Source organism: Pseudomonas sp. NPDC086581, from assembly GCF_044746165.1.
Lineage (GTDB): Bacteria > Pseudomonadota > Gammaproteobacteria > Pseudomonadales > Pseudomonadaceae > Pseudomonas.
This window is the reverse complement of the sequence record NZ_JBIVBR010000002.1, coordinates 225,109-333,621: the sequence shown is the minus strand read 5'-3', so window position 1 is coordinate 333,621 and position 108,513 is coordinate 225,109. Positions and strand designations below refer to the sequence as shown.

Genomic DNA, 108,513 nt, shown 5'->3' with positions numbered 1-108,513 from the left:
GTCTGGCCGTTGAGCGCGCTACGCAGCGCCTGGGCGCCATGCTGGCCGACCCAGCGGCCGCCGATGAAACTTTGCAGGATTGGCTCTTGGGCCATGGTTGTCTTCCTCCGGATCGCTACGCAAGGGTGCCGGCTGCTGCCGGTGACCGCCGCGCCGGGTGGGCGTTGGCGGCACTTTATAAAATGGCGGGACGGGGCCGCCGGATCAGGTCCGCCAGAGTCTTTGTGGGGCACTGGCGGTGGAACATGAACGATTCGTCGTGGGGCGGGGCCGATCGCGGACGGAGTCCGCTCCTACCCAATGTCGAACCCCGCGTAGGAGCGGACTCCGTCCGCGATCAGGGTTCCGCTTCATGCCGGAAATCGGCAGCGTGCGGGTTCGCGAGCAAGCTCGCTCCTACGAAAAGCCAGGTCAGAGCTGGTCGAAATCCAGCACCACGCTGTCGCTGATCGGGTACGCCTGGCAGCTCAGCACGTAGCCGGCCGCCACTTCGTAGTCCTCCAGGGCGAAGTTGCTGTCCATTTCCACCTCGCCGGAAACCACCTTGCACTTGCAGGTCGAGCACACGCCGGCCTTGCAGGAGTAGGGCAGTTCGGCGCCGTGCTCGTTGCCGGCGTCGAGCACGCTGACGCTGTTGCGGGCCAGCTCGAAGGACAGCTCGCGGCCATCGCTGATCACGGTGATCTGGCTCTTCGCGCTATCAATTGCAGCGGCGGCCTGGCGGGCTTCGCGCTTGCTCTCGCTGCCGGCGGCAGCGAACAGTTCGAAGTGGATGCGCTCGGCCGGCATGCCATTGCCCTTGAGCTGGTCGCGCACGGTCTCGGTCATCGCCTGAGGGCCGCAGATGAAGGCGGCGTCGAGACTCTTCACGTCCAGCCAGCGGCTGAACAGCTGGCCGCACTTGTCCGCATCGATGCGGCCGTTGTAGAGGTCCACGTCCTGCTGTTCGCGGCTGAACACGAAGATCAGGTTGAGGCGCTGCAGGTAGCGGTTCTTCAGGTCTTCGAGCTGCTCGCGGAACATTGCGGCGTTGCTGGAACGGTTGCCGTAGAGCAGGGTGACGCGGCTGTGCGGCTCGGTTTCCAGGGTGGTCTTGACGATCGACAGGATCGGCGTGATGCCGCTGCCGGCGGCGACCGCCAGGTAGTTGCCATGGCGCGCCGGGTCCAGTTCGACGTTGAAATGGCCGGCCGGCGGCATGACTTCCAGGCTGGCGCCGACCTTCAGTGCTTCGTTGGCATAGGCGGAGAAACGCCCGCCCGGCACGCGCTTGATCGCCACGCGCAGTTCGCCGTCATTGACGCCGCTGCAGATGGAGTAGGAGCGGCGCACTTCCTCGCCGTCGAGCTGGGTGCGCATGACCAGGTGCTGGCCGTGCTGGAAGCGGAAGCTGTCGGCCAGGTCCGTCGGGACGTCGAAGGCGATGGACACGGCGTCGCGGGTTTCCGCGCGCACTTCCTTGATTTTCAGGCTGTGGAACTTGCTCATTATCGTTCTCCTGCGGTTCTACCGCGCGGAGGGCGAATACAAACGTCGCGAGCGAAGGTCAGGCGAGGCGGAAGCGGCTTCGGAAGCGGCGTTCACATCTGTGAATGAGCATTTCGAAGTCGTTTCCAACGACGCGTGGCCGAGCGCAGCAGTTTGTCTTCGTCCTCCTAGATGCACTTGAAGTAATCGAACGGCTCGCGGCAGTCGACGCAGCGGTACAGCGCCTTGCAGGCGGTCGAGCCGAACTCGCTGAGCAGCTCGGTGTGCGCGCTGCCGCACTGCGGGCAGCAGACTTCCGGGCTTTCGCCGAGCAGGCTGCGCTTGCTGGTGCTGCCGGCCGGCGGGGCGATGCCGTAGGCGCGCAGCGCTTCGCGGCCGCTGTCGCTGATCCAGTCGGTGGTCCAGGCCGGGTTCAGCCGGCGCTCCAGTTGCGGCGCGGCGAAGCCGGCATGCTCCAGGGCGTGCTGGATGTCCTGCTCGATGACCTCGGTGGCCGGGCAGCCGGAGTAGGTGGGGGTGACCACCACGTGCAGGTGCCCGTCCTGCCAGTCGAGCCCGCGCACGATGCCCAGCTCGACCACGCTGACCACCGGCACTTCCGGGTCCATCACCGCGCCGAGCACGTTCCAGGCATGGCTGAGGTCGTCAGCGGAGCCTGCGCGCGCGCCGCGGTCGCTGGTGATCAGCTCACCAGGTTGCATCGGGGTAGGCCCGCTGGAGGAACTGCATCTCGGCCAGGAGGATGCCCAGGTGCTCGGTGTGCACACCGCGACGACCGCTGAGGTAGAAGTTCACCGCAGGCTCGGGCAGCGGCAGGGTCGCGGCGGCGAAGATGTCGGCGACCTTGGCTTTCCAGGCGGCGGCGAGGTCTTCCGGGTTCGGCGCGACGCCCTCGGCGAACAGGCGTTGCTCGATGTCGTCCGCATTGCACAGTTCGACGGTGAAGCGCCACACCTGCGGGATCGCCGCGAGCATGCGCGCGTGGCTTTGCTCGGTGCCGTCGCCCAGGCGCTGCATCCACTCGCCGGAGCGGCGCAGGTGGTAGGTGACTTCCTTCAGGCCCTTGGCGGCGATGGCGGCGATGCGCTCGTCGCAGGAAGCGCTCAGGGCGTGCAGCACGTGGAAGTGCCAGACGTCATAGAGGAACTGCTTGGTGATGGTCACGGCGAAGTCGCCGTTGGGCTGCTCTACCAGCAGCAGGTTGCGGAAGGCCCGCTCGTCGCGGCGGAAGGCCAGGGCGTCGGCGTCGCGGCCGTCATCCAGCAGTTCCACGGCGTACTCGTACCAGTTGCGCGCCTGGCCTACGAGGTCGAGGCCCACGTTCATCAGCGCCAGTTCTTCTTCCAGCGCCGGGGCGTGGCCGCACCATTCGCACAGGCGCTGGCCCTGGATCAGGGCGCTGTCGGCGAGGCGCAGCAGGTATTCGATCTTGTCGGAGTTCGGGTTCATCGCACGTGTCTCACATGTGGCCGACTTCGGGCGGCAGCTCGTAGAAGCTGGCGTGGCGGTAGACCTTGTCCTGCGACGGGTCGAACAACGGGTCCTTCTCGTCGGGGGAGGAGGCGGTGATCAGCGCGGAGGGCACGACCCACAGGCTCACGCCCTCGTTGCGGCGGGTGTACAGCTCGCGGGCGTTCTCGATGGCCATGGCGGCGTCGGCGGCATGGACGCTGCCAACGTGCTTGTGGTTCAGGCCGTGCTTGCTGCGGACAAAAACTTCAAAAAGGGTCCACTCACTCATGGTGTTCTCCTGATCGTTGGGCATGAGCTGCTGCGCGTCGGCATAACGTCGTTGGAAACAGGCCCGGGCTTGCTCATTTACAACCGTAAACTCCGCGCCCGCGCCTGTTTCCGCCTGGTTCTGCTCTAGCTCGCTGGCTCAGAGGCGGAATTAGGCGGCGTCGCGTTTGTGTTGTTGTTTGCGGGCGTAGGCGACCGCGGCTTCGCGGACCCAGGCGCCGTCTTCGATGGCCTTGCGGCGGGTGGCGACGCGCTCGGTGTTGCACGGGCCGTTGCCCTTGAGCACTTCGTAGAATTCTTCCCACTGGATGTCGCCGAAGTCGTAGTGGCCGCGCTCCTCGTTCCATTTCAGGTCCGGGTCCGGGGCGGTGCAGCCGAGCAGTTCCAGCTGCGGCACGGTCTGGTCGACGAAGCGCTGGCGCAGCTCGTCGTTGCTCTGCCGCTTGATCTTCCAGGCCATGGACTGGGCGCTGTTGGGGGAGTCGGCGTCGCTCGGGCCGAACATCATCAGCGCCGGCCACCAGAGGCGGTTGATGGCGTCCTGGACCATGTCCTTCTGCGCCTGATTGCCGTGGCGCATCATGGTCAGGAGGATTTCGTAGCCCTGGCGCTGGTGGAAGCTCTCTTCCTTGCAGATGCGGATCATCGCGCGCGAATAGGGGCCGTAGGAGGTGCGCTGCAGCACCACCTGGTTGACGATCGCGGCGCCATCCACCAGCCAGCCCACTGCGCCCATGTCGGCCCAGTTCAGCGTCGGGTAGTTGAAGATGCTCGAGTACTTGGCGCGGCCAGAGTGGAGCTTGGCGATCTCGGCGTCACGGTCGGCGCCCAGGGTTTCCATGGCGCTGTAGAGGTAGAGGCCGTGGCCGGCTTCGTCCTGGATCTTCGCCATCAGCTGCAGCTTGCGCTTGAGGGTCGGTGCACGGGTCACCCAGTTGCCCTCGGGCAGCATGCCGACGATCTCGGAGTGGGCGTGCTGGGAAATCTGCCGGATCAGCGTCTGGCGGTAGGCGTCGGGCATCCAGTTCTTCGCTTCGATCTTCACCTCGGCATCGATCTTTTCCTGGAAGGCGCGTTCTTCCGGCGACATCTCGTCCAGCGCCTTGATGCGCTTCACGCCGGTCTCAACCAGTTGTGCGTACATGCTGTGTCTCCAGCCTTTTGTCTTGTTCGTGGGACGGCCTTGGCCATGGCGGTATTTTTAAATGATACAGAAATGAATGTCTAACACTAAATGATGTGTCGTAATTGGGTTCTGTATCGCTTTAGCAGTTTTTGGCGTTGTTGTGGGCGCAAGAGGGAGCGCGCTTCATGGATTTAAATACATGAAAATCGCTGATTGTGCGGGTATTTGATGGCGTTATGAGGCGTAACCGTTTGCGTGCTGTACGCACTGCCCATGCCTTGGAAAGACGATGAAGCGATACGAAAATGTATTCTTATGAATGAATCGTATGCGGGTGTTGGGAAGGTGTAGGAGCGAGCTTGCTCGCGAACCCACCCCAGCGCCGGAGCTGCCGGGATAATCGTTCGCGAGCAAGCTCGCTCCTACAAGGGGCCGTGCGGGCCGTGCGGGTGGGGAGGGGCAGGCGTCAGGTCTGGACGATTATCTGGAAGCCGCCAAAGATCATGCGCTGGCCGTCGAAGGGCATGTCGTTGAAGTCGGTCTTCATCCGCGCATCCTCCATGAACTTCTTCATCCCTTCGTCGCGCGCGGCCTTGCTGGGCCAGGTGATCCAGGAGAACACCACGGTTTCGTCCTCCTTGAGCTTCACCGCCATGGGAAAGGAGGTCACCTTGCCTTCGGGGACGTCATCGCCCCAGCACTCGACCACGCTCAGCGCGCCATGCTCCTTGAACAGCGCCGCCGCCTTGCGCGCGACTTCGATGTAGCGCTCGCGACTGGCGGTGGGTACGGGGACGAGGAAGCCATCGACATAGTTCATCGTTCATCTCCTGCGGGTGGGCGGACGGCGGATGCCGCTGCCTTTGAGGAGTAGTCGAAGGTCGGGGCGGGAAATCGACAGCGAAGGCAGCCGGCTGACGGGCGGTCGGAGTAGGGCGTACAACCGTTCGCGGTTGTACGCCGATGTTGCAGCTCCGTTGAGCGTGCCCGGCACGCGCCAGGGCACGGGACAGGCGGCGTATAACGCGGAGCGCTATACGTCCTGCGGTTGGGCGAAAAAAAGCCCCGCCGAGGCGGGGCTTTCTGGTGGTGCCGACCAATCAGCCCTTGGGCCGGTTGTCGTACACGTGGCAGGCCTTGCCTTCCGAGCGCTTGAGGCTGTGGGAAGGTTGCACCAGCACACGGGCGCTGACGCCGATGTGGGTCTTGATCTGCTTGCCCAGTTCGCTGCCGATGGCCTTCTGCTCGTCTGCCGACAGGCCCTGCTGGTCGTGGCGCAGTTCGACGTGCACGTCGATGCAGTCGAGGTTGCCGTTGCGGTGCAGGTGGATCTCGTAGCACTCGGCGAGTTGCTTGATCTTCAGCACCTGCTCCTCGACCTGGGTCGGGAAGACGTTGACGCCGCGGATGATCAGCATGTCGTCGCTGCGCCCGGTGATCTTGTCGATGCGCCGCATCGGCCGCGCGGTGCCCGGCAGCAGGCGGGTCAGGTCGCGGGTGCGGTAGCGGATCATCGGCAGCGCTTCCTTCGACAGCGAGGTGAACACCAGCTCGCCGTACTGGCCGTCGGGCAGTACCGCGCCGGTCGCCGGGTCGATGATCTCGGGGTAGAAGTGGTCTTCCCAGACGGTCGGGCCGTCCTTGGTCTCGGCGCACTCCATGGCCACGCCCGGCCCCATGATTTCCGAGAGGCCGTAGATGTCCAGGGCGGTGATGCCCATGCGTTCCTCGACCGCGCGGCGCAGCTCGGCGGTCCAGGGTTCGGCGCCGAAGATGCCCAGGCGCAGCTTGAGGCTGTGTGGGTCGACGCCCTGGCGCTCGATCTCGTCGGCGATGTTGAGCATGTAGGACGGGGTGACCATGATGATGTCCGGCTGGAAGTCGCGGATCAGCTGGACCTGCTTCTCAGTCTGGCCGCCGGACATCGGGATCACGGTGCAGCCCAGGCGCTCGGCGCCGTAGTGCGCGCCCAGGCCGCCGGTGAACAGGCCGTAGCCGTAGGACACGTGCACCTTGTCACCCTTGCGGCCGCCGGCGGCGCGAATGGAGCGCGCCACCACGTTGGCCCAGGTGTCGATGTCGTTCTGCGTGTAGCCGACCACCGTGGGCTTGCCGGTGGTGCCGCTGGAGGCGTGCAGGCGCACGATCTCGCTCTGCGGCACGGCGAACATGCCGTAGGGGTAGTTGTCGCGCAGGTCGTTCTTGCCGGTGAAGGGGAATTTGGCGAGATCGTCGAGGGAGGTCAGGTCGTCCGGGTGTACACCGGCTTCGGCGAAACGCTTCCGGTACAGCGGGACGTTGTCGTAGGCATGCTTGAGGCTCCAGCGCAGGCGCTCCAGCTGGTGCTGGCGCAGCTCGTCGACACTGGCGGTTTCCATCGGGTCAAGCAGGGCACGTTCGGCATCATGGTACATGTTCATGGGTTCACTCGATTTGTTCTTGTACGCCAGCCCCGATGAGGGCTGCGAGTGTCATGGGAGCAGGATAGCGCCCCCGTTCGCGGAAGGATTCGAACCCCTGCCAGAGACTTTGCTCTGTCTGCCAGTCGGCGCTTTTCGCGACTGGCGGCGCGGGGTTCGATCCCGCCGATGGATCAGATTCGCTCGATGATCAGGGCGATGCCCTGGCCGACGCCGATGCACATGGTGCACAGCGCATAGCGGCCGCCACTCTCCTCCAGTTCATGCAGGGCGGTGGTGACCAGGCGCGCGCCGCTCATGCCCAGCGGATGGCCGAGGGCGATGGCGCCGCCGTTGGGGTTCACCCGCGCGTCGTCGTCGGCCACGCCGAGTTCGCGTAGCACGGCGAGGCCCTGGGCGGCGAAGGCTTCGTTCAGTTCGATCACGTCCATGTCGTTCAGCGACAGGCCGGCCAGCTCCAGCACCTTGCGGGTCGCCGGCACCGGGCCGATGCCCATGATTCGCGGTTCGACGCCGGCGCTGGCCATGGCAACGACGCGGGCGCGGGCCGTCAGGCCGTAACGCGCAGCAGCTGCCGGGCTGGCCATCAGCAGGGCACAGGCGCCGTCGTTGACGCCCGAGGCGTTGCCGGCGGTGACGCTGCCGTTCTCGCGGAACGGCGTGCCGAGCTTGGCCAGTTGTTCGAGGGTGGTATCACCGCGCGGATGTTCATCCTGCTCGACCACCTTGGCCGGGCCTTTGCGCTGGAGGATTTCCACCGGGACGATTTCCTTCGCCAGGCGGCCGTTGGCCTGTGCGGCGGCGGCCTTGTGCTGGCTGCGCAGGGCGAAGGCATCCTGATCGGCGCGGCTGATGTTGAACTGCTCGGCGACGTTTTCCGCCGTCTCGGGCATCGAATCGATGCCGAACTGCTGCTTCATCAGTTTGTTGACGAAGCGCCAGCCGATGGTGGTGTCGAAGATTTCCGCGCTGCGGCCGAAAGCCTGCTCGGACTTGCCCATCACGAACGGTGCGCGGGACATGGATTCCACGCCACCGGCCAGCATCAAACCAGCCTCGCCACAGCGCAGGGCACGTGCAGCGCTGCCCACGGCGTCGAGGCCGGAGCCGCACAGGCGGTTGAGCGTGGTGCCGGGCACACTCACCGGCAGGCCGGCGAGCAGGGAGGCCATGTGGGCGACGTTGCGGTTGTCTTCGCCGGCCTGGTTGGCGCAGCCGAAGATCACGTCGTCGATGGCACTCCAGTCCAGCTCCGGGTGGCGCTGCATCAGGGCCTTCAGCGGGATCGCCGCGAGGTCGTCGGCACGCACGCCGGATAGCGCCCCGGCATAGCGGCCAATCGGCGTGCGCACCGCGTCGATGATCAGGGCGTCAGTGAGGTCGGTCATTCTGAGGTCTCCTGCGCCAGCACGGTGCCGCGCACTTTGTAGGATTTGCCGTGGAACAGGGCGATCAACTGGCCCTGGGAATTCTCGATGCGCACGTCGTAGTTGCCGGTGCGGCCGCTGCGGCTCTGTTCGCAGGCGCTGGCAATCAGCTCGTCGCCTTCACGGGCTGGCGCCACGTAGTCGATGCTGCAGCCGACGGCGACGGTGGCGTCGTTGTAGCTGTTGCAGGCAAAGGCGAAGGCCGAATCGGCGAGGGCGAACAGGTAGCCGCCGTGGCAGGTGCCGTGGCCCTGGATCATGTCCTCGCGCACGCGCATCGACAGCCTGGCGCTGCCTGGGCCGGCATCCAGCAGCTGGATGCCCATGCGCCGGGTGGCCTGGTCGCGCTCGTACATCGCCTCGGCGCAGTCGCGGGCGAGTTGGGTGGCGTCAGGCATGGAAAGTTCTCCCCTCGGCGTGCAGGCGGCGCAGCAGCAGGGAAGGACGATAGCGATCCTCGCCGTAGGCGGCCTGCAGGTTGTCCAGCACGCGCAGCAGGTAGCCGATGCCGATCTGTTCGGCCCAGGCCAGCGGGCCCTGCGGGTAGTTGACGCCGGCGCGCATGGCGAGGTCGATGTCGCCGGCGCTGCCGACGCCTTGCAGCACCGCGTCGGCGCCTTCGTTGGCGAGCATGGCGACGGTACGCAGCACGGCGAGGCCGGGGCTGTCGCTCAGGCGGCTGGCGGCGATACCGGCCTTGGCCAGGAGGGCGACGGCCTGGTCGAGCGCTTCGGGCGTGGTATCGGCCGAGCAGGAAATGCCCAGGCGCGAGGCCTGGGTGTAATCCAGTGCGAGGTCGAACAGCACCAGGTTGCGCAGGCCGTCTTCCTTGGCGCGCTGGCTGGCGAGACGGCCGTCGGACAGGGCGATGACCGCATCGCCGACGCGCAGCAGGCCATTGCCGGCGCGCCGGGTGATGTCGATGCCGGCGTCCTGCAGGCGCCGTGCCAGCGGCTGAGCGACACCCAGGTCACCTTCCAGCACGCAGGACGTGACGCTGGTGGTGCTGTTCAGGCTCGCCGGCTGCGGGCGTTCGGCACCTTCCGCGTAGTCGTAGAAGCCGCGGCCGCTCTTGCGGCCGAGGCGCCCGGCATCCACCAGCTCCTTCTGGATCAGCGAGGGCTGGAAGCGGAAGTCGCCGTAGTAGGCGGCGAACACCGAGCAGGTGACGGCGTAGTTGACGTCATGGCCGATCAGGTCGGTCAGCTCGAAGGCGCCCATACGGAAGCCGCCGGCATCGCGCATCAGCGCATCCAGCGTGGCGCAGTCGGCGGCGCCTTCCTGCAGCAGGCGCAGGCTTTCGGCATAGAAGGGGCGCGCCACCCGGTTGACGATGAAGCCCGGTGTGGATTTGGTGTGGACCGGCTTCTTGCCCCAGGCCAGCGAGGTGGCATACAGGCTGTCGGCCAGCGCCGGGTCGGTGGCGAGGCCGGAGACGACTTCCACCAGCGCCATCAGCGGCGCCGGGTTGAAGAAGTGCATGCCGATCACCTGCTGCGGGCGTTCGAGGCCGGCGGCGAGGCTGGTGATGGACAGCGACGAAGTGTTGCTGGCGAGGATGCAGTCCTCGGCGCACAGCGCTTCGAGCTGCTGGAACAGGCCGCGCTTGACCTCCAGGTTCTCGACGATGGCTTCGATCACCAGTTTGGAATCGGCCAGCGTCTCGATGGCGTCCACCGGTTGCAGGCGGGCGATGATGTCGCTGCGGGCAGCGGCGTCGAGCTTGCCTTTCTCGACCAGGCGGCCGAGTTGGCGGTCGATGCCGTCGATGGCCTGGGCGGCGGCGCCGGGACGGCTGTCGTATAGGTTTACCGGGTGGCCGGCTTGCGCGGCGACCTGGGCGATGCCCGCGCCCATGGCGCCAGCCCCGATCACCGCGACTTTTGCGTCTTTCGAAAGTGCGCTCATGGATCAGCGGCCCTTGAAGCTGGGGGTGCGTTTTTCCATGAAGGCAGACACGCCCTCGCGGTAGTCCTCGCTGCGGCCGGCCAGACGCTGCAGGTCACGCTCCAGCTCCAGCTGCTCGTCGAAGCTGTTGTTCAGGCTAGCGTTGAGGCTGCGCTTGATCAGGGCCAGGCCGTAGGTCGGCTGGGTCGCCAGGTGGCGGGCGAGCTTGAGGGCCTCCTCGCGCAGGTTGGCGTCATCCACCACCTGGTAGATCAGGCCCCATTGCTCGGCCTGTTCGGCGCTCAGGCGATTGCCCAGCAGGGCGAGCGCCTTGGCGCGGGCCATGCCGACCAGGCGCGGCAGAGTCCAGGTGCCACCGGAATCGGGGATCAGGCCAATCTTGCAGAAGGCCTGGATGAAGCTGGCTGAGCGCGCCGCCAGCACCAGGTCGCAGGCCAGTGGGATGTTTGCGCCGGCACCGGCGGCCACGCCGTTGACCGCGCAGATCACCGGCAGCGGCAGGTCGCGCAGGGTGCGGATCAGCGGGTTGTAGAATTGTTCGATGGACTGACCGAGGTCCGGCACTTCGGCGCCGGGAGCGACGTTGCGGTCGGACAGGTCCTGCCCTGCGCAGAAGCCGCGGCCTTCGCCGGTCAGCAGCAGGACGCGGGCATCCGGGTTCTGCCGGACCTGCTTGAGCGCCTCGCGCACTTCGCCATGCATGGCGGCGTTGAAACTGTTGAGCTGCTCCGGGCGGTTCAGGCTGAGGAGGGCGACGCCGTCCTCAATGGAAAACAGGATGTGCTCGAAGTTCATGGGCGGGCTCGCTCCATCAAAGGGCAGACAATGGGCAGAAAGGGGTGGTGCTCAGCGACCTTCGTAGGCCGGCTGGCGTTTTTCCTGGAAGGCTCGGATGCCCTCAATGCGGTCGGCGGTGCCAGCCAGCAGGGTGAAGGCGTGTCGTTCGAAGCGCAGACCGCTGGCCAGATCGGTGTCCTGTGCCTTGAGCAGCGCTTCCTTGGCCAGTCGCACGGCGAGCGGCGCCTTGGCGGCGATGCTGCGGGCGATCTGCAGGGCGCGCTCGACGGTGAATTCGGGTTGGGTGACTTCGCTGGCCAGGCCGGCGCGCTGGGCGTGGCGGGCGTCGATGGCTTCGCCGGTGAGCACCATCTGCATCGCCAGCGGCTTGCCCACGGCGCGCAGCAGGCGCTGGGTGCCGCCGGCGCCGGGCATGATGCCGAGGTTGATTTCCGGTTGGCCAAAGCGCGCGTCTTCGCCGGCCACGAGGATGTCGGCGTGCATTGCCAGCTCGCAGCCGCCGCCCAGTGCGAAGCCGTTGACGGCGGCGATCAGCGGTTTGGAGAAGGCGGCGATGCGCTGCCAGTAGCCGACGCGGGGGTCATTGAGGATGCCGACCAGGTCGCGCTCGGCCATTTCCTTGATATCGGCGCCGGCGGCGAAGGCCTTGCGGCTGCCGGTCAGGACTACGGCGCGGGTTTCGCTGTCCTGCTCGGCGGCGTCGAGTTCGGCGGCCAGCTCACCGAGCAGTTCGGTGTTCAGGGCGTTGAGCGCTTCGGGGCGCTGCAGGGTGATCAGGCGGACGCCCGCTTCAGGCATCTGAACGGCAAGGGTGCGAGGCATGACATCGTCCTCAGGCTGCACGCGCGGCTGCATGGCCGGCTGTATTGGAATTATGGGAGGCAGGCGTTGCCCGTCTCCGGCCTTCTCGCAGTATAGGCCTAAAGCGATACGGAAAAACAACTACAAAAGTTGGATCGCGTGTCTAAAATATTTCTGCCGGTGCCACCGAGTGGGCAGTTGGGTGGCTGAGGAATACCTGCAATGCAGCGTATTTACTGGTTTTATAAGCCTTTTCGTCGTCCTGGCAACGTTATTCGGAAGTGATACGTCAGATTTAGATTGGAGGTGCTTGCATCGATGTGATACAAGATTTTCAAAAGAACAGATCGCTTTGTGCGGTGATGCCGAACGCTGGCAGCGCCGCAGGAGAACCCGATGCCCTGCTACAGCCTCGAAGGCGTGCGCCCGGTCGTTCATCCGACCGCTTATGTCCATCCCACCGCCGTGCTGATCGGCGACGTCATTGTCGGTCCCGGCTGTTATGTCGGCCCATTGGCGGCGCTACGCGGCGACTTCGGACGGATCGTCCTCGAAGAAGGCGCGAACCTTCAGGACACCTGCGTCATGCACGGGTTCCCGGACAGCGACACCGTCGTTGAGCGCAACGGCCACATCGGCCATGGCGCGGTGTTGCACGGCTGCTGTATCGGCGAGGATGCCCTGGTGGGGATGAATGCCGTGGTGATGGATTACGCGCAGATCGGTGCACGCTCCATCGTTTCAGCCGCCGCCTTCGTCAAGGCCAAGTTCGATTGCCCGCCGCAAAGCCTGGTGATGGGCGCGCCGGCCAGCGTCAAGCGCAGCCTGAGCGACGAAGAGATCGCCTGGAAGCGCCGCGGCACCGAGGAATACCAAGCCCTGGCCAGGCGCTGCATCGAAAGCCTGGTGGAATGCCAGCCGCTGGCGGAAATAGAAGAAGAGCGCCCGCGCCTGGGTGACTCCGGTTTTCGGCCCAAGGCCGGGGCAGGGGCAGGGGTAGGGAAGGGCGCATGAGTACTGGGGTTCGCTCCAATGGCCAGGCGGTGCGGCGGGCAGGTATAGTCGCCGCTCCTTCGCCTGCGCAACGTGCCATGACCGCTCTAGCACCGCTGAACCAGTTGATCAATCGCTTCCAGGAACAGACGCCGATCCGCGCCAGCTCGCTGATCATCACCCTGTATGGCGATGCCATCGAACCCCATGGCGGCACCGTCTGGCTGGGCAGCCTGATCAATCTGCTGGAGCCGTTCGGCATCAACGAGCGGCTGATCCGTACCTCCATCTTCCGCCTGACCAAGGAAGACTGGCTGACCGCCGAGAAGGTCGGCCGGCGCAGCTACTACAGCCTGACCGGCACCGGCCGGCGGCGTTTCGAGAAGGCCTTCAAGCGCGTCTATAGCTCCAGCCTGCCGGCCTGGGATGGTTCCTGGACCCTGGTGATGCTCTCGCAGATCGCCGCTGACAAGCGCAAGCAGGTCCGCGAGGAGCTGGAATGGCAAGGCTTCGGCGCCATTTCGCCGACCGTGATGGCTTGTCCGCGCGCCGACCGCAGCGATGTCATGGCGACCCTGCAGGATCTCGACGTGGCCGATGACTGCATCGTCTTCGAAACCCGCGCCCAGGACGTGCTGGCCTCCCGCGCCATGCGCATGCAGGTGCGCGAGAGCTGGAAGATCGACGAGCTCGGCGAGCACTACAGCGAATTCATCCAGCTGTTCCGTCCGCTCTGGCAAGCGCTGCGCGAGCAGGATCAGCTACGCCCCGAGGACTGCTTCCTGGCGCGCACCCTGTTGATCCACGAATACCGCCGGCTGCTCCTGCGTGACCCACAATTGCCCGACGAACTGCTGCCGGGCGATTGGGAGGGGCGCGCGGCGCGGCAGCTGTGCCGCAACATCTACCGACTGATCCACGCCAAGGCCGAGGACTGGCTGAATCGCAACCTGGAGACTGCCGACGGCCCGCTACCGGACGTCGGCGAGAGCTTCTACAAGCGCTTCGGCGGATTGAACTGACAGGAGTTGGCGTGAAAAATGCCTCTCGCCTTGCAACGCTCCGGTTGCCGGGCGGAGACAGCGCAAAGCGACCTTCCTGATGGGCGGGCGCTGCGAACGATGACGACAGGCCCTGGAGGCCGTCGCTGAATAACAACAAACAATGCGTGTGAGGCTTTGCAGGTCATGAATTCTTCATCGACATTGAGGGATGACGCTTTCGAGGCGTGGCTGGGACAGGTCAACCGGGCGTGCGGTCGTTTCGATGCGCGCACTCTCGGCCCCCAGTTCCATGGACGGTTGCGCGAATACCAGGGCGGTGCGATCAAGCTTTCCGTGGTCGACATGGCTCAGGTGCATCTGTACCGGACCAGCAAGGAAGTCGGCGCCAGTGCCGGCGGGCATTATTACGCGGTGTTCCAGCTCGAAGGGCGCTCGCGCCTGGAGCAGGGCGACAACCGCGTGGAACTGTCGCGTGGCGACATCAGCCTGATCGACGCCAGCCGCCCCAGCGACATGACCTACCTGGAGGAATCCCGGCAGCTCTCGCTGATCCTGCCGCGCCAGGTGATCGAGCGTGGCCTGCGTATGTCGGAAGTGACCTGCGCATCGAAGATCCCCGCCAGCTCGCCGATTGCCGTGCTCGCCAACCGCCTGATCGTCGAGACCAGCCAGCAGGAAAGCCTCGGCATGCTGGAGAGCGAGGCGACCCTGGACGCCCTGGTGACGCTGCTGCGCCCCGCACTGGCCAGCCAGGACGTCGAGCAGGACAACCACGAGCGCATGTTCCGCAAGGCCACAGTCTTCATCGACCAGCATATCGGCGCCGAAGAGCTCTGCCCCGAGCTGATCGCCCGTGAGGTAGGCATCTCGGTGCGCGGCCTGTACCGCATGTTCGCCAAGAAGGGCCTGGTGGTGGCGCAGTACATCAAGAACCGCCGCCTGGACTTCTGCGCCGAGACCCTGCGCAACGCCCAGTTCGAGCAGAAGCTGTCGGCGCTCGGTTATGCCTGGGGCTTCTCCGATTCGAGCTACTTCTCCACGGCCTTCAAGGGCCGCTTCGGGGTGTCGCCGGGCGAGTACCGCAAGCGTTACGCCAACTGATTCTTTTGGTGGATGGCGATACCTGGCGGCTGTGTGCCGCTGATTGATGGGTATCGCTGCCTGTTGCCGGCTCATACGCCAGGCGGGTTCGCGAGCAAGCTCGCTCCTACGAAGAGCGGCTGCGGCGTATCCGGAGGCTGTAGGAGCGAGCTTGCTCGCGAACGCTCCGGAACCATGACCCTCATCACCTGAACGCCATCCTGGCACTCCCGCCAACACGTCTGGCACAGAGGAAAAGACCCTCCCCGACGCCGCTGGCAACAATCACCTTCGATGACGCGCGCCATTCGGCCGCAAGTTGTACTCGAAGGTGATTCCCCGATGTTCCGCAACAAGCTCCGATTCCGCGCCTTCGGCCTGCTCCTGGCCGGTGCGCTGCTGCAACCGGTCCTGGCGTTCGCCGGTGACTGCCCGGCGAACGACGCCCAGCAGGGCGAAACCGTCTTCGCCCGCGAATGCTCGATCTGCCACACCGCCAAAGCCGACGGCCCCGGCATGATGGGCCCCAACCTGCATGGCGTGGTCGGCCGCATGGCCGGTTCGCTCGCCGGCTTCAGCTATTCCCAGGCGATGAAAGGCAAGGGCGCGGCCTGGTCGCGCGACAACCTCGACGCCTTCGTCAGCCAGCCCCAGGCCGCAGTGCCCGGAACCTACATGCCCTTCGCAGGCCTGGCCGATGCGGCCGAGCGGCGGGCGCTCACCTGCTGGCTGAGCCAGCAGCACTGATCAATCAGGAGAGACCATGAACGTCACACAGACTCTGCCCAAGGTCACGGCCTTCCTGCAGCGCAAGCATGGCTGCTTCATCGACGGCGCCTGGGTGGTGCCCGAGGGCGCCCGCACCGACGTGCTGAATCCGGCTACCGGCGAGGCGATCTCCAGCGTCGCCGACATCGATACGGACCTTCTCGACCGCGCCGTGAAATCCGCCCAGGCGGCCTACATGTCCCGCGTCTGGGCTGATCTGCGCCCGGCCGACCGCGAGCGCATCCTGCTGCGCTTCGCCGACCTGGTGGAAGCCAATGGCGAGGAACTCGCCCAGCTGGAAACCCTCAGCCAGGGCAAGTCGATCAACATCTCGCGCATGCTGGATGTCGGCGCCACTGTCGAATTCATGCGCTACATGGCCGGCTGGGCGACCAAGATCGAAGGACAGTCGCTGAACGTCTCCATCCCGCTGCCGCCTGGCGCCAAGTTCACCGCCTACACCCGCCGCGAGCCGCTGGGTGTGGTGGCCGGCATCGTGCCCTGGAACTTCCCGCTGATGATCGCCGTGTGGAAGCTGATCCCGGCGCTTGCCACCGGCAACAGCGTGGTGATCAAGCCGGCCTCGGAAACCCCGCTGACCGCCCTGCGCCTGGCCGAACTGGCCTTCGAGGCCGGTGTGCCGGCCGGCGTGTTCAACCTGGTGACCGGCGACGGTCCGCGCATTGGTGGCGGCCTGGCCAGCCACAAGCTGGTCAACAAGGTCTCCTTCACCGGTTCCACCGCGGTGGGTCGCAGCGTTGGCGTGGCAGCCGTGCAGAACATGACCCGCTTCGCCCTGGAACTGGGCGGCAAGAACCCGATGATCGTGCTGGCCGACGCCAACATCGACAACGCCGTGCAGGGCGCGTTGCTGGGCGGCCTGCTCAACAACGGCCAGGTCTGCGCCGCGGCTTCGCGCTTCTACGTGCACCGCTCGCGCTACGACGAGTTCGTCGAGAAACTGGCCGCCGCCGTGGCCAGCATGAGCCTGGGCGAGGGCATGGACCCGACCGCGCAGATCAATCCGCTGGTTTCCGCCAAGCAGCAGCGCAGCGTGCTCGACCACATCGCCCGTGCCGGCGAGCAGGGCGCGCGTATCGTCTGCGGTGGGGAGCAGGTCGGTGGCAGCGGCTTCTACGTGCAGCCCACCGTGCTGGCCGATGTGACCATGCAGATGGCCGTGGCCCGTGACGAAGTGTTCGGTCCGGTGCTGGCAGTCCTGCCGTTCGACGAGGACGACGAGGCCATCGCCATGGCCAACGACAGCGAATACGGCCTCGGCGCGAGCCTGTGGACCAACGACCTGTCCAAGGCAATGAACATGGTTCCGCGCATCGAGTCCGGCACCGTGTGGGTCAACGCGCACGTGCTGCTGGACCCGAGCATGCCCTTCGGCGGTGTCAAGCAGTCGGGTATGGGCCGCGAGTTCGGCCGCGCCGTGGTCGAGGCCTATACCGAGATCAAGTCGGTGTGCATCGCGCATTGATTGATAGAGAGAGCAACACCCTCGTTTAGCAGCGGGCCTTCGGGCCCGTTTTTTTGCGCGGAATTCAGCGGCAACTTGTAGGAGCGAGCTTGCTCGCGAACCGCCCAGCCGCATTGTCATCGGCTGTTCGCGAGCAAGCTCGCTCCTACGAAGAGCAAACTCAGAGGCGTAGGGCGGATAACGCTGGCGCGTTATCCGCCCTACGGTCGACGGCCTCAGTGCGCCGGCAGAATCCGCCCGCGGCACTCGCCGAAGCCAATGGACGCGTACCCCTCGCGGCGGCAGCGGGCGCGCAGGATGATCTCGTCGCCATCTTCGAGGAAGCGCCGTTCCTCACCGTTGGCCAGTATTACCGGCTGCTTTCCACCAAAGGTCATTTCCAGCAGGCTACCGAAGCTTTCCGGGGTTTCCCCGGAAAGGGTGCCGGAGCCGAACAGGTCGCCCGCTTGCAGGCGGCAGCCGTTGACGCTGTGGTGCGCCACCATCTGCGCGACGGTCCAGTACATGTTCAGCGTGTTGCTCAGGGCGATGCGCTCCGGGCCCTGATGCTCGTGGCGCATGCGCGCGGTATGCAGCAGGACTTCCAGCTCTATATCCAGTGCGCCGCGCTGCTGGTCGCCTTCGTCGTAAAGGTACGGCAGCGGCTGCGGGTCGCCTTCCGGGCGGGCCGGCTGGGCGACGCGAAAAGGCTCCAGCGCCTCGGAGGTGACCACCCAGGGCGAGACCGTGGTGGCGAAGCTCTTCGACAGGAACGGGCCCAGCGGCTGGTATTCCCAGGCCTGCACGTCGCGCGCGGACCAGTCGTTGAGCAGGCAGAAGCCGGCGATGTGGCCGGAGGCGGCGTTGATCGGGATGGCCTTGCCCTGGTCATTGCCCTGGCCGATCCAGATGCCCAGTTCCAGCTCCAGGTCCATCCGCGCGCAGGGGCCGAACACCGGTACGTCGAGGCCGGCCGGCAGGGTCTGGCCGTTTGGGCGGCGCACTTCGGTGCCCGAAGGCACGATGGTGGAGGCGCGGCCGTGGTAACCGATGGGTACGTATTTGTAGTTGGGCAGCAGCGGGTTGTCCGGGCGGAACAGCTTGCCGACGTTCTGCGCATGGTGGATGCCGACGTAGAAATCGGTGTAGTCGCCCACCTTGGCCGGCAGGTGCATGCGGCACGCAGCCTGGGGTTTGAGCAGCGCGGCGCCCAGGGCTTCCATGCGCTTCTGTTCGCCACACCCTTCGCTGAGCAGGTGGATCAGCGCGTCGCGCAGGGTGCGACGCGCGGTGGGGCCGGCGGCGAAGAAAGCATTGAGGCTGTCGCCACTGGCCACCAGCGCGGCCTGGTGCGCGGCGCCGTGGAACAGGCCGGCTTCGCAGGCAGTCTTCAGGTCGAAGATGTAGTCACCGATGGCGACGCCGCCACGGGGCGAGTCGCCCGGCGGGCTGAATACTCCCAGCGGCAGGTTCTGCAGGGGGAAGTCCGGGTGGCCGTTGGCCGATTCGATCCAGCTTTGTGCGTTGTGGGCGGCGCTCATGTTACTGCTCCTGGGACAGGTCGAAGGTCTTCTGCATGCCGCTCCAGCAGCTGTCGTAGTCACGCTGCAGCTGCGGGCAGTCGAGGGCGAATCGGCTGGGGCGCAGCACGCGGCCGGTCTCGAACATGAAGGCCATGGTCTTGTCGATCTTGTGGGGTTTGAGGTCGGCGGCAATCGCCTGCGCGGTAGTGGCGTTGTCCGGGCCGTGGGCGCTCATGCAGTTGTGCAGCGAGGCGCCGCCGGGGACGAAACCGTCGGCCTTGGCGTCGTACACGCCCTGGATCAGGCCCATGAATTCGTTCATCAGGTTGCGGTGGAACCACGGCGGACGGAAGGTGCTTTCGGCCACCATCCAGCGCGGCGGGAAGATCACGAAATCCATGTTGGCCATGCCGTGGGTGTCGCTGGGCGAGGTCAGCACGGTGAAGATGGACGGGTCCGGGTGGTCGTAGCTGATCGAGCCGATGGTGTTGAAGCGGCGCAGGTCGTACTTGTACGGCACGTTATTGCCGTGCCAGGCGACCACGTCCAGCGGCGAGTGGTCGAGCTGGGTGGCCCAGAGCTCGCCGAGGAACTTCTGCACTAACTGAACCGGGCCATCTACGTCCTCGTAGTGCGCCACCGGGGCGAGAAAGTCGCGGGCATTGGCGAGACCATTGCTGCCGATGGGGCCGAGGTCGGGCAGGCGCAGGGCGGCACCGTGGTTTTCCGCCACATAGCCGGCGGCTTCGGCGTCCAGCAGTTCGACGCGCAGGCGCATGCCGCGGGGGATCACGGCGATCTCCAGCGGCTCCAGCTCCAGCACGCCCAGCTCGGTGACAAGGCGCAGGCGGCCGGCCTGGGGCACGATCAGCAGTTCGCCATCGGCGTTGAAGAACACCCGGCGCATCGAGGTGTTGGCGCGGTAGGCGTATAGGCTGACGCCGCTGCAGGCCTCGGCTTCGGCGTTGGCGGCCATGCATAGCAGGCCGTCGACGAAGTCGGTAGGCTCCTCGGGCGTCGCGAAGCTGTTCCAGCGCAGGCGGTTGGGCGTGACCGGGCCGAGGGCGGTGCCGGTGATCTGCCGCTCCAGGCGCTCGAAGCGCGGGTGCGCGGCCGACGGCCGGATGCGGTACATCCAGGTACGCCGCGCCTCGCTGCGCGGGACGGTGAAGGCGGTGCCGGAGAACTGCTCGGCGTAAAGCCCCAGCGGCACGTGCTGCGGCGAGTTCATGCCCACGGGCAGGGCGCCTGGCAGGGCCTCGCTGGCGAATTCGTTGCCGAATCCGGATTGGTAGGCAGGAGAGGCGGTCATGGTGGATTTTCTCTTGTTATCGTAATTGAATTACGATTAACGTAATTTCGTGTCGACAGGACGTCAAGTCCGTCTGGGAGCTCCTTTAAGTTGAAGACCATGAACGACGCCGAAGACTCCGTCCCGACGAAGGGAGCGAAAGTGCAATCCGCCGAAGTTGGCACGCAGATACTCAAGGCCCTGGCGGACCTCGCGCCGAGCACTTCGCTCAAGGCCTTGGGTGAGTATCTGGACATGCCGGCGGCCAAGGTCCACCGCTACCTGCAGGCGCTGATTGCCAGCGGCTTCGCCGAGCAGGACCCGCTGACCAACCATTACGGCCTGGGGCGTGAGGCCCTGTATGTCGGCCTGGCGGCGATTCGTCGGCTGGACGTTGTGAAGGTTGCGAGCCCGGTGTTGGCGGAGTTGCGCGATGTGCTGGGGCAGACCTGCTTCCTCGCCATCTGGGGCAGCCACGGGCCGACGGTGGTGCAGGTCGAGCCGGCGCAGGGGATGGTCACGTTGGTGACCCAGGTCGGCTCCGTGCTGCCGCTGCACGGTTCGTCCACCGGGCTGGTGTTCGCGGCCTACAAGGATGGGCTGGAGGAGGGCGCTGATCTGGCGGTGCTGGAAGGCATTCGCAGCGAAGGCCTGTATGCGATCCATGGTCTTTTGATGCCGGGGGTGAATGCGCTGTCGGTGCCGCTGTTCAAGACCGGGCGGGAGCTGGCTGGAGTGATTACCGTGGTGGGTTCTGAGGCGAGCTTTGCCGCCGAGCCTCAAGGGGAGGCGGCGCGGGCGCTGCTGGGGATGGCACGGGAGGTGAGTTTGCGGATGGGCGGAGAGGTTTGACTGTCTGAGGCTTCGGTGCTCGGGCGTGCCCTCTCCCCAGCCCTCTCCCTTCAGGGGGGAGCCGGCTCACGAACAGCTCCGCAGCGGGGGCGGTTCGCGAGCAAGCTCGCTCCTACAATTACTTCTCCATCCCCGCCCAATCCGTGCCTTTCACCAGCACATCACTCAGCGCCTGTGCGGCGCTGGAGAGCTGGTGCTGCGCCAGGCAGAATAGCCCCACCCGGCGCTCGATACGCGGTTCGTCGAGCGCCACGCAACGCGCCCCCAGTTCTTCCATCTGCTGCCGGCACAGGCGCGGCACGGCGCTCACGCCCAGTCCTTCGGCCACCATCCGGCCCACGGTCACCAACTGGTGGCTTTCGAACGCCACCGGCAGTCGCCCCTGCAGCCGGTCTTCCAGCAGCAGACGTACGGCCGAAGGGCGCTGCAGGGTGATGAAATGGTCTTCCAGCAACTGCTCCCAGGTGATCCGGGATTCATTCGCCAACGCTGAATCCGCCGGCAGCACCGCGACGAAACGGTCGGTGTAGAAAGGCGTGAATGTCAGCCCGTCGAGGCTGTCCGGCTCCAGGGCGATGCCCAGTTCCACCCGATGGTTGCGCACCATCTCCAGCACCTGCTCGTTGATCACGTCGTGCACCGCCACGTTCACCTTCGGGTGGCGGTCGCGGAAGGTGCGCAGCACGGCGGGCAGCAGGTTGCCGGCGAAGGAGGGCATGGCGGCGATGGAAACCTTGCCCAGTTGCAGAGTGAAGTGCTGGTGCATCACTTCCTCAGCGTTGTCCCAGTCCGCCAGCAGCCGGCGCGCCAGGGGCAGCAGCGTCTCGCCCTCTGGCGTCAGCGCCACGCTGCGCGTGGTGCGGACCAGCAACTGGCCGCCGAGGGACTCTTCCAGGCTCTTGATCGCCAGGCTCAGCGCCGGTTGCGACAAGTGCAGGCGCTCGCAGGCCTGGGCGAAGCTGAGGGTCTGGGCGACGGCGAGAAAGGCGCGCAGTTGCTTGACGGTCATATTAATAAGCAAACCAGATTAATCGATTGGAAAAACAAACTTAACAAATCAGTCTTGGGCGGTGAAGCTGCAATCGCTCTCTGACCGGCTGGTCGGACATTCCAAATACAAGAGGCAGCAGCAACATGGCAGGACTCGACAAGCGTGTAGGCAGCTACGAGGAAGCCCTCGCCGGGCTCACCGACGACATGACGGTACTGGCGGGCGGTTTCGGCATCTGCGGTATCCCGGAAAACCTCATCGCGCACATCCGCAAGCTGGGCGTGAAGGGCCTGACCGTGGTCTCCAACAACTGCGGCATCGACGGCTTCGGCCTCGGCGTGCTGTTGGAAGACCGCCAGATCCGCAAGATGATCGCCTCCTACGTTGGCGAGAACGCGCTGTTCGAGCAGCAGCTGCTGTCCGGTGAACTGGAGGTCGAACTGACCCCGCAGGGCACCCTGGCGGAAAAACTCCGCGCCGGCGGCGCCGGCATCCCGGCCTTCTTCACCGCCACCGGCTACGGCACTCCGGTCGCCGATGGTAAGGAAGTGCGCGAGTTCGATGGCCGTCACTACGTGATGGAGCGCGCCATCACCGGCGACTTCGCCATTGTCAAAGGCTGGAAGGCCGACCACTACGGCAACGTCATCTATCGCCACACCGCGCAGAACTTCAATCCGGTAGTCGCCACCGCAGGCCGCATCACGGTCGTCGAGGTGGAGGAAATTGTCGAGCCGGGTCAACTGGACCCGACCCAGATTCACACCCCCGGCATCTACGTCGACCGCATCATTCAAGGCTCCTTCGAAAAACGTATCGAAAAACGCACCGTGCGTTCCTGAGCCCACCGGACAAGAGAGACAAGAAGATGGCATTGACCCGCGAACAGATGGCTCAGCGCGTGGCGCGCGAGCTGCAGGACGGCTTCTACGTGAACCTGGGTATCGGCATCCCGACCCTGGTCGCCAACTACGTGCCCGAGGGCATGGACGTGATGTTGCAATCGGAGAACGGCCTGCTCGGCATGGGCGCGTTCCCCACCGAAGACACGGTAGACGCCGACATGATCAACGCCGGCAAGCAGACCGTGACCGCCGTGAAGGGCGCGTCGATTTTCTCCTCTGCCGAATCCTTCGCGATGATCCGTGGCGGCCACGTCGACCTCACCGTGCTTGGTGCCTTCGAGGTGGATGTACAGGGCAACATCGCCTCCTGGATGATCCCCGGCAAGCTGGTGAAAGGCATGGGCGGCGCCATGGACCTCGTGGCCGGCGCGGACAACATCATCGTGACCATGACCCACGCCTCCAAGGACGGCGAATCCAAGCTGTTGGAGCGCTGCTCGCTGCCGCTGACCGGTGCCGGCTGCATCCGCAAGGTGCTCACCGACTTGGCCTACCTGGAGATCGAGGACGGCGCCTTCATCCTGCGCGAGACCGCGCCGGGCGTCAGCGTCGCCGAGATCGCCGAGAAGACCGCCGGCCGGCTGATCGTGCCGGACGATGTGAAGGAAATGACCTTCTGATCCCATTCTCCCTGTAGGAGCGAGCTTGGTCGCGAACCTTCCCGGACTCCGGGGCAAGAGCGTTCGCGAGCAAGCTCGCTCCTACAAGGGCAAAGGCCAGCTTTGGAGTGAAATCATGCAAGACGTAGTCATTGTTGCCGCCACCCGCACCGCCATCGGCGCCTTCCAGGGCAGCCTGGCGAACATTCCCGCCCATGAACTGGGCAGCCTGGTCATCCGCTCGCTGCTCGAACGCAGCGGTGTGAAGCCGGACCAGATCGACGAAGTCATCCTCGGCCAGGTGCTCACCGCCGGCGCCGGGCAGAACCCCGCCCGCCAGGCCGCCATCGACGCCGGCCTGCCGGTGGAAGTGCCGTCGATGACCATCAACAAGCTCTGCGGCTCGGGCCTGAAGGCGCTGTTCCTGGGCGTCCAGGCGATCCGCTGCGGTGATGCCGACGCCATCATCGCCGGCGGCCAGGAGAGCATGAGCCTCGCGCCCTACGTGCTGCCCAAGGCGCGTACCGGCCTGCGCATGGGCCACGCCGAGCTGCAGGACACCCTGCTGCGCGACGGCCTGATCGACGCCTTCAACGACTACCACATGGGCATTACCGCCGAGAACCTGGCCGAGAAGTTCGGCATCAGCCGCGAGGCGCAGGACGCCTTCGCCGCACAGTCCCAGCTAAAAGCCGCCTCGGCCATCGAGGCTGGCCGCTTCAAGGACGAGATCACCCCGGTGCTGATTCCCCAGCGCAAGGCCGATCCGCTGTCCTTCGACACCGATGAACAGCCGCGCGCCGGCACCACCGCCGAATCCCTGGGCAAGCTCAAGCCGGCCTTCAAGAAGGACGGCACCGTCACCGCCGGTAACGCGTCCACCCTCAACGATGGTGCCGCTGCGGTACTGCTGATGAGCGCCGAACGCGCACGCAGTCTTAACCTCCCGGTTCTGGCGCGCATCCAAGCCTATGCGAGCAGTGGCGTCGACCCGTCGATCATGGGCATCGCCCCGGTGACCGCGACCCGTCTCTGCCTGGAAAAGGCCGGCTGGAACCTCGATGAAGTCGAGCTGATCGAGGCCAACGAAGCCTTCGCCGCGCAGGCCCTGTCGGTCGGCAAGGAGCTGGGCTGGAACGCCGAGAAGGTCAACGTCAACGGCGGCGCCGTCGCCCTCGGCCACCCGATCGGCGCCTCGGGCGCCCGTGTGCTGGTGACGCTGCTTCACGAAATGCTCCGCCGTGATGCGAAGAAGGGTCTGGCGACCCTCTGCATCGGCGGCGGCCAGGGTGTAGCGATGGCCCTCGTGCGCGACTGAGGCCATCCGACCAACGATTGATTGGCGAGCGCCGGCCGGCATGTAGCCATGTCGTAACGGCAGGCGGGATGGTAGGTGGGCACACCGACAGACGAACATCCTGCCGCGGTTTTTCGGCGTCCCCCGGCGCCGGCAAACCCTTGCGTCACCGCTCGGCCCCACGCAGGCCGGGCGGTTTTTCATTCCAGAACGGGCATTGCCACAAGCCCCGTTCGACGATGAACCATTACAAGAACAACGAGGTGGACCATTATGACTTCCCACGTGCATACCCCCGGCACGGCCGTTCAGGACAGCCGCTCGGCGCGCTTCGCCATGGCTTGTTCCAACTGGGCCGAGCGCTGGTTCCCCGACTCCTGGGTCTTCGCCGCGCTCGCGGTGCTGATCGTCAGCGTTGCCGCGCTGGCCATCGGCGCGCCGGCCACCGAAACCGCCAAGGCCTTCGGTGACGGCTTCTGGAGCCTGATTCCGTTCACCATGCAGATGGCCTTCGTGGTCATCGGCGGCTATGTGGTCGCCAGCTCCGGCCCGGCCTCCAAGCTCATCGACCTGTTCGCCCGCGTGCCGAAGAACGGCCGCTCGGCGGTTGCCTGGGTCGCGGTCATTTCCATGGTTGCCTCGCTGCTCAACTGGGGCCTGTCCCTGGTGTTCGGCGGCCTGCTGGTGCGCGCCCTGGCCCGTCGCGAAGACCTGAAGATGGACTACCGCGCCGCCGGCGCCGCCGCCTACCTGGGCCTGGGCGCCGTCTGGGCGCTGGGCCTGTCGTCGTCGGCCGCGCAGTTGCAGGCCAACCCGGCCAGCCTGCCGCCGTCGATCCTGGCGATCACCGGCGTCATCCCGTTCACCGAGACCATCTTCCTCTGGCAGTCCGGCGTCATGTTGCTGGCCCTGGTGCTGGTGTCGCTGGTCATCGCCTACATGACCGCTCCTGGCGCGGCCAGCGCCCGTGACGCCAAGGCCTGCGGTGTGGACGTCAGCTTCACCCCGCCGAGTGCGCCGAAGGCGACCCGCCCCGGCGAATGGCTGGAACACAGCCCGCTGCTGATCCTGATGCTGGTCGCCCTGGCCGCCGGCTGGCTGGTCCATGAGTTCAGCACCAAGCCGGCGATCACCGCTATCTCCGGGCTGAACACCTACAACCTGCTGTTCCTCATGGTGGGTGCGCTGCTGCACTGGCGCCCGCGCAACTTCCTCGACGCCGTGGCGCGCGCCGTGCCGACCACCACCGGTGTGCTGATCCAGTTCCCGCTGTACGGTTCCATCGCGGCGATCCTCACCACGGTGAAGGGCGGCGACGGCTCGACCATCGCCCACCACATTTCTACCTTCTTCGTGCAGATCGCTTCCCACGACACCTATGCGCTGCTGATGGGCGTTTACTCGGCGGTGCTGGGCTTCTTCATCCCGTCTGGTGGCGGCAAATGGATCATCGAGGCGCCCTACGTGATGCAGGTGGCCAACGAGCTGCAGTACCACCTGGGCTGGGCGGTGCAGATCTACAACGCCGCCGAGGCGCTGCCGAACCTGATCAACCCGTTCTACATGCTGCCGCTGCTGGGCGTACTGGGCCTGAAAGCCCGCGACCTGATCGGCTTCAGCTTCGTCCAGCTGCTGGTCCACGTGCCCCTGGTGCTGTTCCTGCTCTGGGCGCTGGGCACCACCCTGCAGTACCTCCCGCCGGTCCAGCCGTAACCACGCCTTCGGCCCCTACGGCAAAAAGCCCGGTTGTCTCGCGACATCCGGGCTTTTTTCTTTGGGATGCGGGATGCGATCAGCCCCGGCTGACGCCCACTGCGCCGAGCGCGCGGCCGTCCAGGTGCTCGCCGCTGAGCTGCGCGGCGTCCTGGTCGAACACTTCGCGCAGCCAGTCGCTGACCGCCTGGAAGCGGCCGATGCGGCCGGCGTCGCGGTGGGCGAGCAGCCAGATTTCCCGCACGACCACCGCGCCGGAGAGGCGCACCAGCCCTTCGCGCTCGCCGAGGAAGCAGGGCAGCAGCGCCATGCCCAGGCCGCTTTCGCAGGCGTGGATCAGCGTGGTCACGCTGCTCGCGCGCAGGGCAAAATTGGCATCGGGGACGAATCGGCGCAGCCAGCACATCTCCGGCGTGTCATCGAGGTCTTCGCCGTAGCCCAGCCAGGGCTGCTGCGGCCATTGCTCAGGCGGCACCTGGGCGAAGGGCGTGGCGGCGTAGATGGCGAAACCGATGTCGGCGACCTTACGCATTACCAGCGCGGCGTCTTCGGCCGGGCGTGCCAGGCGCAGGGCGAAGTCGGCCTCGCGGCGGGTAAAGGATAGCGCACGGTTCGCCGGGATCAGCTGCAGTTGCAGGTTGGGATAGGTGCGCGCCAGTTGCGGCATGTGCTGCACCAGCCAGTGGCTGAAGAGGAAGTCCACCGCAGTGATGCGCACCGAGCCGCTGATGGCGCTGGCTTCGTTGCGGGTTTCCAGCAGCATGCTCTGCACGTCACCGAGGATGCGCTCGGCATAGCCGAGAAAGGCCGTACCGGCATCGGTGGCCTTGTAGCCCGCGTTGTCGCGGATGAACAGGCGGGTCTGCAGCGCGCTTTCCGCCGCCACCAGGCGCCGGCTCATGGTCGAGGGGTCGACGCCCAGCGCGCGCCCGGCGGCGCTCATGCTGCCGTGGCGGGCGAGGGCGAGGAGGATCGGGATGTCGTTCCAGTCGAAGTTCATGGCGATCTCCTCATGTGCCTCAGAACTGCACGTCGGCGGCAGGGACGACCCGTGCGCGCTTGCCGAAGCTGCTGATGCTGCCCAGTACCGCGTTGTGGTGCGCGCTGATCTGCGCGGCGCTGAGCACGGCATTGTCGACGGTGGAGTGGGCATCGCCCACCAGCGTCACCGCATAGCCTTGGGCGAGGGCGCGGCGGGTGGTGGTGTCGACGCAGTAGTCGCTCTGCAGGCCGCAGACCACCAGATGATCGATGCCTCGCGCTTGCAGCAGGTCGGCGAGGTCGGTGCGCAGGAAGGAGTCCGGGGTGGTCTTGCGCACCTTGAGATCCGCACTGTCGGTGAGCAGGCGCGTTTCCAGCTGCCAGCCGGCGCTGCCATACTGCAGGTCATCGTCCTCGTGCTGCACCAGCACCACCGGCACGCCGGCCTCACGCGCCGCGCGACTCAGGCCATTGATGCGCTGCAGCACATTGTCGATGTCGAAGCAGGCGTAGTCGCCGGTACACAGGTCGGACTGGACGTCGATGATCAGCAGGGCGGTGCTCATGGCGAGAAATTTCCGAGGCTCGAGGGGAGGAGGGAATGGTAGCTGGCCCGGTGCCGCTGGCCAATGTCGGCAAGCCGTTGCTGCCAAAGCCGTATTTCCCTTTTCTGCTGCAGCGGCGAAGGTGACTTTCACGAACCGGACCGGATGCCGATGAACAACCTTCCCGCCAAGACCCTGACCCTCGCCAACGGCCTGCGCGCCACCGTCGTCCAGGCCCCTGGCGCCAGCCGCGCCGCCGCACTGTTGCGGATCGCCCGTGGCAGCCACGACGAGCCGCAGGCCTTCCCCGGCCTTGCGCATTTCGTCGAGCACCTGCTGTTCCTCTGTGGCGAGCGCTTCGTCGAAGGTGAACGGCTGATGCCCTGGGTGCAGGCTCGCGGCGGGCGACTCAACGCCGGCACCCGCGCGCGGCAGACGGATTACTTCTTCGAGGTGCCGGCCGACGATCTGGGTGACGGGCTGGCGCGGCTGGTGGACATGCTGGCGCGGCCGTGGCTGGACGAAGCGGTGCAGGTCGCCGAGCGCGAAGTGCTGGAAGCCGAATTCCTCGCCCGCAGCCGCGATCCCGACACCCTGATCGATGCCGCCCTGGCCCTGGCAGTGGCGCCGGGGCATTCGCTGGGACGCTTCGTGGCGGGCCGGCGCGACAGCCTCAAGGTGGACAGCGCCGCGTTCCAGCAGGCGCTGCGTGATTTCATCCGCTCCTGCCAGGCTGGCGGTGCGCTGGAACTCTGGCTGCAAGGGCCGCAATCGCTGGATGAGTTGGCGGCGCTGGTCGAGTGTGAAGCCGCCGTTTTCCCACCCGGCGCGCTGGCCGAGTCCACCTGCGCAGAATCCCTGCTGCCCTTGACCGGCCAGGAACTGAAGCTGCGTCTGCCCGGTGCGCCGCGACTGGTCCTGGCCTTCGCCCTGGACGGCATGGCGGGCGAGGGTGGTGCACTGCTGGAACAGTTGCAGGGCTGGCTGGCCGACGAGGCGCCCGGATCGCTGCTGGCCTGCCTGGGGCAGAACGGCCTCGCCGACAGCGCCCGTGCGCGACTAAGCCGCTTCGCCAATGGCCAGGCTTTGCTGCGGTTCGATTTCGAACTGGCCGAAGCCGCCACCGCCGATCTCGTGGAGTCGGCCTTCCTCTCCTGGCTGGAGGCGCTGCGCAAGCTGCCGGTGGACATCTACGCCGCCGCTCCAGTCGATGAGCCAACGGGTGTCCTGGAGCAGTTGCTGCGCCGCGCGGGAAGCGCCAATCCATCGGCTTGGCTGGGCCAACTGGTGACATCGCGCATGATCCGCCTGCTCGCCTGCGAATCGGTCATCGGCGAGTCCCTGACCTCGGCCGGCTTCATCCTCGACGTCGCCCGCAGCCCGCAGCGCAGCATTGAAGCGCTGCGGGGCGAGCCATGGGCGTTCACCCCGACGCAATCGGCCTTCGAAGGCGACCCCGCTGCTCTTTACCTGCGCTGGCGCTTCCCGCAGACACCCGGCCGACAGGCATTCCTTTGCGCCCGGCAGGCGCTGCGCCCCTTGGCGGGCGCGGCGCGGCACGAGGGCACCAGCCTGCGCCTGGAGGCCATGGAAAGTGACTGGACGCTGATGCTGTCGGGGGCGAAAAACCACCTTGCCGAGCTGGCTGAGTGCGCGATCCATGCGCTTCAGCATCCTGCCGCCGCTGTGCTGGGGCAGGGCGCGCGGCTGCACGCAGCGGAGCGCCGTCGGCGCGAAGGGGAAATGCCGATCCGCCAATTGCTCGACCTGCTTCCACAGATGCTGGCCGGGGACAGTGACGCCTCACCGGACTGGTCGGCCGCCCATTGGGACGACCTGACCCACGGCATTGAGCTGCCGGACACCCTTGCGGGCTATTCCACCACCAGCGCGTTGCCGCCGCGCAGCGGCCCGGCCGGGCGGCATCGCCAGGTGCTGGAGCTGCCGGGCGAAGCGGCGCTGTTGCTGTACTGCCCGCTGGCGTCGCGCGCGGCGGCGGATGAAGCCGCGTGGCGCTTACTGGCCCGCGTGCTGGAACCGGCCTTCTTCCACTGGCTGCGCGGTGAGCGGCAGCTGGCCTATGCGCTTTACTGCGGTTTCCGACAGGTGGGTATGCGCCGCGGCATTCTCTTCGCGGTGCAGTCGCCGTTGCTGTCGGCGGTGGAGTTGCAGGCCGAGGTCGACAGCTTCCTCTACCGCCAGGGCGAGGCCCTGTTGCGGATCGACCCGCAACGAGTCGACAGCCTGTGCGCTCCGCTGGTCGCCGAGCTGGCGCGCGCGCCGGGCGACTTCGCCGAGCGCCTGCATCAGGCCTGGAACGACCAGCTGGCCGGCGTCGCGTCGTCGCACCGCGAGGCCATGGTCCAGGCGCTCGGCAATCTCTGCGCCACCGACCTGCGCGCCGCGCATTCGACGCTCAGCTCTGCCCAGGGCGGTCACTGGCTGCTGCTCAGCCGCGCCTGATCCTCATACTTTCGACCCGGGGTGCCGTCCGCAAGGTGGTGCCACGGCCGACTTTTGCCTTACGTCGGGTGTGCTGGCCCAAGGTAGCTGCCCGGTGGTCGCGACTACCCTCGACCATTGCCGCGCGCCCGAGGTAGCGATGGTCGCAGAGCCTTGCGCAGCGCTCCCGCAAGACGCCTGCAAGACCTGCGGAACCAGGGCCAAAGCAGCGTATGGCAAGGCCCCTGGCGTTTCGATAATCGCCTCCGACACGACTGAGCCGCAGTCGATCCCCCACCCGGAGAGCGCCATGAACAAGAACAAGATCGCCGTCCGCCGCCAGCTGCTGCCGCTGGCACTCGCCACCCTGGCCGGCCCGGCTTGCGCAGATATCACCCTGTACGACAAGGACGACACCACCTTCTCCACCGACGGCTACTTCAACGCCTTCTATGTGAACAGCGATGTCGACCGCAACGGCGAAACCTACGACCGCCGCCAGTCGCGGGTGAAGATGGGCTTCCTGCCCAACTACATCGGCTTCAACTTCGGCAAGAAGATCGACGGACTGACCCTCACCGGGCGTTCCTCTTTCTGGGTGACCATCAACGACAGCGAGCAGGACGGCACCGATACTGCCATCGACGTCCGCCAGTTCTACGGCAACGTCGCCGGTGACTGGGGCGAGGTGCTGATCGGCAAGGACTTCGGCCTGTTCTCGCGCTCCAACATCTTCCTCGACGAACTGCTCGCCGGCTTCGGCAATTCCAGCGATACCCTGGGCCTGGTGGACGGCAAGGGCGTGTCATTCGGCAACATCGGCACCGGCTACCCGTACCCGTTCCCGACCTCGCAGATCACCTACCGCAACAACAGCCTCGTCGACGGCCTGCACGTCGCGGTGGGCATCATGGACCCGATCGACACCAACCAGATCGACAAGGACGCCAGCGACGGCCTCGACGACAAGGCCTACCAGGACAACCCGCGCTACGAGAGCGAGATCAGCTACCAGTTCGACGTCGGCGGGGCGAAGATCTACAGCTGGGTCAACGGCGCCTACCAGACCTCGAAGAACACCAACGACGAAGTCGACAGCGTGACCTCCAAGGGCCTGGGCTATGGCCTCCAGGCGAAGATGGGCGGCTTCTCGCTGACCGGCTCGGGCTTTACCGCCAAGGGCATCAACCCGTTCTTCACCAACAACGCCGGCGAAGCCGCGCTGCGTGAAGTGGACAGCCGCGGCGTGCTGCTGCAGGGCTCCTACAGCTGGGGCAAGAACCGTGTGGCGCTGTCCACCGGCGAGACCCGCGACGACGGCAACGGCCTGGGCAGCGCGGCGGACTACTCCACCAAGGGCATCGCTTACTTCCGCACCATCAACGACAACCTGAAGCTGGTGGCCGAGTACAACGTCTACGAGATCGATGGCCGCAAGGGCTCCACAGTCAGCGAAGACACCGACACCTTCGCGGTGGGCGCCGTGCTCAACTGGTAAGTCTCCCCAACTCCTTTGGCTCCAATTCGGCGGGTCGGCACGGTGTGTCGCCCGCCTTTTTTCTTGCTCTCAAGGAAGATTTGTCATGATCGGAATGTGGAGCGCGCAGGCGCAGAGTTACCTGCTGGTTCTGTCCGTCGCCACCACCCTGGTGTTCGCCCTGCCCATCTTCCTGATGCCTTTGTCGTGGGCGAGGGTGATGCAGTGGCAACTGCCGGAGCACACTGATCTTGCGGTGTATTTCGGGCGTTGCCTGGGGGCCTTCATCCTCATCGTCGAAGGGTTGATGCTGCGCGCGGCGCTGACCGGGGAGGCGCTGGCGACCACCTTCGAGGTGCTGGCTGCGGTGGCGGGATTGATGGTAGTGGTGCACATCTATGGCGCGCTGCGCAGGATTCAGCCGTGGACGGAGACGCTGGAGACGGGCTTCTATGCCGGGATGCTGGTGTTGACGTTGCTGTTCTGGCCGGCTGCCTGACGCCGTAGGGCGCATAACCCGTTCCGGGTTATGCGCCCTACGAACTGACGGAATCTCCTACAGATATCCCGCTACTTTCGGATAGACCCGCCGCGACCCAAGTAGCATGGGGCGCGCCCCGGCCGCTTCGTAGAATGCCAACGTCGATATCCTGACTGGGCGTACGCCATGCATGAAACACAAGGAGTCGTTCGCGGCATGTCCAGTGCCCGCGACGTCGAGGCGGTCGCCCAGGACCTGGCGCGTCAACTGCTGCACCCCAACCTCGGCTTCGTGCTGTTCTTCTGCTCCGCCGAATACGACTTGCCCGCGCTCGCCAGCGCGCTGGAGCAGTACTTCGGCGGCATCGACCTGGCCGGCTGCACCACCGCCGGGGAAATCACCCCACAGGGTTACGGCCGTGGTTGCGTCACCGCCGTGGGCTTCGATCTGCGCAGCTTCGCCATCTCCTGCGCGCTGGTCGACGAGATGGAGCGCTTCAGCCTGATCGACGCGCAGCAGATGGTCGAGTCGCTGGTGGCGGACTGCCGCAGTGCCGGCCTGGCGCCGATCAAGGACCACAGCTTCGCCCTGACCCTGCTCGACGGGCTCTCCAGCCGCGAGGAAGTGGTGCTCGCCGCGCTCAGCGCTGCGCTGGGCGCTATCCCACATTTCGGCGGTTCGGCTGGTGACGACAACCACCTGACCCACACCCACGTCTACTACCAGGGCCAGTTCCACACGGGCGCGGCGGTGGTGGTGCTGTTCAACACCTGGCTGGACTTCGAGGTGTTCACCACCCACCACGTGCTGCCCAGCGAGGAGAAACTGGTGGTCACTCGCGCCGACAGCGACAGTCGCCGCGTGCTGGAGCTCAACGCCGAGCCGGCCGCACTGGAATTCGCCCGACTGGTCGGGGTGCCGCTGGAACAGCTGGACTTCTCGCTGTTCCCGGCACACCCGCTGGCGGTGCGGGTGCGTGAGCAGTACTACGTGCGCTCGATCCAGCAAGTCAACGATGACCTCAGCCTGACCTTCTACTGCGCAGTGGAGAACGGCATCGTCCTGACCGCCATGCGCACTGGCCCGCTGCTGCCTGGGTTGCAGGCGCAGTTCCAGCGCCTGCACGAACGCCTCGGCCCGCCGCTGCTGACCATCGGCTGCGACTGCTTCCTGCGTCGCCTGGAGTTGGAGGTGGCCGGCGATACGGAGCCCACCGCCGAGTTTCTCCGCAGCCAGCAGGTGATCGGCTTCAACACCTACGGGGAACAATTCAATGGCATGCATATCAACCAGACCTTCACCGGTGTCGCCATTGGCCGTCCTCGGGGCAACGCCGGACGCTGAGCTGCGCGCGCGCATCGACGAGCTGGAGCGCGACAACCACAAGCTGCAGCGGATCAATGCGGCGCTGATCGAGCGTGTCGAATCGGCCACTTCCCGCGGCGACAACGCCTACGGCGCTTTCCAGCATTCGGTTGTGCTGGCCGAACAGGTACGCGAGCGCACCGATGCGCTGAGCGAGGCGATGGTCGAGCTGAAGTCCAGTAACCAACTGCTCAGCGATGCCCGCCTGCGCGCGGAGACCGCACACCAGCACCTGCTCGATGCCATCGAGAGCATCTCCGACGCCTTCGTGTTGTTCGACCCGCAGCAGCGCATCGTTCTCTACAACGAGCGCTTCCGTGCCTTCTGGGCGCAGACCCGCGCTCGCGTCGGCGCGGGAACTCGCCTCACCGAGGTGCGTCGGCTGGCGCAGAGCAGCGGGCTGATCGTCGAAGAACAGCGCAGCAGCGATGACGAACATACCCTCTATCGCCTGCGCAACGACCGCTGGGTGCGCGTCACCGAGCGGCCGACACGCGACGGCGGGCTGGTGGTGCTCTATAGCGACATCACCGAGATCAAACAGAGCGAAATGGCCCGCCGCGAACAGGCGGTGGCGCAGAAGTCGCACCTGCTGCAGCGCGCCGTGGACAACCTGTCCCAGGGCGTGGCGATGGTCGGTGCCGATGGCGCGCTGGAGTTGTGGAACCGCCGCTTCCTGGAGCTTTGCGGGTTGGCGCCAATCGAGGCGCATCGGCCCTTCGCCGAAGTCATGGCCGACAGCGAGCTGCCGCTGCTGACGCCACGCAGCCGGCCGCGCAAGGGCGAAGCGGAAGGGGTGATCGAGCAGCGCCTGTTCGACGGGCGCATGCTGGAAATCCGCACCCACGCGTTACCCACCGGCGGCTTCGTCAATACCTTCACCGACATCACCGAGCGCTACCGGCATGCCGAGGCGCTGCGTGAAAGCGAGCGCTGGATTCGCCTGATCACCGACCAGGTGCCGGCGCTGATCGCCTACCTGACCGCCGACCTCGACTACGACTTCACCAACAAGGTCTACGAGGAGTGGTACCGCTGGCCCAGCGGCTCGATGCTCGGGCGCAACCTGCGCGAGGTCCACAGCGCCGAGCATTGCCAGCGTCTGGAGCCTTATTTCGAGCGCGCGCTGTCGGGGGAGAGCGTCACCTTCGAGATCGCCGAGACCAACCTCGCCGGGCAGGAGCGCTACATGCAGCGCTCTTACGTACCTAATCGCCAGTCCGATGGCACGGTGAGCGGGCTGTTCGTGCTGATCCGCGACATCACCGAGCGCCGCCGCACCGCCGAGGCGCTGCACCAGGCCTACCAGAACCTGGAACAACGGGTGCGCGAACGCACTGCCGAGCTGACCAGCCTTAATGACCAGCTCAAGCGCGAGATCGACGAGCGCAGCCAGGTCGAGGGGCGCCTGCGCGAAGCCAAGCGCGAGGCGGAGCAGGCCAACCTGTCGAAGACCAAGTTCCTCGCCGCCGTCAGCCATGACCTGCTGCAACCGCTGAACGCCGCGCGGCTGTTCACCAGTGCGTTGCAGGAGCGCAGCGGCGAAGCGCTGGTGCGCAATATCAGCCAGTCGCTGGAAGACGTGGAGACGCTGCTCGGCACCCTGGTGGACATCTCAAAGCTGGATGCAGGGGTGATCAAGCCGGACATCGCCTCGTTCGATCTCAGCGAGCTGCTCGGCAACCTCGCTGCCGAGTACAGCCAGGTGGCGGCCAGCGAAGGTCTGGCGCTGGACTTCGTGCCCTGCGGTGCCCAGGTGCGCAGTGATATCCAACTGCTGGCACGAATCCTCCGCAACCTGCTGACTAACGCCATTCGCTACACTCCCTCCGGCCGCGTACTGCTGGGTTGCCGACGACGCCGGCACAGCCTGTGGATCGAGGTCTGGGACACCGGTGTGGGCATAGCCGCCGACAAGCTCGGCGAGATATTCCAGGAGTTCAAGCGCGGGGATGTGCAGCGCTTCCATCAGGACCGCGGGCTGGGATTGGGCCTGGCCATCGTCGAGAAGATCGCGCGCATGCTCGGTCACCGTATCCACGTGGAATCGGTGCCGGGCAAGGGTTCGCGTTTCGCCATCGAAGTACCGCTGGCGCGACGCGTGGCTCGCAGCGCACCGGAGCCCGAACGCACCGCCGACGATCTGGTGGAGCGCCTGCGCGGCTCCCGCGTGTGGGTGCTGGATAACGACGCCTCGATCTGCGCCGGCATGCGCACGCTGCTGGAAACCTGGGGCTGCCGGGTGGTGACGGCGCTGTCGGAGGAGGACCTGGCGCGGCAGGTGGACAACTTCCACGCCGAGTCGGATCTTCTGATCGTCGATTACCACCTCGACGACGGGCTCAACGGCGTCGACGCGGTTGCCTCGATCAATGCCCGCCGCGGCACGCCGCTACCGGCGCTGATGATCACTGCCAACTACAGCAACGAGCTGAAGCAGCAGGTCCGCGAGCTGGGGCACACGCTGATGCACAAGCCGGTGCGGCCGATGAAGCTGAAGACGGCGCTGTGCCATCTGATCGATAGCGCACGTTGATCGCGAAGAAGGATTCGCGGACAAGGTCCGCTCCTGCAGGGTTACTCCGTCATCCGGGAATGTAGAAGAACCTGTAGGAGCGAGCTTGCTCGCGAACAGACTCCGCTGGGGGCCAGGTTCGCGAGCAAGCTCGCTCCTACGAATAGCAAGACGAGGTCAGGCTTGCTGGGCGGCGGGGGAGCGGACTTTGGCCAGCAGGATCAGGGCGATCCCGCCCAGCACCGCCAGCGATACCAGAGCCAGGCGCAGGCTGATCGTCTCGCCCAGGAGCACCGCGCCGGACAGAGCGGCGAGAATCGGCACGCTCAGCTGCACCGAAGCGCCCTGGATGGCCGACAGCCCCGACAGCGCGCTGTACCAGATCGCATAGCCGATTCCCGAGGCTACCGCGCCGGACAGCACGGCATAGGCGATGCCTGACATGTCCACCCGCAGATCGGCATGGAAGATCACTGCCAGCAGGGCCGCAAACGCAATGGCGCGCATGAAGTTGCCCGTCGAGATCGCCAGCGGATCGCTGCCTTTGCGCCCGAGCAGCGAGTACAGCCCCCAGGCCACGCCGGACAGCAGCATCAGCAGCGCACCCGCCAGCGGCGGTGCACTGGCGCTGGGCAGCAACTGGACCAGCAGCCCGCCCAGGGCCAGCAGGAATCCCACCAGCGCCTGCCCGCGCAGGCTTTCGCCGCGCAGCAGGCCGACCAGGATCATGGTCACCTGCACCGCACCGAACAGCAGCAGCGCGCCGGTTCCGGCGTCCAGCTGCACGTAGGCGTAGGAGAAGGCAGCGGCGTAGACGAACAATGCCGCCGCCGCGCGCCAATTGCCACCTTGGCTGGCGGTGCGGCGGCGCAGTTGCAGTAGCAGCGCGAGCATCAGCGCGCCCGAGAAGATGCGGATGCCGGTAAAGCTCACCGCGTCGATGCCGGTGGCCTTGAGGGCCAGGCGGCAGAGGATGGAATTGCCGGCGAAGGCGACCATCGCCAGGCCGGTGAGGCTCAGGGTGCGGGCGGAGGGCATCGAGTGGTTCCCGGTAGCGGTCGCAACGGCACTTTATGGATCAATGACGCCTCGTCTCAACGACGCAGATAGGCGGCGAAGTCGATATCGCCCGCGCAGAGGATGGCCTGCACGCGGTTGTGCACCTTCAGCTTGCGCAGGATGGCGGAGACGTGGGCCTTCACTGTGGTTTCGGCGATTTCCAGGTTGTAGGCGATCTGCTTGTTGGATTCGCCCTTGGTCATCCGCTCCAGCACCAGCAGTTGCTTGCGGGTCAGGGCCTGCAGCAGTTCCGGCGGAATGCTGTGGTCTTCCTGGCCGCTGCGGCGCGGCGAGGATTTCTGCGTGCGGATGATGTCCGACGGCAGATAGACGTTGCCGTTGAGGATCTGCTCGATCGCCTCGGTCATCTGCAGGCGCGGCGACGACTTGGTGATGAAGCCCACGGCGCCGTAGGTGATGGCCTGCAGGACGACTTGCTTGTCTTGTTCGGCGGAGACGATCACTACCGGGATGGTCGGGGCTTCGTTGCGCAGGCTCATCAGTCCGTTCAGGCCATGCATGCCGGGCATGTTCAGGTCGAGCAGGATGAGGTCGAGATCATCGTGCTCCTGGGTCAGGCCCAGGGCGCTGTCGAGGTCGGCGGTCTCCATCACTTCGCTGCCGGGGAAGCCGTCGGCGATGACGTTGTGGATGGCTTCGCGGAACAGCGGGTGATCGTCGGCGATCAGGATCTTGTACATGGCCTACACCTCGTTGTTGTCGTTATGGGTGGCGAGCGGCTTGCGGTCGCAGGCTACTGCATGTGTCACGAAAGCAGGTGTCACGGAAGGGGTTGCGGTTGGGCATCCTGCAGGGGCAGTCCTGCCTGTTCCCAAGCGTCAATTCCATCACGGTACCAGTAGAGGCTGCCGTAGCCCAGCGCATGTGCGCGGCGGATGGCATTCCAGCTCATCCAGCAGTCGGAGCGGCAGTAGAACACCAGCGGGCGCTTGGGATCGCCGTCGGTGAGGTGAGCGAGATTCTGCTCCAGGTAGGCCTGCCACCGCGGCTCCAGGGAGCCGGTGCCGACGTTGGCCAGCCAAAGGCTGCCAGGCAGGTTGCGGTGCTTTTCGTCCTCGACGAACTGGCCGTTGAGGAAGGTGCGGCGGTAGACGTCCACCAGCCGGGTCTGCGGTTCGCGCTGGAGCAGCGCCTGTAAGGCAGGAGTGTCGAGGGTGGTGGCGTGGTCGGCGGAAGACGGCGTCGGGCTGCGGTACTGGGCTTGGCGGTAGCCGTCGGCGGAAAACAGCGGCGCATCCTCGGCCAGGGCGGTCGGCAGAGTGAGGGACAGGCTGAGCAGGCAGGCGGCCAGGCAGCCGGGCACAACAATAGCAAGGCGAGGCATGGCGGTATCTCTGTTGGTTCTTCTTGTAGTGGCCATTAGATGCCGGCTGTGCGGCTTTGGAAATTCGACGTCAGGAGGGATGAACCAGTACCAAAGTAGTAGGTTTCACCCCTTGCGCAGGGCGGCTTGCTGCGGGTTGAAGGTCAGCACGGCCACACCGGAGAAGAGCAGCGTCAGCCCCAGGCAGACGCTCGCCGCCAGCGGGTTGAAACGCTCGTAGAGGGCGAAGCGCACCAGTTCCACTGCATGGCTGAACGGGTTCAGCGCACATAGCCAGTACAGCCACTGGCTGGCCTCGCGCATCTTCCACAGCGGATAGAGCGCGGAGGAAAGGAAGAACAGCGGGAAGATGACGAAATTCATCACCCCGGCGAAGTTCTCCAACTGGCGGATGCCGTTGGACAGCAGCAGCCCCAGCGCGCCCAGCAGCAGAGCGGCCAGCAGCAACGCCGGCAGCGCCGCCACCAGCCCCATGGGCGGCGGCTGCACGCCATACAGCCAGGCGATCAGCAGGAAGGCGTAGACCTGCAGCAGCGACACCAGCGCGGTGGCCAGCAGCTTGCTGGCGAGCAGGAAGGCACGCGGCAGCGGACTGGTCAGCAGCACGCGCATGCTGCCCATCTCGCGGTCGTAGACCATCGACAGCGAGCCCTGCATGCCGTTGAACAGCAGGATCATGCAGCACAGCCCCGGCACTATGTAGGTTTCGTAGGTGACGTAGGTGTCGTACGGCTCGATGATCGAGATGCCCAGCGCGGCGCGAAAGCCGGCGGCGAACACCAGCAGCCAGAGCAGCGGCCGCACCAGCGCGCTGAAGAAGCGCGAGCGCTGCAGGACGAAGCGCAGCCACTCGCGCACGACGATGCCGCGCAGGCACTGCCAGTAGGCGGCGGGGCCGAAGCGCGGACTTTCCAGGGCGCTCATGCGCAGACCTCCAGGCGGGTCAGTCGGTCGAAGGTGCGCTCCAGGTTGCCGGCGTCGGGCGCGCAGATGTCCCGCGCCTCGCCACGGGCCACCAGCCGGCCGCGATCGAGCACCAGCAGCGCATCCTCGCTGCGCACCTCGTCCAGCAGGTGAGTGGTCCAGAGCACAGCCAGCCCGTCCTCGCGGCACAGCCGGCGTACGTGCTCATTGAGTGCCTGGCGCGCTGCCGGGTCGAGGCCGACGCTGGCTTCGTCAAGCAGCAGCAGGCGAGGGCGATGCAGCAGCGCACGGGCGATCTCCACTCGGCGGCGGTGCCCGCCATTGAGCGCACGAACCTTGTCGCGGCGGCGCTCTTGCAATTGCTGACGGGCCAGTTCGGCGTCGATCCGCTCGTTGGCCACGGTGCGTGGCAGGCCGTGCAGGGCGGCGTGGTAGCGCAGGTTCTGCTCCACGCTCAGGTCCAGGTCCAGGGTGCTCTGCTGGAACACCACGCCCAGCTTGAGCAGGGCCAGGCGCGGCTGGCGGCGCAGGCTGCAGCCGAGCACGTCGATCTCGCCCTGCTGCAGGTCGTAGAGGCGCGTCAGCAGGGCCACCAGTGTGGACTTGCCGGCGCCGTTGGGGCCCAGCAGGGCGGTGAAGCGCCCGGCCGGCAGCTCGAAGGCCAGGCCGTCCAGCGCGCGCCGTGGGCCGTAGGCAAAGCTCAGGTCGCGGACGGTGAGCGCGTTCATGGCGTCACCACCACGCCCCAGGGATAGCGGCCGACCTTGATCGACTTGGTGACCTTGCGCGAGGCCACATCGATGACCGACACGTCGCCGCTGACGCCGTTGGTGGCCAGCAGGGTCTTCTCGTCCGGGGTGAACGCCAGGTGCCAGACGCGACGGCCCACCAGCAGGTAGTCGAGTACCTCGAAGGTCTCGGCATCCACCACCGCCACATGGTTGGCCGGGCCGAGGGCGACGAAGGCCAGCTTGCCGTCGCTGGTCAGTTGCACGCCCACCGGCTGCACCTTGTCGGGGTGTACTCCCTGGATAGCAAAACGCAAGGTCTTGAGGATCTTGCGGCTGGCGGTGTCGACCACGCTGACGGTGCCGCCGATCTCCGCCGAGACCCAGACCTGCGAGCCGTCGTGGGTGAACTCGGCGTGGCGCGGGCGCTGGTCCACCAGGGTGCTGTCCACCAGCTTCTGGGTCGAGGTATCGATCCAATGCAACATATTGGTGGTCTCGCTGGTGTTCACTGCCCATTTGCCATCCGGGCTCACCGCCATGCCTTCGGGCTCGACGCCGACGTCGATCTGCCCGAGCACCTGGGCGGTTTGCGTGTCGACCACAGTGACCAGCGCATCGTCCTCATTGGAGACGTACAGCCAGCGGTCATTGGGATGCAGGGCAAACTGCTCGGGGTCTGCGCCCGAAGGCAATTGCCTGATGATCTTCCGGGTGGCGAGGTCAAGCACCTGCACGGTGTCCGAGTCGCTCGCGCAGATGTACAGCAGCTTGTTGTCATGGGATCGCGCCAGCCCGCGCGGGCGCTTGCCGGTGTCGATGGTGCCGGTGACGGTCAGGGTGTCCAGGTCGATGACGCTGAGGTTGTTGTCCTTCTCGTTGGAGACGTAGGCGGTGGCCGCGAAGGCCGTGGGCACCAGGCCGAGCGCGAGGCTGAGGCAGGAGAGGGCAAGCAGGCGGGGCATGGGCAGAGTCCTCATGGATAGTTCTTCTTATGGCGTTGCGTCGGCGAGGTGGCACTGGCTTTCCGGTGCGTCGAGGCCGAGGCTGTCGAGTTCGCTGGCGGGGTGCAGGAAACCCTCCTGCGGCGACGTGCTGACCAGGGCGCGCGGCTGAACCAGCGGGATCGGCTGGCGCAGCTGGCCGTCCCATGGGCGGAAACCGAGCTTGTAGCCCTTGAAGCCGTCCAGGGGCAGGTCAGGGGACAGCGACAGCTTGCGGATCGCCAACGGATCGGCGTCGCGCAGCCGCGTCACGGCGCTGGCGATGCTGCGCACAGCGATCCAGGCGGCGAAGTCACGGTCGTTCATCCAGCGTCCGGCGTGTTCCTCGAAACGCTTCTGCAACTGGGCGGCGCCGTAGGTTTCCACGGTCTTGTGCCAGCCGATGGCGACCAAGCCCTGGGTGCCGGCGACGGGGCGCGGCAGCCAGGTGTTGTAGGGCACGTATTCGCCGAAGTCGCCGTGTTCGTCGGCCACCAGCACGGCGTCGTAGTCCTCGCTGGACTGGGTGAATAGAGCCATGTCGGCCTGGGCGCTGCGGCGCTGGTCGTTGTCGAAGGTGAAGGGCTTTTCCTCGACGATCTTCGCGCCGAAGCGCTTGGCCGAGCGCCGCAGGGCGTTGGCGTAGAGGGCGTCTTCCGGGCGCTGGCCGACGATCAGCAACCAGCGCGTCCACTTGCGCAGCACCAGGAACTGGGTGAGAGCGTCGGTCAGCATCAGCCGGCTGGGCAGGGTATGCAGCACGTTGATCGCGCACTGGCTGGCGCGCAGCTCGTCATCGGCGGCGCCGGCGTTGAACAGCAGGCTGTCCGGTAGCTCGGCTGCTACCTGGCGCAATGTGTCGGCCGGGGCGTTGATCACGAACAGGCGCAGGCCGGCATCGTGCAGGCGGTGGGCTTCGGCCAGCAGCTTTTCAGGGCTGTCGGTGCTGGCAGCTTCCAGGCTATAGCGGTGCTTGAGGAAGCGCCCGGTGCTGTTGCTATCGGTGATCGCCAGCTCCGCGCCGCGCAGGCCTGCGTCGGTGGGTTCGGGGATGACGTTGGACAGTAGCGGGCCGGGATCGGGTGTATAGCCCAGGTAGCCGATGCGGACTGCCAGTGCGGGGGCTTCCTCTGCGCGCACGTCGAGGCTGAAGGCAGCGGCGGACGCAACCGCGAGCAGGTAGGCGACGCCGTGCAGGACGAACTGGCGCATGGGGGCGACTCCTTTTTCGGGCCGGCTGGTTCTTGTGCGGCCAGCATAGGAAGCGCCTGGGGTGCGGCAAATATGCAGAAAGTACCGGTTGGGGCAGTACCAAGGTAGTAGGTTGCGCGCCGCGCCCACGTCCTAGGATGGCGCTACAAGAACCAGAAGAGGAGCGTCGCCATGCGTATCGCCGTCACTCTCGCCCTGCCGATTCTGCTGATGCTCAGCCTGTTCGGCTTCGATTTCCTCTATACCCGCAACGGCTACCTGCCGGCGGCGGAACTGCGCGTGCCGGTGGCCCCGGCAGGGTGCCTCACGACCTGTCGCAGCGCGCCGTAGATGTCGGCGCTCTGGCGGATAAACCTGCTGGTCGGGCTGTTCTTCGGCTTGCTCGCTGCCGTGTGCCTTGCCGTGCTGCTGCACCAGGGCAACGACGACGTGCGCCGCGAGATGGATGCTGCCCGTGGCGTGCTCGATTACCTGCGCGAGGCCGCGCAGCGCGATCCCGCCAGCCTCGATCCGGACCTCACCGCCGGCCTGCGCCATGTACGCGTGCACTGGCTGGACAGTCCCGCGCCCGCGCCGCGCTCGGGGCTGGATGACTGGCTGGCGACGCGCTTGTACCCCGACCTGCCAGCGCCGACCCTGCTGACCCTGGCCGATGGCCGACGCGTGCAACTGAGCCTCGATCCGCGCGACGAGATCGATGAGGTGCGCGATTCGCTGGTGCAACTGCTGGTGCTGTTCGGCGTGTCGCTGCTGGCCAGCCTGCTGGCGATCCGCTGGGCTGTGCGCGGCGGCTTGCGAGTGGTGGAGCAGTTGCATGACGCGCTGGGAGACGTTTCCCGTGGCCGTTTCCAGGCGCGCCTGCCGGATCACTCGCTGCCCGAGGCGCAGCGCCTGGCTAGCGGTTTCAATGACATGGCCGCGACGCTGGAGCATGCCTGCTCGGAGAACGCCGAGCTGACCCGCGCGCTGCTCGCGGTGCAGGAGCGTGAACGCCAGCAACTCGCGCAGGCGCTGCACGACGACATCGGCCAGTACCTCGCGGGTATCCGCGCGCAGGTGTTCCTGCTGCGCAGCCTGGAGCGCCAGGACGGCGTCGCCTTCGCCACGCTCGATCGTCTTGAACAGCATTGCCAGGGCCTCAACGAAAGCTTCCGCGCGCTGGTGCGTGACCTCTATCCGGTGGTGCTGGAACGGGTAAGCCTGCAGGAGGCGCTACGCCTGCATATCGAACAATGGCAGGCCAGTCAGGGCGTGGCCTGCCGGCTGCGGCTGGACGAACTGCCGGCTCTGCCGACGTCCGCCAAGGCCCACCTGTACCGTCTGTTGCAGGAGGCGCTGACCAACGTCGCCCGGCACGCTGGCGCTCGCCAGGTGCGGGTGGTCCTGCGGCGACGCGAGGGGCGCCTGTTCCTCTGGGTGCGTGACGACGGCCGGGGCTGCCATGGGTTGCCGCGCGCCGGTATCGGCATGCGCTCCATGCATGAGCGCGCGCGCTGCCTGGGTGGCGAACTGCACCTGCGTCGCCGCCCCGGTGGCGGCCTGGCATTGCGCTTGTGGATGCCTTTGGCGGAAAGCCTGATGAAAGGAGAGAGGGCGTGAAGATTCTGCTGGTGGACGATCACTTCGTGGTGCGTGATGGCATCGCCTCGCTGCTGCGCGGGCTGATCCCGGAAGTGGAAGTGAGCGAGGCCGCTGATGGCGAAGCTGCGCTGGAGGCGGTGCAGCGCAGCGTGCCCAGCCTGGTGATCCTGGATATCGGTCTGCCTGGCATCAGCGGTCTGGAAGTCACCCGCCGGCTGCGCCAGCGCCTGCCGCAGCTGCGGGTGCTGTTCTTCAGCATGCACGACGAGTTGCCGCTGGTACGTCAGGCGCTGGATGCCGGCGCAGCGGGCTACATCACCAAGAGCGCGTCACCGGCGGTGCTGGTGGAGGCGGTGCGGCGCATCCTTGCCGGCCATGCTTACATTGAGCAGCCGCTGGCCACCCAGCTGGCGCGCAGGCCCCAGGGCGCCAATGGCCAGGATCCACGGCTGCAAGGCATGACTCAGCGCGAGTTCGAAATCTTCGTGATGCTCGCCCGCGGCCTGCCGGTGCGGCAGGTCGCGGAGCACCTGTGCATCAGCGCGAAGACGGTGTCGAACCACGTCACCCTGCTCAAGCAGAAGCTGCAGGTGGTGTCCCACGCCGAGTTGGTACACCTGGCGATTGACGCCGGCGTGCTGCGGGTCGGCGGTGAGGCGCTGGCCGGCTAGCATCAGCGCTTGTAGAGGATCACCGCCGCGCGCAGCTTGCTGCGGCCGAAGCGGCTCATCTGCTCGAATTCCGTGTGGCTCACCGGGATGTGCTGGCAATCCAGCGGTTCGCGGTGCTGGCTGTGGTCGACGTCGGGGTCGTGCAGGTAGACGAAGTCCTCGTCGCAGTCGGTGACCACCACCCAGTGCGGCGCCTTGGAGTGGGTCAGCCGGTAGCTGCTGATCAGCACCAGCGGCTGGCCGCCGGCTTCCAGCGCGCCCTCGATATCCAGCTGGCTGACCAGCAATTGCTCGACGTCGCTCTGCGCCAGTTCGGCGCTGAAATCCTCGTGAACCAGGCGCATCACCTCGCGTTTTTCCTCGCTGCGTACGCCGTCGAGGAACAGCGGGCCGTCTTCTGACAGCAACAGGCGCACGCGGAAGCCGCGGCGCATTGCCGCCAGCGCCAGGCCTTGCGGACTGCAGCCGCCGTGGCCGGCGGTCATGTAGATGGTGGTCGCCTCGCGCCACAGACGCAGCTCCTCGCGGCGCTCCAGGCGGCGCTTGGGCTCCAGTGCGCCCATGGCCATCAGCAGCGCCGAGGGGCCGCAGGTGAACTCGGTGGTCTGTCGGTAGTACGGGACGTGGCGGTGAGTGCGCTCGTTGATGTGGCGGATGCGCTTCTCGAAGCGCAGGGCCTCGCTATGGTCTTCGTAGTAGTCGCGCACCGTGGCGAACGGGCGGTAGCCGTTGCGCTTGTAGAGGGCGATGGCGCCACGGTTGTCGGGGCGAACTTCCAGGCGCAGGTAGGCGCAGTCGTTCTCCAGCGCCTCGGCCTCGGCGCGGTCCAGCAGCTTCTGGCCCAGGCCGATGCCGCGGGCGCGTTCGTCCACGGCAATGGAGTAGAGGCGCGCCAGGGAGGTGCCCCGGTGGAACAGCACCAGCGCGTAACCCAGTAACTGGCCGTCGGACTCGGCGACGGTCAGGCTGGCGTGGGCGCGGCTGATCATCCACTGGAAGTTGCGGCGGGACAGGCGGTCGTGTTCGAAACAGCGGTTTTCCATCTCGACCAGTGCATGCAGGTCGTCGGCTGAAGCGGCGCGAAACTGGAGTTTCATAGAGTAAGCATTCGTTAATCTGCGGGGCGCACCTTGTCCGGTGCTGGCTGCGAACGGGTGTTGCGTCGTGCGGTCGAAGCTCAACCAGTATTGTCCCAGGGCCAGAGCGCGGCAAGCGCGCCAGCCAGCTTCGGAGGTGTCGTGAGCAAGTTGTTCATCATCGTGGAACGCAAGGAAGATTGGGCCTCCTACTATCCCAGCGACGACGTGGTCACCGCCCAGGAATACCTGGAGATGCCCATCGACGACGACAACGGCAAGCGCGTGCAGGTGATCAACCTGTGCCGCAACTACAAGTACCTGGGCCACGGTTATTACTGTTCGCTGCTGGCTGAGGCGCGCGGGCACAAGGTGATCCCGTCGGTGCGCAGCATCAGCGAGCTGGCGAAGAAGTCGCTCTACAGCCTGGCGCTGGAAGACCTGGAGAAGACCCTCGACAAGGCGCTGGCGGACCACCCTTACGGCAGTACCGATGGCTTCACCCTGACGCTGTATTTCGGCCGCACCGACATCGAGCCGCTGCAGGACCTGGCGCGCCAGCTGTTCGAGGCGCTGCCGTGTCCGATGCTGCTGGTGGAGTTCCGCAAGAACCGCGGCTGGCACATCGAAGGCGTGAGGCCTGGGAACATCCACAAGTTGCGCGAGGACCAGGAAGAACAGTTCGCCAATGCCCTGGATGGCTTCAGCCGACAGATCTGGCGCAAGCCGCGTTCGCGCAAGCAATATCGCTATGACCTGGCGATCCTGCACGACCCGGAAGAAGCCTTCCCGCCGTCTGACCGCAAGGCGCTGAAGAACTTCATCCGCATCGGCCGCAGCCTTGGCATCGACGTCGAGCTGATCGAAAAGAAGGACTACTCGCGCCTGGCCGAGTACGACGCGCTGCTGATCCGCGAGACCACCAGCGTCAGCGACCACACCTATCGCTTCGCCAAGAAAGCCGAGAGCGAGGGCATGGTGGTGATGGACGATCCGGTGTCGATCCTGCGCTGCACCAACAAGGTCTACCTCGCCGACCTGCTGCGCAGCCACAAGCTGGGCATGCCGGCCACCGAAATCCTCTACAAGGACAACCCGCAGGAGCTGGAGAAGGTCGGCGAGCGCCTGGGCTTCCCGCTGGTGCTGAAGATCCCCGACGGCAGTTTCTCCCGCGGCGTGATCAAGGTGGCCAACCAGGAGGAGCTGCTCAAGGCCAGTGCGGAACTGTTCGAGCGCTCGGTGCTGCTGCTCGCCCAGGAGTTCTTCTATACCGAATACGACTGGCGGATCGGCGTGTTGAACCAGAAACCCATATTCGCCTGCCAGTACTTCATGTCCAAGGGCCACTGGCAGATCTACGACCACAGCCCGGACGCCGAGGAAGTGAGCGGCGATTTCCGCACGATGGCGGTCCATGAGGCGCCGCGCAAAGTCGTGGAACTGGCGGTGAAAACCGCCAACCTGATCGGCGACGGGCTCTACGGCGTGGATTTGAAGCAGGCCGGGGACCGCGTGGTCGTCATCGAGGTGAACGACAACCCGAACATCGACTGTGGGGTGGAGGACGTCTACCTGGGAGACGATCTCTACAAGCTGGTGCTCGAGGAATTCGTGCGGAGGTTGGAAGTCAAGCGGCGTGGTCGCGGGTGGTGAGAACGATTCGGCATTGACCTTATAGGAAAACGGTCGATGGGCTGCGTCAAGATATTGCTAGCGTTACAAATTGGAGCGCCAACCAACTGTTTTTTAAAGTTTTTCAAAATAATGGCGCCAAGGAAGGGAGCATGCTTGAGGCAGCCACGAATCTTCGTCGCCTGCTGGTGGTCGATCCGTGCGACGACTGCCGCAGGCTATTACCCGGACTACGGGCAGCAGGGTGGGACGTAGACAGCTGCGAGCTGGATAATGCCAGCAATCGCGGTTGTGACGTCGGCCTGCTGCGCCTTCAACCCCGGCATCTCGAACGCCGGGAGTCCGTCAAGGAACTCATCAGCCGCAGCGGTACGGAGTGGATAGCCGTCCTTAGCCTGGACACTTTGCCGCTCAATGAAGTCGGCGATTTCGTCAGTGAGTGGTTCTTCGATTTCCATACCTTGCCCTTCGATGTGGCGCGGGTGCAGGTCACCCTCGGCCGCGCGTTCGGCATGGCGCGCCTGCGCGGGCGTGGCAGCGTGCACAGCGATGAGCATGAGCACGAGCTGCTGGGTGAGAGCCGCGATGTGCGCGAGCTGCGCAAGCTGCTGGCGAAGTTCGCGCCGACCGAGTCGCCTGTGCTGATCCGCGGTGAGAGCGGCACCGGCAAGGAGCTGGTGGCGCGTACGCTGCACCGCCAGTCGCGGCGGGCGGTCCGGCCGTTCGTGGCGATCAACTGCGGGGCGATGCCCGAGGCGCTGATCCAATCGGAGCTGTTCGGCCACGAAAAGGGTGCGTTCACCGGGGCGCACCAGCGCAAGATCGGTCGCTTCGAACAGGCCAACGGCGGCACGCTGTTCCTCGACGAGGTGGGCGACCTGCCGCTGGAGTTGCAGGCCAACCTGCTGCGGGTGCTTCAGGAGAAGCAGATCGAGCGTGTCGGCGGCAGCCAGCCCATTGATGTCGATGTACGGGTGCTGGCAGCGACCCATGTCGACCTGGAACAGGCGATTCGCGCCGGATCGTTCCGCGAGGATCTCTACTACCGGCTGAACGTCCTGCAGGTTTCCACTTCGCCGCTGCGCGAGCGCAATGGCGACCTGGCGCTGCTGGCCAATCACTTCGCCCACCTTTATAGCGTCGAGACCGGACGCCGCCCGCGGCGTTTCTCGGACGATGCGTTGGCGGCGATGGCCGAGCATAGCTGGCCGGGCAACGTTCGTGAGCTGGCCAACCGGGTGCGTCGTGGCCTGGTGCTGGCTGAAGGGCGACAGATCGAGGCCCGTGATCTGGGCCTGGAGCGGGAGAAGGGGCGTTCGGCGCATCTGCCGCTGGTGACCCTGGAGGAATACAAGCTCGGCGCCGAGCGCCAGGCCATGTGCGATGCGCTGGCCCGGCACGGTGACAACCTCAGCGTGGCGGCGCGGATGCTGGGCATCTCGCGGCCGACTTTCTATCGCTTGTTGCACAAGCATCAGTTGCGCTAGGGCAGGGTGGTCGGCACGGCGGGCGGACGCGGATTCGTCCCGCCTGCCTACCGCATTTCCTCCGCGTTTCGAATTCCCCTTGTTGGACGGGCGGGGCACCTGGTACATGCCCGCATTCGCGCGCATGGCGCGCTCCTACAGGTTGGCTCCGCCGTCTCTACCGAAGCCGCATTAGCAGGAATGACAAAGGCCCCGAAAAGGGGCCTTTGCGTTAGGACAGCCGAGCCGTCAGAAGTAATACGGGAACTTCACGCTGAAGCTGAAATCCGGCGCATCCGGCGAGATGCCGATAGACAGGTTCGGCACGATGGTCAGGTTGGGGCTCCACGCGTAGGTCAGGCCCCAGTTGAAGTACGCCGCGTTGGCGTCGCTGCCGGTGACGGTGGTCCAGTCACCGCCGTCGGCCTTGATCTTGCTCTTCTGGGCGATCAGGTCGGAGAAGGAGAACGACATGCTGGTCTTCTCGTTGAGGGCGAAGGCTACGCCCGCACCGATCTGGAACCAGTCGCCGAGGTCGACCTCGCCCTTTTGCTTCACGCCCTGGGTAGGGCTGATATCGTCGAAGGACTCCTTGAGGTTGTAGGTGTAGGAGAAGCTGCCGAACAGAACGGCGGGGTCGACGGTCTTGACCAGCGAGATGCCGGGGGTGACCGACCAGACGCCGTTGCCGGTGGGCAGGGACTCGGGCACGTTGAGGTTGTCGTTGTCCGAAGCGCGCTTGAGCTTGATGCCGTAGGGTTCCTTGCCGGTGGGGGCCTTGATCCGCAGGCTGACCACCGCGTCGGGGCGCGATTCGGTTTCGTCCATGAACTTGTAGGCGATGCCTACGTTGACGTCGCCCAGGGTCGGGTCGCGGGTGACCTTCTCGTCGGTGGACTGCGCCGTGGAGTTGCCGGCGCCGGCCGATTCGAAGGTGCTCTCGCGGTAAACCACAGGGGCGTTTATGTCGAACTGCCAGCGGTTGTTCCAGTTGTAGCGGCCAGTGAGGTCCAGGGTCCAGTTGTCGGCGTTGATGTTGTCCACGCCGATGTTGCCCAGGAAAATCGTGTCCAGCGCCAGGAAGCCGTTGAGGATCAGTTGCTTGGTGTCGTAATGGGTGTAGGTGATGCCTGTCTCGAAGCTGAAGGCGCCGTTGCCGAAGAAACCGCTGGCTTCGTCGTAGAGGTTCTCCACGCTCTTGGGCGGACTGGCGTCGTCCTTGAGCGACTCGCCGTAGGAGCTGCCGCTGGAGGCAACGGTGTTGCCGGTTCCGGGCGGTGTCGGCTTGCCAGTGGAGGTGACCAGGCGCTTGGGCTGCGCGGGCGCGGCCGGTGCTTCCTCAACCTGTCTGACGCGTTGCTCGAGCACCATCAGGGCTTTCTGTTGGGATTCATAACGCTGCTTGAGTTCCAGCAGCTCCTGCTTCAACGCCTCCACCTCGGCTTCCGTCGCCGCAGCGGCGTAGGTCGAGGGGAGTAAAGCGGATACACAGATTGCAGTTCCTAGCGATAGCGATCGGTGCATGGCGCGCTGTCCTTCTTATAGGTTGGACCTCACAGTCGCACTGGAGCGTAGATCACATACCCATGGTGCGAAGCCCTTTGAGTTGGTCAAGATTGCAGTCCAGCGCTCCAGTCGACGGAAGGTTGTTTTTGAGCACTACGCTGAGCTGTGCCAGGTTGTTGACGGCATTATTTCCACCCACCATCTGCGCGGCCTGGAGCAGTCCGCCGGCGGCGAGTTGCTGCATGGCGACACCCTGGCCGTTGGCGTTGATGGCCAGCTGTATGCCGCCATTTCCCGGCGTCACGCTGACGGTGCCGGCGCCGTTGCTGGCGCTGACAGGCGACCCGTTCAGCGGAGTGCCATCCTGGGCCATGACAGGTGCCTGGTTAGCTTCCTTCACGTCGATGCTGACGTTGTTCGATGCCGTGTTGTAGTCACCGGCAGCCCGAACGCTCTGGGTAACGCCCTGTGTTTGATTAAGGCCGGCTCCGCCGGCGACGGTGCCGGTACCTGCGGCCGGTGCTGCGCCGGTGCCTTTCTCGTCGATGGTGGTGACGTAGAACTGCGGCTTGATGGTGGATTCCTGGATCTGCATGCTGACCCTGGCGCCGATGTTGTCGCCCACGGCGTTCTTCCAGGTACTGCTCATGACGATGCCGAAGCTGATGACCCGGCCCGGCATCACGTATTTGCCGCGAAGCTGGGCCAACTCTTGATCCTTCAGTTCGATCGGCTTGAAGACGCTTTCCGCCTGGACCGGCAGGCAGGCCACTATGCAGGTGGCGGCAAGCAGTGGGATCACTTTCATTAGGGTTCTCCCCGGAAGGATTCCTGCCTTCCATTCTTGTGCGGTCTTAGAGGAAGTCGCTCTGGATGAAACCGAATTCCATGAGCTCTGCGTCCTTGACCGGGCTGAACGCATTGATTCGGTCCCTGGCCGTCAGTGGGTCGGGCGGGTTCATCAGGGCGTTGGCCTGTTCATAGCCCGGACCGATGACGGCGAAGATGATGCCGTTCCAGCCTTTGAGAAAATCTTCCTGGGTGAAGCGCTTGTGGCCCAGCACTGGATCGCCGATATAGACGTAGCCTTTATAGGCACGCTGCATCACGACGAAGTGTTTGTAGCCACGGATATCCATCAGCACTATCACCGGGATCGTCAGTTTCTCCAGAGACGCCGGCGGGATTCGGTACCCGCGTGCGCGCATGCCGATGCCTTCGAGGTAAGTCTTCATGTCGAGCATCGAGAAGCCCTGCGTGCGCACCAGGTCGGGGTCCGCCCGGACCAGCATCCCCTTGATCACAAATTCCTCGTCCACGTCCAGCGCATAGGCCTGGCGGAGGATCGTCGCCAGCGCGGCGGCGCCGCAGCTGAAGTCGGTCTTTTGCTGGACCAGATTGCTGAACTTGCGCTCGCGGATGCTCTCGACGTGTTTGTAGGCCATCGACCCGCCGGGAAGGATGGCGAAGGGGAGTTGCGCGGCCTGCGTCGTGAGGCTGAAAAGGGCGAGCAAAAGCAGAGCGGACGTACGCATGATCGTGACGCCTTGGGGTGGCTTGCGGAGAAGGAGGCTCCGTTGCCGGAGCCTCCTGGTGCTACGCCGTTTCGCTTACAGGCAGGATTTGCAGCCTGCGGCGATGGACAGCGAGTTGCTCTGCTGGTTGCCTACGCCAGCCGCAACGTTCGCGCCCAGGTTGCCCGAGACGTTGTTGAGCGAGTTGTTGATGGAGGCATCGTTGCGCACCGGGTCTTTCCAGCCGGTGGGGATCAGCACCTGATAGGTGGCCTGGCCTCTGAGGTCAACAGTGCCAGCCTCGACGAAGAACAGCGGATCCTTGTCGGTTTTGCTGCCACCGCTGTTACGGCTGTCATGACCGTCACGACCCGACTCGTCCACCACGTAGCCCGCGCCTGCGCCCTTGTAGGTGCCATGGGCGCTGAAGGTGGACCGCAAGGTTTCCTTCTCGTAAGTCAGGAAGGCCACGTTGCCCACGGTGTTGCCAGTGGAGGTCTGGGTGGCACCGCTGTGGGAGTCGGCACTACGACCACCGGACACGGCGGCTGCCATGTCGTTTTTCTGTTGGTTGTAGTTGCCCGAGGTGATGTTGATGCCGATGTTCCCCGAGGAGTTGCTGCCGGAGTTGTTCAGCGACGCCTTGTTGGTGGTGGAGAAGTTCCAGGCCTGGTTGTCCGTGTTGTTCTGGGTCACTTCAGTCGATGCATAGGCGGTACCGAAGATGAATTTCTCATCGGCAGTCGCCAGGGCGGCGGCATTGGCCTGTTGGTTCATATCGCCGGCGGCGACGTTGACGCCCACGTTCCCGGATGCGTTCCCCAACGATCCGTCGACTGTCGCGGTGTTCTTGGTGCCCATGTTTACCACGGTGTTGTCGCTGCTTTCCTGGGTGTCTTCCACCGTTGCGCTGGCGCCGGCCTCGATCCGCGGGTCCTTATAGGGATCGTACGGGGTCTTGGGTTGATGTTGCTCATGACCGTGGCCATTGTCGTGGCCGTGACCATGCCCGTTGTTGTTACGGTTATCCGCGTGCACTGCTACAGCCATGACCGCTGCAACAGCGAAAACCAGAGGCTTCAGAGCCATTCTTGGTTTCATGGTGTATCTCCTTTGCTTTGTTTGGCGTGTCTAGTGTTATTGGAGTTGGCTTGGGTCAATCCGCGACCCGGATGCTCAGGGTGTTGGCAATGCGATTGCCGACCCCGGCGCTCTGGCTCATCTGCACGACACCCCGGCTGCCGGCAAAGGCCTGGTCGCTGGTGACGACCTGCCGGCTACCCGTGGTGGAGTCCTTCGAGCCTGAGTTCACTGGCAGCGCGACGTTCTGCTGGGAAAGCACGCTGTCATCGACGCTCTGCGGAACGGCGCTGACGCTGATCCGCATGGCGTTCACTTGCTGGTTGGCAGCCCCGGCGGCCTGGTTCACGCCCAGTGCGCCGTTGCCGTTGGTGAAGGCATTGCCGGTGATGCTGGCGGACGCGGCCTGGTTGAGATCGACGCTGGCGTTGACCGTCTGGCGGAACTGGGTGGTAGCCTGGGCATTGCTGCCGATGGCGATAGCGCGGCCGTTGGCTTGTTGCTGGGAGTCGCCGGCGGCCTGGTTCACGCTGGCCACGCCGCGGTAGTTGCGCACGGCGCTGTCGATGCTGGCGTTGTTGACCGTCGAAGGATCAGCGGCGAGGGCCGTGACGCTGCAGATCAGAAGAGGGAGAGCGAGCAGGCGGGCGTTCATCTCAGCGATCCCCCGTCAGCATGCGCAGGGGCGAGAGCCCTTGCTGGACGGTGCGGTTCACCGAGTTGGAGATACCGGCGCCGCCGCCGGCCGCGCCAGCACCCATGCCATTGCCGTTGAGGGTCTGATTGGCGCCATTGTCCATGCCGACCAGTTGGCCGCCGGGCAGGATATGCCGCTGCAGGCTCGAGCCACTGGTGACTCCGGCGAAGTCGCTGTCGCTCAGCTCGGCGTTGCCGGTCTGACGCACGACCTGCTCGGAGATGTTCGGGTTGACGGTGATCGGGTTCGGATCGGGAATATCGGTCGGCCGGGTGGCGACACGTGGCTGCACCTGGCGTTGCAGGACGATGGTGCCGTCGCCGGCCAGTGCGACCGGGCACAGCGGAACACTGGCCGCGCCGCAAGCGAGCGTGACGAGAATGCCGACTATCCGTGAGTCGATGGTCCCCATGATGGCGGTTCCTTCTTGGTGCGCTGAGCCCTAACCAGCGGTACCAGGGTGGAGCAGGGGGCGTGCCGCTTTTAATCAGCTATTGAGAATCAATGACATGGCGTAAGGCCATGTGAGTCATCACGGAGCAGATGTCTCTGCATTGATACAGAACGAGCGTACGAAAGCCCCGCGCGGCCCCTAGAACGGGGCGCGTCTCACGGTAGAAGCGAATTCTGTTGCGCCCCTGATACACAACTTTGGGTGGGAGGGCGCGAGCCATGGCCCGTCAGCGTTTGCAGCGTTTCGAGTGTTTCGCCCTGTTTACAGAATCGGGTGGTTTGTAGACTTTCTGGCACGGAAGTACTGCAGGATTTTCAATGAATTAGGCATTTTGCATGATGGCGCGAACCCGTGCGGATCGCGGTTGTCTGCATCTTCCTGGCGATGAAAGGCAGCTCCTATTGCTGAACTGCCAACGCTTCCTCTGCTCGCGCCGTGGAAGAGAAATTTTTGTGAATTTCGTAGCGAATCGCAGGCAATGCATTAGCATGCCGACGCCGTTGCGGCGCTAGCGCGCCAGGAGCAGGCAGCGGGACAAAATCATTAGAAACGTGCGAGCCAGCGTGCCTCGCGGGGGAAGTAGTATGGATCTGTGGAGTGCCTTTCAGGCCTTCATTCTTGGCGTGGTCGAGGGGCTTACCGAATTCCTGCCGATCTCCAGTACCGGCCACCAGATCATCGTGGCGGATCTCATCGGCTTTGGCGGCGAGCGAGCCGAAGCCTTCAACATCATCATCCAACTGGCCGCCATCCTGGCCGTGGTCTGGGAGTTCCGCCGCAAGATCCTCGAGATCGTCGTTGGCCTGCCCACCCAGCGCAAGGCTCAGCGCTTCACCATCAACCTACTGATCGCTTTCTTCCCGGCGGTGGTCCTGGGCGTGGCCTTCGCCGACTACATCCACCACTACCTGTTCAACCCGATCACTGTGGCCGTGGCGCTGGTGGTGGGCGGCGTGATCATGCTCTGGGCGGAGAAACGCCAGCACGTGGTCCACGCCGAGACCGTCGACGACATGACCTGGAAGGAAGCGCTGAAGGTTGGCTGCTGCCAGTGCCTGGCGTTGATCCCGGGCACCTCGCGCTCCGGTGCCACCATCATCGGCGGCCTGCTGTTCGGCCTGTCGCGCAAGGCGGCCACGGAGTTCTCGTTCTTCCTCGCCATGCCGACCATGGTCGGCGCCGCGGTCTACTCGGGCTACAAGTACCGGGATATCTTCCAGCCGGCGGACCTCCCGGTATTCGCTATCGGTTTCGTCACCTCGTTCATCTTCGCGATGATCGCCGTACGCGGCCTGCTCAAGTTCATCGCCAATCACAGCTATGCGGCTTTCGCCTGGTACCGTATTGTCTTCGGCCTGCTGATCCTGGCGACCTGGCAGTTCGCCCTGATCGACTGGAGCAGCGTCAAACCCTGATCCGATAGCGAGTGAACGTGGAAAAGAACGGCACCATCAGCCGCTGGGACGATGACAAGGGCTTCGGCTTCATCCGCCCCCAGGCCGGCGGCAAGGAAGTCTTCCTGCATATCTCCGACTTCCGTGGCGACCGCCGCCCGAAAGAGGGCGATCAGGTCCGTTACGTCGAGGGCACCGGCAAGGACGGCCGCCCCCGCGCCGATCATGCCCGCCTTGCCGGGCTGGCCATCGATACCCCGGCAATCCGCCGTAAGCCCGTCACCGCTGCCACCCGCGAGCGGGTTCGCAGCGGCCGCGAAGTCGCCTTCCCCAGTGCGCCGAAACGCTCGCTGGGCAAGGCGCTGGTGGTCCTCGCTGTGCTGCTGGCGCTGCCCGTCATCGGTTCGGTGCTTTGGCTAAAGGATGCTTACTTCGTCTGGTTCCTCCTGCTCTATCCGGTCTTCAGCGTGCTGGCTTTCTTCGCCTATTGGCGTGATAAACGCAGCGCCGAGCGCAACGACTGGCGTACTCCCGAACAGAGCCTGCACCTGCTGGAACTGCTCGGTGGCTGGCCGGGCGCTTTCCTCGCCCAGCAGGTGTTCCGCCACAAGACCCGCAAGCTGTCCTTCCAGTTGGTTTTCTGGGCCATCGTGGTGCTGCACCAGCTGTTCTGGGTCGACTGGCTCAGCGGCGGCCGTCTGCTGAGCTGGATCGGCACCATGATGGGGCTGGTCACCGCTTCGGCCTAAGTGCCGATCAGACCGGCCAATCGTCTTTCGAGAAGCCTTCCTCCAGGTAGTCGAGCAGCGCCCGCACCGCCGGCAGGATTCCGCGCCGGTGCGGATATACCGCCTGCAGGTACGCTTCCGGTTCGCTCCAGGCGGGCAGCACGCGCACCAGACGACCTTCCTCCAGCTCCTGGGTGCAGTAATGCAGTGGCAGTGACGTTACGCCCAACCCCGCCAGCGCTACGTTCTTGCGCAGGTTGAAATCTTCCACAGCCAGCCGCGCCTCGAAGGCCACCTCCTTCACCGCGCCTTGCGGACCGATGAGCTTCATGTGCACGCGGCGGTCGTTGTCGATGGCACCCAGAACGGGCAGGGCGGCGAGGTCTTCCGGCAGGCGCAGATCGACGCCTTGCAGCAGCGAAGGCGCAGCCACCAACGCGGTCTTGGCCCGGCGCAGGCGCCGCGAGATCAGCGACAGGTCCTCATCCCCGGGGGCCCGCACGCGCAACGCGACATCGACGCCTTCATTGAGCAGGTCGACGCGGCGGTTGGTCAGCAGCAACTCCAGGTTCACCTGCGGATAGGCCGCCAGGAAGCCCGGCAGCATCTCGTTCAGCGAGGTTTCCGCCATCGCCACCGGGCATGACAGGCGCACCCGGCCCCGCGGTTCGGCGCTCAATTGCGCGGCGACTTCGTCCGCCATCTCAGCTTCCACGAGCATCGCCTGGCAATGCCGGTAATAGCGTTCGCCCAGGTCGGTGAGCGCCAGTTTTCGGGTCGTGCGTTGCAGCAGGCGCACATCCAGGCGTGCTTCCAGTTCCGCTACACGTCGCGACAGGCGGGACTTCGGGAGGCCTAACAGGCGCCCAGCGGCGGCGAATCCACCGGCTTCCACCACCTTGGCGAAATAGAAGAGGTCATTGAGGTCCTGCATGGGATTGTCCTGCTGGTGAGACGAATCATTGCATTTTTGCTGACTTATCGAAGATTGGCCACATGCGTAGTCTTGCCTCCAACGACGAATTCCTCCGCCAAACCACTTGGCACCTTCCCTGGAGAACACACATGAAATTGCTGCACATCGACTCGAGCATCCTTGGCGACAACTCCGCTTCCCGCCAACTGAGCGCCGAACTGGTCGCCGCCTGGGCCGCTGCCGAGCCGGGCGTCGAAGTCACCTACCGTGACCTGGCCGCCGACGCTATCAGCCACCTGTCCTCCGCCAGCCTGGTTGCTGCCGGTACTCCGGCCGAACTGCGCGACGCTGCTCAGAAGCACGAAGCCGACCTGGGCGAGAAGAGCATCGAGGAGTTTCTCGGCGCCGACGCCATCGTGATCGGCGCGCCGATGTACAACTTCTCCATCCCCAGCCAGCTGAAGGCCTGGATCGACCGCATCGCCGTCGCCGGCAAGACCTTCCGCTACACCGAGAACGGCCCGGAAGGACTGGCAGGTGGCAAGAAAGTGATCATCGTGTCCACCGCGGGCGGCATCCACGCCGGCCGGCCGAGTGGCATCGCCCATGAGAACTACCTCGAGCTGGTGCTGAACTTCCTCGGTATCACCGACATCGAGGTCGTTCGCGCTGAAGGTCTGGCTTACGGCGACGAACCGCGCCGCAACGCCATCGCCGGCGCCAAGGCGAGCATCGCCAGCCAGTTCGCCGCTGTCTGATCGTTGCACTGAAAAGAAAAAGCCCCCGCTCATGCGGGGCTTTTTTGTGCCCGGGCGGTACCGTCTGTCTGCGGGCACGGAGCGTGTCGCACTGGCGCGTAGTATGCAGGGGTTCCCTCCAGGCGGCGCCCGGTGGCCTCTGCATTCACCAACAAGCCTTGTGGCGCCTGATCTGGAGACAAATCGGAGCGAACTGCACCATGGCGAGGCGCCTGTTCTGGTTTCTGCTGCTCGTTACCTTCAGTACCGCGAGTTGGGCGGCTCAGGGCTGGAATGTGGGTTTTCACCGCCTGCAGGTGAGCGACCCGTTGGACCAGCAGCCGATGAAGGCGATCGCCTTCTATCCCACGCGCGCGCCGGAACAGCCCCTGCACTTGGGCAACTTCATCCTCGACGTCGCCTACGAGGGGCAGACCGCCAACGGTCGCTTCCCGCTGCTGGTGATGTCCCACGGCAACTACGGCACCCCGCTGGCCCATCGCGACCTGATCGAGGCGCTGGTGCGCAAGGGCTTCGTGGTCGTGACCCTGCTGCACCCCGGTGACAACCTGCATGACCACAGCCGCCTCGGCGCCAAGAGCAACCTCTACGGACGGCCGCTACAGGTATCGGAAACCATCAGTGCGGCGCTGCTCGATCCCAAAGTCGCGGCTATTGCCGATCCGCGCAAGGTCGGGGTGATCGGCTATTCGGCCGGTGGTGAAACCGCGCTGATCCTGGCCGGCGCCCAGCCGCGCCTGGAGCGGCTGATCAAGTATTGCCAGGAGCGCCCGGGCGACGCCGACGCCTGCAGCGAGAAGGGCCAGGTGCGCGCTGATCGAAATGACCTCGTGCCCATGGCCGATCCGCGCATCGGCGCTTTGCTGCTGCTGGCGCCGCTGAGCCTGATGTATGGCGTCCATGAACTGGAAGACGTGCAGGTGCCAGTGCTGCTCTACACCGGCAACGAGGACCAGATCCTTGACTGGAAGAAGAACGCCGGCGCGCTGGCTCGCAAACTGCCACAGCAGGCGGACCTGCGGGTGCTGGATGGGGCAGGGCACTTCGTCTTCATGTCGCCCTGTTCGGAGGAAGAGGTAGAAGCCACCCCTGACCTGTGTACTGACACCCAGGGTGTGGATCGCAAGGCCATTCACCGTGATCTGGCCGCTTCGGCGGCGGAGTTCTTCGACGTCAGCCTGGGCGGCGCGACGATGCAGACATCTGCGCGCTGATTGCTACGGAGAAGATCAAGAGCCCAAGAAAAAGCCCCGCACTTGGCGGGGCTTTTCCGTCGAAGCGTGGCGGTGATCAGACGATCACGCCCTGGCTGCGCAGGTAGTCATCGTAGGTTCCGCTGAAGTCGGTTATGCCGTTTTCCGACAGCTCGATGATGCGGGTGGCCAGGGAAGACACGAACTCGCGGTCATGGCTGACGAAGATCAGGGTGCCCGGATAGTTTTCCAGCGCCAGGTTGAGCGATTCGATGGACTCCATGTCCAGGTGGTTGGTCGGCTCGTCCATCACCAGCACGTTGGGGCGCTTGAGGATCAGCTTGCCGAACAGCATGCGACCCTGTTCACCACCGGAGATCACCTTCACCGACTTCTTGATGTCGTCGTTGGAAAACAGCATGCGGCCAAGGGTGCCGCGCACCAGCTGCTCGCCGCCCTGGGTCCACTGGGCCATCCAGTCGAACAGGTTGTAGTCGTCCTCGAAGTCCTCGGCGTGGTCCTGGGCGAAGTAGCCCACGTCCGCGCTATCGGTCCACTTCACTTCACCGGCGGTGGGCGCCATCTCGCCGACCAGGGTGCGCAGCAGGGTGGTCTTGCCGATGCCGTTCGGGCCGATGATGGCGATGCGCTCCCCAGCCTCCACCTGCAGGCTCAGGTTCTTGAACAGCGAGGTGCCATCGAAGCCCTGGCTGACCTTCTCCAGGGTCACCGCCTGACGGTGCAGCTTCTTGTGCTGCTCGAAACGGATGAACGGGCTGACGCGGCTGGACGGCTTGACCTCTTCCAGCTGGATCTTGTCGATCTGGCGCGCACGGCTGGTGGCCTGCTTGGCCTTGGAGGCGTTGGCCGAGAAGCGGCTGACGAAGGTCTGCAGCTCGGCGATCTGGGCTTTCTTCTTGGCGTTGTCCGACAGCAGGCGCTCACGGGCCTGTTCGGCCGCGGTCATGTACTCGTCGTAGTTGCCCGGGAACAGGCGCAGTTCGCCGTAGTCCAGGTCGGCCATGTGGGTGCAGACGCTGTTCAGGAAGTGACGGTCGTGGGAAATGATGATCATGGTGCTGTTACGCGCCGTGATGATGTTTTCCAGCCAGCGGATGGTATTGATGTCCAGGTGGTTGGTCGGCTCGTCGAGCAGCAGCAGGTCCGGATCGGAGAACAGCGCCTGCGCGAGCAGCACGCGCAGCTTCCAGCCGGGAGCGACGGCGCTCATCGGGCCGAAGTGCTGGTCCAGCGGAATGCCCAGGCCCAGCAGCAGTTCGCCGGCGCGGGATTCGGCGGTGTAGCCGTCGAACTCGGCGAACTGGACTTCCAGCTCGGCCACGGCCATGCCGTCTTCCTCGCTCATCTCCGGCAGGGAGTAGATGCGATCGCGCTCGGCCTTGACCTTCCACAGTTCCTCGTGGCCCATGATCACGGTGTCGATCACGCTGAAGTCTTCGTAGGCGAACTGGTCCTGGCGCAGCTTGCCCAGGCGCACGCCGTTTTCCAGCATTACCTGGCCGCCGGAAGGCTCCAGCTCACCGCCGAGGATCTTCATGAAGGTGGACTTGCCGCAACCGTTGGCGCCGATCAGGCCGTAGCGGTTGCCGTTACCGAATTTGACGGAAACGTTTTCGAACAGCGGCTTGGCGCCAAACTGCATGGTGATATTTGCGGTAGAAATCAAAATGCTTACCTATCAATAACTTACAAGCTTCTGAATCAGGCTGATACCGATTTGATACCGATTTGCAGCTTTGCTATCTCGCTCCAGTCGGAGCCTGAGTTGATCCAGCGGGCATACGTGGAGAGCAGCACCTGGACTGTATTGCCCAGTTGTTGCGCGATGAAGGCGGGGTTCATTCCGGACATTAAGCACATTGTCGCATAGGTGTGGCGGCAGTTGTATGGCCGCCGGTACCGGATGCCCAGTGCCTGGAGGGTAGGCCGCCACTGGTGGTGGATGTCGGAGGTCTGTTTGACGTGTTCGTGGTTCTTCGAGGGGAAGAACACGAACGGCGTAGTTTTCACGGATCCAACGCCTTTCTTCCTGCGTTCGGCATAGGCCCGGGCGAACTCAAGGGCGTGGAGCGCTCGGTGGTTGAGTAGCACCGTTCGGGTCTTGTGCGTCTTCGTGCGCTCTTCGATTTCGCCGAGGGCCAGGACGCGGAAGATCCTGGCTTGTTTCTGCTGTATGTCTACGGCGTCCCACTGGAGCGCAAGCGCCTCCTGTATGCGCATTCCCGTGTAGAACATGAATTCGTACAGCGCGGCATAGATGCTGGTCGGCCAGAAGTCGCGGGCGTACATGGCTGCGATGATGCGGTCGGCTTCTTCCTGGGTGAATGGGTCAGGTTCTTTGCGCCCGCGCCTTGGTAGCTCCAGCGCCTCCGCCGGATTGGAAGTGATCAGGCGGTCAGAGACCGCCGAGTTGAGCACTGTGGTCAGCCTGGCGATGGCGTTGCGCTGGACGGCCGGGCTGGTCCACTGCGTTTCCGTGATGATCTGACGGAGTAGGGTGGTTGTGATCAGGTCCAGCCGGGTCAGCGCAAGATGTGGCTGCCAATACAGGTTCAGGGCACTGAGGTAGTTATTCCGCGTGCCCTTGGTCATCCCGCGGCTGTCCAGCCAGAGCTGGGCGTAGTTGCCGAAGGTGTTGTGACTTGAAGCGTGGGGCGAGTTGGGGAAAAGCTCTGCATAGCTTGCATCGTCCAACAGCCCCAGCTTGATCAGCCCGACTACCTTAGTACGCAGTCGGGATGCAGCCTGGATGCCTTTCGGCGTGACGGGATACGCAAGCGTTTCGCTGAAGCGGCGGCCGTTCCAAGTGAAGCGGATTCGGAGGGAGTTGCGGAAGAGTTCCACCCCGGTGGGCATATCCACTGACTTTCCAGCCATTCGTCGTATCTCCTTTTGCTGTAAATGGTTTCGCGGCCGAGCTTGATCCAGACGCCTTCGGGGATTTGCTTGCGGAAGCGGCGCGTTCTAAGGGCCGCTACTGTCGTGCCGAGGAAGGCTGCAAACTGAGCTTCGGTCAGTTTGTCGTGATCGGCCTCAACGAGTTTTTCTGCTGCGCTCATCTGGCTAGCACCTCATTTGTCGAACGGCCCGCACGGCCTCCGCGACGCACTCGCGGGCTTCTGTGTTGCAACGGGTGAGGTTGGGGAGTTGGGTCATAGTGAGGGCTCCCGCTTGTGTGCCAGACGGGACCGCACAGGCGTTGGCTGGATCGTGGCCGCCATGCGGATCGTCTTCATGTCTTGCTCGGAGAGCGGCGAGTCGTCTTTCCCTGGTGTTGATGGGAAAAGCCGGTTCGCTTGCACGAAGGCCGAGAATGCGATTTCGAAGTGCTCTGCGAGTGCCTTGCGGAGCGTTTCGTAGTGCAGTTCGAATTCGATAGCCTCGGCGGGAGTTACTTCTACTCCGATCGTTCGGCGGTTGTGACGGTGCGTGTAAACGCCTGGTGAAAGCGTGTCGCACACCTTGGCCATGATCTGCGACGCCAGCCTGCGCTCGTGGGTGTTCGCCATCGGAAACCATCTGATGCTGGGCTGCTCGTCGCAGAGGTCGTCAATGGTGAGGCCGTGCCGCTCCAGCATCTTGTCGAGCATGCGGCGAGCGGTGTCCCGCTCGCCGCCCACCCCGCGCTCGGCTAGGGCGAGGAGCTTGCGCAGCTTCGCCTGAACCTTCTCGTCGGTACGCTCCGTCATGGCTCGCTCCCTGGTACGCCGAGGCGGCTAGAGACTGCCGCCAGGATCGCCAGCAGCAGTTCGCGGGGCAGGGTGCCGGAGGCGATCAGGGCGGGGATTTCGGCGGGTTGGATGTAAGCGCCGTCGCCGTTCAATTCGGCCATTTGCAGGCGGCCGGAGGGGTCGAAGGTGCAGATAAAGCGACTGGTGATGATTAGTTCTCGTGCAGCGGCCTGAGCCTGAGCGCTACTGCGGGCGCGAATGCCGGTCAGTTTGGCGTTGTGGGCAGGGGTCGTCATGGTGGGATGCTCCGTTGTCATTGTTGGGCCGCACAGGGGCTCGGCAATGCAACTGCCACGCGGACGGCGCGTGGTCGAAGAGCGGGACGCGACAGCTGAGTGTAGTTCGACGCGCACCATCGCGAGGCAGTGCAAGCCCCCGAGGTTGAGCGCCAGAAAGGCTATAAGTCCGTAAGATTGCACTGAAGAAATTCGGGGATCTGTCCGGTAACGGAGAAGGCATAGGGCGAAGTGCATCATGAGATTTCGTTCTCCAAGTCCTGGGCCAGCAACTGGTCGCGGATCTCGCGTTTCAACTGGTGGAGCGTCGAGGCGTCGATGAGCTGCAGCAGACGCATTTCCATCGCGCGGTCGAAACGGCGGATCTCGGCCAGCTGGCGGGTGGCGTTCTGGTAATGGTGCTGCAACAGCCCGGCATCAGCCGGGCTGAGTCGCATGGGGCGAATGCGGGTCACGCGGCCCGCCTGGGCGAGGACTCCTCGCTCTGCTGCTCGATCGGCTGGAAGCGCTGCACCAGCTGCTGCAGGTGGTTGGCTGCGACCTCGGCGTGATTGACCTTCTGCGAGCCGGTGCGGCGGAACGCAACGGCGTGCTGGCCGAGCTGGCGGGCCGCGTGTTGCAGGTGTTGCACGTCTTCGGGCAACAGGGCGCGTGCCTCAGCCTGGTGGAGCTGCTGAACCGTCAGTTCAAGCGCGCCGGCTGCGGTTTCGTTCAGGCGGTTCAGTGCGTCGAGGGTTTCAAGGTGGTCTTTCTGCGCCTCCTGCAGGTCGGCTATCTGCAGCTCGGCGTCGATCGCGCGGGCCTTCCATCGCGCGAGTTCTGAGTGGACCTGATGGTGGGCCTGGGCGAGCTGGGACAGCTCGTCGGTGAGCAGTTCGCGGCGCTCGTGCTCCTGTTCGAACTGCTGCTGCAACTCCAGCGCGCGCTCGTTGGCAAGGGCGGAGGTGATGGCGCCGCGTCGCTCGCCGTCGCGGCGGCCGTTGTAGTAGGACATCGCGCCGACGATGACGACGCCGGCAATCATGATCAGCAGGGCGAAAATCGGGTTGTGTTCCATGGTGTGTTACTCCTTCGTGGTGGGCTCGGTGGTGGCGAGCCGTTGGGTCAGTTCCTCGTCCGCGATCTGTGCTCGGAGTTCGATGTACACGGCGAGGCGGTGAATCTCGACGAACAGCGGGGCTTTGTCGGATGGATCGAGCGTTTGAATAGGCAACGTAATGCGCCCGCTCAAAATGGCCTTGGTGAAGCTCTCCGGGTTGAGGTTGCGGAAGTAGGTGACGCGGATCTGTTCCAACGGGATCAGCGGGTTTCCGAACGTGCGGTGAAGAAGCTCGACCAGTGCCTGGCGCGGTGCCGGGAACAGGCCGAGCGTGGCTTGCTGATGCTCGCTCGGCACCGGCATTTTCCTGCTGCTGAGCGGTGTAGGCCGTTGGCGTAGCGGGCTGTTCATGCGTCACCTGCTCGCCGATCCGGCTGCGCTTCGGGCATGGGCAGCTCGCGGCCGATCTTCTCGGCCAGCCAGCGCAGGGAGCTTTCTTTCACCCTGGTGCTGTAGCTGGAGCGCGTGCCGGTGTAAGGCGTGCTGTAGGTGCCTTGGTGCGTGTACAGGTGGGCGCCGTCACGGTCCGGGCGCAACGGGTAGTCGAGGTGATCGAGCAGGCCAGCGCGACGCATGGCGCTGACCAGTTCGGGGCGGCGCATGCCGAGGCGATGCGCTGCCATCTGCAGCGTTAGACCAGCCATGTCAGGCCACCTTGAACACGTCGGGAAAGGCCTCCGCGAGGCGCACGCCCTGGACGAACGACTTCACCGTATCGAATAGCCGCGCATAGGCGTTGCGGCGGTCGAGGGACAGGCGGAAGTGCAGCACGGCGCCGTGCCCGTCCAGATGACATTCGTAGCCCAGCCGGCCACGTCGGAGTTGCAGGCAAATTTCGAGGTCATCGAGCGGCAGGTAGTGCGTGCCCTGGCCGAGCTGTAGCGCGTGGCGCAGCGTGCTTTCCATGTTGCTGACCAGTTCGTCTTCGCCGTAGTCGAGCAGGCCGGACGGTGTGTAGCCGTTGGCCTGGCTGGTGATGAAGCGGGCGATACGGTGATCGTTCTGCGTGTGGCGGCGATCTAGGGTGACCGATCCGCAGTGGTCGGCAATGCGCACGGTGACGGCGACGGCGCGCTCGCACTGCTCGATCGTGACAGCTGCCTCAACGGACAGGCCGGCGCCATCGGCGAGAGTGTGGTGGAAGGTGCCATTCAGCCCGGCCTGTGTGCGGATGCGCTGGCGGGCGGCTGGGGAGAGCTGTAGGTAAGTCATGCTGCGGCCTCCTCGGGCGAAGCCGTCAGGAAGTCGCGCAGCCAGTTCAGATGCTCGGTGAGGTCGCGCTCCTCCTCCTGCGCCGTCTGGTGCTTCCACTCGGCGAGGTTGGTCTCGTAGGCAGGGAAATCCTCCTCGGGCTGCGCCTGGTAGTTCGTGTCGGCGGGCTTCAGGTAGGTCTCGAGGATGTCAACGTGCCCGCAGTAGCGCACAAAGGCGTGCCATTGGCCTTGGGCGTTGATCTGCAGGGCTGTGGTGACGATCTGCGCGATAAGGGGCTGGCTGGTGGGTTTCATGCTGCACCCCCGGTGAACGGGCCGTGGGGCACATAGGGGCGCGGGGATCTGGCATGCGCGGTGCGGATGAAGGCGCAGCCGGCATCCTCGGCGATACGGCGAACCTCGAATATGCGGTTGACGCTCGGGCCGGTGGGGAGCAGGTGGACTGCTGCAGGGCCGGTGGTCGGCAGGCGTTGCGCGGTGGTGGGGCGCGGAACTACCTGAATGAAGTCGCAGCCGGCTTCAGCGGCCTGGTAGGCGATTGCTGCCAGGGTGCCCGGATAGCGCAGGCATGACAGTGGGTGGATCGTAGCGATGGACATTGCGGTGCTCCTGTTCGTGGTAAGAACAGGAGATAAGCTACACCTTGAGACAGAAAACACAACACATATTGAGAGATTGTGATTTTTCTTGTCGGTGGTGCGATTTGGTGTAGTCCTAGCTTGTCAGAGTGTGCCTACACGCCAGATTGCACGGCCCGCAAAGTCGATGGCGGCGAAGTCGGCATCCGTGAGCGATTCGTCCGGGAAGATCATTTTGTCCGTGTTGTCGCAGCGCAGTATCCATTTGCCAGACACAGTGCGCTGTAGTCGGCGAAAAATCACTCGCCCGTCGTAATGTATGGCGTAAACAGCGAGGTTCTCGGGGGTGGTCTGCGAAACATCGATAACCACTTTGTCTCCTTGCCGAATGCTGCTCTCCATCCCGCTATCAGTGCAAAGAGTTGTGCGGAGATTGCTTACCACAACACCGAGAGCCGCGATTTCGTCGCGACCCAAATTCGCCCTGGGACCATTTTCCACGAACGGTGGAATGGACACGCTGTCGCCTGGTTCATAGGCGTCAATTGCGGGATCAACGAGGATTGCGAGCGGCACCTGGAGAACTGCGGCGAGCTTTTCAATATCGGCGAGTGACGGCTCCCTCTCGCCGCGCTCGTACTGTCCGTAGCGACTTTGCCCACTTTTGTCCCATCCGCAGAGAGCCGCGACCTCGTGTTGCTTGAGGTGGAGAGCCTTACGAAATCCTTTGAGGCGATCACCGAGTTTTGTCATTGCCAAAATTCATTATGTGCTTTATGTTGAAGTTCGTTTTGTCACATCGCCTTCGATGAGACGGATTTCTTTGATTTCTACGGGTCAGCTGAAATGAACCGAATTTTCGAATTCCGAGCACGACAGCGCATCGCGCAAAAGACGCTCGCCCAAGACATGGGATGGAAGCCGGATCGGCTTTGCCGATTTGAAACGGGGCGTGCGCTGCTCGTGCTCGATGACTGCCGCGCGATTGTCGGGGCGCTGAATGCCCGTGGCGTGGCCTGCACTCTGGACGATGTATTTCCGCCGGAGCCGGTCACAAGCTCCGACAGCTCTGCAGCTGCCTGAGAAGGAGTTAACCATGTGCACCAAACCCAATTGTGACGCCGTGATTGTGTTCGCCCTGGGTAATGGATTGGGCGATTTGGCCGTACGTTGCGGGTGGCTCGATCCAGAGCAGCGGCTCAACTTCGGTTGCGACGTCAAAAGTCCACGTGACGCCATCGTTCGAGCACGCTTTGCTCCGCCAAGGATTACTAAGCAGGCCCTTGAATCGGTGCGCAAAAGCCTCGGAGGCGTTGCTACCGATGTTAGGGAACTGGGCTTCGATTTCTGGCGGCATAGTCTCGATTACTCACCCATTGCTCAGGCTCTGCTAGATCGTGTGATCGGCCGGCTCGATGAGCATGGCTTGTGGGACGAGTAGCCCGGGTGGGCCGGGCCGGTGGATCAGTTTTCGTGAAGCTTTCGACCGTCAACGACGCGATCGAGCAGGTCCATCGCTTGGTCTTCGGTCAGACGACCATTACCGATAAGAGTTTCGGTGAGAAGGCCCACGTAGCGGGTCAGGCGGTCGATGTCCAAAGCGTTCTGTTTCATGTCGAAGGGGCCGGTTTGTTGGTTCCCAACCTTTTCCTTGACGGCGTAGAGCACACGCTCCGCCACGCTGATGCCTTCATCACGGTGGGGGTATTTCAGAGACATATGAATTTCCTTGTGTTGATGCCAGCCACCACATGGCGTCAATGCAGGTATCCGTCAGCCAACACCACGGGTTGACGGAACCGGGAGGGATGGTCGCCACCACGCGTGCCACCCCTCCCTCCGACCGGCGCCAATGGACGGCATCGGGGTGCCAGTCTCTCCACCACGGAGGCTGGCTGTCAGGACCGGGGCGGGCTTGGAAGCAGCCCCGGCCATAACGTCGTCAGCGGGATATTCACCACGAACAGGTCCGCTGACGGTGACCAGGGTTAGCCAGTCACGGGCCGCACTTTATCCCATAAATTGCGGCCGGGCACTGGCGACGTTAAGGATGCGTCTGCTCATGACACTTTGCCATCATCGCAATATAGCGTTAATTCCGCTCCTGCACGAAGTAGCCACGAACATGGCTCACTGCCGGGGTGGAATCACCGGGTTTGCCAATGCCACCGGGCGTAACCCCACCACGCTTTCCCACAAATTCAACCCCCACGATACCCCCCATCTGAACCTCCCCGAGCTGCTGGATTTCCTGGCTTACGTGACGCCGCAAGGCCGGCGCCTGGTGCTCGACTGCTTGCATCAGACGTTGGGCGGTTCGTTCGCGATGTATGCGGACGAGGTGAGCGATTCGCCGTCGGTGCTGTCGGCGGTGGCAGAGGTGCTGCACAGCGCGGCCGAGCTGACGGCGCGCGCTGCCGTGGCAGTGGATGCCGGCGAGGATCTGCAGCCGGCGAACTCTCTCTGGACGGCGGCAAAACGGCAGCTCAATGCGGCCTATGCGCTGTGTGCGCAGCTGTGCAGGGAGCGCCCGCCGTTGCTGGCGGCGCCGCAGAGGAGGCTCGGCAATGGTTGACGCAGCCGATCGCGCACTGGCGGACGAGCTGGTGTATCAGGAGCACGCGCTGAACGAACGACTTCAGCGCTTTGAAGCCACTGCGGTGGCGGTTTCCGCTGATAACTGCTGGGACTGTGGATCGCCGATTCCGGAGCCGCGCCGCGAAGCTGCGCGCGGGTGTACCCGGTGCGTGGAGTGTCAGGCTTTGGAGGAACAGACGGTGGAGGTACGGAAATGCGCATGAGTCTTCCGCCGATTGCGGCTGCTGCTAGCCGCTATATCCGTGTTCTCAGGCTGGCCCTGGTGGACATTCCTGCAGGCTCAAAAGGGCCAACAGTCAACGGCTGGAACAAGCCGGGCGGATACTTCACGGACGCCGAAGCGGCGGAAGTGTTCTGGACCGAACACCCGACGCATAACCTGGGCGTGGTATTGGCGCCGTCCGGGGTTTGCTCCCTGGACGTCGACGACAAGGAGTCCGCTCGACAGGTTCTGTGGGAGGTGTTGGGCGTTGACCTCGATGCGCTGCAGCTGGTGTTCCCGACGGTGGTTGGCAACCCTGAGCGCTGCCGGGTGATGTTCCGGGTCCCCGAGGGTGTCGAGCTGGGGGCGCATAAGCTGACCTGGCCGAATCAGGCGGACCCTGACGGTTCGAAGTTCCGCGCAGCGAATCAGCGGAAGGCGTCGGCGAAGAAGGCCGCCGAGGTGGCGCGCAAGGTGGGCGACGATGCCGCCGAGGCGGAGGCGCTGACGGCGATGGAAACGGCGCAGGCCGATGCGAAGGCGGTCGCCCCGTTTACGGTGTTCGAGCTGCGGGCGGGCGACGTGCAAGACGTGCTGCCGCCGTCGATCCACCCGAACACTGGCCAGCCCTACACCTGGCGCACGCCGTTGCCGGAGTCGGGGCCTATCCCTGAACTGCCGGTTGAGCTGCTGCGCGGCTGGGTGAACTGGGACATCGTGAAGCGGGACGGTCTGGCCTGCTGCCCGTGGGCGCCGAAGGCATCGGCGCCGATGAAGGCGAAGACGGCGAAGCGGCCGAAGGCTGCTGCAGGTGAGGGCGAGTCGCCCGTGGATGCGTTCAATCGGGCGCATGACGTGGAGCAGCTGCTGGAGTCCCACGGGTACGAGCGCCGGGGGATGAAGTGGCTGTGCCCGGGTAGCACTTCGGGGATTGCGGGGATCACGATCGCGGAGGGCACGTTGTTCTCGCACCACGGGAGTGACCCACTGTGCAACGGCCACCGGAATGACGCATTCGATGTGTTCCGCATCCTCGATCACGGGGGCGACCACAATGCGGCGGTGAAAGCGGCGGCGCGGATGCTGGGGATAGCCCGGCCCGGCCGTGAGCGGCCTCCGGCAGAGCCTGACACGGTTGCGGAGAATCCTGCGGCTGCTCCTGATCAGGGGGGCGAGGGGGAGGGCTTGCCGTGGGATATCGAGGCGATTCTGAAACGCTTCGCCCTGGTGTTCGGGTCGACGTCGGTGTTCGATCTGGTCGGGCGTGCGGTAGTGAAATGGCGCGCATTCGAGATGCTGGTGGGCAAGCCCCTGGCTAAAGCGTGGTTGGTCTGCGAGAAGAAGCGGGTAGTCTCTGAGCACCTGGCCAAGCGTCAGGAAGCCGAGGCGAGGGTGGAGGCCGGCAAGCCTGACGATGTGGAGGGTATGACGTCGACCGAGCGGTATGTGTACCTCGATGGGTCGCAAGACATATGGGACCGGAAGCTGCGCGAGCGGTTGCCGGCGAAGGCCGTTCAGCTGGCCCTCGGCGACGGCTTCAAGCTGTGGGTGAACAGCCCTTGGCGGCAGGTTATCCCGGCGGTGAATCTGGTCTTCGATCCGACCATGCGGGCGTCTCCGGCGACGCATATCAACCTGTTCGAGGGACTGCCGCTGACTCCAGTTGCGGATCTGGATCGGTGCAAGGGTATCCGCTACCTGATCAAACATCAGTGCAACGGAGACAAGGCTGCGGAACACTGGGTTACCTGCTGGCTGGCCTATCCGCTGCAGAACCTGGGTAAGAAGATGGACACAGCGCTGCTGTTGCACAGCATCTTCGAGGGCTCGGGCAAAAGCCTGCTGCTGTCGGATGTGATGCGGGAGGTGTACGGCATGTACATGGCCACGGTTGGACAGGAGCAGTTGGAATCGTCGTGGTCGGCGTGGCGGTCTTCGAAGCTGTATGCGGTGTTCGAGGAGGTTGTTTCGCGGGACCAGCGGTACAACTCGGTAGGGCGCGTGAAGCACCTGATCACGGGCAAGACGGTGCGGATCGAATCGAAGTTTATAAACGGGTGGGAGGAAGCGTCGTTCATGAACGCGGTGTTCCTGTCCAATGAGCTGATGCCCTGGCCGATCTCGGAGAATGACCGGCGGTTGTTGGTGCTGTGGCCGGAGAAGACGCTGGCGGAGAAGGCGCAGAAACGCGTGTCCTGGGAGTTAGAGAACGGCGGCCCGGCGGCGTTCCTTCAGTACCTGCTCGACTACGACTGCGGAGATTTCAACGAGCACACGAAGCCGATCAATACCCCAGCTCGGCAGTGGCTGGTCGAGGTGTCGCGCTCCGGGTGGGAGACGTTCCTGAAGCAATGGCAAGGCGGGCTGCTGGATGTGCCCTATAACGTGGCCGTCGCCTCGGATGTTTACGGGCTCTACTGCGCGTGGTGTGCGGCGACCCGCGAGCATGGCGTGTTAACTGAAACCAAGTTCGGGTTGTTCGCCAGTAAGCACATTGCGAAGTCGGAGGGACAGGTTCACTGGTACGACGACTTCTCGGTACGTCAGTACACGCGTTTATTCGTTCCGGACCTTCCGTCAGGGGTGGCGCTAGGCGATGCCAAGGCCATTGGAAAGCTGGTGAAGACGTTCCGCGATGCGGCGCATGCGGCCGGCTGGCATCCGGAGAAGTGGGAGAGGCTGCGGGGCTGGGCTCAGCCTATTGCCACGCCTGGGCGTCGGGAACCCGAGCCGGAGCCTGTATAGGGTGGATAGCCTTGTTTAGGGTCGCGATTTGAACGCTATACATCGGGAAGCCACGAACGGCGGGCCTCTGCGCAAGCTGTATCGGGTGTATAGGGTTGCGCGCGCGCGTACGCGCGTGCGTGTGCAGTGTGATCCGTTAAGCCTTCCCCTTTCCCCATCCCAAGTAAAACCCCCTATTAAGGAACAACCCTAACCACCCTATACACTCTAACCATCAGTTCTTAATGTGTTGTTTTATAAAGAATTTTTGTGGATAGGGTTGTGTATAGGGTGGGGTCCAAAGCTGCATAGGGTTGGCCGAGCTGGAGTTGAGACGATGATTCGAGCCATGGATGAACTGCTGGAGGTATGGGCCTATGAGTTCCACGGCCCTGGACTGCGCAACCCGCAGGGCGCGGGCTTCGGCAATGTCATTGCGCTGCTGATGGACACTGGCGGCGAGCTGATCCGCAGCACCAACCGGGGCAGTAGTGTGTTGATCGGGCAGGCGGCGGAAGTTGAGATGCTGATGAACCGTCACCGTCTGCCGGAGGAGCTGGAGCAGGTGGTGTGGGAGCACTACGTGAACACCGATAGCCTGGAGTCGCAGAAGCATGCGCACTGCGGGTGCAGCCAGCGGACCTTCTACCGCCGTCTACACGAGGCGCATGTGGCGATTCAAGGCAGTTTGCTGCGCCGAGCTGCCTGACTGTTCACCGACGAAGAATGACGAAACCCGCATGAATCAAGGCCCCCAAAAAGATATTGGCGCACCAAAGGCGGATTTGGGTGACGCCGTGGCAAACGGGGGGTACAAAGCAGGCACGGTGTTACCGGTCTGCCTGTAGTGCGACGGTAATAGAACGAACTGAAACCCGGCCTTTGCGCCGGGTTTTTTTATGCCCGCGTGCGGGTGGGAGTGAGGGATGGCAGGCGGAACTATTTCGGCGCCGGGACTGACTGCGGCAACGACTGTGGCGGCTGCGCTGCTGGGCGTGCAGGCGGACGGATTCCTGGGGGTTGTGGCGGGCGCGTTCTGCGGGGCAGTGGTTTACATGCTGAACCTGCAGGCAACCCCGGTACTGATCAAGGTGGCGTTGTTCGCTGCGGCGTGGGTGGCGGGTGTGCTGGCCGCTGCACCTGCGGCGAAAGGTTTTACGTTTCTCGCGCTGGGTCAGGCTGAGATTCCGCACGGTGTGGGCGCGCTGATTGCGAGCGCGATCATTGTGCGCTTGCTGCAGTACCTGGCTAGCACGCCGCTGCGGAAGATCATTCAAGACGTCCGGACGTGGAGGGGGCGGTGATGGACTGGGTAATGTCGATGATTCAGTGGCTAGGCCAGTGGGTGCAGCCGCTTCCGGGGCTTCCGCTGCCCGCTACCGTGTTGGACACACTGGTATGCGGCGGCATCTTCTACATGGTCGCCTTTCACTACTGCGGATCAGTCAGCAATCGCTGGCTGACGTGGATGGCGTACTTGCTCGCCGTGTCGTCTGGCCTAACGGCTCTTTTCAACGCGGCGGCATTGGGAGGAGTGCCATTCGCTGCGCGGCTCGCTTACGTCGCGAACGGCGGCATCAATTGCATGCTCTTCGCCGCCCTGGTGGTTGTGCGGGGGAACGTGGGGCAGCTGCTACGCCGGCCTAAGCCTGGTCCCAAGGAAGGCGGCGATGGCTGAGCGTGGCTCGTCTGCGCAGCGTGGCTACGGCTATCGCTGGCAGCAGGCCCGGGATGCTTACCTGCGGGATCACCCGTTCTGTTCCGAGTGCTCCACAAGTCTGCGGCCCGTAGCGGCGGAGGTGGTGGATCACAAAGAAGCGCCACGCCTGGGCGAGGCGAAGGCGAGCGGGGACAGCGCGCGCATTCGCGCAGCCTGGAAACTCTTCTGGGATCGGGACAACTGGCAGGGCTTGTGCGGGCACTGCCACAACTCAATCAAACAGCGCTTGGAGAAGTCGGGCACGCGTGCCGGCTGCTCCGTTGACGGGCGCCCGATCGATCCGCGTCATCACTGGAACGCCAGGCGCTGACATGCCCGCCGCCCAAGGGGTAGGGGGGGTCAAAAACTTCAGTCCCCGAGCGCTCTAGACCGGGGACTCCCCTCCGTTCGCAACGCCGGGAAATATGGACATAGGGGGGGGGTAAACGAGAGGTAGTTATGGCCGGTAATTCGAACTCTGGACGCCGGCCTTTGCCGGCGTCTGTCCACGTCTTGCGGGGGAACCCCAGCAAGTTGCCCACGGCCTCCCTGATGGCGGAGGTGAAGGAACCACCCGTGCCGGTGGAGGCGCCGCCAAAGCCCGACTTTCTCTCCAAGGCTGCGGCCGAGGAGTGGGACCGCGTTGTGGCGGATCTCGTGGTGCTGGGCTGGGTCACCAAGCTCGATCAAGCCGCGCTTGCCACCTACTGCACCGAGTACACCCGGTGGGTGGCGCTCGAAACCGAGATAGCGCGCCTCAACGCCGCGTCGGCCGATGGATTCGGCGGCGAGTTCCAGACCTTCAGCAACGGCACTCGGCAAGAGAGCCCCTTGCGCAGCGCCGCGCGTGCTGCTGCCAAGGCAGCGAACCAAGCCGGCGCACTGTTCGGTTTCTCTCCTGTGGCGCGCAGGGCGATGAAGGCCATGGTCGTGCTGCCGGCCCAAGGAGAACTTTTACCCAATGAACCACGAGACGCCGCCGCCCGATTCTTCGACTGAAGACCGGACCACGGCCTATGCGCAAGCCGTAGTAGACGGCGACATACTCGCCGGCCCTGACGTGCGCAACGCCTGCCGGCGGCATCTCAGCGACCTGCAGCTCGGCCCGTCTCGCGGCCTGGTCTGGCGGTTGGATCTGGCGCAGCGCGCCATTGCCTTCTTCGAGGAGGTGCTGAACCTCAACGGCGGCGAGTTCGAGGGCCTGCCGTTCATCCTCGCGCCCTGGCAGGCGTTCGTGATCGGCTCGCTGTTCGGCTGGATGACGGACGACGGATTCCGGCGGTTCCGGATGGCCTACATCGAGACGGCCAAGGGCTCGGGAAAGTCGCCGCTACTGGCCGGGATCGGCCTCTACGGCCTGGTTTCGGACGGCGAGGTGCGAGCGGAAATCTACGCCGCCGCGACGAAGAAGGATCAGGCCATGATCCTGTTCCGCGACGCCGTGGCCATGGTCAACCTCTCGCACCATCTGGTGACGCGCCTGGTGCAGAGCGGGCAGAACGAAAAGGTCTGGAACCTGTTCTATCCGAACACCAACAGCTTTTTCCGGCCCATCAGCGCCGACGACGGCCAGTCCGGCCCGCGTCCGCACATGGGCCTGATCGACGAGCTGCACGAACACCGCACGGCCTCGGCCCTGGAGCTGATGCGCGCGGGCACGAAGAACCGCCGCAAGGCGATGATTGTCATCATCACCAACAGCGGATCGGACAAGAACAGCGTGTGTGGCCAACAGCACGAGCGCGCGAAACGCGTCTGTGCTGGCATCGAGCAGAACGATTCGATTTTCGCCTACGTGTGTTCCCTGGACGAAGGCGACGACCCGCTGCACGACGAAAGCTGCTGGCCAAAGGTGAACCCCTCGCTCGACTACATCGCCGAGGGCCAGACCGATGGAATCCCTGGCCGCCGCTACCTGCGCGAACAGGTGGCAGACGCGCGGGGCCTGCCCTCGAAGGAATCGACGGTGCTGCGCCTCAACTTCTGCCGCTGGACGCAGGCGAACAGCCCCTGGCTCTCCTGGGAGGTGTGGGAGGAAGCGCGCGAGCCCGTACCCATGCGGGTGCTGCGCAATCGCCCCTGTGTTGGCGGGCTGGACTTGGCCAGCACCACCGACCTGACGTCGTTCGTTCTGCTGTTCTATCCGACGGCGGAGGATCCGCACTGGCGGCTCCTGCCGTACTTCTGGATTCCCGACCACGAGCTGGAAGAGCGCGAGAAGCGGGACAACGTGCCGTACCGCGTGTGGATCAAAGAGCGCCATCTGGAAACCACCCCCGGCCGGGCCATCAGCAAGCTGCATGTGCTGCGCCGACTGCGGACCATCTGCGACTTCTTCGACGTGCGCAAGATCGCCTACGACCGTTGGCGCGTGGAGGATCTGCGCGAGCTGATGAACGAGCACGCCATAGAGCTGCCGGAGCTGGAAGGCTTCGGCCAGGGCTATGAATCGATGGGGCCGGCGGTGGATGAGTTCGAGCGCCGTCTGCTCGGCATCGTGCCGGGGCAGGGTGGAGAGGTGATCGACCTGTCACCCGAGGATTACGAAGTGATCGAGACCGTCGAGACCCTGCGCCACGACGGTAACCCGGTGTTGACCTGGAACGCGGCCAGCGCCGTGGTTACCTCCGACCCGGCAAACAACCGCAAGCCGAACAAGGCGAAGGCTACCGGCCGCATTGACGGCATCGTGGCCGCTGTCATGGCGACCGGCGTCAGCGGATCCAGCAACCTGCACGGCGGCAAGTCCGTCTACGAGGATGGTGTAGGCATATGAAATTACAGATTCTGGCCTGGCTCGCCGGCCTGGTCGGCTTCGCGCTGCTGGTGGCGGGGGTGGCGATGATCCACATTCCGGCCGCCTTCATCGTCGCCGGCCTCGGCTGCCTGGGCTGGGCGAAACTGGCGGACAAGGCTGCAGCGGTGCTGCTGGCCCAGCGCGATAGCGGAGGAGGCTGACATGTTCTTTTCCAGCCTGCTGGGGCCGGGCAAAGGCAACTTGGTGGACGTGGAGAAGGGCGGTTTCTGGCACAGCATCTTCGGGCGCGGCAACAACGAATCGGGGATCGCAGTCACGCCCGAGTCCGCACTGGCTCTACCGATACTGCAGAACTGCGTGACCCTGCTGGCCGAAACCATCGGCCAGCTGCCGCTCGAACTCTACCAGCGCAAGCAGCACGGCCAGCGGGAGGCGGCCACAAACCACCCCCTTTACGACGTGCTTCGCTACCAGCCGAACGGGTTCCAGACGCCGTTCGAATGGCTGGAGTGCAGCCAAATGGCCCTCGGCCTGCGCGGCAACGCGTACAGCTTCTGCGAGCGCCGGAGCGACGGCAACGTGACGGCGGTCTGGCCGTTGCACACCGAGAAGGTCACCGTCCTGAAGGGCGGCGACCTGCTGCCGTACTACCGCGTCGGCGCCACAAGCGAACCGCTACCCATGCGGATGATTCACCACGTCCGCTGGGGAAGCCTGAACCATTACGTCGGTCAGTCGCCGATCCAGCTGCACGCCGAATCAGTCGGCCTGGCCCTGGCGGTGCGACGCTACACGAGCAAGACGTTTGCCAACGGCACCAGCGTGTCGGGCGTGATCGAGCGGCCGAAGGAGGCGCCACGGATCAGCGATCAGGCCACCATTGACCGGATTACCGGGCAGTGGGGCGAGAAATACAGCGGCATGGATAACACCAAAAAGGTTGCCTTGCTGCAGGAGGGGATGCAGTTCAGACCCATCTCCATGACCAACGTCGATGCCGACATCATCAACATTATCAAGGCCAGCGGCTCGGACATCGCGCGGATCTACAAAGTCCCGCTGCCCCTAGTCAACGATCTGGAGAAGGCCAACTACAACACGCTCGAACAGCTGCTGATTCAGTTCGTCGTGTTCTGCGCGCTGCCGTGGGTGAAGCGGCACGAACAGTCGATGATGCGCGACTTCCTGCTGCCGAAGGACCGGCGCAACTACTTCATCGAATTCAACCTGTCCGGCCTGCTGCGCGGCGATCAGCAGTCGCGCTATCAAGCGTACGCCGTCGGCCGCCAGTGGGGCTGGCTGTCGGTCAACGACATCCGCCGCTTGGAGAACATGCCGCCGGTAGACGGCGGCGATATCTACCTGCAGCCGCTGAACATGGTCGACACCACCAAGGGCCTGCCCGATGCCAAAGACCCGGCCGTCCGGGCGCTGCTGGAGCAGGAACAGGCCAACATCGCGAGGATTCTAAGCGTATGAGGCGCTATCTCAGGGCGTCGACCCTGCTATTCAATCAGCCCCTGCTCGTCACACCCGAACTGCTCGACCTGGGCGTGCGCTGGGCGAATCAGGCAATGCAGCTCAACATCATCAACATCGGCGCACCGGTCATCCCGCAAATGTGGGATGACGACGACAGCACGTCGCGCCTGGCGCAGCAGGAGGAACAGCGGCGCAGCTCGATCGCGCAGACCGGAATCGAGGTCATCGGCGTGCATGGCGTATTGGTCAGCCGTGGCAGCCACATCAACGCCTGCGAAACCATGACCAGCTACGAAGGGTTGCGGCAGCAGCTGCGGCAGGCGATCAGCGACCCAATGGTGGAGCGCGTGGTGCTCGATATCGACAGCCCCGGCGGCTCGGCCGTGGGGGCGTTCGAGCTGGCCGCCGATATCCGCGCCATGGCGGCGATCAAGCCCATTACTGGCCTGGTCAACTTCATGGCGTACTCCGGCGGCTACCTGATCGGCTCCGCCTGCAGCGAGCTGGTGGTCAGCGAGACAAGCGGCGTCGGCTCCATCGGCGTTGTCGCCAGCCACATGGACCGCTCGCAACAGTCGGAGAAGGCCGGGATCAAGGTCACTACGGTCTATGCCGGGGCTCACAAGAACGACCTGAGCCCTCACGAACCCCTCACCGAGCAATCCATGGCGGTGCTGCAGGAGATCGTGCAGGAGAGTTACCAACTGTTCGTCAACGCCGTGGCCGAGTATCGCAGCCTCGACAAGGCGCAGGTGATCGCCACCGAGGCTGGTCTGTACCGTGGCCGTGCCGGCATCGCCGCTGGTCTGGCAGACCGCCTGGAAAGCCCGCAGGCGGCCGTCGATAACCTGTCCCGCGCCGTGGCCAACGCCCGCGTGCAACGCCAACAGAACCGCATCGGCCTGCGCGCCGCTGCGGTTGCGATGCAAGCCCGAATCTGACCGCGTACGCGGTAACCATTCAGCCCGCCCTGTGCGGGCTTTTTTACGCCCAGGAGGCGCCAATGTCCCTTGTCCTGCAGCTGCGCAACGAACGCGCAGAAATCAACACCAAGATTCAAGCACTCGCCAAGATCGAGGCCGACGGTGGCTCGCTGACGGCCGAACAGCTCGGCCAGTTCACCGAGCTGGAAGCCCAGTTCAACGCCGTGACCGACAAACTCGCTCGGGCGGAGGCCGCTGAACGCCTCGCCGCCGCCAGTGCGGTGCCGCTGACCGAATCGGCACAGGGCATCACCGGCCCGCCCGGTGGCCACGTCTCCGGCCCGTTCACGCCGCCCAAGGTCAAAGGCGCCGAAGTGGCGCAGATGGTTCGCTTGCTGGCGGGGGCACAGGGTAACCCGATGGCCGCTGCGCAGATGGCGCAGCAAGGTGGGTTCGATCCGGGGATTGCCATGGCACTCGGCACCGTCACCCCTGGCGCCGGTGGCGTGCTGGTGCCAACCAACTATTCGCGCGACCTGATCGAGGCCTTACGGCCTGCGTCGGTCATTCGAAGCATGGGTGTGCGTAGCCTGCCTCTGAACAATGGCAACCTGACGATGCCGCGCATCACTGGCAACACCGTGGTGACTTACATCGGAACAGAAGAGGACATTCAGCTGACAGGGATGACGTTCGGAAACACCAAGTTGTCGGCCAAAAAGGCCGCCGCCCTGGTGCCGGTGGCCAACGACCTGATTCGAATGTCCGGCGTTAGTCCGGACGTGGATAGCCTGGTGGTCAACGATCTGGTAACCAGCTGTGGCCTTTCGCAGGATCTGCACTTCATTCGCTCCAACGGCGGTGGGGGACTGCTGCCCAAGGGGCTGCGCTACTGGGCACTTGCTCATAACGTCATCACAGCCCCGAAAGGGGCGAGTCTGACAACCCTGCAGGCCGTCGAGATGTTCCTGGGCAAGCTGATGCTGCGGGTCGAGTCGGCGAACGTGAACATGAAGCAATGCGGGTGGCTGATGAACCCCCGTGAACTGCGCTGGCTCGAATCGTTGCGTGACGGCAACGGCAACAAGGCTTACCCGGAGATCGCCGCAGGCAAGCTCAAGGGCTACCCGTACGCTGTGACCACGCAGATTCCCGTCAACCTGGGTGCCGCCGGCAATGAGACGGAAATTTACTTCGCTAACTTTGCTGATCTGATGATCGGCGAAGAAATGTCTCTGGTTATCGACATCAGCAAAGAGGCTTCCTACACCGACGCTAACGGTAAGGTGGTTAGCACCTTCCAGCGTGACGAATCGCTGATCCGTGTGATCGCCGAACACGACTTCGGACCGCGCCACGTCGAATCGGTCGTGGTTGCCATCGGCGTGGACTGGGGCAAAGACATGTAACTGACGCCCCTCCCTGGAGGGGCGTTTTCGTTTTCACCCGAATCAGAGACATCAGCATGAGCAACGAAAAGAAAGTGCCGGTCACCTTCGTCAAGAACTGGCGCGGCTACAACCCCGAGGAGGTGGCCAGCTTCCCTGCGCAGCTCGCCCAGGATCTGGTCGACGCGGGCGTGGCAACGGCCAAGGGTCTGAAGGCCGCGCCCAAGGCGAAGAAAGAACCCGAACAGCCCGAGCCGCCGGCCGACAACGGCACCGACGGCGACGACGACGACGACAACAACGACGATAAGCCCTGATGGCCCGCCGAATCGCCTACATCGGCGAGCCCGTGCTGACGTTGGAACAGGTGGCCTATCAGTGCCGTCTCGAACCTGAAGACCTGCAGCAGGACCTGATAACCGGGGTAATCATCCCCGGCGTCACCCATCAGTGCGAACAGCGCAGCGGCGCCGCCATCCGCCTGGCCACATACGAGGAGGAATGGCCCGAGGATTACCCATCAGGCCATTACCTCGACGTGGGCCAGGCGCGGGAGGTGCTTGCGGTGGAACGCGTCGAGCCGGACGGCACAGCGATGGCGCTGACGGTGCCGTTCAACCTGCGGCGCCTGGGCAGGGAAGCCCGGCTGTATTTCAGCGATGGCAGGCCGCATGGCGTGCTGCGCATCCGCTACTCGGCCGGCGTGGATCTGGAAACGCACCCCTCAGTGCGCCTCTGGCTGCTGATGCAATGCGGCACTGCACACGAGTTCCGCGAGACGCTGGTGGCGGGGACCATCCTCGCCGAGCTGCCGCCCACGCATCTGGACGGGCTGCTAGCCGAAATCACCGTACCGCCGAGGTTCTGACATGCGCGCAGGCAAACTCAGGCACCGCTGTAAGTGGTTCGTGCCTGGCCGTACGCGTATCCGTGGCGGCGGCTGGGATGAAGGTTGGACCGAGCGGCCGGGACTATGGGGCGAGATTCGCGCCCCCACCGGCCGCACGTTCGAGGCCGCCGCCCAGCTGCAGGCCGAGGTTAGCGCGGAGATCGTCACGCGCTACCGCGCCGCCTACGCCGCCGGCCAGCGCTTGGAAAACGCCGGGGTGACTTACGAGATCGTCGCCCCGTTACCCGACAACACCCGCAGCATGATCGTGCTGCTCTGCAAGACGGTAAAGCCTGATGCTCCCATCACTGACGGTGCAGGGGCTGGATGACCTGGCCGACGACTTCTTGCAGCTCTCCGGCGCCCTGGAAGGCAAGGTAGCCCGCAGCGCCGTCATGGCCGGCGCACGGGTAGGGCGCGACGCAATCCGCAGCACGGCCCCGGTGCGCTCGCGCAACCTGCAGCGCAGCGTGATCGCCAAGCCCGCCCGAGGCAAAGGGGCGGACGGCGAAGTCTCGGCCGGCGTGATGTTCGCCAAACCGAAGAACGGGCGTCCGGCGTTCTACTGGAAGTTCCTAGAGCTGGGCACGCTGCACCAGCGTTCACACCCCTTTGTGCGGCCCGCCTGGGACGGCTCCCTGCCGCGCATCGAGCAAGCCACCATCGACCGACTGGCCGACGGCATCGACAACGCCCGGAACCGCTGACCCATGATCGAGGAATTGATAGACGACCGGCTCCAAGCCCTGGTCGGCGGGCACTGCTACGCCAACGCCGCGCCCGCCGACGCACCCGTGCCGCGCCTGGTGTTCGTGCTGGTGGACGATGACCGGGGCTTTGTCCTGGCGGGCCTGGACGGCACGTCCACCGTGCGGGTTCAGGTTGACGCCTGGGCGCGCAACTCGGTCGCCGCCGCCGCCCTGAGCCTGCGCGTGTTCGACGCCATGGCCGCCCCGGGCGCCGATTTCGACACCACCGCCGCGCAGCGCCTGCCCGGTGATCACGACACTGCCACCCAGCTGCACTGCGCACGCTGGGAATTCACCCTTGAACCGTAGGAGGCCCACGCATGGCCACTCAAACCGCATTGAAATCTCAATTCACCAAGAGCCCCGGCACGCTCGTCAGCATCTCCAAGCTTGCCGCCACCGACCCCAAGGCCGCCGGCCTGACCTATGCGAACCTGTCCGTCACCATCAAGCAGGCCCAGTATCAGGGTGGCCAGTCGGAAGAGATCGACGTCACCACCCTGGCCTGTGATACCAAGGAGTTCACCACCGGCCTGCGCGATGGCGGCACCTTCCCCATGTCCGGCCACTGGAAGCTTGCCGACGAAGCGCAAACCGTACTCCGCGCCGCTTACGCAGACGGCGAACCGCGCGCCTTCAAAGTCGAATTCAAGGACGGCTCGAAGAGTTATTTTCTCGGCCTGGTCACCCAGTTCAGCTGGGAGGCCAACGTGAGCGGCACCGTCAGCGGCTCCTTTGCCGTACGCGTGACCGGCGCCGTCACCTTCGAACCTGCGGCGGCGTAACCATGGCCAGACAGACCAAAATGCCAGCGAATCTGCTGGCCTTCGCCAGCGACCCGCTGGCCAACTTCAAACACGAGCGCGTCACGATCGAGGAGTGGGGCAACGCCGAGCTGATCGTTCGCGCGCTCAGCGCCGAGGACTGGGCCGGTTACCGCGATCAGCTGAACGAGCTGGAGGCGGTCGCCTTGCAGCAGAAGGGGTATTCCTCCCGTGAAGAAGTGCCCGAGGGTGTGAAGGTCGCCATCAACGTCTATCAGGCGTACGCGTACGTTCTATGCCGCTGCCTGTACTACCCCAACGGCGAACGCGCCTTTCCCGACGTTGCCGTGGCGACCATCGCCCCGGCGTATGGGCCGATTCACGATCGACTCGTGACGTTGGCGTTCAATCTGTCCGGGGCCGCCGTCAGCTCGGCCGACCCGGTGGCCGACGCGGGAAACGCCTGAAGGCGGAGCCGACGCTGGCATTCCTGCTGGCCCTCGGCCTCCGCCTGGGCAAAACGCTGGGCGAGCTGCGGCACATGCCCGCCGAAGAGCTGTTCCTCTGGCAAGCCTATGACCGGATCTCGCCCATCAGCGACGACCGCGCCGACGTGCTCGCCGGCATCATCGCTGCCGCGCCCTATCAGGCGCAGGGCATGAAGGTGCGGCCCGACGAGCTGGTACCGGACTGGGGCGCCGCCTATGCCCCCGCCAAGGTCGCCGAGGAGGACGGCGCCGACGCGTTCCAGACGTACCTGATGGGCCTCGCCAACGGATCCAACAGCAACACCTGAACAGCCCGCTCCGGCGGGCTTTTTTTCGTTCGGAGGAATCTATGAGCGGTCAGCTCCTGCGCGCCCTGGTGGTGAAGGTTTCCGCCGAGACAAGCGCCTATCAGCGCGAAATGGCCAAGGCGGGGCGCCTGGGCGATCGCTACCTACGCAACATCGCCGACGGCAATCGCGCGGCGGTGCCGGGGTGGCGGGCGCATCAGGCGGCGATCGAAGCGCAGAACCGCGCGCTCGAATCAGTCACCGCCGGAGTTGGTGGTTATGCCCGTGCCATGGCCGGCGCGCTGGCCGTGGGGAGCCTGGTCAGCCTGGCCGATGACTGGGGGCAGGTGAACTCGCGGCTGAAGATGGTGACCGGCTCGCACGAAGAGCTGGTAGCGGTGCAGGACAAGCTGATGGAAATCAGCGACCGCACCTTTAAGAAGTACGGCGATCAAGCAGACCTGTTCATCAACTCCTCGAAGCAGATGCGGGAGATGGGTTTTGCTACCGAGCAGACGGTGGCATTCGTTGACGTGTTGGCCAGCGGTCTGACGGTCAGTGCAACCAACGCCGAAGGCACGGCCAGCACCATCAAGGCTGTATCCGATGCGATCTCCATCGGCTCGCTGAAGGGGGATCAGTGGAACACCGTACTGACGCGCGCGCCGGCCATCGTGGAGGCGATCGGCGACGCGCTGGGCAAGACACAGGCCGAACTCGGCAACATGGCGCGCAAGGGCGAGTTGGTGACCTCGGTTTGGTTGCCTGCCCTGATCAGCAAGCAGGACGAACTCGCCCGCAAGACAGAGGAGATGCCGACTACCGTCGCCGATGCCTTTACCCGCCTGGGGAACCATTTCCAGAAATGGGTCGGGGACGAGAACGAGGCGACCGGAGCCACCAATGCCCTGGCGCAGGCGATCGTGTTTGTCTCGAACAACCTCGATACGCTGATGAAGCTCGCCATGGTTGGCGGGCTGGCTTACCTGACCCGGCAGGCGGTCATGTCCGGCAAGGCTCTGGTGGAGCAGGCCGGCGCCATCCGTGAATCGATTTCCGCCGAAGTTGGTCGGCGGGCCGCTCAGATGGATATTACCGCGCAGCTGGCCCGCAAGGCTGCGGCCGAGGTGATCGCGGCCGAGGCTCAGGTGGCCGCAACGGTGGGCACCCACGCGCACACCGCTGCGCTCAGCCGGCTTCGGTTAGCGCGCCTGGAGGACATCAGCGCCACCCGCGCGCAGACCGCCGCCGAGCTGGCCCACTCGCGAGCCAGCTCGATGATGGGCCGTGCCGGCGCCGGCTTGCTCGGCATCATGGGTGGCCCGGTCGGGCTTGCCGTAACCGTGGCGGCGACCGCTGCCAGTTTCCTGCTGTTCAACGACTCGGCCGACAAGACCGAGAAAGCCGTAACCGACCTGACCCGGCCAGTCAGCGAGCTGCGCGAGGAGTGGGAAAAGCTCAGCGTCAGCCAGGCCCGCGTCCGCCTGGACGAAATGGTGTCCCGGCAGGCCGAAGCCCAGCAGAAGGCCGCGCAGGCCCTGCGCGATATCCGCGACGCGGGCAACGGGCCGGACAAGTGGGGCGACCAGTACAGCGCCAACAGCTTCGCCCGCGAGCGGGCGGTGATCGAGTTCGAGATGCGCGTGAAGGGCGGCGAGGACATCGCCAAGGCTTCGCAACAGCTGATCGATGCCGTCGGACCAAGCGAGGATCTGCGCCGCAAGATCAACGAACTGGCGCTGGCCTATGAGGAGGCCACCAAGGAAAGCAGTACCACCGGCAACCTGGCGCAGACGCTTCGCGATCGCCTGAACGACGTGGGCGCCGCTGCGCGCAACGCCGGGGCGGGCTTGGCAACGATTGCCGCCCCCAATCTGGACGCCTGGAACAAGCGCCTCGAACAGATGCGCGAGCAGGTGCAGGCCCTGCAGCATCCCGGCGCTGCCGCCGCGCTCGATAGGCAGATGGCGCGCGAGGGCCTGGAGAGCACGCCCGAAGGTAAGCAAAAGGCTGCCGAGTTGCGCGCAACCCAGCAGCTCCTCGATCTGGAGGAGAAGCGCAAACAGCAGCGGGAAGAGGGCGAGCGTAGGGCCAAGCAGGCAACGCAGGACGGGGAGCGCAGGATCAAACAGGCCACCGAGCAAGCCGCCCGTGGCGCCAAGCAGCTGGAAGAGGGTTTCCGCCGGCAGCGCGACAGCATGGCCGAGCAGGTGGCGCTTTACGGCCAGACCACCACGCTGGCCAAGCTGCGCTACGACCTCGCCCACGGAGAACTCGCCGCCCTGGACGGGGCGAAAAAGATCGAGCTGGAGCGGCAGGCTATCGCGTTGGACGCGCTCAACGCGCGCAAGGAATTCGATGCACTGATGACCAACCTGCAGACCAGCGAGGAAAAGGCGCTGGCTACCGCCCGGGAACGCCTGAAGGTGCTGCAGGCGGCCAACGACGCCGGCACGCTCAAGGGGGGCGAGTACGCGGCAGGTGCTGAGCGGATCTCGAAGGCAACCATCAGTAGGGCGCCGGAATACGCCGGCCTCGATGCCGTGGTGGGTGGTGCCGCTGGTGAGCTGCAGAAGGTCGGCAAGGCCGACAAGGAACTGGAGAAATGGCACGAGGAGCAGCTGGCCATCCAGCAGAAGCTCCTCGATGACAAGCTGATCAACGAGGAGACGTATCAGAAGCGGCTCGAAGAACTCACCGCCCAGCACAACACGCGGCTGACAGACCTGGGCAAGGCGCGATCTCAGGCTGAGATCGGCCAGCGTCTGGAGATGTTCGACGCGGCGGTGGGGCTCACCGAGGCTCTGGTGGGCAATGAGTCCGGCGCCTATCGCGCGATGTTTGCAGCTTCGAAGGCGTTCCACTTGGCGGAGACCATCATGGCGGGATCGACCGCCATCGCTCAGGCGTGGGCGTCCGCACCGTTCCCGTACAACCTGGGCGCGGTGGCTGCTGCGACCGTAGAAACCGGCGTCCTGCAGGCGGCGGTGCAGTCGGTCGGCCTGGCCGGCATGGCTCACAGCGGCATCACCGACGTACCACGAGAGGGCACTTGGCTGCTCGATCGCGGCGAGCGCGTGGTGGACGCCAACACGAACCGCGACCTCAAGCAGTTCCTGCGCAACAAACCGGAGGCGGCCAACGACTCCCGGCCGAATGTGAACATTCAAATCAACATCGACAGCGAAGGGCAGAGCAGCGTGCAGACGCCACCCGGAATGGAGCAGTTCGGGCAGGAGTTAGCGGAGTTTGTTGATCGCCGCATCAGGCAGATGCTGATGAGCGAACAAGGTCAGAACGGCTTGCTCGATCCGAACCGGAGGCGCGGATGACAGAGGTATTCACCTGGGACGCCCGGGTGGGCGCGCAAGGGGATGTCAATCAGAGCGCCCTAGAAAGCCGTTTTGGTGACGGCTACGCGCAGGCCCTGGCAGTGGGCATCAACAACTCGCAGCAGAGCTGGGCGCTGACCTTCACAGGGAAGCAGGCCCGGATGCAGCCCATCAAAGACTTTTTTGACCGGCACAAGGGGGCGGCGAGCTTCATCTGGACGCCACCCCTTGGCGAACCGGGGCTGTATCGGTGCAAGGGCTACAAGATCGGCACTCACGGCCGCCGCAATTTCACGCTATCCGCCACGTTTGAACAGTGGTTTGCCCCCTGACAGAGAGAGCAACACATGGGCCTGAACCTGAAAACCTGGGTCGCCAACACGAAAAACGACGCCTGGGCGGATCTCGCCGTGGGCGTGGCCACCATCAGCAGCATCCTGATCAACGCCATCGGCGCCGACGCGCGTGTGGCGTTGCGCCTGGTGCTGAAGGGCGGCGGAACCTCCTACATCCTGCCCGGCAACCTACTGGGCGCCAATCAGCCCCACCGGCCCGCGCTGGGCGGCCTGTCGCTGAGTGCTGGCGACAAGCTGCAATGCACCAGCTCGGCCCCGGTGGACTGGATCGCCAGCGGCACGCCGGATCTGGCGTATGCCTCGGCGGTCGGTGTGTCCAAGGATTCGGCCTGGTCGGATCTGATCACCGGCCCGGCGGAGGTGCGCACGCTGATTGCCACGGCAGCTGGCCTGGGCGACACGCGCTTGTCGATCCGGCTGCAGAAGAAGAGCGGCGCGACGGCCTCGATCGTCACCACCGAAACCATCACCGGCCCCAGCGCCAAGCGCCTGACCAGCACGGTCGCGCTGGGCGACGGGGACAAAATTCAAGTCTTCAGCGATCGCTATCTGGAGTGGATCGCTACAGGGGTGAGCAAATGAGTGTTATGGGCAATGTGACGACCCTGCCTGCTGGGCTGGTGCCGTCCTTGGATTTGGACTTCATCAATCAGCGGTATCGGGTCAATGGGCAAGAAATGTCATTTGCTGATGTCATCACCTTTACCCGAGCGTCTGCAGCGGCGTACTACGACAGCACGGGCAAGATGCAGATGGCATCTGCAAATGCCCCACGCCTGGGATTCGACCCGGCGTCCGGCGAAAGTGTGGGTCTTGTGTTGGAGGATCAGCGGACGAATACATTCCTTCACTCAGCCAATCTGACGCTGATGAACTTGAATGCTGGGGCGACATGGGATGCCGATCCGGTAATGGGGCCAGATGGTGAACTTACCGCACGCGTATTGAACATGGCGGGGCCAGCTGCGAGCGGCGTATACCGGACCAATGCGGCTAACAGCACCAGTCAGCAAGCCTGGTCCGTTCATGCCAAGCCTATTTCGGGCAATGGGATCGTGCGTTTGCAGCTCGGTGGTGCGGCCTACTCAACGACTCGTAGCGTTGATTTTGACTTGATCAACGGAAAGGTTGTTGCTTCATCGGGTGCAACAGGTTTCATTTTTAAGCACCGATTCGGCGGGTGGTATCGAATAGGTTTGACAGCGCCAGTCGATAACGCGGCATCTCCTGTTCATAACGTCACGATTTACGCAGGGGATACGACGGCGAAGAGTTTCGCGGTTGCTGGCGGGCAGATGGAAACCGGGCTGGATGTTAGCAGCACAATCCCCACCGGCAGCGCGGCAGTCACGCGCGCTGGAGACGTTGGCCTAATGGAGGCGATTTCGTCGTGGTTCCGAGCCGGAGCCGGCGCAGTCTACGTCGATGCTGATTCCCGGACGCGATCCAAGGGCGGCACTTTTGGTGTCTCGCTTGGGGCAGATAGCAAGAACTATATCGGCTTGGCTTATACGGCTGTCGCTGGTCCTTCCAACATGGTCTATGCACGGTCGGGCGACGCTGGTCCGACTATTGGGCCGGCAGGGGCAGCGGCCCATATCAGGCAGATAATGTCTTGGGACGCGCAAACGGTTAGCACTGCGTTGAACGGTGGGGAGGTATTCTCGGCAGCTGCTCCGGCTGGATGGCCGATTAACGCTACTTCGCTCAGGTTTGGCAGCAGCCATTTCAGCTCGGCAATTGCGCCGATGCACTTGCGCCGCCTGCAGTTCTATTCGCAGGGCTTGACTGCTGCAACGCTGAAGGAGCTGACGCGATGAATACCTATTATCTGGTGTTTCCTTTGGAGCAGACAGCGGATCAGCAACTAAGTGCTTTGTACGGTAATGCCGACGGCCTGGTCACAGATGGCCAACACCATTCACTCCACGTGATCGGCACACTCTACGAGGCGGAAGACCCCGCTTCGGAGGGCGATAACGAGGCGCCTGCACCGGTCAGGATCGACGGCTGGCACGTAAACCTCCGCCTCGACGGCAACTTGCCCGAGTCCCTGAAGCCCTTCGAAGTCCACCCAGTCACGCCCTCAGTTGTCTGGCTGTAACCCATCCCATCACCCAGCGCCCGCCCTGTGCGGGCGTTGTCGTTTCTGGAGTTCGTTATGACCCTCAAGGCAGATGTCCAGCGCCTGCAGCCGGGCGATCAGATTGTGCTCTACGAGCTGGACGGCGAGGCGATCGGCGCCGGCACGCCTCGCTTTCACCCGCACCTGCAGGAGGGGCCAATCTGGTGGCAGGGCCAGCAGTATGACCCGTGGCCCGTGGAGGCATCCGGCTGGGCCGTCAGCGGCGACGGCAGGCCCGCATCGCCCACGCTCAGCCTGGGCAACCTGAATGGCCGGATCAGCGCGCTGTGTCTGCGCTTCGCCGATTTCGTCGGCGTGCGCGTGACCTTCCGCGAGACGTTCGTGCGCTACCTCGATGCCCGCAACTTCCCGCAGGGCAACCCCAACGCCAGTAGCGAGGAGCTGACCACCTTCGCCGACATCCGCCAAAAGGTCATGGAGACGCCCGAGGTCGTGCGCTTCCGCCTCGCGTCCCCCGATGACATGCAGGGCGAGCAGGTGCCGGCAAGGCAGATCAGCACGTACTGCAGCTGGGCGCAGCATGGCGGCTACCGGGGCGCCGACTGTGGCTACACCGGAGCGCTGTTTTTCGACGCGCGAGGTAACCCCGTCAGCGATCCTTCGCAAGATGTCTGCGGCGGCTGCCTGAGTGACTGCAAAAAGCGATTCGGCGCCAACAACCCCTTGCCGTTCGGCGGGTGCCCCGGCGCCGGCATGATGAAGGGATGACCCATGAATAAAACCCTACTGCGGGCGATCTCCGCCCATGCCGCGCAGGAGTACCCGCGCGAGTGCTGCGGGCTGATCGTCAAGCAGCTGCGCGGGCACCGTAAGTACGTGCCGTGCCGCAACATCGCCCGTACCCCGAGCGAGCATTTCGTGCTCGATCCGCAGGACTATGCCGCCGCCGAAGACGCCGGCACGGTGGAGGCCGTGGTTCATAGCCACCCCGACACACCAGCCCGGCCCAGTATGGCCGACCGCGTGAGCTGCGAACTCAACGGCTTGCCCTGGTACGTGATCAGCTGGCCGGAGGGCGACCTGGCCGAGATCCAGCCGGAGGGCTACAGCGCGCCCCTGGTAGGCCGCGAGTTCGCCCATGGTGTGCTCGACTGCTGGAGTCTTTGCCGCGACTGGTACGCCCGCGAGTGGGGCCTGGAGCTGCCCAACTACCCGCGCCGGGACCTCTGGTGGGAGGAGGGTGAAAGCCTCTATGAGCAGCACTATCAGGCTGCAGGGTTCTACCCGGTCGAGGTGGCCGACATCCGTCGCGGCGACATGATCGTCATGCAGATCCGCGCACCACAGCCCAACCATGCCGGCATCTACCTGGGAGACGGCACGCTGGCCAGCGAACCGACGCTGCACGCGGCACCGGGCACCATGCTGCACCACCTATACGGCCGGCGCTCGGCGCGCGATGTCTTCGGCGGTTACTGGCTAGAGTCCACGCGCCTGGTGCTGCGCCATAAGCAGGCGCCGGAGGTGCCGCCATGCCCATGACCACGGTACGCCTCTACGGCGTGCTCGGTGCGCGCTTCGGCCGCGAGTTCCGCCTGGACGTACGTTCACCGCGTGAAGCCTGCCACGCCCTGGAATGCCAGCTGGAAGGCTTCGGCAAGTTCATGCGCGAGGCCGAGGCGCGCGGCCTGACCTTCGCGGTGTTTCGGGGCCAGCGCAACCTGTCTGCCGACGAGACCGACATGGCCAGCCTGTCGGCGGAAGACATACGCATCGCGCCCATTGTCATGGGCAGCAAGTCGAGTGGGCTGTTCCAGACCATCCTCGGCGCGGTGCTGATCGTGGTCGGCGCGTTCACGTCGTGGACGGGCGTCGGCGCTGGGCTGATTGCGGTCGGTGTGGGGCTGATGGTCGGCGGGGTGGCACAGATGCTGTCGCCGACCATGAAGGCCGGCAAGCCGCAGGAGAGCGACGGCAACAACCCGGGCTATGCCTTCGGCGGTGCAGTCACTACGACCGCGCAAGGCCATTGCGTGCCGTTGCTCTATGGCCGCCGCGATATCGGCGGCGCCGTCGTGTCCGGCGGGATCTACACCGAAGACAAAATGTAATCCGGCCCGCCCAGTGCGGGCCTTTTTGTATGTGGAGGCATCGATGACAGCACTGATCCAAGGGGCCAAGGGCGGTTCGAAGTCCCCCAAGCCGCCGAAGATCGCGCCCGACAGCGCCCGCAGCGTGGCCTATGCCAAGCTTCTGTATTTCCTCAGTGAGGGCGAGATAGTCGGCCCGGTGGACGGCATGCGTTCGGTGAAGCTGGACGGCACGCCGCTGCTCAATGCCGATGGCTCGTCCAACTTCCCCGGCGTCAGCTGGGATTTCCGCCCGGGCACCCAGTGGCAGGACCATATCGCCGGGTTCGGCGAGGTGAACAATGAAATCGCCGTCGGCATCGAGCTGACCGATGATGCGCCTTGGACGCGTGCCGCGGCGAACCCTGACCTCTCCGCGCTGCGGCTGCGGCTGAGCTGGCCGGCGCTGCAGCAGCAGAAGTCGAACGGCGATGTCACCGGCTACCGGATCGAGTACGCCATAGACCTATCGACGGCCGGCGGTGCTTTCCGCGAAGTGCTGCGCGCAGCGGTGGATGACAAGGTGTCGAGCAAGTACGAGCGCTGCCACCGCATCGACCTGCCCGAGACGGATCAGGGCTGGAAAATCCGTGTTCGTCGCCTGACGAAGAACCAGAACAACAGCATGATCGCCGACAGTATGCGGATCGAGGCGATCACCGAAGTCATCGACGCCAAGCTGCGCTACCCGAACACGGCAGTCGGCGCGTTGTCGTTCGATGCTTCGCAGTTCCAGAACATCCCCAAGGTTTCCGCCGAGTGCGAAGGGCGCATCATCCGCGTGCCCACCAACTACGACCCGAAGGCCCGCACCTATACCGGAATATGGGATGGCACCTTTAAGCAGGCATACACCAATAACCCCGCGTGGATCTGGTACGACCTGGTCTTGCACAAGCGCTACGGCCTCGGCCGCCGCATAGACGCCAGCATGGTCGACCGCTGGGCGCTCTACCGGATCGCTCGCTACTGCGACCAGCTGGTGCCCGACGGGCAGGGCGGTCAGCAACCTCGGTTCACCTGCAATCTCTACCTGCAGGAGGCCCACGAAGGCTGGGCGGTGCTCGCCGACCTGGCGTCGATCTTCCACGGCATGTCCTATTGGGACGGCGCGCAGATGACGCTGACGGCCGACATGCCCGACGATGACGAGGGCTTTGTGTTCACGCGCGGCAACGTCATAGACGGGCATTTCGAGTACGCCGGCAGCGACTGGGCGGTACGCCGCACCGTTGCCCTGGTCAACTGGGACAACCCCGACAATGAATACCAGACCGTCCCCGAGCCGGTTACCAACCACGACCAAACCGCCCGGCTGGGCATCCGTAGCGTGTCGGTCGGCCGTATCGGCTGCACGGTGCAGGGCGAAGCCCAGCGCCATGGGCAGTGGCTGCTGAAGACTGAAGAGCTGGAGAACCGGACGGTTACCTTCAAAACCGGCATGGAAGGCACCTTGCCGCGCCCGGGCAAGCTGATCAGCGTCGCGGATGAACTGTTCAGCGGCAGGCCCAACGGAGGCCGCATCAGCTCGGCCTCGGGCGTGGTCATCACCCTGGACCGGGTGGTGCCGGCGGTGGCGGGTGATCGACTGATACTCAACCTGCCCAGCGGCAAGGCCGAAGCGCGCACCGTGCGCAGTACCAGCGGCAAGAAAGTCACGGTAACCACGGCATACAGTGAGGCGCCACAATCGGAGGCGGCTTTCGCCCTGGACTACGCGGATCTCGCCGTGATGCGTTTCCGTGTGCAGACGGTTACCCGGGCGGCGCCGCATCAATACGAAATCAGCGCGGTGCTCCACGTACCCGGCAAGTACGACTACATCGACCACGGCGCGCGCATCGAGCAGACGCCAATCAGCGTCAACCCGCTGGGCGTTCAGGCGCCGCCGCCGGCTGTGTGGATCTCCGCTCAGTCAGCCATCGCTCAGGGACTGGCCGTTACCACGATGGTCATCGCCTGGACGCCCCCGCCCGGGGCAATCGAATACGACGTGGAGTGGAGGAGGGATAACGGCAGCTGGGTGCGCCTGCAGGGGCAACACGGTGTCAGTGTCGATGTGGTCGGGATCTATGCCGGCCACTATCAGGCCCGTGTGTGCGCCCGCAACGCGATGGGTGTTGCCTCGGTCTTCACCCTGAGCGCGGAGACGGAGCTGAAAGGCAAGGTCGGCAATCCACCCGCTCTGGCGTTCCTGCGCGCAACTGGGCAGGTGTTCGGCATCCTGCTGGAGTGGGGCTTCCCCGCGCGGGGTGCCGAGGACTGCCAGCGTACGGAACTGCAGTACGCACCAACCGTTGACGATGCCGGCGCGCTGCACCTGGGCGACTTCGCGTACCCGAACAGTCGGCACACTTTGACTGGCCTGCGCGCCGGGCAGGGGTTCTACTTCCGTGGTCGCCTGGTGGACCGGACCGGCAACGTCGGCCCCTGGTGTGAATGGAACCACGGTGAAGCCAGCAGCGACGCCGATGCGATTCTGGATCAGATAGCCGGAGCTATCTCCGAAACGGAGTTGGGCCAGCAGCTGCTCGAAAAGATTGAACAGATAGCCGTCATCGACACAGCGTTGCTTGAACAGGCCGCCGACCTGCTGGAGCTGCAGCGCGAGTTGGCAGCGCAACGCGCAGCGATCGCCGATGCCGAGGCGGTAGCGGCGCAAGAGCTGATCAGGGAAGCGGCGGAGCGTGTCGAGCAGTTCGAGCAGTTGGCCGGCGACCTGGCGCGGCAAGCGGCTGCGCTGATCGAGCAGAAAGCAGCCATGGCGGCGGATCTCGCACGGCTCGCGGGCGACCTGCAGAAGCAGAGCGAGGCATTGCTGGCGGAGAAAAAGGCGACTCAGCAGGCGCTGTCTCAGCTCGGCCAGGAGATCGCCGCCACTAGCAGGGAGACGCAGGCAAATGCCGATGCCTTGGCGCGGGAGATGTTGGAGCGCCTGCACCAAGGCGACGAACTGGGCGGCCGTATAGTCGAGCTGTCCGAACAGGCCGACGACCTGGCGCGGCAAACCCGTGCGCTGCGTACGCAAACCGGCGAGCTGACCACCAGTCTGCTGGTGCTGCAGGAGACCACCGCTCAGCACGCCCTGCAGCTGACCAGCCTGGAGACCACCAGCGGGCAATCTGTCACGCGGATCTCGCAGCTTGAAGAAACGACCGAGGATCACGCCCTGGTCATCACCCACCTGCGGGCCACGGTAGGCGAGCAAGATGCGCAGCTGACGGAGACGCGCGAAGTTACCGCCCACCACGCCCGCCAGCTGGTCGAGCTGCAGGTAAGCGACGGTCGCCGCGAGGCGAGCATTCTCCGCCTGGACGACGTGACGGCCGGGCAGGCCGCTACCCTGGAACAATTGAGCGCCAAGGACGGCGAGCTGGCCAGCTCGATCACCAGCACGCAGCAGGCCACCGCAGCGCTGGCCGAACGCACCAGCACGCTGGAAGCCAGCGACAGGGATCAATCTTCGCGCCTGGTGCGGATCGAGGAGGCCGGCGCCGATCATGCCTTGGCCATCACCCACCTGCAGGCCACTGCCGGCGAGCAGGATGCGCAGCTGACTGAGACGCGCGAAGTCACGGCCGACCATGCCCGCCAGCTGATCGAGCTGCAGGTGAGCGACGATCGCCGCGAGGCGAGCATTCTGCGCTTGGATGACGTGACAGCCAGTCAGGCGCGCACCTTGGAGCAACTGAGTGCCAAGGAAGGCGAGCTGTCCAGCTCGATCACCACGGCGCAGCAGGCCACCGCAGCGCTGGCGGAGCGCACCACCGTGCTGGAGTCCAGCGACAAGGACCAATCCGCGCGCCTGGTGCGAGTCGAGGAGGCCGGCGCCGACCAAGCGCTGGCCATCACCCACCTGCAGGCCACGGCCGGCGAGCAGGATGCGCAGCTGACGGAGACGCGCGAAGTCACGGCCGACCACGCCCGCCAGCTGGTCGAGCTGCAGGTGAGCGACGATCACCGCGAGGCGAGCATTCGCCGGCTGGACGATGTGACGGCCGGGCAGGCGGCCAGCCTGGAACAACTGACCGCCAAGGACGGCGAGCTGGCCAGCTCGATCACCAGCACTCAGCAGGCCACCGCAGCACTGGGCGAACGCACCACCACGCTGGAAGCCAGCGACGCGGAACAGTCATCACGCCTGGTGCGAGTCGAGGAAGTCGGCGCCGATCACGCCTTAGCTATTACCCATCTGCAGGCTACTGCCGGCGAGCAGGATGCGCAGCTGACCGAATCCCGCGAGGTTTCGGCCGAGCACGCCCGCCAGTTGGTCGAGCTGAGCGTGAGCACAGAACAGCAGGGCGCGAGCATTCGTCGGCTGGACGACGTGACAGCCGAGCAGGCCGGCACCCTGGTGGAACTCAACTACAAGGACGAACAACGCTCAACGCAGATACGCGACCTTCAGCAGTTGGACGCAGAGGCAGCGCTGCGCAGTGCATGGATGCAGGCTACCGACGGCGAACAGGAGGCGCAGCTGGCTGAGGTGCAGCGGGTGGCGGCTGACTCGGTGACAGAAACCCGCTTGCTGCAGGTGAAGGCGGGCCAGCAGCAGGCGGACTTGTTAGCAGAGCAGACCGCAAGAGTCGATGCTGACGGGGCTTTGGGGCGGCGTATCGATACGGTCCAGACAACCGCTGGGAATGCGTCTAGCAGCGTGCAGCAAACCAGCTCGGCCCTGGCGTCGCTGAGCGGCAAGCTTAGCGCCCTCTGGAGCGTAAAAACCCAAGTCTCGGTTGGCGGGAAACGGGTGTTAGCTGGTATCGGCGTGGGAGTTGAACAGACCCCGGCCGGCATGCAATCACAGGTTCTGGTGCTTGCAGACCGCTTCGCGGTGCTGAATACCGGAGCGACTGATGGGAGAACGGCAGCGCCTTTTGCAATCGAGGGCGGCCAGGTTTTCATGCGCGAGGCGTTCATACGTAATGCTTCGATCACAGGCGCCAAAATCGCTGACGCGAGCATTACATCGGCGAAGATTCAAACTGCAAATATCGACACGCTGCATCTGAAAGACGGAGCCGTGACGCTATCGGCTTACGCCAGCTCGAATGGATTTCAACGCTACTTCACAGCCGGCAGTTTCGGCGTGGCGAGCGGCGTCGATAACTTCTCTACGCTGCAATTTCCAACTCGCTGGGGAGATGACGTCACTATCGAGGGGCATTTCCGGCTGAACGCCGTTGCTTACAGCTCCAATGTGGGGCGGGCGCTCTGGCTAAGTCCCGCGCTCTATCTCGATGGCTACCCGGTTACTGACTACTCGGGTGGAACATGGGAGGCCTTCGTTAGCACACAGCACATACCAATAACCATGCGCGCCAGGATTCCCGGAAATGGAGCGACTCGCACGCTCACGCTCCGCATTGCTTGGAGTACCAACGGATGGAAGAACGGGGCGCACGCTCAATACGAGGTTCGCCATTGCATCCTTTCAGCCTTCATCAGTAGGAAATGACATGTTGATTTTTGCTCAGGTAGAGGGCCAGCGGTTGGTCCAATTCGTTGCATTCAATGTGCCGGAAGTTGCTGAGGTCCATTTCTCCGCGTTCCCTGAGGCGATGTTTATACAAACCGACTTTTTCGGCTCGCCTGCTACGCACTGCTACAACCCCGACAGCGGGACCATTGAGGCGCGGCCGCCCGCCGAGCCGGCGGGACCGCCGGAAGTCTCACCACCAGAACCCGAAGAATGAACCCGCTATCCCGGCGGGTTCTTTGTTTAAGGAGGCAACCATGCCAATCAAACCCAAGGCCCACGACGACTACGCCGAGCGACGTTCGCAGGCATACCCGCCGATCGGCGACCAGCTCGATGCAGTTCGCCGCCTAGCCGAAACACTGCGCGATATCGTGCAGCTGCCGAAGGAAGTCGAGCAGTGGCTAAACGTGCTGCAGAAGGTGAAGCGGCGATTCCCTAAACCGTGAGCCCAACAAACCCCATTGAGCCCCGCACAGCGGGGCTTTTCATTTCTGGAGCGCCCCATGCCCCTGACTGAAGCGCAGTTCCTGCGCCTGTTCCCCAACGCCGGCTCACGAGCCGGCGTTTTTGTTCCTGCCATTAATCGGGCGGCTCAGCGCTTCGCCATCAACACCCCGGCGCGCCTGGCTGCATTCCTGGCGCAGACCGGCCACGAAAGCGGCGGGTTTCTACGCTTGGTGGAAAACCTCAATTACAGCGCGCAGGGTCTGGCGACGACCTGGCCGACGCGGTTCGCCATAGACCCCAAGGCTCGCCCGCTGGTCCCCAACGCGTTGGCCAACCAGCTGGCCCGCAAGCCAGAACTGATTGCCAACGCCACGTATGCCGCCCGCAACGGCAATGGCCCTATCAGCTCCGGCGACGGGTGGCGCTATCGCGGCCGGGGCCTGCTGCAAATCACCGGCCGCGACAACTACCGCGCCGCCGGCCGGGGCATAGGTCAGCCGCTGGAAGCCGAACCCGAACTGGCAGAGCAGCCCGAGTTTGCCGCCGCCTCGGCGGCCTGGTGGTGGCAGTCGCGCGGGCTCAATCAGCTGGCCGACGTCGGCAACATTGACGACATCGGCAGCATCATCAACACCGGCAAAGCAGGCCGGACACCCATCGGCGCCGCTGAACGGCGGGCGCTGTTCAACAAGGCAAGGGGGATTCTCAATGGCTGACATGAAGCCAGACATCATCGTAGGTCCGACCTGGGTCAAGGCTGCCACGGCTGCCGGCATCGCAGCCGGCGCCGGAATGGAAGTGCAGAACAAGGGCGGTTTCCCGCTATGTGCGTATATCGGCGCGAGCGCACCCGCAGTGCCCGCCGGTTACTTGATACCCCCGCTTGCGGTGTGGGAGGTAGACCCCGGCTCGACCCTTTGGCTACGCGCTGACTCGTCAGTGGCTGTCAGTGTTCAGGAGATGTAACCATGGGTATGCGACCGATACGCGGTGCCGGCGGAGGAAACGGGCAGGGCAGCGGCAGCAGCTCGGCCAGCGGACCCGAGTTCGAAGCGCTGCAGCAGCATGTCGCCGACGTGCTCGCCTTGGTGAACAGCCAGATGATCGGCACCGACGTGGTGTATTACCCCGTCACCGACATGGCGGTGCCCCTGAAAACCTGGGTCGGCAACAGCAGCGGCGATACCTGGGTGGATCTCGCCGCCGGCACAGCGACGCTGAGCAGCGTACTGATCAACGCCCTTGGCACCGACGCCCGCGTGGCGTTGCGCCTGGTGCTGAAGTCCGGCGCCACCTCCTACCTGTTGCCCGGCAACCTCCTGCAGGCCGGGCAGGCCCACCGGCCCGCCGTGGGCGGCCTCGCCCTCGGTGTCGGCGACAAGCTGCAATGCCTGAGTGATGCCCGCGTGGACTGGATCGCCAGCGGCACGGCGGATCTGCCGTACAGCTCCGCTGTAGCCGTCTCCAAGGGCTCGGCCTGGTCCGACCTGCTCGCCGGCCCTGGCGCGGTTCGGGAAGTGTTCGCCGCGTTCACCGGCATAGGCACCGCCACGCTGTCGCTACGGCTGCAGAAAGCCGGCGGGGCAGTGGCCGCCCTGGTGGAAGGCGAAACGCTAACGGAGGCCAGCGCCAAGCGCTTGGTCAGCACCTTGGCTCTGGAAACGGGCGACAAGCTGCAGGTGTGGAGTGACCGGCACGTGGAGTGGATCGCGACAGGGAATAGTCGCTGATCAAAGCGCATATTGAAATACGCATAATTATGCGTAATAATGTGCGCAAGCCACATAGATGGCTGTGTCGCTCCCGGGTTAGTCCGGAGGGGTAAGCTCAATAGCGTGTCAACAGAGGAACCGACCCATGACCGTGCTGTTGGAACGAGCCGATCAGGCAGTGTCTGCTACTGCCATGGTTCGCAACTTCAGCGCACGTCTCAAGGATATTGCAAGCCGCGATACGGAGAAGCTCGTGATCTTCAAGGATAACGAGCCTGCGGCTGTGATGATCAACGTCGAGGCTTATCAAGAGCTGCTAGACGAACTTGACGACCTGCGCGTAGAGCGAACCGCGCGTGAGCGCCTGATCGGTTTTGATGCTAAGCAGGCTATCTCCCATGAAGACATGATGAAGAGATACGCCAAGACCGATTGAAGGCTCACATATGAGTTGGGAAGTCAGCTATCACCCCTTGGTGATGAACGATTTGGACCAGTTGGGAAGTGCAGAGGCTCGCCGGATACTGCGAGTCATAAAGGAACGGATCGAGGAGGGGGAGCCGGACAAGATCGGCAAGCCCTTGCGCGGTAGCCTGGCAGGATGCCGGCGCATCCGGGTAGGGAATACCCGGATCGTCTACCGAGTCGATCGCGGCAAACTGGTGGTGCTGGTCATCACCGTGGGGGCTCGCCGCGACGATGAAGTCTACGAGGCGGCAGAGGGTCGCGTCTGACCGACGCGATCCACAAAGCCCCTACCTTCGCAGCGCGAGCACTCCTCGCGCTTGGCGAAGTGATCCCTACAGGCAGGGCAGAGGCAGAACACACTGACCTCCGCTCGCGCCTGCAAATGCTTAGCCCTCACCGCAGCACCATCCTCCTGGGCGTGCTCGATCACGTCGAGCAGCAGCCGGAAGCTTTCCGGGTCTGTAATCGTCTGCACGAATACCCCTCCCTCTATGTAGCGCCCGACCTCGACCAGCTCGAACCGTCGGCCGTTCTCCATCACTAGCGTCAGCCCCTCTATTGTCCCCGACAGCCAACTAAAGGCCGGCCCGCCGTAGGCGTGCAGCTTTCCATCTTCCCCGTGCGTGATCGACAGCGGCGATCGCCGATCAGCATCGAATGCCAGCACGCTGCGCGTGCAACTGCCTACCCGCGCCAGTCCCTGGTCCTGCACCAGATACTGTGACGCCGGGTGGAACAGTTCGCTAGCCCGCTCCTCGACCGCAAACGAATACGCGGCCGTCACCAGCTCGGCCAGCTCGAACCACTCGCCGGCATCGATCACCCCGCGCGCCAACATCCCCCGCGCCCCCTCGGAGAGGGTGCGGCAATGGTAGTCAGGGGAAATCATCAGCTCGCGGCGCTTGTTCAGCAGCGCGTGCCATTCGGCCAGCTCAGCCTTCATCGTCTCGCCGTGACTGGCGGCCTCAAAACGCAAGACCTATCAGGCAGCACGCCATGGGCCGGCGCCATGTAAATGGGTATGCCGGCCCGTCCAGCCGCGTACAGAGTTGCCCTGGTGTGCGATCCGCCCGGGAATGCCACCACGCCGTCAGGTAGCAGCTCCAGCATGGCGGCAACACTGCGGCAGGGGATGACCTCTACCCGAGCACGCCGCGCCCAAGCGAGCGCGAACTGCGAGACCCCCAGTGAACTGGTCAGGATGATTGCACCGATGTCCCGCAGCGCGTTGACGTGCTCTAGAACTATCCGAACGTGGTTGCGGTTCTCGTAGCGATCGGAGCCGCAGATGATGATGCGCACCGGCATGGCAACCTCCCGGCAATATACTGGTTATGCATACAGTATATTTGGTCGAGAACATTCCGACTACAAGAGGGCGACGCACTGCATCAGCGCCCACTGCAGGTCTGAGCGCAAAGAGAGTGGGAAGACACAGAAATAAAAAAGTTGCGCTGCGCGCTGGCTATTTACCACCCCTCGGAGCCTTTTGAAATATTGGCACTTTGTCGGGGGATGATCGGCGACGCTCAGCGATGAACTAGTAAGGCGGGCGATACCAATTTTGATACCAATCGGTGCTTTCGGAGGCGTTCTAACGCTGCCAAATGCAATCCTACCCCGCCTGCAGCCCAGTAAAATCAGGGGCTCCGAGTTCCCCGCGAAGTATCACGCACTGCATGGTGATATTGGCGGTGGAAATCAACTGACTGACCCTTGGCTGGACATGGTGCGCGCCGGGCGCGAGCGGCGCGGGCGGGCAGGGAAGGCTGGCGCTGTCGAAGATGGCCGACAGGCGCCTGGCAAAGCCGCTCATTATGCCACAGCCCGGCCCGAGCTGCATGCTTTGCCGCTGCAGCGCCCGTGATGCGGGCTTATGGCGATATCAGACAGTTGAAACCCCTCATGGTCCTGCATCAGAATTCGGTGTTCAGAATTCTGGTGGGGGCTGTATGCAAATCCTTAACGCTCAAAAAACGCTCAAGCAGTACCTGGAGCAGCTCAGCGGCAAGCTGATCACCGTGGTCTCGGCCTCCGCCAGTGAAACCGAGTCACTGATCGAAACCCTGGTGGAGAAGGGCAATCGCCTGGACCTGCTGGTGGGTACCATCAACTCCTTCACCTCGCCGGACTTCATCGATTTCTGCATCCGCGATGCAGGCGCCAGCGTCACCCTGCACGTCGACTTCCGCGCGCAGAACAGCGTGCACTGGAAGCTGATCCTGATCGAGCCGGACGTGGTCGTGCTGGGCAGCGCCAACTTCACCGAGATCGGCCTGAGCCTCACCCGTGACACCTGCACCGTGATCCAGGATGCGGCACTCTACGCCGAGTATCTGGCGCGCGTGGCCGAGATCAAGGGCATGCCAGGCGTGGTGCTGGGCGAGGACTCGCCGGCCTTCGATGAGCAGTTGGAAGAGTACCGCCAGAGCCATCGCCGCGTGCAGGCGAGCCTGGCGCGCAGTGCGCAGTACCTGGACGGCGAGAGCTGGCTGGGGGACGAGACCAACCAGAGCATCCCGCTGTTCATCTGGTACAGCGACCACTCCGACGATTCAGAGGAAAAGGCCGAGGCCTTCCTGCGCGCCAGCAGCGACGGCGTGGCCTGGGATGACGTGCGCGAGTTCTTCACCTATGAATGCGCGGAGGGCGTGCTGCCCTACGAAGAGGGCGACATGGTGCTGACCGCACGCTGCAACGGCACGCACATCGGCTTCTACACCTTCGACCGCATTCTCTACCGCGATGGCACCTACTACATCTACTCCTACCGCAAGAAGCGCTATACCCAGCCGTTCAAGCTGGAAGACGCACGTGAGCGCCTGAAGGACGTGATTCCGGAGTGGTATGAGGAAATGCGCACTTCGCTCAACCGCCATGACATCAATAGCGTGGTGCGCTGAGCAGCCACTCATCGGCGCGTAGCCTGTGACCCGACGGTCGCACGCTGCGCAGCTTGGCATTCTGCACCGTGATGGCTAGCATCCTGCCAGTATCTCGACGTCGCATGCTGCAATTGCGTGAGCCCGTCAGAAACCTGTCAGGAGGCAATGGACCATGCCGCAACTTCCCCCCGATGAAGTCCCCGTCCGCCGCCGTATGCGCTGGCATTGGCGGTTGTTGACGCTGAAGATCTACATCCTCTCTGTGTTCCTGCTGGCCTGCATGCTGGGCGGCAGCGCGATGTTGCTGTTCAATGTGCTCAATGACACGCTCGAACCGGCCCAGCGATTGGGCTCCTTCGTGGCCGGTGCGCTGATCCTGTTGCTGTGCTTCCACATCCTGCGCATGGCGCTGCCGCCGATGCCGTGGCTCGCCAGTCGGCGCAGCCTGGAATAGAAAAGACGCTGGAATGAAAACGCCCCGTGGCATCGCTGCCGCGGGGCGTTTTCTTTCGAGCCTGATCAGGTCATCAGAAGATGTTGACCGGGTACTCGACGAAGACGCGCACTTCGTTGCCGTCGTCGTTGTAGGAGCGGGCGTCGTTGGACACGCGCAGCCAGGAACCGCGCAGCTTGACCGACAGGTCCTTGGCCGGGCCGCTCGGTACGACGTACTTGAGCTGGTTGAAGATTTCGCGCTCTTTGCCGTTGCTGGTCTCGGCGGTCTTGATGTTGTCGCCGTAGACGTAGGCCACGGTGTAGCTCAGGCCCGGGACGCCGTATTCGGAGAAGTCCAGGCTGTAGCTGCCCTGCCAGGAGCGCTCGTCCTCACCGTTGAAGTCCGACCAGTAGGAGTTGGCCAGCCAGATGGTGGTGCCGCCGTCGCCCAGGCCGCCCTGGTTCTGGTACCAGCCGTAGTTGTAACCGGAATCGCCGTTGTTGCGCTGGTGCGCGACCATGAAGGTGTGGACGCCGATGTTGTAGGCGGCCGACAAGCTCCAGATGGTGTTCTTGGTGCCGTCGATGCCGTTGTCGGCAGCGAAGTCTTCGTTCACGCGAGTGCGGTAGCCGTTGAAGTCCAGGGTCAGGGACTGCTTGTCGGCCACCGGGATGACGTAGTTCAGGTTCATGTACTGCTTGCGAGCGACGTCTTCGCTCTCGTAGCCATACAGCGAGCCGCTGAAGTTGTCGGTGAACTTGTAGCTGCCGCCGAACACGTCGATGCGCTTCAGGCCGCCGCTGTCACGCCCTTCGGCGCTCTTGCGGGTTTCCGAAGTGAAGCGGCCGACGTTCAGTTCCAGGCCTTCGATCTCCTTGGAGGTGATCAGGGTGCCGGTGAAGCTTTCCGGCAGCAGGCGGGAATTGTCGTAGCTCAGGATCGGAAGGGCCGGCATCTGGTCACCGTATTTGATCACGGTGTTGGAGAAGCGAGCCTTCACAGCACCACCGGCGCGGGCCAGGTCGTTGGCGGCTTCGCCGCTGTCGCCCTGCTTGAAGAAGTCGATGCCGGCGGCGCCGCTCTTGCCCTGGCCACCGTCGAGGCGCAGGGCGTACATGCCGAACGCGTCAACGCCGAAGCCTACGGTGCCCTGGGTGAATCCGGAGGTGAAGGTCGCGGTGGCGGCCTGGCCCCATTCGGCCTTGTCGTCACGACCATGCTTGTAGTCGCGGTTCATGTAGGCGTTGCGGAAGAACAGGTCCAGGTGGCTGTCTTCGGTGAAGCCCTTGGCGGCGGACTGGTCATCGGCCATGGCAGCGGTCGACGCGAGGATCCCCAGTGCGAGCAGACTGATCCGGTGGTTCAGCATCTTGATTTCCTTAATGGTGCAGCGCCAGCGAACAGAAAGAAAAAAGCTCTCCGCCCCGAAGTGCGTGATCGGGGTAGGTGGAGTCCTGTGCTGGCCTATTCTTTTGGTTGTATTCGGGGCGTGGTCGCCCCGGCGCCGCGGGATGATAGCAGAGGTTCGAACTTTTTCGTCCAGCCTCTGTCACGCTGCTGTCATGTCGATCTGATCAACGGTGATGGGCGCTGGATCGCGGCGGCTCGACGGCAAATGGACGCAATCGCGGCTGTTTGCCGCGCAAGGGCGATCACGCGAGAGTGAAGGAACGCTGATAGAGCCACAGGCTTAGAATCAGGCCGGTGAATGCCGCGAGCGCTGCGCAGAGGAAGATCGAGCCGAAGCCGAAGCCATTGGCGACCGCGCCCATCAGCGGCCCGGTGACACCCAGGGATACGTCGATGAACAGCGAGTAGGCGCCCAGCGCCGCGCCGCGGTTGGACGCGGGCACCAGACCCACGGCTTCCACGCCGAGTGCAGGAAACACCAGGGAGAATCCGAAGCCCGTCAGTGCCGCGCCGGCCAAGGCGATCCAGGGCGTCGGGGCGCTCCACAGCAGGAGCAGGCCGAGACTTTCCACCGACAGGCAGGCAATAGCGACTCGGAAGCCACCATGCCGGTTGATCGCATTGGCGAACAGCAGACGTGCGCCGATGAAGCAGCCACCGAATGCAGTCAGGCAGTAGACCGCGTCCTTCCAGCCAAGGCTGGCGTAATAGAGGGTGATGAAGGTGGCGATGGTGCCGAAGCCGATGCCGCCCAGCGCCAGGCCCATGCCGTGGGGGAATACCCGGCCGAGCACGTGGTGGAAGGGCATTCGCTCGCCATGCACCAGGGCGGCAGCACGCTTGGGCCAGGCCAGGGCGAAGCCGAGTGCTGCCAGGAGGACCACGCTGCCGCCCAGGCTGGCCAGCCCGAGTTGGCCGACCATCAGCACACCCAGCGGCGCGCCGATGGCCAGGGCGCCATAACTGGCGATGCCGTTCCAGGAGATGACTTTTGCGGTGTTTGCCGCGCCGACGCGGTCGATGCCCCAGGCGATCGACGCGCTGCCGACCAGGCTTTCCGACGTACCCAGCACCAGGCGCGCGACCATCAGCAGGCCGAGGCTGAGCAATGGGAGGCCCTGCATTGCCCATGAGCCGAGCATCAGCGCGCCACTGCCGGCGCAGCCGACCATGCCGTAGAGCACGGCGCGTTTGGGGCCGAGGGTATCAATGACCTTGCCGGCGTACGGGCGGGTGAGGAGGGTGGCCAGGTACTGGATGCTGATGACCAGGCCGGCCATCACCGAGCCGAAGCCCAGGTCGCTGTGCACGTAGCCGGGCAGCACGGCCAGCGGGATGCCGATGGTCAGGTAGGCGATGAAGGTGAAAAGGACGACGGACACCACCTGCAGGGTGGTGGACGAGGACGAACGGGAATCGGCGGACATCTGCTGCGGTTCGGTACGGCGAGTGGTCCTACATGATGGACCGGGTGTGGCGTGTAGGAAAGCTAGCTAACGAACTACCTGAAATATCCTCCGTCCGTAGGGCGAATAGTGCGTCAGCGTTATCCGCCGTTGTTTGGGGCGGCGCATAACCTGTTCCAGGTTATGCGCCCTACGCAGGCACCTTCAGTTGCCGACTTATTGGCGGAGCGGGTCATGCCCGCGATCACGCGCATGGCGCGCTCCTACAGGAAACAATGGGGTCAGACTCGGCGGAACAGGGTGGGGTAATCGATCACCAGGCCATCATCATCCACGCTAAGCAGCGCCCTGAAATCGGTGCCTTCGAGGTTCTCGTACAGATAGTGATGGGAATCGACCCGTGTATAGCCCTGGCGCATCCGAACAGGCTTGAGCGTGGGAGCTTCCAGGTAGACCACCGCCAGCTCGCGGCGCTCGCCTTCGGTCAGTCCCAGGCGGCGTATCGGGAAGGTATTGGTGAAGGGCGAAGGCCAGATGTCGATATCCAGGCAGCCTTCCAGCTCCGGCAAGGCACCGTCGGAGTCGCGCCAATTCCCTTCGCCGTCGGTCAGCAAGTGCAGTTCATGCGTGCCGCGGGCGCTTTCCACCTTGAAGCGCGCTTCGCGCAGGCGCCACTGCTCGTCCCAGTCCAACCGGTAATCAAGTTGATAGGAAGGGCCTCCCGCCTCATCAATGGCGCGCAACTGGCTCTCGGCGCGCCGCTCACCCAGTTGCAGCGATTCCCAGCTGGCCGTCGGCGCGTGCCAGATGCCTTCCCAGTCGAGCGTGCGCATCAGGAAGTCTCCAGCACGAGGCCCAGGCGTTGGCGCTTGGGCAGGCGGGCGACCACCAGTTGGTGCGAGCGGGTCAGCGCTTCGCGCAACTCGGCGTCGCCCATGGGGTAGGGGCGCTGCATGGAAATCCAGAAGGCCCGCGCCAGATAGGGCGCCGGGCGGATGCCAGGGCGGTCGACGTAGCCCAGGAACAGCTCCGGGCCGACCTTAAAAGCCAGGCCGCCGTTGCCGCTGTCGAGAAAGTCGAGGATGGCGAACATCTTGTTGCCGGCGACCGAAAACACCCGATTGCTGCCCCACTTGATGTCTTCGCGGGTGCCGGGCAGGTCCAGGCAGAAGCCGGCGATCTGTTGCGGCGTCATGGCGTACGTTCCTTCGGTCAGTCGTGCCGTTGGCTAATCGCGGAAATAAACCTCGACCAGATGGTAGCCGAACTGGCTTTTTACCGGCCCGTGAATCACGCCGACCGGCTTCTTGAAGATCACCTGGTCGATGCTGCGGACCATCTGGCCGGGCCGTACCTCGCCCAGGTCACCACCGCGCTTGCCGGAAGCGCAGGTGGAGTGCTTGCGCGCCAGGGCGGCAAAGTCCTCGCCCTTGGCCAGGCGCTGCTTGATCTGCTCGGCTTCGGCAGCGGTCCTGACCAGAATGTGGCGTGCCATGGCGACGGGCATTGGTTCGTGTCCTTAAATGAAAGCGTCTGGGGCGGCATTGTACGGCAGCAGTGATGCAGGTCGCATTTCGCGATGGGTTGCATTGTCTGGCGCAGGGGCGCTCCATAGAGTCAATAAGTCAATTCTTAATTATAGGGCGCTGCTGATAGACGGCGTCCGCCGCCACCTTGCGTACGGATGCAGTTCAATGGATATCCAAGCGATGCTCAAGATCCTGGCCACCCAGGATGGTTCGGATCTTTACCTCTCCACCGGTGCGCCGCCTTGCGCCAAGTTCAACGGGGTACTCAAGCCCCTGACCAACGAGCCGATGAAGGCTGGCGATGTGGCCCGCATCGGTTATGGGCTGATGGATGAGGAACAACGCGCGGAATTCGACCGTGAACTGGAAATGAACCTGGCGATTTCCGTCCCCGGCGTTGGTCGTTTCCGTATCAACCTGTTCAAACAGCGCAATGAAGTGTCCATCGTCGCGCGGAACATCAAGCTGGACATCCCCCTGTTCGCCGACCTGAACTTGCCGGAAGTACTGCTCAAGGTGGTGATGGAGAAGCGCGGCCTGGTCCTCTTCGTCGGCGGCACCGGCTCGGGCAAGTCCACGTCCCTGGCGGCGCTGATCGACCACCGTAACCGCAACAGCGGCGGCCACATCATCACCATCGAAGACCCCATCGAGTACGTGCACCGGCACCGCAAGTCGATCATCAACCAGCGCGAAGTAGGCGTGGACACCCGCAGCTTCCACGCCGCGCTGAAGAACACCTTGCGCCAGGCGCCGGATGTGATCCTGATTGGTGAGATCCGTGACCGCGAAACCATGGAGCACGCCCTGGCCTTCGCCGATACCGGGCACCTGGCGATCTCCACGCTGCACGCGAACAACGCCAACCAGGCGCTGGATCGCATCATCAACTTCTTCCCCGAAGAGCGCCGGCCGCAACTGCTCAATGACCTGGGCAACAACCTCAAGGCCTTCGTTTCCCAGCGCCTGGTGCGCACCCAGGACGGTAAGCGCCGCGCTGCGGTAGAGGTGCTGCTGGGCACGGCGACCATCAGCGACATCATCAAGCGTGGCGACTTCAGCTCGATCAAGGAGATCATGGACAAGTCCCGTGCCCTCGGTATGCAGACCTTCGACCAGGCACTGTTCGACCTGGCGGTGGAAGGGGCGATCACCGAGGAAGAAGCGGTGAAGAACGCAGACTCGGCGAACAACCTGCGTCTGAAGCTCAAGCTGTACAAGGACAACCCGGGGAGCGTCGGTAGTGCTGTCACTCCCGCAGCAGCCAAGCCAGCCGCGCCGGCTCCGGTTGCACCTCCCATGGCCGCCCAGCCGGTGGAGGCCTCCAGCTGGGGGCTGGACCTGGCGCTGGAAGAGATCGAGGCGGAAGACGCGGAAAAGCCGGCCGGCTGATAAGCCGCCAACTGAACGGAAAAAGCCTCGGCATGCCGGGGCTTTTTCATGGGCACGGATTTACCTGTAGGACAGGTTCGTAGGGCGGATAACGCGCCAGCGTTATCCGCCCTACGGACGGCAATCGGCGGTGACTACAGCAGCGACAGCGGATAACTGATGATCAGCCGGTTCTCGTCGAAGCTGTTGGTGCTGCCCCAGTCGCGGCGCATCGTGGAGTTGCGCCATTTGACGTTCAACGTCTTGAAGGTGCCGCTCTGCACGGTGTAGGCCAGCTCGCTCTCGCGCCCCCACTCACGGCCGTCGTCGGTGCTGGCGTTGTGCACATCCCGGCCCTGGATGTAGCGGTTCATCAGGGTCAGGCCTGGAACGCCGAACGCGGCGAAGTCGTAGTCATGGCGCAACTGCCAGGAGCGCTCCTTCGCGCTCTCGTAGCTGGCGGTATAGCTGTCGTTGGCCAGGGTGCCGCCGCTGGTGCCGTTGACGCGGAACCACTCGTCCTCGCCCATGACCCTCTGCAGGCCGAGATAGAAGGTGCTCGCGCCGTATTTGGCTGAGAACATTCCGGAGAAGGTGCGGTTGTCCAGATCGCCGGCGCGGGCGCTGCCATCCTCCTTGCCCCAGAAGTAACCGATATTCGCACCGAGCACCCAATTGCCCAGCGGCTGGCTGTGCTGCAGCTGCAGGTATTGCTGCTGGTA

119 protein-coding genes (2 of these 119 cut by a window edge) are annotated in these 108,513 nt (G+C 64.5%); 65 read left to right on the top strand and 54 right to left on the bottom strand.

The annotated features are described in order from the left end of the window. The 13 genes from paaZ to paaF form a co-directional block, all read right to left on the bottom strand. A protein-coding gene (gene paaZ, locus ACIPK7_RS05780; RefSeq protein WP_401086233.1) for a phenylacetic acid degradation bifunctional protein PaaZ crosses the window boundary here: on the bottom strand, positions 1-95 show its start. The gene continues 1,957 nt to the left of window position 1, outside the view; the window shows 95 of its 2,052 coding nt (coding positions 1-95); the start codon lies at positions 93-95; its stop codon lies off the left edge, out of view. 316 nt (positions 96-411) lie between these two features. Next, positions 412-1,488: a 1,2-phenylacetyl-CoA epoxidase subunit PaaE gene (paaE, locus tag ACIPK7_RS05775; RefSeq protein WP_192431235.1), complete on the bottom strand. Its 1,077-nt coding sequence runs from the start codon at positions 1,486-1,488 to the stop codon at positions 412-414. Between the two features lie 167 nt (positions 1,489-1,655). Further along, positions 1,656-2,189 carry a 1,2-phenylacetyl-CoA epoxidase subunit PaaD gene (gene paaD / locus ACIPK7_RS05770; protein WP_192431236.1) on the bottom strand — a complete coding sequence of 178 codons (534 nt, stop codon included), beginning with the start codon at positions 2,187-2,189 and terminating at the stop codon, positions 1,656-1,658. After that, complete coding sequence (paaC, locus tag ACIPK7_RS05765) at positions 2,176-2,937, bottom strand: 1,2-phenylacetyl-CoA epoxidase subunit PaaC (protein WP_192431237.1); 762 nt, start codon at positions 2,935-2,937, stop codon at positions 2,176-2,178. The genes paaD and paaC overlap by 14 nt, the downstream gene beginning before the upstream one ends. A gap of 10 nt (positions 2,938-2,947) precedes the next feature. Next, entirely contained in the window at positions 2,948-3,229 is a 282-nt protein-coding gene (gene paaB / locus ACIPK7_RS05760) for a 1,2-phenylacetyl-CoA epoxidase subunit PaaB (RefSeq protein ID WP_017520939.1), read from the bottom strand. Between the two features lie 150 nt (positions 3,230-3,379). Further along, entirely contained in the window at positions 3,380-4,372 is a 993-nt protein-coding gene (gene paaA, locus ACIPK7_RS05755; protein WP_401086228.1) for a 1,2-phenylacetyl-CoA epoxidase subunit PaaA, read from the bottom strand. 448 nt (positions 4,373-4,820) lie between these two features. After that, complete coding sequence (locus ACIPK7_RS05750; protein ID WP_401086225.1) at positions 4,821-5,174, bottom strand: DUF1428 domain-containing protein; 354 nt, start codon at positions 5,172-5,174, stop codon at positions 4,821-4,823. A 280-nt stretch (positions 5,175-5,454) separates the two neighbouring features. Then, complete coding sequence (gene paaK, locus ACIPK7_RS05745; RefSeq protein WP_401086222.1) at positions 5,455-6,774, bottom strand: phenylacetate--CoA ligase PaaK; 1,320 nt, start codon at positions 6,772-6,774, stop codon at positions 5,455-5,457. 173 nt (positions 6,775-6,947) lie between these two features. Beyond that, a complete protein-coding gene (gene pcaF / locus ACIPK7_RS05740) occupies positions 6,948-8,162 on the bottom strand; it encodes a 3-oxoadipyl-CoA thiolase (protein WP_401086219.1) in 1,215 nt (404 codons plus the stop codon). Continuing rightward, positions 8,159-8,599, bottom strand: a complete 441-nt coding sequence (gene paaI / locus ACIPK7_RS05735; RefSeq protein ID WP_401086216.1) for a hydroxyphenylacetyl-CoA thioesterase PaaI — start codon at positions 8,597-8,599, stop codon at positions 8,159-8,161. Before paaI ends, pcaF begins: the two co-directional genes overlap by 4 nt. Beyond that, on the bottom strand, positions 8,592-10,109 hold the full coding sequence (gene paaH, locus ACIPK7_RS05730; protein ID WP_401086213.1) for a 3-hydroxyacyl-CoA dehydrogenase PaaH: 1,518 nt from the start codon (positions 10,107-10,109) through the stop codon (positions 8,592-8,594). Before paaH ends, paaI begins: the two co-directional genes overlap by 8 nt. Before the next feature lie 3 nt (positions 10,110-10,112). Further along, positions 10,113-10,904, bottom strand: coding sequence for a 2-(1,2-epoxy-1,2-dihydrophenyl)acetyl-CoA isomerase PaaG (paaG, locus tag ACIPK7_RS05725; RefSeq protein WP_192431243.1), 792 nt, complete (start codon positions 10,902-10,904; stop codon positions 10,113-10,115). Positions 10,905-10,955: 51 nt separating this feature from the next. Beyond that, the gene (paaF, locus tag ACIPK7_RS05720) at positions 10,956-11,729 is read right to left on the bottom strand and encodes a 2,3-dehydroadipyl-CoA hydratase PaaF (RefSeq protein WP_192431244.1); all 774 of its coding nucleotides are present in this window, start codon (positions 11,727-11,729) and stop codon (positions 10,956-10,958) included. A gap of 375 nt (positions 11,730-12,104) precedes the next feature. Here paaF and paaY point away from each other — a divergent pair, with 375 nt between their 5' ends. From paaY to ACIPK7_RS05695, 5 genes are all read left to right on the top strand, one after another. Next, positions 12,105-12,722, top strand: coding sequence for a phenylacetic acid degradation protein PaaY (gene paaY, locus ACIPK7_RS05715; RefSeq protein WP_401086209.1), 618 nt, complete (start codon positions 12,105-12,107; stop codon positions 12,720-12,722). Positions 12,723-12,799: 77 nt separating this feature from the next. Further along, positions 12,800-13,723: a phenylacetic acid degradation operon negative regulatory protein PaaX gene (gene paaX / locus ACIPK7_RS05710; protein ID WP_081519801.1), complete on the top strand. Its 924-nt coding sequence runs from the start codon at positions 12,800-12,802 to the stop codon at positions 13,721-13,723. Positions 13,724-13,888: 165 nt separating this feature from the next. Continuing rightward, complete coding sequence (gene feaR, locus ACIPK7_RS05705; RefSeq protein ID WP_192431246.1) at positions 13,889-14,806, top strand: transcriptional regulator FeaR; 918 nt, start codon at positions 13,889-13,891, stop codon at positions 14,804-14,806. Positions 14,807-15,127: 321 nt separating this feature from the next. Beyond that, on the top strand, positions 15,128-15,532 hold the full coding sequence (locus ACIPK7_RS05700) for a cytochrome c family protein (RefSeq protein ID WP_192431247.1): 405 nt from the start codon (positions 15,128-15,130) through the stop codon (positions 15,530-15,532). A gap of 16 nt (positions 15,533-15,548) precedes the next feature. After that, positions 15,549-17,039 carry an aldehyde dehydrogenase family protein gene (locus tag ACIPK7_RS05695; RefSeq protein ID WP_192431248.1) on the top strand — a complete coding sequence of 497 codons (1,491 nt, stop codon included), beginning with the start codon at positions 15,549-15,551 and terminating at the stop codon, positions 17,037-17,039. Between the two features lie 215 nt (positions 17,040-17,254). Here the strand turns inward: ACIPK7_RS05695 and fahA are convergent, their stop codons facing one another. Both fahA and hmgA read right to left on the bottom strand, forming a co-directional pair. After that, positions 17,255-18,559, bottom strand: coding sequence for a fumarylacetoacetase (gene fahA, locus ACIPK7_RS05690; RefSeq protein ID WP_192431249.1), 1,305 nt, complete (start codon positions 18,557-18,559; stop codon positions 17,255-17,257). 1 nt (position 18,560) lies between these two features. Further along, the gene (gene hmgA, locus ACIPK7_RS05685; protein WP_192431250.1) at positions 18,561-19,853 is read right to left on the bottom strand and encodes a homogentisate 1,2-dioxygenase; all 1,293 of its coding nucleotides are present in this window, start codon (positions 19,851-19,853) and stop codon (positions 18,561-18,563) included. Between the two features lie 99 nt (positions 19,854-19,952). Here hmgA and ACIPK7_RS05680 point away from each other — a divergent pair, with 99 nt between their 5' ends. Further along, positions 19,953-20,684, top strand: coding sequence for an IclR family transcriptional regulator (locus tag ACIPK7_RS05680; protein ID WP_192431251.1), 732 nt, complete (start codon positions 19,953-19,955; stop codon positions 20,682-20,684). A gap of 118 nt (positions 20,685-20,802) precedes the next feature. Here the strand turns inward: ACIPK7_RS05680 and ACIPK7_RS05675 are convergent, their stop codons facing one another. Beyond that, on the bottom strand, positions 20,803-21,693 hold the full coding sequence (locus ACIPK7_RS05675; RefSeq protein ID WP_192431252.1) for a LysR family transcriptional regulator: 891 nt from the start codon (positions 21,691-21,693) through the stop codon (positions 20,803-20,805). 125 nt (positions 21,694-21,818) lie between these two features. On the opposite strand from ACIPK7_RS05675, the gene ACIPK7_RS05670 reads away from it, so the two are divergent. The 4 genes from ACIPK7_RS05670 to ACIPK7_RS05655 all read left to right on the top strand — a co-directional run bounded on the left by ACIPK7_RS05670 (position 21,819) and on the right by ACIPK7_RS05655 (position 26,189). Continuing rightward, on the top strand, positions 21,819-22,517 hold the full coding sequence (locus tag ACIPK7_RS05670) for a CoA transferase subunit A (protein ID WP_401086202.1): 699 nt from the start codon (positions 21,819-21,821) through the stop codon (positions 22,515-22,517). Between the two features lie 26 nt (positions 22,518-22,543). Further along, positions 22,544-23,200 (top strand): CoA transferase subunit B, encoded by a 657-nt coding sequence (locus ACIPK7_RS05665; protein WP_192431254.1) that lies wholly within the window; start codon positions 22,544-22,546, stop codon positions 23,198-23,200. Positions 23,201-23,315: 115 nt separating this feature from the next. Then, the gene (locus ACIPK7_RS05660; RefSeq protein ID WP_401086198.1) at positions 23,316-24,497 is read left to right on the top strand and encodes an acetyl-CoA C-acetyltransferase; all 1,182 of its coding nucleotides are present in this window, start codon (positions 23,316-23,318) and stop codon (positions 24,495-24,497) included. 252 nt (positions 24,498-24,749) lie between these two features. Then, entirely contained in the window at positions 24,750-26,189 is a 1,440-nt protein-coding gene (locus ACIPK7_RS05655) for a short-chain fatty acid transporter (protein ID WP_401086195.1), read from the top strand. A gap of 79 nt (positions 26,190-26,268) precedes the next feature. Here ACIPK7_RS05655 and ACIPK7_RS05650 read toward each other — a convergent pair whose 3' ends face one another. After that, positions 26,269-27,189, bottom strand: a complete 921-nt coding sequence (locus tag ACIPK7_RS05650; RefSeq protein WP_192431257.1) for a LysR family transcriptional regulator — start codon at positions 27,187-27,189, stop codon at positions 26,269-26,271. Positions 27,190-27,208: 19 nt separating this feature from the next. Further along, positions 27,209-27,736 carry a cysteine hydrolase family protein gene (locus tag ACIPK7_RS05645; protein ID WP_192431258.1) on the bottom strand — a complete coding sequence of 176 codons (528 nt, stop codon included), beginning with the start codon at positions 27,734-27,736 and terminating at the stop codon, positions 27,209-27,211. A gap of 150 nt (positions 27,737-27,886) precedes the next feature. Here ACIPK7_RS05645 and pqqF point away from each other — a divergent pair, with 150 nt between their 5' ends. The 5 genes from pqqF (at position 27,887) to nahK (ending at position 36,016) form a co-directional block, all read left to right on the top strand. Next, positions 27,887-30,178 carry a pyrroloquinoline quinone biosynthesis protein PqqF gene (pqqF, locus tag ACIPK7_RS05640; RefSeq protein ID WP_192431259.1) on the top strand — a complete coding sequence of 764 codons (2,292 nt, stop codon included), beginning with the start codon at positions 27,887-27,889 and terminating at the stop codon, positions 30,176-30,178. Between the two features lie 289 nt (positions 30,179-30,467). Next, the gene (locus ACIPK7_RS05635; protein ID WP_192431260.1) at positions 30,468-31,655 is read left to right on the top strand and encodes a porin; all 1,188 of its coding nucleotides are present in this window, start codon (positions 30,468-30,470) and stop codon (positions 31,653-31,655) included. An 85-nt stretch (positions 31,656-31,740) separates the two neighbouring features. Continuing rightward, positions 31,741-32,133 carry a hypothetical protein gene (locus ACIPK7_RS05630; protein WP_401086190.1) on the top strand — a complete coding sequence of 131 codons (393 nt, stop codon included), beginning with the start codon at positions 31,741-31,743 and terminating at the stop codon, positions 32,131-32,133. 168 nt (positions 32,134-32,301) lie between these two features. Next, the gene (gene nosP / locus ACIPK7_RS05625) at positions 32,302-33,459 is read left to right on the top strand and encodes a nitric oxide-sensing protein NosP (protein ID WP_192431262.1); all 1,158 of its coding nucleotides are present in this window, start codon (positions 32,302-32,304) and stop codon (positions 33,457-33,459) included. Further along, on the top strand, positions 33,389-36,016 hold the full coding sequence (gene nahK, locus ACIPK7_RS05620) for a hybrid sensor histidine kinase/response regulator NahK/ErcS' (protein ID WP_401086187.1): 2,628 nt from the start codon (positions 33,389-33,391) through the stop codon (positions 36,014-36,016). The genes nosP and nahK overlap by 71 nt, the downstream gene beginning before the upstream one ends. Before the next feature lie 156 nt (positions 36,017-36,172). Here the strand turns inward: nahK and ACIPK7_RS05615 are convergent, their stop codons facing one another. The 7 genes from ACIPK7_RS05615 to ACIPK7_RS05585 all read right to left on the bottom strand — a co-directional run bounded on the left by ACIPK7_RS05615 (position 36,173) and on the right by ACIPK7_RS05585 (position 42,246). Next, the gene (locus ACIPK7_RS05615) at positions 36,173-37,033 is read right to left on the bottom strand and encodes a DMT family transporter (protein WP_401086184.1); all 861 of its coding nucleotides are present in this window, start codon (positions 37,031-37,033) and stop codon (positions 36,173-36,175) included. A gap of 56 nt (positions 37,034-37,089) precedes the next feature. Next, complete coding sequence (gene agmR / locus ACIPK7_RS05610) at positions 37,090-37,755, bottom strand: response regulator AgmR (protein ID WP_192431265.1); 666 nt, start codon at positions 37,753-37,755, stop codon at positions 37,090-37,092. A gap of 80 nt (positions 37,756-37,835) precedes the next feature. Beyond that, positions 37,836-38,399 carry a PQQ-dependent catabolism-associated CXXCW motif protein gene (locus tag ACIPK7_RS05605; protein ID WP_401086181.1) on the bottom strand — a complete coding sequence of 188 codons (564 nt, stop codon included), beginning with the start codon at positions 38,397-38,399 and terminating at the stop codon, positions 37,836-37,838. 105 nt (positions 38,400-38,504) lie between these two features. Beyond that, a complete protein-coding gene (locus ACIPK7_RS05600) occupies positions 38,505-39,323 on the bottom strand; it encodes an ABC transporter permease (protein ID WP_401086178.1) in 819 nt (272 codons plus the stop codon). Continuing rightward, complete coding sequence (locus ACIPK7_RS05595; RefSeq protein ID WP_401086175.1) at positions 39,320-40,051, bottom strand: ABC transporter ATP-binding protein; 732 nt, start codon at positions 40,049-40,051, stop codon at positions 39,320-39,322. The genes ACIPK7_RS05600 and ACIPK7_RS05595 overlap by 4 nt, the downstream gene beginning before the upstream one ends. After that, positions 40,048-41,016, bottom strand: a complete 969-nt coding sequence (locus ACIPK7_RS05590) for a YVTN family beta-propeller repeat protein (protein WP_401086173.1) — start codon at positions 41,014-41,016, stop codon at positions 40,048-40,050. Before ACIPK7_RS05590 ends, ACIPK7_RS05595 begins: the two co-directional genes overlap by 4 nt. 27 nt (positions 41,017-41,043) lie before the next feature. After that, complete coding sequence (locus tag ACIPK7_RS05585; RefSeq protein WP_401086170.1) at positions 41,044-42,246, bottom strand: ABC transporter substrate-binding protein; 1,203 nt, start codon at positions 42,244-42,246, stop codon at positions 41,044-41,046. 171 nt (positions 42,247-42,417) lie between these two features. On the opposite strand from ACIPK7_RS05585, the gene ACIPK7_RS05580 reads away from it, so the two are divergent. Genes ACIPK7_RS05580 through ACIPK7_RS05570 form a run of 3 tightly spaced genes read left to right on the top strand, consistent with a single transcriptional unit; the run spans position 42,418 to position 44,498 of the window. Then, entirely contained in the window at positions 42,418-42,576 is a 159-nt protein-coding gene (locus tag ACIPK7_RS05580) for a hypothetical protein (RefSeq protein ID WP_192431271.1), read from the top strand. Beyond that, the gene (locus tag ACIPK7_RS05575; protein WP_401086167.1) at positions 42,577-43,845 is read left to right on the top strand and encodes a histidine kinase; all 1,269 of its coding nucleotides are present in this window, start codon (positions 42,577-42,579) and stop codon (positions 43,843-43,845) included. Beyond that, positions 43,842-44,498 (top strand): response regulator, encoded by a 657-nt coding sequence (locus ACIPK7_RS05570; protein ID WP_192431273.1) that lies wholly within the window; start codon positions 43,842-43,844, stop codon positions 44,496-44,498. Before ACIPK7_RS05575 ends, ACIPK7_RS05570 begins: the two co-directional genes overlap by 4 nt. Before the next feature lie 2 nt (positions 44,499-44,500). On the opposite strand, the gene ACIPK7_RS05565 is transcribed toward ACIPK7_RS05570, so the two are convergent. Then, positions 44,501-45,595 carry a GNAT family N-acetyltransferase/peptidase C39 family protein gene (locus ACIPK7_RS05565; protein ID WP_192431274.1) on the bottom strand — a complete coding sequence of 365 codons (1,095 nt, stop codon included), beginning with the start codon at positions 45,593-45,595 and terminating at the stop codon, positions 44,501-44,503. Between the two features lie 141 nt (positions 45,596-45,736). Between ACIPK7_RS05565 and ACIPK7_RS05560 the strand changes: the two genes are divergently transcribed. Together ACIPK7_RS05560 and ACIPK7_RS05555 are read left to right on the top strand one after the other, a co-directional pair. After that, positions 45,737-47,227, top strand: a complete 1,491-nt coding sequence (locus tag ACIPK7_RS05560) for a RimK family protein (protein ID WP_401086163.1) — start codon at positions 45,737-45,739, stop codon at positions 47,225-47,227. 131 nt (positions 47,228-47,358) lie between these two features. Further along, entirely contained in the window at positions 47,359-48,693 is a 1,335-nt protein-coding gene (locus tag ACIPK7_RS05555; protein WP_192431276.1) for a sigma-54 dependent transcriptional regulator, read from the top strand. Between the two features lie 228 nt (positions 48,694-48,921). Here the strand turns inward: ACIPK7_RS05555 and ACIPK7_RS05550 are convergent, their stop codons facing one another. From ACIPK7_RS05550 to ACIPK7_RS05525, 6 genes are all read right to left on the bottom strand, one after another. Continuing rightward, the gene (locus tag ACIPK7_RS05550) at positions 48,922-50,196 is read right to left on the bottom strand and encodes a hypothetical protein (protein ID WP_192431277.1); all 1,275 of its coding nucleotides are present in this window, start codon (positions 50,194-50,196) and stop codon (positions 48,922-48,924) included. A gap of 52 nt (positions 50,197-50,248) precedes the next feature. Next, complete coding sequence (locus tag ACIPK7_RS05545; RefSeq protein ID WP_401086159.1) at positions 50,249-50,986, bottom strand: hypothetical protein; 738 nt, start codon at positions 50,984-50,986, stop codon at positions 50,249-50,251. Between the two features lie 46 nt (positions 50,987-51,032). Further along, positions 51,033-51,713: a C39 family peptidase gene (locus tag ACIPK7_RS05540; protein WP_045217496.1), complete on the bottom strand. Its 681-nt coding sequence runs from the start codon at positions 51,711-51,713 to the stop codon at positions 51,033-51,035. 75 nt (positions 51,714-51,788) lie between these two features. Beyond that, positions 51,789-52,793: a heme utilization protein gene (locus ACIPK7_RS05535; protein WP_192431279.1), complete on the bottom strand. Its 1,005-nt coding sequence runs from the start codon at positions 52,791-52,793 to the stop codon at positions 51,789-51,791. Positions 52,794-52,848: 55 nt separating this feature from the next. Continuing rightward, positions 52,849-53,427, bottom strand: a complete 579-nt coding sequence (locus ACIPK7_RS05530) for an adhesin (RefSeq protein ID WP_401086156.1) — start codon at positions 53,425-53,427, stop codon at positions 52,849-52,851. A 1-nt stretch (position 53,428) separates the two neighbouring features. Next, a complete protein-coding gene (locus ACIPK7_RS05525; protein WP_192431281.1) occupies positions 53,429-53,881 on the bottom strand; it encodes a hypothetical protein in 453 nt (150 codons plus the stop codon). Between the two features lie 626 nt (positions 53,882-54,507). On the opposite strand from ACIPK7_RS05525, the gene ACIPK7_RS05520 reads away from it, so the two are divergent. Next, positions 54,508-55,338 carry an undecaprenyl-diphosphate phosphatase gene (locus tag ACIPK7_RS05520; protein ID WP_192431282.1) on the top strand — a complete coding sequence of 277 codons (831 nt, stop codon included), beginning with the start codon at positions 54,508-54,510 and terminating at the stop codon, positions 55,336-55,338. 17 nt (positions 55,339-55,355) lie between these two features. Then, positions 55,356-56,066, top strand: a complete 711-nt coding sequence (locus ACIPK7_RS05515) for a DUF1294 domain-containing protein (RefSeq protein ID WP_401086152.1) — start codon at positions 55,356-55,358, stop codon at positions 56,064-56,066. A gap of 7 nt (positions 56,067-56,073) precedes the next feature. Here ACIPK7_RS05515 and ACIPK7_RS05510 read toward each other — a convergent pair whose 3' ends face one another. After that, the gene (locus tag ACIPK7_RS05510; RefSeq protein ID WP_401086150.1) at positions 56,074-56,979 is read right to left on the bottom strand and encodes a LysR substrate-binding domain-containing protein; all 906 of its coding nucleotides are present in this window, start codon (positions 56,977-56,979) and stop codon (positions 56,074-56,076) included. 131 nt (positions 56,980-57,110) lie between these two features. Here ACIPK7_RS05510 and ACIPK7_RS05505 point away from each other — a divergent pair, with 131 nt between their 5' ends. Beyond that, entirely contained in the window at positions 57,111-57,719 is a 609-nt protein-coding gene (locus ACIPK7_RS05505) for an FMN-dependent NADH-azoreductase (protein WP_401086147.1), read from the top strand. A 200-nt stretch (positions 57,720-57,919) separates the two neighbouring features. Then, positions 57,920-58,933 carry an alpha/beta hydrolase family protein gene (locus ACIPK7_RS05500; protein WP_401086144.1) on the top strand — a complete coding sequence of 338 codons (1,014 nt, stop codon included), beginning with the start codon at positions 57,920-57,922 and terminating at the stop codon, positions 58,931-58,933. 76 nt (positions 58,934-59,009) lie between these two features. Here the strand turns inward: ACIPK7_RS05500 and ACIPK7_RS05495 are convergent, their stop codons facing one another. The 12 genes from ACIPK7_RS05495 to ACIPK7_RS05440 form a co-directional block, all read right to left on the bottom strand. Then, entirely contained in the window at positions 59,010-60,599 is a 1,590-nt protein-coding gene (locus ACIPK7_RS05495) for an ABC-F family ATPase (protein ID WP_192431481.1), read from the bottom strand. 35 nt (positions 60,600-60,634) lie between these two features. Then, on the bottom strand, positions 60,635-61,810 hold the full coding sequence (locus ACIPK7_RS05490) for a tyrosine-type recombinase/integrase (RefSeq protein ID WP_401086141.1): 1,176 nt from the start codon (positions 61,808-61,810) through the stop codon (positions 60,635-60,637). Positions 61,811-62,085: 275 nt separating this feature from the next. Beyond that, positions 62,086-62,622 carry a DUF2786 domain-containing protein gene (locus ACIPK7_RS05485; RefSeq protein WP_401086138.1) on the bottom strand — a complete coding sequence of 179 codons (537 nt, stop codon included), beginning with the start codon at positions 62,620-62,622 and terminating at the stop codon, positions 62,086-62,088. After that, on the bottom strand, positions 62,619-62,900 hold the full coding sequence (locus ACIPK7_RS05480) for a hypothetical protein (protein ID WP_401086137.1): 282 nt from the start codon (positions 62,898-62,900) through the stop codon (positions 62,619-62,621). The genes ACIPK7_RS05485 and ACIPK7_RS05480 overlap by 4 nt, the downstream gene beginning before the upstream one ends. A gap of 236 nt (positions 62,901-63,136) precedes the next feature. Then, on the bottom strand, positions 63,137-63,355 hold the full coding sequence (locus ACIPK7_RS05475; protein WP_401086134.1) for a hypothetical protein: 219 nt from the start codon (positions 63,353-63,355) through the stop codon (positions 63,137-63,139). Then, entirely contained in the window at positions 63,352-63,957 is a 606-nt protein-coding gene (locus ACIPK7_RS05470; RefSeq protein ID WP_401086131.1) for a hypothetical protein, read from the bottom strand. The genes ACIPK7_RS05475 and ACIPK7_RS05470 overlap by 4 nt, the downstream gene beginning before the upstream one ends. 6 nt (positions 63,958-63,963) lie before the next feature. Continuing rightward, on the bottom strand, positions 63,964-64,350 hold the full coding sequence (locus ACIPK7_RS05465) for a pyocin activator PrtN family protein (RefSeq protein ID WP_401086129.1): 387 nt from the start codon (positions 64,348-64,350) through the stop codon (positions 63,964-63,966). Then, complete coding sequence (locus ACIPK7_RS05460; RefSeq protein WP_401086126.1) at positions 64,347-64,643, bottom strand: DNA-binding protein; 297 nt, start codon at positions 64,641-64,643, stop codon at positions 64,347-64,349. The genes ACIPK7_RS05465 and ACIPK7_RS05460 overlap by 4 nt, the downstream gene beginning before the upstream one ends. Before the next feature lies 1 nt (position 64,644). Further along, positions 64,645-65,211 (bottom strand): hypothetical protein, encoded by a 567-nt coding sequence (locus ACIPK7_RS05455; RefSeq protein WP_401086124.1) that lies wholly within the window; start codon positions 65,209-65,211, stop codon positions 64,645-64,647. Beyond that, positions 65,208-65,507, bottom strand: coding sequence for a hypothetical protein (locus ACIPK7_RS05450; protein ID WP_401086121.1), 300 nt, complete (start codon positions 65,505-65,507; stop codon positions 65,208-65,210). The genes ACIPK7_RS05455 and ACIPK7_RS05450 overlap by 4 nt, the downstream gene beginning before the upstream one ends. Next, positions 65,504-65,812 carry a hypothetical protein gene (locus tag ACIPK7_RS05445; protein WP_401086118.1) on the bottom strand — a complete coding sequence of 103 codons (309 nt, stop codon included), beginning with the start codon at positions 65,810-65,812 and terminating at the stop codon, positions 65,504-65,506. The genes ACIPK7_RS05450 and ACIPK7_RS05445 overlap by 4 nt, the downstream gene beginning before the upstream one ends. Positions 65,813-65,935: 123 nt before the next feature. After that, on the bottom strand, positions 65,936-66,544 hold the full coding sequence (locus tag ACIPK7_RS05440; protein WP_401086115.1) for an XRE family transcriptional regulator: 609 nt from the start codon (positions 66,542-66,544) through the stop codon (positions 65,936-65,938). Between the two features lie 93 nt (positions 66,545-66,637). On the opposite strand from ACIPK7_RS05440, the gene ACIPK7_RS05435 reads away from it, so the two are divergent. Both ACIPK7_RS05435 and ACIPK7_RS05430 read left to right on the top strand, forming a co-directional pair. Next, positions 66,638-66,874 (top strand): transcriptional regulator, encoded by a 237-nt coding sequence (locus ACIPK7_RS05435; protein WP_401086112.1) that lies wholly within the window; start codon positions 66,638-66,640, stop codon positions 66,872-66,874. Positions 66,875-66,887: 13 nt separating this feature from the next. Next, the gene (locus ACIPK7_RS05430; protein ID WP_401086109.1) at positions 66,888-67,232 is read left to right on the top strand and encodes a hypothetical protein; all 345 of its coding nucleotides are present in this window, start codon (positions 66,888-66,890) and stop codon (positions 67,230-67,232) included. A 23-nt stretch (positions 67,233-67,255) separates the two neighbouring features. Here the strand turns inward: ACIPK7_RS05430 and ACIPK7_RS05425 are convergent, their stop codons facing one another. Continuing rightward, on the bottom strand, positions 67,256-67,510 hold the full coding sequence (locus ACIPK7_RS05425) for a hypothetical protein (RefSeq protein ID WP_401086106.1): 255 nt from the start codon (positions 67,508-67,510) through the stop codon (positions 67,256-67,258). 331 nt (positions 67,511-67,841) lie between these two features. On the opposite strand from ACIPK7_RS05425, the gene ACIPK7_RS05420 reads away from it, so the two are divergent. The 36 genes from ACIPK7_RS05420 to ACIPK7_RS05245 all read left to right on the top strand — a co-directional run bounded on the left by ACIPK7_RS05420 (position 67,842) and on the right by ACIPK7_RS05245 (position 99,020). Next, a complete protein-coding gene (locus ACIPK7_RS05420) occupies positions 67,842-68,366 on the top strand; it encodes a phage regulatory CII family protein (protein WP_401086104.1) in 525 nt (174 codons plus the stop codon). Next, positions 68,359-68,592, top strand: a complete 234-nt coding sequence (locus ACIPK7_RS05415; protein ID WP_401086102.1) for a TraR/DksA C4-type zinc finger protein — start codon at positions 68,359-68,361, stop codon at positions 68,590-68,592. The genes ACIPK7_RS05420 and ACIPK7_RS05415 overlap by 8 nt, the downstream gene beginning before the upstream one ends. Further along, complete coding sequence (locus ACIPK7_RS05410) at positions 68,589-71,336, top strand: bifunctional DNA primase/polymerase (RefSeq protein WP_401086099.1); 2,748 nt, start codon at positions 68,589-68,591, stop codon at positions 71,334-71,336. The genes ACIPK7_RS05415 and ACIPK7_RS05410 overlap by 4 nt, the downstream gene beginning before the upstream one ends. A 328-nt stretch (positions 71,337-71,664) precedes the next feature. After that, positions 71,665-72,024 (top strand): hypothetical protein, encoded by a 360-nt coding sequence (locus ACIPK7_RS05405; RefSeq protein WP_401086097.1) that lies wholly within the window; start codon positions 71,665-71,667, stop codon positions 72,022-72,024. A gap of 217 nt (positions 72,025-72,241) precedes the next feature. Further along, positions 72,242-72,619, top strand: coding sequence for a putative holin (locus ACIPK7_RS05400; RefSeq protein ID WP_401086095.1), 378 nt, complete (start codon positions 72,242-72,244; stop codon positions 72,617-72,619). Beyond that, positions 72,619-72,993 (top strand): hypothetical protein, encoded by a 375-nt coding sequence (locus ACIPK7_RS05395; RefSeq protein ID WP_401086092.1) that lies wholly within the window; start codon positions 72,619-72,621, stop codon positions 72,991-72,993. Before ACIPK7_RS05400 ends, ACIPK7_RS05395 begins: the two co-directional genes overlap by 1 nt. Next, on the top strand, positions 72,986-73,345 hold the full coding sequence (locus tag ACIPK7_RS05390) for an HNH endonuclease (RefSeq protein ID WP_401086089.1): 360 nt from the start codon (positions 72,986-72,988) through the stop codon (positions 73,343-73,345). Before ACIPK7_RS05395 ends, ACIPK7_RS05390 begins: the two co-directional genes overlap by 8 nt. Positions 73,346-73,566: 221 nt before the next feature. Further along, entirely contained in the window at positions 73,567-74,013 is a 447-nt protein-coding gene (locus ACIPK7_RS05385) for a P27 family phage terminase small subunit (RefSeq protein ID WP_401086086.1), read from the top strand. Beyond that, entirely contained in the window at positions 73,976-75,790 is a 1,815-nt protein-coding gene (locus tag ACIPK7_RS05380) for a terminase large subunit (protein WP_401086083.1), read from the top strand. The genes ACIPK7_RS05385 and ACIPK7_RS05380 overlap by 38 nt, the downstream gene beginning before the upstream one ends. Continuing rightward, the gene (locus ACIPK7_RS05375; RefSeq protein ID WP_401086081.1) at positions 75,787-75,972 is read left to right on the top strand and encodes a hypothetical protein; all 186 of its coding nucleotides are present in this window, start codon (positions 75,787-75,789) and stop codon (positions 75,970-75,972) included. Before ACIPK7_RS05380 ends, ACIPK7_RS05375 begins: the two co-directional genes overlap by 4 nt. Before the next feature lies 1 nt (position 75,973). Beyond that, positions 75,974-77,251, top strand: coding sequence for a phage portal protein (locus ACIPK7_RS05370; protein WP_401086078.1), 1,278 nt, complete (start codon positions 75,974-75,976; stop codon positions 77,249-77,251). Further along, on the top strand, positions 77,248-78,195 hold the full coding sequence (locus ACIPK7_RS05365) for a S49 family peptidase (protein ID WP_401086075.1): 948 nt from the start codon (positions 77,248-77,250) through the stop codon (positions 78,193-78,195). The genes ACIPK7_RS05370 and ACIPK7_RS05365 overlap by 4 nt, the downstream gene beginning before the upstream one ends. 62 nt (positions 78,196-78,257) lie before the next feature. Beyond that, positions 78,258-79,586: a phage major capsid protein gene (locus tag ACIPK7_RS05360; protein WP_401086072.1), complete on the top strand. Its 1,329-nt coding sequence runs from the start codon at positions 78,258-78,260 to the stop codon at positions 79,584-79,586. Between the two features lie 56 nt (positions 79,587-79,642). Beyond that, positions 79,643-79,882 carry a hypothetical protein gene (locus ACIPK7_RS05355; protein ID WP_401086070.1) on the top strand — a complete coding sequence of 80 codons (240 nt, stop codon included), beginning with the start codon at positions 79,643-79,645 and terminating at the stop codon, positions 79,880-79,882. Next, on the top strand, positions 79,882-80,433 hold the full coding sequence (locus ACIPK7_RS05350; RefSeq protein WP_401086067.1) for a hypothetical protein: 552 nt from the start codon (positions 79,882-79,884) through the stop codon (positions 80,431-80,433). The genes ACIPK7_RS05355 and ACIPK7_RS05350 overlap by 1 nt, the downstream gene beginning before the upstream one ends. 40 nt (positions 80,434-80,473) lie before the next feature. Continuing rightward, the gene (locus ACIPK7_RS05345) at positions 80,474-80,785 is read left to right on the top strand and encodes a phage head closure protein (RefSeq protein WP_401086064.1); all 312 of its coding nucleotides are present in this window, start codon (positions 80,474-80,476) and stop codon (positions 80,783-80,785) included. Further along, positions 80,751-81,161 carry an HK97-gp10 family putative phage morphogenesis protein gene (locus ACIPK7_RS05340; RefSeq protein WP_401086061.1) on the top strand — a complete coding sequence of 137 codons (411 nt, stop codon included), beginning with the start codon at positions 80,751-80,753 and terminating at the stop codon, positions 81,159-81,161. The genes ACIPK7_RS05345 and ACIPK7_RS05340 overlap by 35 nt, the downstream gene beginning before the upstream one ends. Before the next feature lie 15 nt (positions 81,162-81,176). Next, positions 81,177-81,512, top strand: coding sequence for a DUF3168 domain-containing protein (locus ACIPK7_RS05335; RefSeq protein ID WP_401086058.1), 336 nt, complete (start codon positions 81,177-81,179; stop codon positions 81,510-81,512). Positions 81,513-81,523: 11 nt separating this feature from the next. Then, positions 81,524-81,988, top strand: a complete 465-nt coding sequence (locus tag ACIPK7_RS05330) for a phage tail tube protein (protein WP_401086055.1) — start codon at positions 81,524-81,526, stop codon at positions 81,986-81,988. A 2-nt stretch (positions 81,989-81,990) separates the two neighbouring features. Then, positions 81,991-82,434: a phage tail assembly chaperone gene (locus ACIPK7_RS05325; RefSeq protein WP_401086053.1), complete on the top strand. Its 444-nt coding sequence runs from the start codon at positions 81,991-81,993 to the stop codon at positions 82,432-82,434. Between the two features lie 74 nt (positions 82,435-82,508). Next, positions 82,509-82,763, top strand: a complete 255-nt coding sequence (locus tag ACIPK7_RS05320; RefSeq protein WP_401086050.1) for a hypothetical protein — start codon at positions 82,509-82,511, stop codon at positions 82,761-82,763. Between the two features lie 41 nt (positions 82,764-82,804). Beyond that, complete coding sequence (locus ACIPK7_RS05315) at positions 82,805-86,074, top strand: tape measure protein (protein WP_401086048.1); 3,270 nt, start codon at positions 82,805-82,807, stop codon at positions 86,072-86,074. Further along, positions 86,071-86,406, top strand: a complete 336-nt coding sequence (locus tag ACIPK7_RS05310) for a phage tail protein (protein ID WP_401086045.1) — start codon at positions 86,071-86,073, stop codon at positions 86,404-86,406. Before ACIPK7_RS05315 ends, ACIPK7_RS05310 begins: the two co-directional genes overlap by 4 nt. Positions 86,407-86,421: 15 nt before the next feature. Next, a complete protein-coding gene (locus tag ACIPK7_RS05305; protein ID WP_401086042.1) occupies positions 86,422-87,012 on the top strand; it encodes a hypothetical protein in 591 nt (196 codons plus the stop codon). Next, complete coding sequence (locus ACIPK7_RS05300) at positions 87,009-88,250, top strand: hypothetical protein (RefSeq protein ID WP_401086039.1); 1,242 nt, start codon at positions 87,009-87,011, stop codon at positions 88,248-88,250. The genes ACIPK7_RS05305 and ACIPK7_RS05300 overlap by 4 nt, the downstream gene beginning before the upstream one ends. Then, positions 88,247-88,534: a hypothetical protein gene (locus tag ACIPK7_RS05295; protein ID WP_401086036.1), complete on the top strand. Its 288-nt coding sequence runs from the start codon at positions 88,247-88,249 to the stop codon at positions 88,532-88,534. Before ACIPK7_RS05300 ends, ACIPK7_RS05295 begins: the two co-directional genes overlap by 4 nt. Positions 88,535-88,591: 57 nt before the next feature. After that, positions 88,592-89,284 carry a phage minor tail protein L gene (locus tag ACIPK7_RS05290; RefSeq protein WP_401086033.1) on the top strand — a complete coding sequence of 231 codons (693 nt, stop codon included), beginning with the start codon at positions 88,592-88,594 and terminating at the stop codon, positions 89,282-89,284. A 3-nt stretch (positions 89,285-89,287) separates the two neighbouring features. Continuing rightward, positions 89,288-90,058, top strand: coding sequence for a C40 family peptidase (locus ACIPK7_RS05285; RefSeq protein WP_401086031.1), 771 nt, complete (start codon positions 89,288-89,290; stop codon positions 90,056-90,058). Beyond that, entirely contained in the window at positions 90,049-90,627 is a 579-nt protein-coding gene (locus ACIPK7_RS05280; protein ID WP_401086028.1) for a tail assembly protein, read from the top strand. The genes ACIPK7_RS05285 and ACIPK7_RS05280 overlap by 10 nt, the downstream gene beginning before the upstream one ends. Positions 90,628-90,670: 43 nt before the next feature. Next, a complete protein-coding gene (locus tag ACIPK7_RS05275; RefSeq protein WP_401086025.1) occupies positions 90,671-96,103 on the top strand; it encodes a DUF1983 domain-containing protein in 5,433 nt (1,810 codons plus the stop codon). A gap of 1 nt (position 96,104) precedes the next feature. After that, positions 96,105-96,341, top strand: a complete 237-nt coding sequence (locus ACIPK7_RS05270; RefSeq protein WP_401086022.1) for a hypothetical protein — start codon at positions 96,105-96,107, stop codon at positions 96,339-96,341. Between the two features lie 40 nt (positions 96,342-96,381). Next, positions 96,382-96,573 (top strand): hypothetical protein, encoded by a 192-nt coding sequence (locus ACIPK7_RS05265; protein WP_401086019.1) that lies wholly within the window; start codon positions 96,382-96,384, stop codon positions 96,571-96,573. A 57-nt stretch (positions 96,574-96,630) separates the two neighbouring features. Continuing rightward, positions 96,631-97,290, top strand: coding sequence for a glycoside hydrolase family 19 protein (locus ACIPK7_RS05260; protein ID WP_401086016.1), 660 nt, complete (start codon positions 96,631-96,633; stop codon positions 97,288-97,290). 252 nt (positions 97,291-97,542) lie between these two features. After that, positions 97,543-98,304, top strand: a complete 762-nt coding sequence (locus tag ACIPK7_RS05255) for a hypothetical protein (RefSeq protein ID WP_401086013.1) — start codon at positions 97,543-97,545, stop codon at positions 98,302-98,304. A gap of 127 nt (positions 98,305-98,431) precedes the next feature. After that, the gene (locus ACIPK7_RS05250) at positions 98,432-98,722 is read left to right on the top strand and encodes a type II toxin-antitoxin system Phd/YefM family antitoxin (protein ID WP_401086010.1); all 291 of its coding nucleotides are present in this window, start codon (positions 98,432-98,434) and stop codon (positions 98,720-98,722) included. Between the two features lie 10 nt (positions 98,723-98,732). Next, positions 98,733-99,020, top strand: a complete 288-nt coding sequence (locus ACIPK7_RS05245; protein WP_401086008.1) for a type II toxin-antitoxin system RelE/ParE family toxin — start codon at positions 98,733-98,735, stop codon at positions 99,018-99,020. Here ACIPK7_RS05245 and ACIPK7_RS05240 read toward each other — a convergent pair. Then, entirely contained in the window at positions 98,993-99,697 is a 705-nt protein-coding gene (locus ACIPK7_RS05240; protein WP_401086005.1) for a hypothetical protein, read from the bottom strand. The two genes, ACIPK7_RS05245 and ACIPK7_RS05240, sit on opposite strands and share 28 nt — an antisense overlap. Next, positions 99,694-100,062 (bottom strand): hypothetical protein, encoded by a 369-nt coding sequence (locus tag ACIPK7_RS05235; RefSeq protein ID WP_401086002.1) that lies wholly within the window; start codon positions 100,060-100,062, stop codon positions 99,694-99,696. The genes ACIPK7_RS05240 and ACIPK7_RS05235 overlap by 4 nt, the downstream gene beginning before the upstream one ends. Before the next feature lie 644 nt (positions 100,063-100,706). On the opposite strand from ACIPK7_RS05235, the gene ACIPK7_RS05230 reads away from it, so the two are divergent. Both ACIPK7_RS05230 and ACIPK7_RS05225 read left to right on the top strand, forming a co-directional pair. Beyond that, on the top strand, positions 100,707-101,657 hold the full coding sequence (locus ACIPK7_RS05230; RefSeq protein WP_192431287.1) for a phospholipase D family protein: 951 nt from the start codon (positions 100,707-100,709) through the stop codon (positions 101,655-101,657). Between the two features lie 154 nt (positions 101,658-101,811). Further along, positions 101,812-102,093 carry a hypothetical protein gene (locus tag ACIPK7_RS05225; protein ID WP_192431288.1) on the top strand — a complete coding sequence of 94 codons (282 nt, stop codon included), beginning with the start codon at positions 101,812-101,814 and terminating at the stop codon, positions 102,091-102,093. Positions 102,094-102,166: 73 nt separating this feature from the next. Here the strand turns inward: ACIPK7_RS05225 and ACIPK7_RS05220 are convergent, their stop codons facing one another. The 5 genes from ACIPK7_RS05220 to ACIPK7_RS05200 all read right to left on the bottom strand — a co-directional run bounded on the left by ACIPK7_RS05220 (position 102,167) and on the right by ACIPK7_RS05200 (position 106,398). Further along, positions 102,167-103,444: an OprD family porin gene (locus tag ACIPK7_RS05220; protein WP_401085999.1), complete on the bottom strand. Its 1,278-nt coding sequence runs from the start codon at positions 103,442-103,444 to the stop codon at positions 102,167-102,169. A 283-nt stretch (positions 103,445-103,727) separates the two neighbouring features. Further along, positions 103,728-104,912, bottom strand: coding sequence for an MFS transporter (locus ACIPK7_RS05215; RefSeq protein ID WP_192431290.1), 1,185 nt, complete (start codon positions 104,910-104,912; stop codon positions 103,728-103,730). A gap of 260 nt (positions 104,913-105,172) precedes the next feature. After that, positions 105,173-105,724 (bottom strand): putative glycolipid-binding domain-containing protein, encoded by a 552-nt coding sequence (locus ACIPK7_RS05210; protein WP_192431291.1) that lies wholly within the window; start codon positions 105,722-105,724, stop codon positions 105,173-105,175. Continuing rightward, positions 105,724-106,086 carry an MmcQ/YjbR family DNA-binding protein gene (locus tag ACIPK7_RS05205; protein ID WP_192431292.1) on the bottom strand — a complete coding sequence of 121 codons (363 nt, stop codon included), beginning with the start codon at positions 106,084-106,086 and terminating at the stop codon, positions 105,724-105,726. Before ACIPK7_RS05205 ends, ACIPK7_RS05210 begins: the two co-directional genes overlap by 1 nt. A 33-nt stretch (positions 106,087-106,119) precedes the next feature. Beyond that, the gene (locus ACIPK7_RS05200) at positions 106,120-106,398 is read right to left on the bottom strand and encodes a peptidylprolyl isomerase (protein WP_192431293.1); all 279 of its coding nucleotides are present in this window, start codon (positions 106,396-106,398) and stop codon (positions 106,120-106,122) included. 187 nt (positions 106,399-106,585) lie between these two features. Here ACIPK7_RS05200 and ACIPK7_RS05195 point away from each other — a divergent pair, with 187 nt between their 5' ends. Further along, complete coding sequence (locus ACIPK7_RS05195) at positions 106,586-107,812, top strand: PilT/PilU family type 4a pilus ATPase (protein ID WP_401085994.1); 1,227 nt, start codon at positions 106,586-106,588, stop codon at positions 107,810-107,812. Positions 107,813-107,946: 134 nt separating this feature from the next. Here ACIPK7_RS05195 and ACIPK7_RS05190 read toward each other — a convergent pair whose 3' ends face one another. Next, positions 107,947-108,513, bottom strand: partial view of an OprD family porin gene (locus ACIPK7_RS05190; RefSeq protein WP_401085991.1) — the end only. Its footprint extends 684 nt past the window's final position; the window shows 567 of its 1,251 coding nt (coding positions 685-1,251); its start codon lies off the right edge, out of view; its stop codon occupies positions 107,947-107,949.

Coding starts and splice junctions, on each gene's coding strand:
- paaE (WP_192431235.1), bottom strand. CDS start 1,488: ATGAGCAAGTTCCACAGCCTGAAAATCAAGGAAGTGCGCGCGGAAACC.
- paaD (WP_192431236.1), bottom strand. CDS start 2,189: ATGCAACCTGGTGAGCTGATCACCAGCGACCGCGGCGCGCGCGCAGGC.
- paaC (WP_192431237.1), bottom strand. CDS start 2,937: ATGAACCCGAACTCCGACAAGATCGAATACCTGCTGCGCCTCGCCGAC.
- paaB (WP_017520939.1), bottom strand. CDS start 3,229: ATGAGTGAGTGGACCCTTTTTGAAGTTTTTGTCCGCAGCAAGCACGGC.
- paaA (WP_401086228.1), bottom strand. CDS start 4,372: ATGTACGCACAACTGGTTGAGACCGGCGTGAAGCGCATCAAGGCGCTG.
- ACIPK7_RS05750 (WP_401086225.1), bottom strand. CDS start 5,174: ATGAACTATGTCGATGGCTTCCTCGTCCCCGTACCCACCGCCAGTCGC.
- paaK (WP_401086222.1), bottom strand. CDS start 6,774: ATGAACATGTACCATGATGCCGAACGTGCCCTGCTTGACCCGATGGAA.
- pcaF (WP_401086219.1), bottom strand. CDS start 8,162: ATGACCGACCTCACTGACGCCCTGATCATCGACGCGGTGCGCACGCCG.
- paaI (WP_401086216.1), bottom strand. CDS start 8,599: ATGCCTGACGCCACCCAACTCGCCCGCGACTGCGCCGAGGCGATGTAC.
- paaH (WP_401086213.1), bottom strand. CDS start 10,109: ATGAGCGCACTTTCGAAAGACGCAAAAGTCGCGGTGATCGGGGCTGGC.
- paaG (WP_192431243.1), bottom strand. CDS start 10,904: ATGAACTTCGAGCACATCCTGTTTTCCATTGAGGACGGCGTCGCCCTC.
- paaF (WP_192431244.1), bottom strand. CDS start 11,729: ATGCCTCGCACCCTTGCCGTTCAGATGCCTGAAGCGGGCGTCCGCCTG.
- paaY (WP_401086209.1), top strand. CDS start 12,105: ATGCCCTGCTACAGCCTCGAAGGCGTGCGCCCGGTCGTTCATCCGACC.
- paaX (WP_081519801.1), top strand. CDS start 12,800: ATGACCGCTCTAGCACCGCTGAACCAGTTGATCAATCGCTTCCAGGAA.
- feaR (WP_192431246.1), top strand. CDS start 13,889: ATGAATTCTTCATCGACATTGAGGGATGACGCTTTCGAGGCGTGGCTG.
- ACIPK7_RS05700 (WP_192431247.1), top strand. CDS start 15,128: ATGTTCCGCAACAAGCTCCGATTCCGCGCCTTCGGCCTGCTCCTGGCC.
- ACIPK7_RS05695 (WP_192431248.1), top strand. CDS start 15,549: ATGAACGTCACACAGACTCTGCCCAAGGTCACGGCCTTCCTGCAGCGC.
- fahA (WP_192431249.1), bottom strand. CDS start 18,559: ATGAGCGCCGCCCACAACGCACAAAGCTGGATCGAATCGGCCAACGGC.
- hmgA (WP_192431250.1), bottom strand. CDS start 19,853: ATGACCGCCTCTCCTGCCTACCAATCCGGATTCGGCAACGAATTCGCC.
- ACIPK7_RS05680 (WP_192431251.1), top strand. CDS start 19,953: ATGAACGACGCCGAAGACTCCGTCCCGACGAAGGGAGCGAAAGTGCAA.
- ACIPK7_RS05675 (WP_192431252.1), bottom strand. CDS start 21,693: ATGACCGTCAAGCAACTGCGCGCCTTTCTCGCCGTCGCCCAGACCCTC.
- ACIPK7_RS05670 (WP_401086202.1), top strand. CDS start 21,819: ATGGCAGGACTCGACAAGCGTGTAGGCAGCTACGAGGAAGCCCTCGCC.
- ACIPK7_RS05665 (WP_192431254.1), top strand. CDS start 22,544: ATGGCATTGACCCGCGAACAGATGGCTCAGCGCGTGGCGCGCGAGCTG.
- ACIPK7_RS05660 (WP_401086198.1), top strand. CDS start 23,316: ATGCAAGACGTAGTCATTGTTGCCGCCACCCGCACCGCCATCGGCGCC.
- ACIPK7_RS05655 (WP_401086195.1), top strand. CDS start 24,750: ATGACTTCCCACGTGCATACCCCCGGCACGGCCGTTCAGGACAGCCGC.
- ACIPK7_RS05650 (WP_192431257.1), bottom strand. CDS start 27,189: ATGAACTTCGACTGGAACGACATCCCGATCCTCCTCGCCCTCGCCCGC.
- ACIPK7_RS05645 (WP_192431258.1), bottom strand. CDS start 27,736: ATGAGCACCGCCCTGCTGATCATCGACGTCCAGTCCGACCTGTGTACC.
- pqqF (WP_192431259.1), top strand. CDS start 27,887: ATGAACAACCTTCCCGCCAAGACCCTGACCCTCGCCAACGGCCTGCGC.
- ACIPK7_RS05635 (WP_192431260.1), top strand. CDS start 30,468: ATGAACAAGAACAAGATCGCCGTCCGCCGCCAGCTGCTGCCGCTGGCA.
- ACIPK7_RS05630 (WP_401086190.1), top strand. CDS start 31,741: ATGATCGGAATGTGGAGCGCGCAGGCGCAGAGTTACCTGCTGGTTCTG.
- nosP (WP_192431262.1), top strand. CDS start 32,302: ATGCATGAAACACAAGGAGTCGTTCGCGGCATGTCCAGTGCCCGCGAC.
- nahK (WP_401086187.1), top strand. CDS start 33,389: ATGGCATGCATATCAACCAGACCTTCACCGGTGTCGCCATTGGCCGTC.
- ACIPK7_RS05615 (WP_401086184.1), bottom strand. CDS start 37,033: ATGCCCTCCGCCCGCACCCTGAGCCTCACCGGCCTGGCGATGGTCGCC.
- agmR (WP_192431265.1), bottom strand. CDS start 37,755: ATGTACAAGATCCTGATCGCCGACGATCACCCGCTGTTCCGCGAAGCC.
- ACIPK7_RS05605 (WP_401086181.1), bottom strand. CDS start 38,399: ATGCCTCGCCTTGCTATTGTTGTGCCCGGCTGCCTGGCCGCCTGCCTG.
- ACIPK7_RS05600 (WP_401086178.1), bottom strand. CDS start 39,323: ATGAGCGCCCTGGAAAGTCCGCGCTTCGGCCCCGCCGCCTACTGGCAG.
- ACIPK7_RS05595 (WP_401086175.1), bottom strand. CDS start 40,051: ATGAACGCGCTCACCGTCCGCGACCTGAGCTTTGCCTACGGCCCACGG.
- ACIPK7_RS05590 (WP_401086173.1), bottom strand. CDS start 41,016: ATGCCCCGCCTGCTTGCCCTCTCCTGCCTCAGCCTCGCGCTCGGCCTG.
- ACIPK7_RS05585 (WP_401086170.1), bottom strand. CDS start 42,246: ATGCGCCAGTTCGTCCTGCACGGCGTCGCCTACCTGCTCGCGGTTGCG.
- ACIPK7_RS05580 (WP_192431271.1), top strand. CDS start 42,418: ATGCGTATCGCCGTCACTCTCGCCCTGCCGATTCTGCTGATGCTCAGC.
- ACIPK7_RS05575 (WP_401086167.1), top strand. CDS start 42,577: ATGTCGGCGCTCTGGCGGATAAACCTGCTGGTCGGGCTGTTCTTCGGC.
- ACIPK7_RS05565 (WP_192431274.1), bottom strand. CDS start 45,595: ATGAAACTCCAGTTTCGCGCCGCTTCAGCCGACGACCTGCATGCACTG.
- ACIPK7_RS05555 (WP_192431276.1), top strand. CDS start 47,359: ATGCTTGAGGCAGCCACGAATCTTCGTCGCCTGCTGGTGGTCGATCCG.
- ACIPK7_RS05550 (WP_192431277.1), bottom strand. CDS start 50,196: ATGCACCGATCGCTATCGCTAGGAACTGCAATCTGTGTATCCGCTTTA.
- ACIPK7_RS05545 (WP_401086159.1), bottom strand. CDS start 50,986: ATGAAAGTGATCCCACTGCTTGCCGCCACCTGCATAGTGGCCTGCCTG.
- ACIPK7_RS05540 (WP_045217496.1), bottom strand. CDS start 51,713: ATGCGTACGTCCGCTCTGCTTTTGCTCGCCCTTTTCAGCCTCACGACG.
- ACIPK7_RS05535 (WP_192431279.1), bottom strand. CDS start 52,793: ATGAAACCAAGAATGGCTCTGAAGCCTCTGGTTTTCGCTGTTGCAGCG.
- ACIPK7_RS05530 (WP_401086156.1), bottom strand. CDS start 53,427: ATGAACGCCCGCCTGCTCGCTCTCCCTCTTCTGATCTGCAGCGTCACG.
- ACIPK7_RS05525 (WP_192431281.1), bottom strand. CDS start 53,881: ATGGGGACCATCGACTCACGGATAGTCGGCATTCTCGTCACGCTCGCT.
- ACIPK7_RS05520 (WP_192431282.1), top strand. CDS start 54,508: ATGGATCTGTGGAGTGCCTTTCAGGCCTTCATTCTTGGCGTGGTCGAG.
- ACIPK7_RS05510 (WP_401086150.1), bottom strand. CDS start 56,979: ATGCAGGACCTCAATGACCTCTTCTATTTCGCCAAGGTGGTGGAAGCC.
- ACIPK7_RS05505 (WP_401086147.1), top strand. CDS start 57,111: ATGAAATTGCTGCACATCGACTCGAGCATCCTTGGCGACAACTCCGCT.
- ACIPK7_RS05500 (WP_401086144.1), top strand. CDS start 57,920: ATGGCGAGGCGCCTGTTCTGGTTTCTGCTGCTCGTTACCTTCAGTACC.
- ACIPK7_RS05490 (WP_401086141.1), bottom strand. CDS start 61,810: ATGGCTGGAAAGTCAGTGGATATGCCCACCGGGGTGGAACTCTTCCGC.
- ACIPK7_RS05485 (WP_401086138.1), bottom strand. CDS start 62,622: ATGACGGAGCGTACCGACGAGAAGGTTCAGGCGAAGCTGCGCAAGCTC.
- ACIPK7_RS05480 (WP_401086137.1), bottom strand. CDS start 62,900: ATGACGACCCCTGCCCACAACGCCAAACTGACCGGCATTCGCGCCCGC.
- ACIPK7_RS05470 (WP_401086131.1), bottom strand. CDS start 63,957: ATGGAACACAACCCGATTTTCGCCCTGCTGATCATGATTGCCGGCGTC.
- ACIPK7_RS05465 (WP_401086129.1), bottom strand. CDS start 64,350: ATGAACAGCCCGCTACGCCAACGGCCTACACCGCTCAGCAGCAGGAAA.
- ACIPK7_RS05460 (WP_401086126.1), bottom strand. CDS start 64,643: ATGGCTGGTCTAACGCTGCAGATGGCAGCGCATCGCCTCGGCATGCGC.
- ACIPK7_RS05455 (WP_401086124.1), bottom strand. CDS start 65,211: ATGACTTACCTACAGCTCTCCCCAGCCGCCCGCCAGCGCATCCGCACA.
- ACIPK7_RS05450 (WP_401086121.1), bottom strand. CDS start 65,507: ATGAAACCCACCAGCCAGCCCCTTATCGCGCAGATCGTCACCACAGCC.
- ACIPK7_RS05445 (WP_401086118.1), bottom strand. CDS start 65,812: ATGTCCATCGCTACGATCCACCCACTGTCATGCCTGCGCTATCCGGGC.
- ACIPK7_RS05440 (WP_401086115.1), bottom strand. CDS start 66,544: ATGACAAAACTCGGTGATCGCCTCAAAGGATTTCGTAAGGCTCTCCAC.
- ACIPK7_RS05435 (WP_401086112.1), top strand. CDS start 66,638: ATGAACCGAATTTTCGAATTCCGAGCACGACAGCGCATCGCGCAAAAG.
- ACIPK7_RS05430 (WP_401086109.1), top strand. CDS start 66,888: ATGTGCACCAAACCCAATTGTGACGCCGTGATTGTGTTCGCCCTGGGT.
- ACIPK7_RS05425 (WP_401086106.1), bottom strand. CDS start 67,510: ATGTCTCTGAAATACCCCCACCGTGATGAAGGCATCAGCGTGGCGGAG.
- ACIPK7_RS05420 (WP_401086104.1), top strand. CDS start 67,842: ATGCGTCTGCTCATGACACTTTGCCATCATCGCAATATAGCGTTAATT.
- ACIPK7_RS05415 (WP_401086102.1), top strand. CDS start 68,359: ATGGTTGACGCAGCCGATCGCGCACTGGCGGACGAGCTGGTGTATCAG.
- ACIPK7_RS05410 (WP_401086099.1), top strand. CDS start 68,589: ATGAGTCTTCCGCCGATTGCGGCTGCTGCTAGCCGCTATATCCGTGTT.
- ACIPK7_RS05405 (WP_401086097.1), top strand. CDS start 71,665: ATGGATGAACTGCTGGAGGTATGGGCCTATGAGTTCCACGGCCCTGGA.
- ACIPK7_RS05400 (WP_401086095.1), top strand. CDS start 72,242: ATGGCAGGCGGAACTATTTCGGCGCCGGGACTGACTGCGGCAACGACT.
- ACIPK7_RS05395 (WP_401086092.1), top strand. CDS start 72,619: ATGGACTGGGTAATGTCGATGATTCAGTGGCTAGGCCAGTGGGTGCAG.
- ACIPK7_RS05390 (WP_401086089.1), top strand. CDS start 72,986: ATGGCTGAGCGTGGCTCGTCTGCGCAGCGTGGCTACGGCTATCGCTGG.
- ACIPK7_RS05385 (WP_401086086.1), top strand. CDS start 73,567: ATGGCGGAGGTGAAGGAACCACCCGTGCCGGTGGAGGCGCCGCCAAAG.
- ACIPK7_RS05380 (WP_401086083.1), top strand. CDS start 73,976: ATGAACCACGAGACGCCGCCGCCCGATTCTTCGACTGAAGACCGGACC.
- ACIPK7_RS05375 (WP_401086081.1), top strand. CDS start 75,787: ATGAAATTACAGATTCTGGCCTGGCTCGCCGGCCTGGTCGGCTTCGCG.
- ACIPK7_RS05370 (WP_401086078.1), top strand. CDS start 75,974: ATGTTCTTTTCCAGCCTGCTGGGGCCGGGCAAAGGCAACTTGGTGGAC.
- ACIPK7_RS05365 (WP_401086075.1), top strand. CDS start 77,248: ATGAGGCGCTATCTCAGGGCGTCGACCCTGCTATTCAATCAGCCCCTG.
- ACIPK7_RS05360 (WP_401086072.1), top strand. CDS start 78,258: ATGTCCCTTGTCCTGCAGCTGCGCAACGAACGCGCAGAAATCAACACC.
- ACIPK7_RS05355 (WP_401086070.1), top strand. CDS start 79,643: ATGAGCAACGAAAAGAAAGTGCCGGTCACCTTCGTCAAGAACTGGCGC.
- ACIPK7_RS05350 (WP_401086067.1), top strand. CDS start 79,882: ATGGCCCGCCGAATCGCCTACATCGGCGAGCCCGTGCTGACGTTGGAA.
- ACIPK7_RS05340 (WP_401086061.1), top strand. CDS start 80,751: ATGCTCCCATCACTGACGGTGCAGGGGCTGGATGACCTGGCCGACGAC.
- ACIPK7_RS05330 (WP_401086055.1), top strand. CDS start 81,524: ATGGCCACTCAAACCGCATTGAAATCTCAATTCACCAAGAGCCCCGGC.
- ACIPK7_RS05325 (WP_401086053.1), top strand. CDS start 81,991: ATGGCCAGACAGACCAAAATGCCAGCGAATCTGCTGGCCTTCGCCAGC.
- ACIPK7_RS05320 (WP_401086050.1), top strand. CDS start 82,509: ATGCCCGCCGAAGAGCTGTTCCTCTGGCAAGCCTATGACCGGATCTCG.
- ACIPK7_RS05315 (WP_401086048.1), top strand. CDS start 82,805: ATGAGCGGTCAGCTCCTGCGCGCCCTGGTGGTGAAGGTTTCCGCCGAG.
- ACIPK7_RS05310 (WP_401086045.1), top strand. CDS start 86,071: ATGACAGAGGTATTCACCTGGGACGCCCGGGTGGGCGCGCAAGGGGAT.
- ACIPK7_RS05305 (WP_401086042.1), top strand. CDS start 86,422: ATGGGCCTGAACCTGAAAACCTGGGTCGCCAACACGAAAAACGACGCC.
- ACIPK7_RS05300 (WP_401086039.1), top strand. CDS start 87,009: ATGAGTGTTATGGGCAATGTGACGACCCTGCCTGCTGGGCTGGTGCCG.
- ACIPK7_RS05295 (WP_401086036.1), top strand. CDS start 88,247: ATGAATACCTATTATCTGGTGTTTCCTTTGGAGCAGACAGCGGATCAG.
- ACIPK7_RS05290 (WP_401086033.1), top strand. CDS start 88,592: ATGACCCTCAAGGCAGATGTCCAGCGCCTGCAGCCGGGCGATCAGATT.
- ACIPK7_RS05285 (WP_401086031.1), top strand. CDS start 89,288: ATGAATAAAACCCTACTGCGGGCGATCTCCGCCCATGCCGCGCAGGAG.
- ACIPK7_RS05280 (WP_401086028.1), top strand. CDS start 90,049: ATGCCCATGACCACGGTACGCCTCTACGGCGTGCTCGGTGCGCGCTTC.
- ACIPK7_RS05275 (WP_401086025.1), top strand. CDS start 90,671: ATGACAGCACTGATCCAAGGGGCCAAGGGCGGTTCGAAGTCCCCCAAG.
- ACIPK7_RS05270 (WP_401086022.1), top strand. CDS start 96,105: ATGTTGATTTTTGCTCAGGTAGAGGGCCAGCGGTTGGTCCAATTCGTT.
- ACIPK7_RS05265 (WP_401086019.1), top strand. CDS start 96,382: ATGCCAATCAAACCCAAGGCCCACGACGACTACGCCGAGCGACGTTCG.
- ACIPK7_RS05260 (WP_401086016.1), top strand. CDS start 96,631: ATGCCCCTGACTGAAGCGCAGTTCCTGCGCCTGTTCCCCAACGCCGGC.
- ACIPK7_RS05255 (WP_401086013.1), top strand. CDS start 97,543: ATGGGTATGCGACCGATACGCGGTGCCGGCGGAGGAAACGGGCAGGGC.
- ACIPK7_RS05250 (WP_401086010.1), top strand. CDS start 98,432: ATGACCGTGCTGTTGGAACGAGCCGATCAGGCAGTGTCTGCTACTGCC.
- ACIPK7_RS05245 (WP_401086008.1), top strand. CDS start 98,733: ATGAGTTGGGAAGTCAGCTATCACCCCTTGGTGATGAACGATTTGGAC.
- ACIPK7_RS05240 (WP_401086005.1), bottom strand. CDS start 99,697: ATGAAGGCTGAGCTGGCCGAATGGCACGCGCTGCTGAACAAGCGCCGC.
- ACIPK7_RS05235 (WP_401086002.1), bottom strand. CDS start 100,062: ATGCCGGTGCGCATCATCATCTGCGGCTCCGATCGCTACGAGAACCGC.
- ACIPK7_RS05230 (WP_192431287.1), top strand. CDS start 100,707: ATGCAAATCCTTAACGCTCAAAAAACGCTCAAGCAGTACCTGGAGCAG.
- ACIPK7_RS05225 (WP_192431288.1), top strand. CDS start 101,812: ATGCCGCAACTTCCCCCCGATGAAGTCCCCGTCCGCCGCCGTATGCGC.
- ACIPK7_RS05220 (WP_401085999.1), bottom strand. CDS start 103,444: ATGCTGAACCACCGGATCAGTCTGCTCGCACTGGGGATCCTCGCGTCG.
- ACIPK7_RS05215 (WP_192431290.1), bottom strand. CDS start 104,912: ATGTCCGCCGATTCCCGTTCGTCCTCGTCCACCACCCTGCAGGTGGTG.
- ACIPK7_RS05210 (WP_192431291.1), bottom strand. CDS start 105,724: ATGCGCACGCTCGACTGGGAAGGCATCTGGCACGCGCCGACGGCCAGC.
- ACIPK7_RS05205 (WP_192431292.1), bottom strand. CDS start 106,086: ATGACGCCGCAACAGATCGCCGGCTTCTGCCTGGACCTGCCCGGCACC.
- ACIPK7_RS05200 (WP_192431293.1), bottom strand. CDS start 106,398: ATGCCCGTCGCCATGGCACGCCACATTCTGGTCAGGACCGCTGCCGAA.
- ACIPK7_RS05195 (WP_401085994.1), top strand. CDS start 106,586: ATGGATATCCAAGCGATGCTCAAGATCCTGGCCACCCAGGATGGTTCG.